Below are 113,977 nucleotides of genomic sequence, written 5' to 3' on the forward strand. Positions count from 1 at the left end.
GCACCTGCACATGTGGTTCCTGGCCCGGCCGTACGGCCGACTTCAGTTGCGCGGCACGTTCCTGTCCCTGTGGGACTCGATCCTGCCGCCGATCTCCGAAGCCCAGTGGCGGGAAAATCTGGCGCTCGTCGCCGCGTGGCTCGCGGAGTTCGGTGGCCGGCCGCTCGCCGAGCCGCCCCGCATCCAGTGGCAGGCGCCGTCCAGCCTGCTGGCCCAGTCCGCCGCGGCCCACGCCGCCGCCGAGGCGGAAGCCGTGTCGGTGATCGAGGCGGCCGAGGAGATCCCGGAGCCCGCGTCCGACATCACTATCGGGACCGACGGCGAGGGCGACGACGACGCGGTCACCGATGCTGTCCCCGCGACCGTGGGCGCCGCCCACGCCGGGCGCGGATCGTCGACCGTGAACAGCACCACCGTCCGCGCCGAATCGGAGGCGTCCTTGTCCACCGGCAGCGAGTCGGCGGAGGGTGTCGCCGGTTCCCCGCCGGACACCGACCCCGCCACCGGTACACCAGCCAACGTCGGCGACAGCACCGCCCGACGTGCCAACGCCGAAGGCACGGCCACCGACCGCGCAGGCACGGCCACCGGACGGGCCAACCCCGAAGGCACGGTCACCGCACGTGCCGACGACGACGCCGATCCGGAGAACGGCGGCACCTCGGGCTCGGCCAGCCCCGACCGTGGCACCCGCACGGCAAGGACTGTCGACACCCCGGCCGGCAGCGGGCGTGAGGCACCGGAGGACGCGTCGTCCGGTCGTTGACCGATGAGGTTGGCGGTGGCACCGGACGTGCGGCCGCCAACCTCGAAGTCGGCAGACGGCGCCGGGTCGCGCCGTGAGGATCAGGACGTGGCGAGGCGGGCGGCGGCCCGCGTGACCAGAGAGCCGATGAGCCGGCCGAAATCCAGGCCCGCCGCCTGCACGGCGAGCGGCAGCAGCGACGTCTCGGTCATGCCGGGTGAGACGTTGACCTCCAGGACGTGCGGTTGACCCGCGGCGTCCACGATCACGTCGACCCGGGACAGGTCCCGTAGGCCGAGAGCGGTGTGCGCGGCGAGCGCCACGTCCGCGACCGTGGCGGCCACGTCCGGGTCCAACCGGGCCGGGGCGTGCCACGTGGTCCGCCCGGCCGTGTAGCGGGCGGCGTAGTCGTACACGCCGTTGCGGGGCACGATCTCCACCGGCGGCAGCGCCTGCGGGCCGTCGCCGAGGTCGATTACGGAGACCGCCACGTCCATGCCGGGCACGTACCGCTCCACGAGCGCCGTCGAGTGGTATGCGAAGCAGCCCACCATCGCGGCGGGCAGCGACGCGGCGTCCCGGACCACCGCACCGCCCAGCCCCGACCCGCCCTGTGCCGGCTTGACCATCAGGGGCAGGCCGAGACGGTCGGCGATCCGGTCCAGGACGGCCACCGCGCCAAGCTCGGAGAAGCGGTCGTGCGGGAGGGCCACCCAGTCGGGGGTGGGGATGCCGGCCTCGCGGAGCACCGCCTTGGCCGACGGCTTGTCCCAGGCGAGCCGGGAGGCGCGGGCGTCGCAGCCGACGTACGGGACGTCGCACAGATCCAACACACCGCGCAGCGAGCCGTCCTCGCCGGTCGCGCCGTGCAGTGCGATCACCACGGCGTCCGGCGGGTCGGCGGTGAGGGCTGGCAGCAGTGCGACATCGGCGTCCCGCAGTTCCGCCTCGACACCGACGGCACGCAGCGCGTCGAGCACCCGGCGGCCCGAGCGCAGCGACACGTCCCGCTCGTAGGAGAGCCCGCCGGCGAGGACCAGCACACGCAGGTCGGCCGAGACGGCGGGATCGGTCACGAGGAGGCGCTCGGCAGCTGTCGTACCCATGCCGGCATCATGCCAAGTCAGGACCTGGCACGTCGGAGCCGGCCTGGCCGCGCCGACCCGCGGCGCCGCCCACGGCACCGAAGACGCGGCGCATCGCGATCTCCTGCTCCATGACGCCGGCCAGCCGGCGGACGCCCTCGCGGATCCGCTCCGGCGGCGGGAAGCTGAAGTTCAGTCGCATGGTGCTCGTGCCGGTGCCGTCCGCGTAGAAGCCGGTGCCGGGCACGTAGGCGACCCGGGCGGCGACCGCGCGCGGCATCATCGCCTTCGAGTCGAGCCCGTCGGGCAGGGTGGCCCAGACGAAGAGGCCGCCGGCCGGTGTCGTCCAGCTGGTGCCCTCGGGCATCAGGTCCGCCATCGCGTCGAGCAGCGCGTCGCGCCGCTCCCGGTAGACCTCGCGGTAGACCTTGAGCTGCTGCCGCCACGGCATCGTGCCGAGGTAGGTGGCCACCGCCGCCTGGGCGTAGCCGCTGGGGCAGAGGATCTGCGCCTCGCTGGCGATGACCAGCTTGTCGCGGACCGCGTGCGGCGCCAGGATCCAGCCCACCCGCAGACCCGGTGCGAAGGTCTTGGAGAAGGTGCTCAGGTAGAACACCCCGTCGCGGCGGCGGGCGCGCAACGGTGCCGGCGCCTCACCCTCGAACCCCAGTTGGCCGTACGGGTCGTCCTCGACGACGAGCAGACCGGCGCGCTCGCAGATGTCGAGCACCCGTTCGCGGCGCTCCTCGCTGAGGGTCACGCCGGTCGGGTTCTGGTAGGTGGGGATCGTGTAGAGGAACTTCACCCGACGGCCCGCGCGCGCCAGGTCGGCGATGGCCGTCTCCAGCGCCTCCGGGATCAGCCCGTCGGCATCCATGGGCACGTGCACGACCTGGGCCTGGGCAGCCTGGAACACTCCGAGCGCGCCGACGTAGGTGGGCCCCTCGGCGAGCACCACGTCACCCGGGTCGAGGAAGAGTCGGGCCACCAGGTCCAGTGCCTGCTGCCCGCCGACGGTGACCACCACGTCCTCCGGGGAGGCGCCGCATCCGGCGTCGATCCCGGAGAGCGCCATCACCTCGCAGATCCGCTCGCGCAGCTCCAGGGTGCCCTGGCCGATGCCGTACTGAAGGGTGGTGACGCCGTGCTCGGAGCCGAGCCGGCCGAGCATCTCGCCGACCGCGTCGAGCGGCAGGGCGGCGATGTACGGTGCCCCGCCGGCGAGTGAGACGACCTCCGGCCTGCTGGCCACCGCGAAGAGTGCTCGGATCTCCGATGCGGTCATCCCGCGTACCCGCCGGGCGTACCGGTCGGTGTAGTCGTCGAGTGTCGTGCCGGTCATGACCTCACCTCGATCACTGCTCGGGTGGCTCCCGTCCGGGTACCCCGCACGCGGGCGACCATGGCGGTCGGGACACCGATTGTCGATCCTAGTCGCCTCTGGCCAGGGTGCTGGCCCTCCGTGACGGATCGTCCACATCCCGGACCATCCCTCGGTGCGGTGGCGATCTGCGCGTCCCCTCCCGTACCGCCGATCGGCGGCGTACGATCGCTCGTCGGGGACAGGAAGGCGGCGCTGTCGTTGCGTGCCGGCCTCACCACCGAGCCTATTGTGGGGATGCGCCATATGTCGCGACGTCTGGTCAGCCTGACCCTCGACACGCTTGAGGATCTTCCTCGCCCCTGCCGGCAGTGCGTCTACTGGGAGCTTGATCCGGTCTCCGCCGACCGGGCCTGCGCCGCCGGTGACCCGGGTCTGGAGAAGGAGGCGTGGGTCTCCCAGACCCTGCTGGAGTGGGGTTCCTGCGGCAAGCTCGCGTACGTCGACGGCATGCCGGCGGGTTTCGTGATGTACGCCCCGCCGGCCTACGTGCCCCGCTCGATGGCCTTCCCGACGTCGCCGGTCTCCGCCGACGCGGCGCTGCTGATGACGGCGAACGTGGTGGCCGCCTTCGCCGGTGGTGGGTTGGGCCGGATGCTGGTACAGGGCGTCGCACGGGACCTGACCAAGCGGGGGATCAAGGCGATCGAGGCGTTCGGTGACGCGAAGTTCGGCGACGCGGACGACCCTGCGGGTGGCTGCGTCGCGCCGGCCGACTTCTTCCTCTCCGTCGGGTTCAAGACCGTCCGTCCGCATCCTCGGTTTCCCCGGCTGCGACTTGAACTGCGGACCGCGTTGAGCTGGAAATCCGACGTCGAGTACGCGTTGGAGAAGCTGCTCGGCTCGATGAGCCCGGAAACCCTGCTCCGTCCGGTCCGTCCCGCTCCTGCGACCCGTGCCACCGGCGGCTGACCGACGCCTCGCGGCGGATCAGGTGACCACCGTGGCGGCGGTCACCACCGCACGCAGTTCGCTGACGTCGAGCGAGCCGGTCGGCACGTCCCGCTCGATCGGGTAGTACATCCGCTGCACCGCGGCCACGATCGCCTCGACCACCCGGTCGCGGAACCGGGGGTCGACCAGCCGGGCGCGGTCGGTCGGCGAGGTGAGGTAGCCGACCTCGACGCGTACGGCCGGCATCCGCGTCAACCGCAGCAGGTCCCACGCCTTGGCGTGCGTACGGCAGTCCCGTAGCCCGGTCCGCGCGACGATCTCCCGCTGCACCAGCCCGGCCAACCGTTCGCCGGTCGCCGAGGTCACGCCGTTGTCGGTGCCGTAGTGGTAGGTCGCCACCCCCTCCGCGTCCGGGTTGGCGTGCCCGTCGAGGTGCAGCGAGATGAACACGTCGGCGCCGAGCGAATTGGCCAGCAGCGCCCGGTCGGTGTCCGGCAGGCAGCTGTCGGGCGACGGACCCCGGGTCAGCTGCACCCGCACCCCAGCCGCGGCGAGCCGCCCCTCCAGCCGGCTGGCCAGGTCGTGCACCAGGTCCGCCTCCGTCCAGCGCAGCGGCCCGTCCGGCACCACCATGCCCGGGTCGGTGCCGCCGTGCCCGGGGTCGATGACGACGGTCTTGCCGACCAGCGCCGGCCCGGACTGCCGGATGGCGTCGGATTCGCGGAGCCACTGGGGGCGGCCACCGACGACCTTGCGGCCGATCCGACGCAGCGCGTTCATCGTGTGCGGCCCGCAGGACCCGTCGGGGGTGAGCCCGACCTCCCGCTGGAACTGGGCCACCGCACGGGAGGTCCGGATGCCGTAGATGGCGTCCGCGCGACCCACGTCGTACCCCATTTCCAGCAGTCGCTCCTGGAGCGACCGGACGTCCTCGCCGGTGAGCGGGTCGGGCACCGCGTGGTAGAGGGTGCGGGCGCCGAGCCGCCAGCGGGCGGCGTCCAGCGCACCCCAGGTTTCCGTTCCGACCCGGCCGTCGACGCTGAGCCCCCTGGACTGCTGGAACGCGCGGACGGCCCGTTCGGTGTCGAGGTCGAACTCGTCGGCGTCCGGACCGGCGGTGGACGCGAGCAGGTCGAGGCCGGTGAGGATGGTACGGATCTCCGTGACCGCTGGTCCCCGGTCACCGGGTCGGATCGGACGCACGCACGACCCCCTCTGCACGACGGTGGCTGGCCGGGCGGCGGCCTCGGCTTGAGGCTATGCGTTCTCCGGCGGTGAGGGGGCGCGGGCCGGGAAAAACGCCGCCGGCTCCGACCCGAAAAAGACCGAACCCCGCACCCCTTGACGGGTACGGGGTTCGGTGCTGTTTCTACTGGTCAGAGCGCCGATTCGATGAGTCGGACCAGCTCGCCCTTCGGCTTGGCACCGGCGATCGACTGCACCGGCTGGCCGTTCTTGAACACGGTGAGCGTCGGCACCGACATGACCCGGTAGGCGCGGGCGGTCTCCGGGTTCTCGTCGATGTTGAGCTTGACGATGCTGACCCGGTCGCCCATCTCGCCGGCGATCTCCTCAAGGAGCGGCGACACCTTGCGGCAGGGGCCGCACCACTCGGCCCAGAAGTCCACCAGAACCGGCTTGTCGGCCTGCAGCACGTCGGCGACGAAGCTCTTGTCCGTGACAGCCTTGGTATTTCCCACTTTGCCCCTCCTCCGGGATGTGTTTCCTGTTTCAGCTGAGCGTCGCGATGAACCGCTCGGCGTCGAGCGCGGCGGCACAGCCGGTGCCGGCCGCGGTGATCGCCTGGCGGTAGGTGTGGTCGACCACGTCGCCGGCGGCGAAGACACCGGGCACGTTGGTGCGGGTGCTCGGCGCCTGGACCTTCACGTAGCCCTCGTCGTCCAGCTCGACCTGGTCCCGGAACAGCTCACTGCGCGGGTCGTGACCGATGGCGACGAACACGCCGGTCACGTCCATCACCTTGGTCTCGCCGGTGTGCACGTTGCGAACCCGTACGCCGGTGACCTTGCCGTCGTCGCCGAGGATCTCCTCGACGGTGCTGTTCCACTCGACCTTGATCTTCTCGTTGCTCAGCGCCCGGTCGGCCATGATCTTGCTGGCCCGGAACGAGTCACGCCGGTGGATGATGGTGACCGTGTCGGCGAAACGGGTGAGGAAGGTGGCCTCCTCCATCGCCGAGTCACCGCCGCCGACAACCACGATGTGCTGGTTACGGAAGAAGAACCCGTCACAGGTGGCGCACGCGGAAACACCGTGGCCCAGGTACTCCTGCTCGCCGGGCACGCCCAGCGGACGCCAGGCCGAACCGGTGGAGAGGATGATCGAACGGGCCCGGTACGCGGTCTCGCCGACCCAGACGGTGCTCACCGCGCCGGAACCGGCGTCGCCGGTGTCCACCAGCTCGACCCGGGTCACGTCGTCGGTGAGGAACTCGGCGCCGAACCGCTCGGCCTGCTTGCGCATGTTGTCCATCAGCTCGGGGCCGAGGATGCCGTCGGCGAAGCCGGGGAAGTTTTCCACCTCGGTGGTGGTCATCAGCGCGCCACCGGACTGGACGCCCTCGATGATCAGCGGCTTCAGGTTGGCGCGTGCGGCGTAGACCGCCGCCGTGTAACCGGCCGGCCCGGAGCCGATGATGATCAGGTTGCGGACCTCGTCCACTGCCGTCTCCCGCGTTGTGTGTGTTCGGCGTTGGTGCGCACCGACGCCGATCCGAGTGCCGACGCCTGGAGGGTGCCGGCAGCTGACTTCCAGAACGTCATCGTACGAACCGGGGATTCCCGAGCCGGGCATCCGGTGGGTCAGGTCACGTAGAGGGTCATCACACCGGTGACCGTGGATTCACCCTACCCGCGTCGAATACCGCGTGTCCGAGGCGGACCCGGGGACGCCGCACTCCGGGCCGCTCACCCAGGCCCAGCGGGCCCCGGTCGAGTCGGTGAACCGGACGATCAACGCCTGCTCGCCCTGGAACTGCGCGTAGTCGATCACCTCGACCACCAGCGGTGCGGAACCGTGCTCCGCCGCGATGTCGGCCAGGCAGGCGGTCAGCGCGGTCTCGTCGGTCAGGCGGGCCAGCTGGTTGAGGCCGTCCGGCGCGGGTCGCCGGCCACCCTCGGCATCCACCTCGGGCTGCTCGGCGGGGGCGTCGCCGGAGGCGCCGGTGGGCGTGCGGCTGGGGATGTCGGTGGCCCGGTAGGGCACCGGTCCGCTCTGCGCGTCGCCGAGGGTCTGCGGGTCGTAGTTCGTACCGCTGCGTAGTGCCGGCCCGGTGGTGCGGACCGCTCCGGCCGCCGCCGCGCCCTCGGGCGCGCTGGCCGGCCGGTCCAGGGCGCTGGTGCCGGCGGAGTCCGAGGTGTCCGTCGAGAGCTGGTTGAGGCCCAGCGCGACCGTGATGACCGCGGCCGCCGCGAGGGCCACCGGTGCACCGCGCCGCGCCCAGCGGCGTCGGCGGCGACCCGGGCCGGTGGCTGCGGCGCGATCCGGCTCGGACGGTGCCGATCCGGCCGGCCGGCGGCCGGAGCCGACCTGGGACGGCACGACAACCGGGGTGTTCGTGGTGTCCGTGCCGGCCGAGGCCCCGTCCGGCGAATCGTGTGCGGCGGCCAGTGCCGCGGACAGCCGGTCGGCGATCTCCGACGGCATCTCCGGGGACGGGTCGGCCCAGGCGGCCAGGTCGGCGTGCACCTGCGTCAGCGCGCCGCTCAGCCGGGCGTGCGCCTCGGCCCACGCCGGGTCCTCGTCCACCAGCCGGGCGACCTCGGTCTGCTGTGGCGTGCCGTCCAGCGCCCCGCCGAGGTAGTCAGCGAGCAGGTCGTCGTCGACCTCCCGGAACCCCTCGGTCGTCACGTGTCCTCCTGGTTGGCGTCCCGCCGGTAACGGCCCGGCCCCGATCCGACGCCCTCTACCGGGCGGGGGTTCCCCGGGGTGACGTCCGGCACGTCCGCGATCGGGCCGGGCGGACCCGACCGGGTCGGGCGGAGATGCCCGAGCACCACCGCGAGCCGGGCGCGGCCCCGCGCGCAGCGGCTCTTCACCGTGCCCTCCGCGACGCCGAGGATGCGGGCCACCTCGGCGACGGGGTAGCCCTGCACGTCCACCAGCACCAGGGCGGCGCGTTGTTCGACGGGCAGGGTGGCGAGAGCGTCGCGGACCACCAGCGCGGTGTCATGGTCCTGCACCGGTGCGGCCGGCTCCACGCCCCTGGTGCCGGAGCCGTCCCCGGCCCGGTCGCCGTCGGGCAGCGGCACGGTCGGGTGTGCCTGGCGGCGCCGGATCCGGTCGAGGCAGGCGTTGACCACGATCCGATGCAGCCAGGTGGTGACAGCCGAGTCGCCGCGGAAGCGCCCGGCGGCCCGGTGCGCGGACAGCAGGGCGTCCTGGAGGGCGTCCGCCGCCTCCTCGCGGTCGCCGAGCGTCCGCAGGGCCACCGCCCACAGCCGGTCGCGGTGCCGGTGGAACAACTCGGCGAAGGCGTCCCGGTCGCCGTCGACGTGGGCGCGCAGCAGCTCCAGATCCGTTGCGGCGTCGCGCCCGTCCATCACCACGTCCTACGGATGTGGTGCCACGGCGGAGGTGCCGGGCTCACGACCCCTGGACCGTGATCTCCTGCACCCCCAGCTTGAAACCACCCTCGGCCGGGGGCAGCTCGGTGATCCAGAACAGCAGGTACCGGTATTTCGTGTCGGCGTCGAAGCCGTTGAACGTCATGGTGGTGCCGTCGTGGTCCTCGAACGGCTGGCCGATCGCGGTCTTGTAGCTCCCGACCAGCTGCTTGTCGCCGCTGGAGCTGGACGGCGGGTTGGTGGTGCCGGCGAGGAGCTGCGCGGACGCGCCAGTGGCCGAGAGCACCGCCTGGACCGACTTGACGTTGCGCGGCTGGCCCAGGTCGATCCAGACGCCCATGCCCTTCTTCAGGTTGCCGAAGTTGGGCCAGCCCCGATAGGTCTCGGTCTCCCAGCCCTTGTCATCGTCACCGTCGATGACCTTGTCGGCGCCGTCGACCTCGCTGCGGTCCTTGCTGTACGGGTCGATGATCCGCACGCTCTTCACGGTCAGCTTGTGCGCCGTGGCGGCGGCCGGAGTGGCGTCACCGGTCGGCGCGCTGGAGGTGGGCGTGGCGACCGGGTTGGCCTGCTGCTCCTTGTCGTCACCGCCGAGGGCGCTGATCCCGATCAGCAGACCGACCAGGGCGACCACCAACAGGCTGGCGATGCCCACGGCGACCTTGCGACCGCCGGCCGCGGCCAGCGGCGACGGCTCCTCCTCGGTGTCGGCGGCGAACCGCAGCGGGCCGCTGTTGTCGAGGTAGTGCTCATCCTCGGCCGGCACGTCCAGGCGGGCCAGCTCGGCAGCGAGCACGTCTGACGAGGGCGGGGCGATCTCGGCGTCGAGCAGATCCATGGTCAGGTCGTCCAGGTATGCGGGCACACCGGCCCGGACCTGGCGAGGTGCCGCGATGGCGCCGGCGGCGTCCCGGACAGCGTCCGGGATAGCGGCCCGGCCGTGGCCCGCGGTGGCACCGCGTAGTGGTGCCTCGGCGTGCGGCCAGTGACCGGTCAGGGCGAAGTAGAGGATGCCGCCGACCGCCCGGATGTCGTTCTCCTGGCTGTCGGCGCCGTCGGTGCGCGCGTCGGCCAGCACCACACGGCCCTCGTCGCTGATCATGACGGTGCCGGGGTGGACGTTGCCGTGCACCATCCCGGTGGCGTGCACCGCGGCGAGCGCGCTCGCGGCGGCGTTGCCGATCGCGGTGGCGCGTGCCGGGTCCAGGGGTCCCTCGGTCGCCAGGTCGCGCAGCGACTGCCCGTCCACCCACTCGCGGACCACGTACGCCCGCTCGGCCTCGTCGATCGCGTCGTAGACGCCGACCAGGTTGGGATGGATGACACGGCTCGCCGCGACGGCGGCCTGAAGCATCTCGGTGGCGGAGTCGCCACCCGGGTAGCGCAGCACGACCGCGACGGGACGGCGCAGGATGACGTCGACCCCGCGCCAGACCAGCCGACCCGCGCTGTCGTTGTTGATGTGCTCGACCAGCTCGTAACGCTCGGCGAGGATTTCACCGGCCGTGGGAGCACCGAAGGTCATGACCGGCGGAGCGCTCTCGTCCGCCTCCTGACCCTCGCCGACCTGGGTCACCCGTCCTCCCTCGGTGATCGTGTCGATCGATGGACCCGAACTGCTGGGCATGTGGCTTCCCGCTCTGCCGTCGAAGGAACCGGCCGACCGATGCCGACGCCCAGCGTCGGCGCCTGCCGTACCCGTCGAGAGCGACCTTACCCGGGTTGCCCGTCTCCCCGACATGTCATCTTCCCGCCGTACCCGGCGGGGTGCCGGGAGTCGGGGAAGTCGTCCGATTACTACCGTTGTCAGCCACGTTGCTGGCACATGTACTAGCTAATCTACGGCTTCATCGCAAGCGGCCGACGTCGGGGCCGACCCTGAATGGCACCTTCGCTCACCGGCATGTTCCCACCGATCGGGGGACCACGCTCATCCGTACGGTTGGTTATCCACAGGACGATCCGGTTGTTGACCGGCGAATCGCGGAGTTATCCACAGGTGCATCCCCAGGCTGGTGATCTGCGGTCACGTTCCGTCGTGGGCCACCGTGTGATCGGATGCTGGCGGTCAGTGACTCAAGCGGCGGCGGACCATACCGACCACCTCAGTGATCTCCCCGATCCGCAGCACCACGGCCAGGCCCAGGTACATCCCGCCGATCACCACGCCGCCGATCACGAGCTGGAGCACGGCCTGCATCCGGCTCGGCGTGTCGCCGCCGGGCAGCAGACTCACCACGAGCAGCCCGACCAGGGCGGCACCCAGCGCGGCGACCGCCACCCGTCCGAGCGTGCGCAGGATGGCACCCATCCCGATCCGGCCGACCCGGGGGCGCAGCAGCCAGGCCGAGGCGAATGCCGCAGCCAGGTAGGACACCGCGTTGCCGATCATCATTCCGGCCGCGGCGAAGTGGGCGGCGAAGGCGACGTAGAGCACCACCTGCACGCCGATCCGCAACGCCACCACCGGAATGTTGATCAGTGCCGGGGTGCGGGTGTCCGGCAGGGCGTAGAAGGCGAAGATGAAGAGTTGGCTGATCGCGAACGGCACCAGTGCCAGCGCGGCCAGCAGCAGCACCAGCGAGGTGTCGGCCGTGTTCTCGTCGGTGAACGCGCCGTAGCGGAACAGCGTCACCGACAGCGGGGTGGCCAGCACCGCGTAGCAGACCGCTATGGGGGCGAGCACCGCCGAGACGGTCCGGGTGCCCTGCGACAGGTCGTCGGCGACGTCGGTGTACCGGCCGTCGGCGGCGGCCGCGCTCATCCGGGGCATCAGCGCCGTGATGATCGAGACGGCGATGATGCCGTGCGCCATCATCAGCAGCAGGAACACGTTGTTGTAGATCAGTGGGCCGGCGGCGTTCTCCTTGCCGGCCCGGTTGAGCAGGTTGAACAGCACGATCAGGCCGACCTGGCTCACCGCGACGTAGCAGACCATCCAGCCACCGAGCCGGCCCAGCTCGCGCAGCCCCAGGGTGCGGAAATCGAACCGCAGCTTCCAGCGGAAGCCGACCTTGCGTAGTGCCGGCAGCAGCCCGGCGGCCTGGATGGCGACACCGAGCAGCGTGCCGCCACCGATCAACACGATCCGGCCGGTGGTCATCTCGTCGGGCCGGACGATCTCCGCGCCGAAAATCGCGATGTAGAGCCCGGCCGTGCCGATCACCACGATGTTGTTCAGGATCGGCGCCCACATCGGGGCGGCGAAGTGCCCCCGGGTGTTGAGCACCGCGCTGATCAACGCGCTGAGGCCGGTGAAGAAGATCATCGGCAACATCAGGTAGGACAGGGCCGTGACCAGATCCCGGAAGTTCTTCCCGGTGTCGTCGCCGGCGTAGAGCTTGGTCAGCAGGCCCGCCGACAGCAACGCCAGCAGGGTCGCCGCCCCCAGGGTCAGCACCGCGAGGGTCAACAACCGCTGGGCGTACGCCTGACCGCCGTCGCTGTCGCACTTTCGGCGGCGGACCAGCACCGGGATCAGGACACTGGTGAGGATGCCGCCGAGTAGGAACTCGTACACCATGCCGGGCAGGATCTGCGCCGTCGTGTACGCGTCGCCGACCAGCGCGCCACCCAGCGCGGCGGTCAACGCCAACGTACGCAGGAAGCCCGTGCCCCGGCTGACCAGGCTGCCGATCGCCATCACCGCGCTGTTGGTCGCCGCGCTCGCCTCGTCCACCTGCTCCTGCGGAGGGGCGGTCGACTCCATGGCCGGCTGGTTCAGCGGCTCGGCGGAGATGAAGGTGGTGCTGTCGGAGGGGCGGACCTCGGCTCCCGCACCGCCGTCCCGCAGGGCGTCCGCGCTGCGGTCGAGCCCGCCGCTCATCTCCAGCCTCCCAGAGGTACACGAGCCGGGCATCGACCCGAATGGGACAAATTATAGCCAATCGGTCGTTACGGTGTCCGGCGATCGCGATGCTGACCGGGCCCGATAAGCTGGCGATCCCATGTCCGAAGCCTCCGCTCCCCACGCCGCCGCCCGCCGCGATCTCACCGCCGCGCAGCGCAACGCCGTCGCCGAACTGCTCCGGGTCTCCCCGGTCGCCGACGAGCTGGGCCGTCGTTTCGTCCGTGCCGGTTACGAGCTGCACCTGGTGGGCGGTTCGGTCCGGGACGCGCTGCTCGGTCGGCTCGGCGACGACCTCGACTTCTGTACAAACGCTCACCCTGACGAGACGTTGCGGATCCTCAAGGGCTGGGCCGAGTCGATCTGGGATACCGGCCGCGAGTTCGGCACCATCGGCGCCCAGCGCGACGGCCTCCGGCTGGAGATCACCACCTTCCGGGCCGAGTCGTACGACCAGGTCAGCCGCAACCCGGTGGTGGTGTACGGCACCAGCCTCGACGAGGACCTGAAGCGGCGCGACTTCACGATCAACGCGATGGCGGTCAGCCTCCCCGATCACCGGTTCGCCGATCCGCACGGCGGGCTGGAGGACATCTCGGCCAAGCTGATCCGTACCCCCAGCACGCCGCGTGAGTCGTTCGGTGACGATCCGCTGCGGATGCTCCGGGCCGCGCGCTTCGCCGCCCAGCTCGGCTTCGTCGTCCACCTCGACGCGCACCGGGCGATGAGTGAGATGGCGGCGGACCTGGACCGGATCACCGCCGAGCGGATCCGTGACGAGTTCACCAAGCTGCTCTGCGGCGCCGACCCGATCACCGGCCTGCGGCTGCTGGTCGACACGGGGCTGGCCGAGCGGTTCCTACCGGAGCTCACCGGGCTGAAGCTGGAGATCGACGAGCACGCCCAGCACAAGGACGTCTATGAGCACACGCTGACGGTCGTCGAGAACGCGGTCTCCTTCGAGGAGGAGGGCTGCGACTTCATCCTGCGGATGGCGGCCCTCATGCACGACGTGGGCAAGCCGGCGACGAAAGCCGTCGGGTCCGACGGCCGGGTCAGCTTCCACCACCACGAGGTGGTGGGCGCCCGGCTGACCAAGGCCCGGATGAAGGCGATGCGCTACCCCAAGGAGATCACCGCGAAGGTGACCGCGCTGGTCGCGCTGCACCTGCGCTTCTACGGGTACGGGCGGGGCGAGTGGACCGACTCCGCGGTGCGCCGCTACGTCGCCGACGCGGGTGACCTGCTGCCCCGGCTGCACAAGCTGACCCGCTCGGACTGCACCACCCGCAACCGGCGTAAGGCGGCTCAGCTCGCCGCCGACTACGACGCGTTGGAGGACCGGATCGCCCGGATCGCGGCCGAGGAGGACCTGGCGCGGGTCCGCCCCGACCTGGACGGCAACGCGATCATGGAGCTGCTCGGCGTACCGCCGGGGCCGGTCGTCGGACGGGCCTGGAAGCACCTCAAGGAGCAGCGCCTCGAGCACGGCCCGCTGGACCGCGACGCCGCCGAGGCGGAGCTGCTGCGCTGGGCGCGCGCCGAGGGCCTGATCGAGTAGCCCGCCGAGGGCCTGATCGAGTACGCCGACGGGCGCCACCCCCGACCCCGGGAGCGGCGCCCGTCGGCGTACGGCGTCAGCGCGTCTCGACGGCCGTCCCGTCGACGGAGGCAACGCCCTTGCCGGTCGAGGTGCCGTTGCCACCGGGGGTGGACGCCGAGCCGAGCCGGGCGAGCAGACCGGCCAGGTCGATGCCGGTGAGGTCGCTGCCGAGCTGGAGCCCCTGGGCCACGTTGCCGGCCACCGACTTCGTCAGCGACGACGCGCCGTCGGTGGAGATGACGGTCATCTTGTCGATCGCCCCGATCGGGGCGCTGGCCGCTTCGACGACCTGCGGCAGCACCTTGACCAGCAGGTCCAGGACCGCCGCCTCGCCGTACGCGGCGAACGCCTCGGCCTTGCGCGCCATCGCGTCGGCCTCGGCCTCACCCTTGGCCAGGATGGCCGCCGCTTCGGCCTGACCCTCCCGCTCCACGGCCTCGGCGATGGCGGAGCGCCGCCGCTGCTCGGCCTCACCTTCCTTGGCGCCCTCGATGGCGTTGGCCTCGGCGAGCGCGGCCCGTCGCGCCCGCTCGCCCTCACCGGTGAGCCGGGCCTGCTCGGCGGAGGCCTGCGCGGCGGCGATCACGGCCTGGCGCTGCGCGTCGGCGTTCAGCACGGCCGCGTTGCGGGATGCCTCGGCCTCCTGCTCCACCTTGTACCGGGCCGCGTCGGCCGGCTTGCGCACCTCGGTGTCCAGTTGGCGCTGCTTGAGTTCGGCGTTGCGCTCGGCGACCTTCTGCTGCTCGGAGAGGATCGCCTGGTCCCGCTCCGCCTGGGCGAGTGGCCCGGCCGCGGCGGACTTTGCCTTCGCCGCGTCGATCTCCGCCTGGATGCCGGCCTGCTTGAGGGCCAGGTTCCGGTTCGCCTCGGCGATGGCCTCCTCGGCGAGCAGCCGCTCCTGCTCGGCCTGCTGCCGGGCCCGCGCCTCGGCGATCGCCGCGTCCTTGAGGACACGGGCGGCCTCCGGCCGGCCCAGGTCCTGCAGGTAGGAGCCCTCGGCGAGGATGTCCTGGAGTTGGAAGGTGTCCAGCACCAGACCCTGGTTGGTCATCGAGTGTTCGGCTTCCTCGGCGACCGCGCTGGCGAACGCCGCCCGGTCCCGGATGACCTCCTCGACGGTGAGCCGGCCGACGATCGAGCGCAGCGCGCCGGCCAGCACCTCCCGGGTGAAGTTGTCGATCTCGTCCTGCTGGTGCAGGAACCGCTGGGCGGCGGCCCGGATCGCGTCCTCGGTGCCGCCGACCTTGACGATCGCCACGCCGTGCAGGTCGGCGCGGATGCCCTGCTTGCTCACCGCGCCCCGGATGCCGACGTCGATCCGCCGGCTGGACAGGTCCAGAGACTGGAGTTTCTGCACCACCGGTAGCACGAACACCGAGGCGCCCAGCACGACCTTCTGTCCGGAGTTGTCGGTGGATCGGGCGCCGTCGGCGGTCTGCGTGGTGCGGCCCTTGCGGCCGGTGACGATGAACGCCTCGTTCGGCCCGGCCACCTTGATCCGGGAGAGCACGAACAACACCAGGATGAGTACGAGGAGGACCGCGCCGCCGATGGCGATCAGCAGGGGCATGGATGACGTCCCGTCTGTGAGAGGAGTTCAGTAGGTCTCGACGTGCACGCTGGTCTCGCTGAGCGCCTGCACGACGAAGACCTGGGCACCGATCGGGATCGGCTGGTCGGCGCGGGCGTTGAGCTTGACCGGTTGGCCGGCGACCCGTACCCGGACCTCGCCGTAGCCGTTGACCGGCACCGGCGTGACGACCAGGCCGAGCGCGCCCACCAGGTCGTCCCGGGTGGGGGTGGGGTCGGTGCGCATGTTCCGGGCCGCGCGGCTGAACCGCGAGGCCAGCCACCCGGTGGGCACGGCCGCGAGCAGGCCGCCGGCCACCGCGCCCGCGATCATGGCAGGGGTACGCGCGCCGAGCAGTTCGTTGACGATGGCACCGCCGAACCCGAACGCACCCGCGAAGCCGGCGACCGTCTCGACCGAGATCGGCCCGTCCACGTCGACGTGCCCGAAGTGGAGCAGCTCGGTGCCGAGCAGGGCGAGCGCCAGTACCGCCACACCGGCACCGCCGATGATGAGAAAGATGAGCGTCCCCGTGGCCACGACCTGCACGGTATCGACGTGACGCAACGCAGGGCGGGAGTCGGCAACGGTCGCGGGATCGGGGACAATGGGTGGATGCGCTGGACCGTGCTCGACTCGCCGATCGGCGAGTTCTCCGTGGCCAGCGACGGCGTGAGCGTCTGTGGCGCGCACTTCGGCCGGGTCGACGGGGCCGCCGACGAGCCGGACGACACGCCGTCCCGGCAGGTCGTCGCCGAACTGCGGGCGTACTTCGCCGGTGAGCTGACCGGGTTCACCGTGCCGGTGGCGATCCCCCGCGGCTCGGATTTCGAGCGGGCCGTGTGGCGGGAGATGACCCTCATCCCGTACGGCGAGACGCTGACCTATGGCGAGGTCGCGCGTCGGGTCGGCGATCCGGGCGCCGCCCGGGCCGTGGGTGTCGCCTGCAACCGCAACCCGATCCCGGTCATCGTGCCGTGCCACCGCATCGTCGGGGCCGGTGGGCGGCTCGTCGGGTTCGGGGGCGGCCTGCCGCGCAAGGTGCACCTGCTGGAGCTGGAGGCCCGGGTGGCCCTCCAGCAGGCGTGGTCCTGACCGGTCCGCCCCCCTCGGGAAGGTCTCTCGTTTATCGACCGATCGGTCGATGTGGACACCCCGCGACAACCGTCATGATCGGGCGTCATTTAACCGACTCTGCGGGGGACCGATGACCGAGCACGAGGACAAGACCGTGAACCGCCGCCGGCTGCTGCGCCGCGCCGGCACCGTGGCGGCGGGCGTCGCCGGCACCACCGTGGTGGGCGCCGCTGTCGCCGCGCCGGCCCAGGCCGCGCCCGGCGACCCGGTGGTCCAGGGCGGCACCAACGCCGCCGGCGCCACCATCACCACGCTGACCAGCACCGCGGCCGGGCCGACGCTGCAGCTGGCGAACACGAGCACCGCCACCTCGGATGGCGCGGTGCTGGCCCGACCGGCGCTGCGGCTCACGCCCAGCGGGGACTACCTGCACCCGGACTCGCCCGGTGGCTCGATCGGCATGGACAGCGCCAGCAACCTTCAGGTGGTCGCCGAGTACGGCGGCGGCAAGTACCTGGAGTACGTGCACACGACCGGCAACTCGAACCAGATCGTGTCGATCGTGCCGCAGCGGGTCGTGGACACCCGTTCGGCCGGGTCACGCGCTCGGATCCTCAACGCCTCGTCGACCACCCTGGACAGCTCGGGGCGCCTGCGCGACGGGCAGACCATCCACCTCGACCTGAGCGACTTCGTCTTCTTCAGCGACGCCCTCTTCGGCAACCTCACCGTGACGACCGCGGTCGCCTCGGGCTTCGTGCAGATCTTCCCGTACGGCAGCCCGCGTCCGGCGAACTTCTCAACGATCAACTACCTGCCCAACCAGGTGATCTCGAACTCGTTCATGTCGGGTGTCGGCTACGACGAGGACTTCAGCGACGTCATCTCCGTCTACGCCGCCCGGACCACCCACATCATCATCGACGTGGTGGCGTTCGTGATCGGCGTCGGACAGGTCTACCCGGACATCCTGCCGTTCTCCGCCGGCGCGTCGGCGCGTAGCGCCGAGTCGGCCGAGGACCGCCGGGCGAAGCGGGCCGCGGCGGCCAAGCAGGGGACGCCGAGCTGGAAGTGATGCGGTCGCCGTACCCACGGCGGCACTGAACGCGGCGAGGGCCGGGTCCTTTCGGACCCGGCCCTCGGTCGTGCGTGGTGTTCAGCGCGTCAGCGCTCGACCTCGCCGGCGATGAACTCCTCCACGGCCTGGTGGGCGTCGTGGTCGGCGTACTGCACCGGCGGGGACTTCATGAAGTACGACGAGGCCGACAGGATCGGGCCGCCGATCTTCCGGTCCAGCGCGATCTTCGCGGCCCGGACCGCGTCGATGATGACGCCGGCCGAGTTCGGCGAGTCCCACACCTCGAGCTTGAGCTCGGCGTTGAGCGGGGTGTCACCGAACGAGCGGCCCTCCAGGCGGATGTACGCCCACTTGCGGTCGTCCAGCCACGGCACGTGGTCCGACGGGCCGATGTGCACGTCGCTCTTGCTCATCTCGTGCGGGATCTGCGAGGTGACCGACTGGGTCTTCGAGATCTTCTTCGAGACCAGCCGCTTGCGCTCCAGCATGTTCATGAAGTCCATGTTGCCGCCGAAGTTGAGCTGGTACGTGCGCAGCAGCTCGACACCGCGGTCCTCGAAGAGCTTCGCCAGGGCGCGGTGCACGATGGTGGCGCCGACCTGGCTCTTGATGTCGTCACCGACGATCGGCAGGCCGGCGTCGGTGAACTTCTGGGCCCACTCGGGGTCGGAGGCGATGAAGACCGGCAGGGCGTTGACGAACGCGCAGCCGGCGTCGATCGCGGCCTGGGCGTAGAACTTGGCGGCCTGCTCGGAACCGACCGGGAGGTAGCAGACGACGACGTCGACCTGCGCGTCACGCAGCGCCTGCGCCACGTCGACGGGAGTGGCGTCGGACTCCTCGACGATCTCGCGGTAGTACTGGCCCAGACCGTCGAAGGTCGGACCGCGCTGCACGGACACGCCGGTCGGCGGCACGTCGCAGAGCTTGATGGTGTTGTTCTCGCTGGCGACGATCGCCTCCGCGAGGTCCATGCCCACCTTCTTGGCGTCCACGTCGAATGCCGCGACGAACTCCACGGCGTTGACGTGGTAGTCGCCGAAGGCGACGTGCATGAGACCCGGGACGCGGTCGTTCGGGTCGGCATTCCGGTAGTACTCGACGCCCTGAACCAGGGACGAGGCGCAGTTACCCACACCGACGATGGCGACGCGGACGGAGCCCATAGCGTCTGCCTCCTTCTTTTCTGTCACGGCCGCTCTTTCCTGGTCTCTCCAGGCGGAGGCGGGCTGTTGTCTTCTCGTCGGCCACCGGCCGACCCCAGGTGCGGGGCCGTCGGGGCTCGGCCGGAGCGCTCGTTGGCGATGAGCTCCTCCAGCCAGCGGACCTCACGCTCACAGGCGTCAAGGCCGTGGCGCTGCAGTTCCAAGGTGTAAGCGTCGAGGCGCTCGGCCGCCCGGCCCAGCACGTCACGAAGTCCTTCGCGACGCTCCTCGATCTTGCGGCGGCGACCCTCCAGGATGCGGAGTCGGGTCGCCTGGTCGGTCCGGGCGAAGAACGCGAAGTGCACCCCGAAGCCCGTGTCGTCGTACGTCTCGGGCCCGGCCTGTGCGATCAGCTGGGCGAAGCGTTCCTTGCCCTCCGCGGTGATTTTGTAGACCACCCGACCTCGTCGGCTGGTCAGCGCGGGAACCTCCTCGGCGGTGGCGGGTGTCTCGGCGGCTTCGGTGATCCATCCCGCCGCCTGCAACCTGCGCAGGGTTGGGTAGAGCGAGCCGTAGCTGATCGCCGCCCGGATCGCACCGAGTTTGGCGGTCAGCTCCTTGCGCAGCTCATAGCCGTGCATCGGAGACTCCTGCAGGAGGCCGAGGATGGCGAATTCGAGCACTGGCCACCCTCTCTATCACCCTCCGGCGCGGATTGGTAACCGCCGCGATGTATCGGACCGATACATCGCACGTTAGCGGGTCGCGAAGGCCAGGGCAAACCCCCGTTCCGAGACGCTTCCGTCACGGATCGTGACCATGGTCGCCTGGTCGGGCCGGACCGCGTACCCTTCTCCGCATGCGTACGCAGCGCCAGGTCGTCGACTACTCGCTTCAGAAGCGAGCGGTGCTGCGTGAGCTCCTGGCCGGCCGGGTCGGCACGTACGACGTGTGTGACGCGTCGCCGTACCTGAAGAACGCGGCTCGGTTCCACGGCGAGCCGACCGACCGGCGCTGCCCCATCTGCCGCAGCGAGAATCTGACGCTCGTCCACTACATTTACGGTGACGAACTCAAGCAGTCCGCCGGCCAGGCTCGGACACTGTCCGAGCTGCCCGTGCTGGCGATGACGCTGCGTGAGTTTCAGGTCTTCGTGGTGGAGGTGTGCCTCGGCTGTGACTGGAACCATCTCGTCGAGCAGTACCTGCTCGGCCGGGACGGTCTCACTGCCGACGGCGACAGCGCCGGCGAGCAGGACGCGGCGGGCGCCGAGGGCACGGGTCGGCGGAGGCGAGAGGCGCAACGGTGATCTCAGCTGGATCGACCGGCCCCGGGGCCGCAGACATGAACCGGGACGGCCGACCGCCCGTTGTTCTGATTGGCCCGATTGATCCAGCAATGACCCCGGAGGATTGGCACCCCCGTGCCGTCGTCCCGGGTGAAGCAACTCACGGCAACCCGGTGGCGGCGCAGTCGCGCCCCACCGCGACCGGCAGGGTGTGAGGAATGAACTCGTACGGCGATCCCAGTTCTGCGCGCGGACGGGCCCAGTACCCGGGCCTCGACGGTGACCCCGGACCGGGCGCGAACGACGCGCACCGCCAGACCGGCGGTGACTCCGGCGGGAGCGGCTGGTCGGCCCAGGAGGGCGCGGCGCCCCCGGGCCGTGCCTCGGTGACACCACGGCCCGCCGGCGGTCGCGCGTCGGTGGGTGGTTCCGCCGCGGTGCCGCCGCGCGGTGGTGCGGCCGGGTCCGCCTCGGTGGGGTCGGCCACGCCGGGCCGCAGCGGCCGTGCCTCGGTGCCGGTGTCCCCGGCGCCCGGTGCGGCCGCCGGTCGTGCCGGAGCGGGCCGGGCCTCGGTGCCGGTGTCCCCGGCGCCCGGCGCGCCGGCGGGTCGGGCCACGGTCGGCGCCGCCGCGGTGGGCGCCGCCTCGGCCGGTCGGGCCAGTGTCGGCTCGGCGTCGGTCGGTGGTCGGGCCGCCGTCGCCAGGGCGAGTGTCTCCCCGGTCTCCGGCGGCCCAGGTGGCCCCGGCGGACCGAACGGTCCGGGGCGCGGTGGTCGTGGCGGTCGTGGCCCGGGTGATCCGGCCGGGGCGGCCCGCGCCAAGAAGCGCAAGCGGATGAACCTGCTGATCGCCGGTTTCGCCGTCTTCATCATGCTCGCCGGCATCGGTGTGGTCGGGTTCACCTACTACTCGACCAACGTGGTCATGCCCGACGAGATGCCGCTGCCGCTGTCCACCACCGTGTACGCCAAGGACGGCAAGACCCAGCTCGCCAAGCTGGGCAGCGAGAACCGCACCTTCGTCACCATCGACCAGATCCCGCAGCACGTGCAGGACGCGGTCGCCGCCGCCGAGGACCGGAACTTCTACCGGCACTCGGGTGTCGACTACAAGGGCATCGTCCGGGCCGCCTGGAACAACGTCTCCAACGGCGACAAGCAGGGCGCCTCGACGATCACCCAGCAGTACGCCCGCAACGCGTTCGAGAACCTCAAGGACGACACGTACGGTCGGAAGGTCAAGGAGGCGATCCTCGCCTCCAAGCTGAACGACAGGTACAGCAAGCCAGAGATCATGCAGCATTACCTGAACGTCATCTACTTCGGACGCGGCGCGTACGGCATCGAGGCGGCGGCGCAGACCTATTTCGGCAAGTCCGCGATCAAGCTCAGCCCCGCCGAGGGCGCGGTCCTGGCCGCGTTGATCAAGCAGCCGCAGGCGACCAACACCCACAAGGGCTATGACCCGGCGGTCAACCCGACCGACGCCAAGACCCGCTGGGACTACGTGATCGGTGGCATGAAGCAGGAGGGCTGGCTGGACTCCCCCAACCACCCGCCGGCGCCCACCGAGTACCCCAAGGTCCTGCCGCAGAAGAAGGGCGGCAACGGGTTCGGCGTCGACAGCCCGCGCGGCAACGTCATCAACTACGTCCGCAGGGAGATGGACCAGATGGGTCTCTGCTCCAACAGCGGCGCGGACGGCAAGACGAGCTGCTTCGACGCCCTGCGGGACGGCGGCTACCGGATCACCACCACCATCGATCCGAAGCTCCAGACGGCTGCCGAGAACCTCGCAATGCAGTCGAAGAAGGGCTCCGAGCTCAACGAGCAGCCGAAGAACCTGATGGCGGCCATGGTCTCGATCGACCCGAAGAAGGGCCGCGTGCTCGCCTACTACGGCGGTGACAGCGGCACGGACTTCGACTACGCCGGCAAGAACCTCGACCAGTACGGCGACCTGGCCGGTGGCCACCAGCCGGGCTCGTCGATGAAGGTGTACACCCTGGCCGCCGCGATCGAGGCGGGCATCTCGGTGAAGTCGCACTGGGACCCCACGCCGTACAAGCCCGAGGGCTCCGCGGTGGCGATCGGCAACGCCGGCCGTACCAACCTCAAGTGCGGCAAGTACTGCACGCTCGAAGAGTCGACGATCCAGTCGTACAACGTGCCCTTCTACTGGGTCACCAAGGAGATCGGCGCCGGGAAGGTGGTCGACATGGCCCGCAAGGCCGGCGTGACCACCATGTGGGGTGTCGACCCGCCGAAGGCCTTCGACCTGTCGAAGAAGGAGCCGAACCCCTTCGACAACTACACCGGTTTCGGCAAGTACCCGATCACCGTGTTCGACCACGCCAACGCCATGGCCACCTTCGCCAATGACGGCAAGTACATCAAGGCGCACTTCGTCATCAAGGTGGAGCAGCAGGACAAGGACACCGGCAAGTGGAAGGTCGTCGGCAGCGAGCGCATCAAGCCGGAGCAGCGGATCGACAAGAGGATCACCGATGAGGTCACCGGTGTCCTGAAGCAGATCCCGAAGCCCAACGGCCTGACGCTCGAGGACGGCCGCCAGGCCGCTGCCAAGACCGGCACCTGGGAGTACGACAGCAAGGACAACGCCCACGCGTGGACGGTCGGCTACACGCCGCAGAACGCCACCGTCGTCTGGGTGGGCAGTCGGGATCCGAAGAAGCCCCAGATCCGCCTCGCCAACGGTAAGCACATCAGTGGCGGAACGCTGCCCGGCCTGATCTGGGAGAAGTACTTGAACGCCGCCCTCAAGGGGCAGGATGAGATCTCCCTGCCCAGCGTCACCGGCGAGGGCGACACCACAAGGGGCAACGGCAAGGAGCCGGCAGCGCCGCCGCCGACCATTCCGGGCCTGCCCGGCGGGCAGCCCTGTAACCCGCTGACCGACCCGTTCTGCCCGAACCCCGGTGGCGGCGGTCCGGGTGGTCCCGGCGGTCCGGGTGGTCCCGGCGGTCCCGGCGGTCCCGGTGGCGGTGGAAATGGCGGCGCCGGTGGCGGGCTGCTGCCCGGCCTGACACCGACAACCCGGGACTGACCCGCACTCGTGGAACCGACGCCGCAGCCGGCCGGACGACCTGTCCGACCGGCTGCGGCGTTTCCGTACCCGGATCTCCGCGCCGCGCCGGGACGCGCACCCCCGCCGTACGGCAGGATGCCTTGTCATGAGCACCCAGTCGACGCCCGGCATCGACGACGCCGGAACCACCGACCACCCGTCCCGCTCCGACGGGTTCGTTCGCGGCATCTCCGGCGCGATCGGCGGGCCGCTGGGCGACCACGCGACGGCACTGAACCGACCGGCCGGCGGGGAACACCGGTTCTGGACGGCCGTCCGGATCGTGCTGGCGCTGGCCTGCCTCACGCTCGCCCTGCACTGGGTGCAGAAGTCTCCCTGCCAGGACGGTGCCTGGCAGAACAACGTCCAGTACACCCGGTTCTGCTACACCGACGTCCTCGCCCTCTACTACGCCGAAGGGCTCAACGAGGGCAAGGTGCCCTACCGCGACCACCCGGTGGAGTACCCGGTGCTCACCGGCTATTTCATGGGGGCACTGGGCCTGCCCGTGCACGCCGTGGGCGACGGCGACCCGAGCATCAACCAGGGCCAGTGGTTCTACAACCTCAACGCGCTGGTGCTGGGCGCGCTCGCGGTGGCCACCGTGGCGGTGATCCTCGCCCTGCGCCGCCGACGACCCTGGGACGCCGCGCTGTTCGCGCTCGCCCCGGCCCTGCTGCTCACCGCCACCGTCAACTGGGACCTGCTCGCCATCGGGTTGGCCGCCTTCGGCCTGCTGGCCTGGGCACGGCGACGACCAGCGGTGGCCGGCGTACTGCTGGGTCTCGCGGGAACGGCGAAACTCTGGCCGCTGTTCCTGCTCGGCCCGATCCTCATCCTGGCGCTGCGCGCCGACCGGATCCGCGCGGCACTCGTCGCCATCGGCACGGCGATCACGGCGGTGGTGCTGGTGAACCTGCCGGCGGCCCGGTGGTACCCGGAGAACTGGGACCGGTTCTTCGAGCTGAACACCACCCGGCCCATCGACTGGGGGACGCTCTGGTACATCGGGCGCTACCTGGACGGCAAGGTCGGCGGCGACCCCACCCGGCTCGGCCCGTTCGAGTGGCTGAACGTCAACATTCCCACCCTCAACACCATCTCGTACGCCCTCTTCGGGCTGGCCTGCCTCGGCATTGCCGTGCTGGCGTTGCGGGCGCCGCGCCGGCCGCGGCTGGCGCAGCTCGCGTTCCTCGTGGTCGCCGCGTTCCTCATCTTCAGCAAGGTCTGGTCCCAGCAGTTCGTGCTCTGGCTGCTGCCGCTGGTGGTGCTGGCCCGGCCGAAGTGGGGGGCCTTCCTGGCCTGGCAGATCGCCGAGGTCTGCTACTTCGTCGCCTTCTATGGCGAACTGCTCGGCGCGGCCACCAGCCGTCCGGTCTTCCCGGAGGGCGTGTTCGTGCTGGCGTCGACGTTGCGACTGGCCACCGTGGTGGTGCTGTGTGTGCTGGTCGTCAAGGAGATCCTGCACCCCGAGCGGGACGCGGTACGGACCAACTACCCGGACGACCCGGACGGCGGGGTCCTCGACGGCGCACCGGATGCCCCCTGGCTGGACCGCTGGCGCCGCCGAGCAGACAACCCCGAACCGGAGCCCGCGATCAGCACCAGCTGACACCAAGCCACGGACGCAGCCTGACCAAAAGCCTCAGAGCCGATACACCACAGCGTCGCCCACATCCTGCCGCGTGATTCCGAGCGACTCGACCGGCGCGTCGATGGTGATCTCCCATGGCGTGCCGGGCACCTGACCGCGCAGCAGCACCACCGCGCGGACGCCGAGCGTACGCAGGTAGTCGACGCTGGTCTGGTCGGGGAACGACTGGCTCACCCGGCGGACGTCGTCGAGCTGTCGCGGCGTGAAGCCGCTGCCACCGTTCACCACGTCCGGGAATCCGCTGGTCGACCAGAGCATCACGTGCTGGTCCAGGCTCTGGTTGCTGGGCAGCACCAGCAGCGGCCCCGCCACCGTGCGCATAGCCGCCGGCTGGGTCGGCACCACCGGATGCGGGGTGGTGTTCAGACCCTCGACGGTCACCAGCAGCAGCGGCAGCAGGGTGGCCAGCCGCAGCCACGGCCCCGGCCAGGACGGGATCCGCTGGGCGGCCAGGTCACGCACCCGTTCGGTGAGCGCGGTGACCGCGCCCGCGGCGAGCAGGGCCAGCAGCAGCGTGGCCCACAACATCAACCGGCCCGGGGTACGCAGCGCGTTCCAGCCCGGTGCGTGCTCGAAGAGCGGCAGGTACGTGAAGGTGCCGTCGAAGAAGCGGGTGCCCATCGCGAGGACCATGGTCACCAGCACCCCGGCGAGCAGCAGCAGCCGGTGCCGCAGCCGCCACACCGAAAAGAACAGCCCGCCGGCGGCCAGCGCGTAGAGCACGAAGCCCGGCAGCAGCGTCATCTCCGGGTGCCACGGCAGCGCCGCGCGGGCACCCTCGTGCAGTCCGCCCCAGATCCGGGACTCGGCGGGCGCGGTCACGAAACCGGACGCCGGCGGCGAGAAGATGCTGATGTCACCGATGGTGCGCTCGGCGTACGGGTGCAGCTCGGTCACCCTGAAGTACGGGTACGCCAGGAGCAGACCCACCGCGGCGAAGAAGATCCCGCCGAGCACGTCGGCCACGAGCAGCCGGCGGCCGAACGGCAGGGCCTCACCGGTCCGGAGCCGGCGAACGAGGAACAGGACCGCGGCGACGGGCACCGCACCGGCGAGGAAGTACGCGAACGGCAGACCGATGCCGAAGCCGAGGCTGAGCTGCCAGGCCGCGACCAGCCAACCGGCGTACACCCAGCCGTCGTGCCGGCGTTCGGGCCGGTAACCGTGCCGCAGCGACCAGCCGTGCCCACGCGCGAGCATGGCCAGCGCCAACGGGATGCCGCCGTTCGACAGCACGTGCAGGTGCCCGGCCTGGGCCAGCAGCCACGGCGCGTAGGCGTATCCGACACCGGCGACCGCGGCACCGATCCGACCCGAGCCGAGCTGCCGGGCCAGCGCGTACGCCCCGAGCGTCGCGAGCGCGTGCGCCAGCACGAACATGATGTTGTAGCGCAGGACCGCGTCCTCGGGGCCACTGCCGAGCATCCCGGCCGGCGCGTAGCCGAGCAGCGTGTCGGAGAACGCGAAGCTCCACAGCTCGGGAAAGAACGTGTTGGACTGCCACAGGCGCGCCGGGTCGGCCAGCAGGATGTGCCCGGACCAGGCCATCTGCCACGCCTGCAGGCTCGGATCCCAGTAGTCCTGCGGAAGGGTGTAGCGCGGGTAGCGCAGCGTCGGCCACGTCATCAGCACGGCCAGGGCCAGCGCAGCGAGGCTCGCCAGCGTCCACTCGTGGATCAGGGACCGGCCCACTGCCCGGCCCGCGCGGGCGAGTCGGGAGGGCACGGGGTCGGGTGCGGACGCGAAGGCCACCCAGCGGTCGGAACCCTCCGCCGTCTTCCCGTCGGTGCCCGTCTTCCCGTCGGCGTCGTCGCCGGGCGTCGCGGTGGCGGTCGGGTCGCCGCCCTTGGCGGCGTCCGCCTTCGGGGCACCGCCTTCGGCGGACAGGCCAGCAGCGCCCTTGCCCTTCGCGGCCCTCCGCCTGCCGAACCAGCCCTTGGCCGCCTTGTCCTTGGTCAGGTGGGCGGCAGGCGTCGCGGCCTCGGCCTTGTCGTTCATGGCCGTGTCGTCCTTGGCTGTGTCTACCGTGGTTGCGGCGCCGTTCGCCGTGTCGACCTTGGTTGCGGCGCTGTTCGCCGCGTCGGCCTTGGCCGCGTCGCCCTCGGTTGCCGCGCCCTTGGTTGCCGCGCCCTTGGCCGTGTCGTCCTTGGTTGCGGTAGCCGTGGGGCCGACGTCCGTGGCTGCGGCGTCCTCAGGGATGTCCGATTCGCCGACGGGGGTGGGCCGGGCGTTCCCGGTCCCGGGCTGTCCGGTCGTCATGCCGCCGTGCTCCCCGCGCCGAGCTGCTGACGCAGGAAGTCGATGTCGGCGGCCTGACCGGTGACACCGCCCGGGGTCTCGACGACCACCGGCGCGCCGGCCGCCCGGATCACCGCGACCACCAGCTCCGGGTCGATCGTCCCGCCGCCCAGGTTGTCGTGGCGATCCTGGCCGGAGTTGAACGCACCCTTGGAGTTGTTGGCGTGCACCAGGTCGATCCGTCCGGTGATCGCCTTGACCCGGTCGACCAGACCGAGCAGTTCCTCGCCGCCCGCGAACGCGTGGCAGGTATCCAGGCAGAAGCCCACCTCGTGGTCACCGATGGCGTCCCAGAGTCGGGCGAGCGCATCCAGCCGTCGGGCGCACGCGTTGTCACCGCCGGCCGTGTTCTCGATCAGGACGGGGACGCCGAAGCCGCCGGAGTCGGCGGCGTACGCGAAGGTCTTGCGCCAGTTGTCGAAGCCGACGGCCAGGTCGTCCCCGGCGTTGACGTGCCCACCGTGGACGATCAGACCCTTGGCGCCGATCTCGGCGGCCGCGGTGGCGTGCCCGAGCAGCAGCTTGCGGCTGGGGATCCGGATGCGGTTGTTCAGGGTCGCCACGTTGATCACGTACGGCGCGTGCACGTACAGATCCACTTCGGCCGTGCGCAGCCGCTCGGCGTCCTCCCGCGGCTTGGGGGCCTTCCACCCCTGTGGGTCGGAGAGGAAGAACTGCACGGTGTCGGCGGACCGGGCGACTGCCTCCGCCAGCGGGTCGGTCGAATCGACGTGGGCTCCGATACGCATGCGAGCGAGCCTACGTCGCGAGCCCGACAGGCGGGGCGACGGTCGGGGTGGTGTCGGGGAGGGGTCGCGTCACCGGACGGACCGACGATCGTTGATGGGTTGGAGCCGGCGGTCGACGCCCGGTACCGCCGACGGCGCGAGCGCCGCGTACGGCAGCCGGTGACCGACGGACCGACCGCGAGGTCACCCCCGCAGCGCGGCCCGGCGAGGCGGGGGCGGCCCACGTGGCAGACCCGACTCTCACCGATGAACAATCTCGGAAATTTGTGCTTTTTCCTCCGAGAAGGTACGAGAGCCGTTGTATCGTCAGGTAACAACACGATAAAGCTCCGCGGGGCGTCTTCGGTCCAACCTCATCGGTGTGGTCGTTCCTCCCCAGGTCCCACCCAAGGAATGCGGACGGGACGCCCCGCGGCCTCGTTGACGGGGGCTCATCACCGACCAATGGCGGTCGGACGGTGGGCCCCCGTCGGCATGCCCGGCCCACGACCCGACCACCCCGGGCATGATCGTCCGGACCGGGTATCCTGGTCAGGTTGTCCGCGTCCGGCCGGGTTCCCCCGGCACGTGCGGGCAGCGACGCACGACCTCCTGCCACGGAAGGACCGTGGCCGCCTAGCCCACAGGAGGTGAGCACGTCTTGCGTCATTACGAGATTATGGTGATCCTCGACCCCAGCCTCGAGGAACGCACCGTCGCCCCGTCGCTCGACACGTACCTGAACGTGATCCGGACCGCGGGTGGCTCCGTTGAGAAGACGGACGTGTGGGGCCGCCGGCGCCTCGCGTACGAGATCAACAAAAAGGCCGAGGGCATCTACGCCGTCGTCGACCTGCAGGCCACCCCTGCTGCCGTGGCCGAGCTGGACCGTCAGCTCCGCCTCAACGAGTCCGTGCTGCGCACCAAGGTCATCCGGCCGGAGATGCGCTAAGCATTCAACCCCGGTTCGCCCGGATCAGCCTCCGCGGCTCTGTCGTACTGCTCTGCGAGCCTGTACGTCGAGACGCTGAGTGCGCGAGGAGATGGTCATGGCAGGAGACACCACCATCACGGTCATCGGCAACCTGACCGATGACCCCGAGTTGCGGTTCACCCCGTCCGGTGCGGCGGTCGCCAAGTTCCGGGTCGCTTCGACGCCCCGGTTCATGGACAAGACCACCAACGAGTGGAAGGACGGCGAGCCGCTCTTCCTGGCCTGCACCGTGTGGCGCCAGGCGGCGGAGCACGTCGCCGAGTCGCTCCAGCGGGGCGCCCGCGTGATCGTCTCGGGTCGACTGCGTCAGCGGTCGTACGAGACCCGCGAGGGTGAGAAGCGCACCGTCATCGAGCTTGAGGTCGACGAGATCGGCCCGTCGCTGCGCTACGCCACGGCGAAGGTGCAGAAGATGTCCCGCTCCGGTGGCGGTGGCGGCGGCTTCGGTGGCGGTGGCGGTGGCAACCAGGGTGGCGGCGGAGGCAACTTCGACGACCCCTGGGCCTCGGCTGCACCCTCTCCCGCGCGTGCCGGTTCGGGCGCCAACTTCGATGAGGAGCCTCCGTTCTAATGGCGCCGAGCGCCCGCGATCGCAAACCAGGAGCACGTGCAATGGCCAAGGCTGCGGCACTTCGTAAGCCGAAGAAGAAGGTGAACCCGCTCGACAAGGACGGGATCACCTATATCGATTACAAGGACACCGCGCTGCTGCGCAAGTTCATCTCCGACCGCGGCAAGATCCGCGCTCGACGGGTGACCGGCGTGACCTCGCAGCAGCAGCGGCAGATCGCCCGTGCGGTCAAGAACGCCCGCGAGATGGCGCTCCTGCCGTACACGGCCACCACCCGCTGAGAGGAGGCACCGATATGAAGATCATCCTGACTCAGGAAGTTTCCGGCCTCGGTGCCCCGGGCGACATCGTCGAGGTCAAGGACGGCTACGGCCGTAACTACCTGCTGCCGCAGGGCTTCGCGATCGCCTGGACCAAGGGCGCGGAAAAGCAGGTCACGGTCATCAAGCGGGCCCGTTCGGCCCGTGAGATCCGCGACCTCGACCACGCCAACGAGGTCAAGGGTCAGCTCGAGGGCCTCAAGGTCAGCCTGAAGGCCCGCGCCGGCGACGGCGGCCGGCTCTTCGGCTCGGTCACCCCGGCCGAGATCGTCGACGCCGTCAAGGGCGCCGGCGGTCCGGTCCTGGACCGCCGCCGGCTGGAGGTGCCCGGTCACATCAAGTCGACCGGCAGCTACCCGGTGAAGATCAAGCTGCACCCCGAGGTGACCGCCTCGTTCAACCTGAACGTCGTTCAGGGCTGACGTCGGCAACAGCACCACCACGAGGGCCCGTACCGAGCGATCGGTGCGGGCCCTCGCGCGTTTCATGCGCCGGCCCGCGCCCGGTCAACCGATCGGCTGCCCGGTCACCGCGCTGATCAGCACGGTGGAGAGGCCACCACCCACGACCGCGGCGGCAAGAGCGATGGTCGCCGAACGCCACGTCGTGCCGACCCGACGCAGCAGCGCCGCCACCACCAGACTGCTCACCAGCGCCAGCCCGAAGCGCGGCGAGCCCGCGAGCAGCGACTCCAATGCCCGCGACCGAGGCGAATCACACCCGCCCCCACTGATGTCGGTGACACAGCCGGCCGGTGCCTGACCGTCCAGAGTCAACAGCCAGACGAAGATCAGGACGGCCGGCACCAGGTAACAGGCGGCGGTGTACAGCAACGGCCGGAACGATCCACCCGGATCCGGGTCGAGAAGGTCGTCCTCCAGGCGCCGAGCCCAACCACCCGTGGCCACCGACTCCACGCGTCGGCGCACCGACGCCGTTCCGACCGGAGACGGGACCGTCCGACGTCGGGTGCCCCCGTCCCGCTGCACGGGCGCGGTGCGAGGACGCGGAGCGGTGTAGCCCACCACCGGCGACCGTGGCGCCGACGTCGGTGGATCCATCCAGCGCGGATCGTCCCCGGCCAGCCGCGTACCGGACCAGAAGCCGTCGTCCCGACTGGGCCAACCCTCCGCCGCCACCTGCCGGTCGGCGCGCGGCGGGACCGTCCGATCCCACTGGTCGTCCGCGACCGCGGACCGCTCCCACTGCCCGGTGCGGTCGGACCGCTCCCAACCCCCGACACCCTCCACCTGTGCCCACTGCCCGCTCAGCTCCGTGCTGTCCGCGTCCGCGATCGACGGCCACGCGTGCACGCCCGACGCGTCCCACGGGTCAACCGCCGGCGCGTACGACGGCTCGGGCTCCGCCGCCCGCTCCGACCCGCGCTCCCACGGATCGACCGGGCGGGCCCAGGACTCTTCCGCCGCACGACGGCTGCGTCGAGTGCGCCGGCTCGCATCCCGACGAGGCGTCTCATCGGCGGGTGTCGCCTCCAGATCACCACCGGACCAGATCACCTGAGGACGACCAGCGGGCGCACGACGGGGGCGACTGTCCGAGACCGCTCCCGAGACCGGTTCCTCCTCCGCCGCGTCGGCGCGCCGGCGGCCGGCGTACCCCTGCTCCTGCGGACGGTCGAGCGTCCACTCCCGGGTGTGGTCCGATTCCGGCGCGGCACCGATCGCCGGTCGCTCCCGCCAACTGGTCTCGCTGACCTGCCGCCGCGTGCCCGTCGTCTCGGCGCGCCGCCAGCCAGCTCCGGAACTCGGGCGCTCCGGTGCGGCCGCATCCTCGTCGTCATCGGGTGCCGCGTGCCGGCCACCGCCGTCGGCGTGCCGAACCCCCGACTCGAGCGCCCACCTGGGCAGATAGGCGTCGACCGGCTCGTCCTGCCCGCGATCCAACGCGCGCCGCCGACTGGAGGTGCGGTAGCGACCGTCCTCGTCGTACGGGTCGACCGGAAGGGACGGCGTGCGCTCACCCCACGAGGCGGTCGGCTGGCCCTCGCGCGGGCTGCCCTCCCCGCGTCCCCAGTCCCGGTAACTCACGGCCGGATTGTGACCCTTCTGAACCGAAAGCGTAATCCGCTGTCCAGGTGTAGCCGTTCGCTGGAGATAGTACGGGACGATCGGGCCTCCGGCCCGACCGAAATATTCTCCTCCACAGGCTGGGGACCACGAAGCCGCAGGTCAGCGGCGTGCGGCCGAGAATTCCCCAGCGGTTATCCACACCCTGTGCACACGCTGCGCACATGCTCGTCCACCGGCGTCCACAGGTTGTCCCGAGGCTCGTCCACCGGCCTTGTTGAGTGGCTGACCTCGTGGTCCGTATGGTTGGCCCTCGACCGCCGGTGCGATGACCCCCGATCGACCGGCCTGGTCGGAAGAGAAGTGTCGTACCCCGGCGGTAGAGCTGGGTCCGGATCCGACGCAGTGGAGGGGGGCCCGGTGTCGGTCACCGATGACATGCGGGCGGAGTCACGGTCCAGCGGCGGCCAGCCGCCCGCGCAGCGGGACGGCCAGTTCGACAAGACCCCGCCCCAGGATGTCGCCGCCGAGCAGTGCGTCCTCGGCGGCATGCTGCTCTCCAAGGACGCCATCGCCGACGTCGTCGAGATCCTCAAGACCAACGACTTCTACCGGCCGGTGCACGCCACCATCTTCGACACCATCCTGGACATCTACGGCCGGGGTGAGCCGGCCGACCCGATCACCGTGGCCGCAGCCCTGACCGACTCGGGCGATCTGGCCCGCATCGGCGGCGCCCCCTACCTGCACACCCTCATCGCCAGCGTGCCCACGGCGGCCAACGCCGCCTACTACGCGCGGATCGTCAGCGAGCGGGCGGTGCTGCGTCGATTGGTCGAGGCCGGCACCAAGATCGTGCAGCTGGGCTACGGCACCGCCAATGGTGGCAGCCGCGATGTCGACGATATCGTGGACCTCGCCCAGCAGGCCGTCTACGACGTCACCGAACGGCGGGTCAGCGAGGACTTCGCGGTCCTGGCCGACATGTTGCAGCCGACGCTGGACGAGATCGAGGCGGTGGGCGCGCAGGGCGGCGTCATGACCGGCGTCCCGACCGGCTTCAGCGACCTGGACCGGCTGCTCAACGGCCTGCACGCAGGGCAGTTGATCATTGTGGCCGGCAGGCCCGGTTTGGGAAAATCGACGGCCAGCATGGACTTCGCCCGAAATGCTGCGATTCGCGCCAACCAGGCGGCGGCCATCTTCTCGCTCGAAATGAGCAAGGTCGAGATCGTCATGCGACTGCTCTCGGCCGAGGCACGCGTGCCGCTGCACGTGCTGCGCAGCGGGCAGCTCTCCGACGACGACTGGACCAAGCTGGCCCGGTGCATGGGCGAGATCAGCGAGGCGCCGCTCTTCGTCGACGACACCCCGAGCATGAACCTGATGGAGATCCGGGCCAAGGCCCGCCGGCTCAAGCAGCGGCACGACCTCAAGATGATCGTCGTCGACTATCTCCAGCTGATGACCTCACCGAAGCGCACCGAGAGCCGGCAGCAGGAGGTCGCGGACCTGTCCCGTGGCCTGAAGCTGCTGGCCAAGGAGGTGGAGTGCCCGGTGATCGCGGTCAGTCAGCTGAACCGTGGCCCCGAGCAGCGCACCGACAAACGCCCCCAGCTGTCCGACCTGCGCGAGTCTGGCTGCCTCACGGCGGAGACCCGGCTGATTCGAGCGGACGACAATAGTGAAATCACCCTCGGTGAGCTGCTGACCAACAAGGCGAAGGACATCCCGGTCTGGGCCTTGGATGAGGGTCTCCGCTACACCCCCCGCACTATGACCCATGTCTTTCCCAGTGGCACTCGGGAGGTCTTCCGCCTGACCCTCGCCTCGGGCAAGCAGATTGACGCGACGGCCAACCACCCGTTTCTCGCGTTCACCGGATGGGTGCCTCTGGGTGAGCTTTCACCAGGGGATCGCATCGCTACGCCTCGCCATCTGCCGCCCCCGATGGCCGTCCGCCCGTGGGCTGACGCCGAGGTCGTCATGTTGGCACACCTGCTCGGCGACGGTTCTTTCGTGCGGCGTCAGCCGATCCGGTACGCGAGTTGCGACGAGCTGAACCTCCAGGCCGTAACGGAGGCGGCGAAGCATTTCGGGATCTCCGCCGTCCGCGACGATTACACAGCGGCGAGAGTGACCACACTCCGGCTGCCCGCTCCGTACCGACTGGCTCGCGGTCGGCGCAACCCGATTGCGGAATGGCTGGACGGCCTGGGACTCTTCGGCCTCAGATCACATGAGAAATTCCTTCCGTCGCCTCTCTTCAGTCTGCCCAAGGAGCAGATCACCGCGTTCCTGCGACACCTGTGGGCCACGGACGGGTCGGTGACCGTCAACAAGTCAGGCTGCGGAGGGCGCGTCTATTTCGCGTCCACGAGCCGACGGATGCTTGAGGACATATCCCGGCTGCTGCTGAGGTATGGCATCACTGCCCGGCTGAAGGTTGTACCGGTGGTGAATCATCGTCCGCAGTACACCCTCGATATCTCCGGTCGGGACGACCAGTTGAGGTTCCTCCGCGAGATCGGCGTCTACGGGCAGCGGTCGGAGGGATGTACGGCACTTCTTGCCGCTCTGGAATCGGCGGAGAGCAACACCAACGTCGACACGGTGCCGCGCGAGGTGTGGGGCAGGGTCCGGGAGATCCTAGTCGAGCAGGGAATGACTCACCGCGAGTTCGCGAAGGCAATCGGCACCCAGTTTTGCGGCAGCGCCCTCTGGAAGCGTGCGCCGAGTCGCTCCCGGCTGGCAGCGATCGCCGGCGTACTCGACGCTGCCGATCTGGACCTGCACGCGACCAACGACATCTTCTGGGACTCGATCGTGTCGATCGTGTCGATCGGTGAGCAGGAGGTGTTCGACGCGACCGTTCTCGGGACGCACAACTTCATCGCCAACGGCATCGCCACACACAACTCGATTGAGCAGGACGCCGACGTTGTCATCCTGCTGCACCGCGACGACTACTACGACAAGGAGTCGCCCCGGGCGGGGGAGGCGGATTTCATTGTTGCCAAGCATCGAAATGGCCCCACCGACACGGTGACAGTCGCCGCGCAGCTGCATCTGTCCCGGTTCGTCGACATGGCCATCGGCTGACCGTCGCGACTGAGCACCAGCCGGTCAACCGAGCAGCGGAAACCAACCCGCCGACTCGCCCAGCTCCAGCCGGTCCCGGTCGGTGAGCGGGATTCGCCCGGTGGCCTTCAGGAGAAACTCGTGGTCGTCCCACGCGGCGGGGCGGACCGTGTCATCGCTCAGCAGGCCGTCCATGGTGGCCACCGCGACGCGTACCGCCAGTGGGCCGGGCGGCGGCGCGTCGGGCAGGTCCGGCGTGAGGTCCAGATGGTGCACGACGGCTTCGGTGGTCAGGGTGGCCAGGAAGTCCGGTACGCGCAGCACGTGGCCCTGCGTGGTCACGTGCCCGGCCGGGTCGGCTGCCGCGGCGGCGCGGACGGCGGCGGGGGCGGTGTCCGTCCAGAGTCGGACGATCCCGCTCGGGCGGTCGAACGCGGCGGCCGACCGGCGGACCCACCAGGCGTGGCGGTCGCCCTCGTCACCGGTGCCGGGAAAGTCGCGCCAGTAGCTCACGTCGTCCACGTCGGCAGGGCCGTCGACGGGGCTGGCCAGCGTCACCAGGGCGCGCTGGGCGTCGCTGAGGACGTGCAGGAGCAGATCCGCGACGAGCCACCCCCGACATCGGGTGGCGCGTTGCAGCGCCGCGTCGTCCAGGTCGCGGACCACCGCGGTGATTCCGTCGTAGGCCTGAGCGAGCGCCTGCTCCGGCCGGATCGCCGTCATGCGTTGCAGCCTCGCACGGACCGTCGTACCCGCCAACCGCTCGCGGCGAACGAAGTGCCCGGGCCGACGCGCGGATCGACCCGGGCGGGAAGGCGGGCCTGGTTCAGCCGAACATCTCGTCGAGGAAGCTCTTCTTCTTGCGCCGGTAGTGCCCGTGGTAGCCCTGGTGCTGTCGGTGGCCGTACGCCGGTGCCGGCGGGTAGCCGTGGGCGGGCGGCGGGGGCGGCGGGGGGACAGCGCCGTAGCCGGGCTGGTGCTGGGCCGGAGCGTGCGGGGGCGGGTAGCCGCCGGGCTGCTGGGCCGGAGCCGGGGGCGGGCCGCCGGCCTGCTGGCGGCTCCAGTTGGCCTCCGCCTCGAACAGCTTCTCCAACTCACCGCGGTCCAGGAAGATGCCCCGGCACTCCCCGCACTGGTCGATGACGACACCGCTGCGCTCGTACTGACGCATTTCTCCGTGGCACTTGGGACAGGTAAGACTATTCATCGCCCGACGGTACCCGGTGCAGCTACGCAGTTGCTGTGAGCGCCTCGGTGACTTCGTCGTCGGACACCTCGTGGAAGTCGTCGTAGTAGACGCTGACCGCGCCGAAGTCGGCCGGGCGTTGGGCGCAGACGACCTGGTCGGCTTCGGCGGCCAGCAGCTCGTACGCCTCCTGTGCGCCGACCGGGACCGCGACCACGACGCGGCGGGCGCCGAGCTGGCGGGAGACCTCCACGGCGGCGCGTGCGGTGGCCCCGGTGGCGAGGCCGTCGTCGACGATGACCGCGATCCGCCCGGTGAGGTCGAGTGGGGGGCGGCCGGCGCGGTAGAGACGTTCGCGGCGTTCCAACTCGGCCTCTTCGCGGTGGCTGACCTCGGTGATGTCGTCGCTGCTGAGTCGGCTGGCCACCGCGTCGTTGAGGACCTGCACGCCGTCCGGGCCGAGTGCGCCGAAGGCGACCTCCGGGGCCCACGGCATGCCGAGCTTGCGGACCACCAGCACGTCGAGCCGGGCGCCGAGCCGTTCGGCGACGACCCGGGCGACCGGCACACCACCGCGGACCAGGCCGAGGACGACGACGTCGGGTTCGCCGATGAGTGCGGTGAGTCGCTCGGCGAGCACCTGGCCCGCCTCGGCGCGGTCGCGGTAGGTGGTCATGCCTTCAGGTGTACGCCCTGGCGGGCGGTTCCGCCGGACAGTTACGCCGAACTGGCCCGACCGGACAGCTCCGCGGGCGTGGCGACGCTCGGCCGGTGCAGGGCGGGCGCCCAGGTGAGCAGGGCCAGCGGGTACAGCAGGTAGCCGAAGCGGGTCGAGGGCATCAGGGCGATGGCGGCGAGCAGCCCGTACGCGCAGATCAGTGCGGCGGCGACGGCGGTGCGGGGCGGTCGGCGGGCGAGCCGGACGGCGATGGCCACGCCGGCCGCGACCAGCAGCGCGGCGGCGATGAGCCGGCCGGCGGGCAGCGCCGAGGCGATCAGGTGTCCGGGGAACGGGGACTGCGCGGGGCTGGTCACCAGGCCATGGCCGAGAGGGAAGCGGAGGACGTTCTCGGTCAGGGCGTCGCGGTCGACCAGCAGGGCCGGGAGCAGTGCGGCGATGGGCAGTCCGATCGCGCCGATGGCGACGCGCGTGCCGGCTCGCCGGGTCAGACCCCAGACGATCAGGACCAGGGCGACCGGCCAGGCGAACAGCTTCAGCGCGCCGGCCAGCCCGACCGCGAGGCCGGCCCGGCCGGGCCGGCCGGCGGCGGCGAGCGCGAGAGCCAGCAGGCAGAGCGCGAGTACGGGAATGTCGTCGCCGCCGGTGGCGAGGGTGAGGGCGCAGATGGGCAGGACGGTGGCGGCCTGCACGCCGCGGAGCAGCGCGGCGTCGCGACGGGGGTTCGCAGTGGCGGGGCCGGCGGTGGTCGGTGTGCGGCGCAGGGCGGCCACGGCGAGGGCGAGGGCCAGCGCGGTGCCCACCGCGAACCAGACCCGGGCGTCGGTCCACCAGGTGTCGATCAGGGCTCTGGGCAGGCCGAACAGCGCCATGCCCGGCTGGTACGGGGTGTACCCGAGCAGTTGCTCGCCGGGCGGGAGGGCGGCGATGGCGTCGGGGCCGAGGTACGGGGTGCCGTGTTCCACCAGGCGGGCGCCCGCGTGTTCCACGACCAGCACCTCCTCCTGGGCCCGGTCGGTGCGCCCGGCGGTGCGCTCGATGCTCTGCCAGACGACGGGTAGCAGCGCGGTGCTCCCCCAGGTGAGGGCGGTGACCGTCCAGCGGGCGGGTAGGCCGGCCAGGCGGGAGGTCGGGTTGCGGCGGTGCAGCAGGAGCTGGACGATCACGGCCAGCGTCGCGACCAGGTAACCGACGGCGGCGACCGAGCCCCAGGCGCGGTGTGGCAGTAGCGTCGAGGTGACGGCGGTGATCGCGGCGAAGATGGCCGAGACGCCGTACAGGCCGAGGTCGAGGGCGAGCCCGCCGGCGGCGGTGTCGAGGGTCCGCCAGTGCCAGCGTCGACGGCGGTCGGTGGGGTCGTCGGCGATCACGGCCGCCAGTCTGGCAGACCGGGTTCCTCCCGCTTCGCTTCTGCTCCCCTTGATCACATCATGCTCAGTAGTCGGAACGATCCCCCGACAACTACTCAGCATCAAGTGATCAAGGAGCTGGTCGGTGCCCGGTCAGGCCGGGAGGTGCGGCAGACGGGTGCGGCCGCCCTGGCGGCGGGTCTGGCTCAGCCGGATCACCGCGCCGGCGTCGTGCAGCGGTGCGGCCAGGGCCCCCGGGCGGCCGCCCGAGCCACGTTGCAGGGCCGCGAGGAGGATGCCGGCCGGCATCGGCCGGGCGAACAGGTGCCCCTGGCCGGCGACGCAGCCCAGCTCCCAGAGGGCGCGGCGCTGCGGCTCGCTCTCCACCCCCTCGGCGACCACGACCAGGTCGAGGCTGCGGCCCAGGTCGAGGGTGGAACGGATGACCGCGGCGGCCTCCGCCGAGCTCTCCATCGTGGTGACGAAGCTACGGTCGATCTTCAGCTCGTGTACGGGGATCCGGGAGAGCAGGGAGAGCGAGGAGTAGCCGGTGCCGAAGTCGTCCAACGCCAGCCGGACGCCCTCTTCGCGCAGCCGGCTCAGCACCTGGTCGACCACGTCGAGCTGACTGAGCGTCAGGGTCTCGGTCAACTCCAGCACCAGCCGGTCCGGTGGGAGGTCGTGGGCGCGCAGGCGGGCCAGCACCGAGCCCGGGAAGCGCGCGTCGAGCAGACTGCGCGGGGACACGTTGACGGCGACCGGTACGTCGAAGCCGGCGTCGCGCCAACTGCCCGCCGCGATCAGCGCCTGGTCGAGGATCGCCTCGGCGAAGGCGGGCAGCAGTCCGGAGCGTTCCACCGCCTCCAGGAAGCGCAGCGGGTCGATCATGCCGTGGGTGGGGTGGTGCCAGCGGGCCAGCGCCTCGACGCTGGTCACCTCGCCGGTGCCCAGGTCGACGATCGGTTGGAAGTTGACGACGAACTCGTGGTCCGCGACCGCCCGTGGCAGGTCACCGCCGAGGGTGAGTCGACCCAGATCGGCGGTGTCCCGGGTCGGGGCGTACGTGGAGATCCGGAGGCCGGCACGCTTCGCCTGGTACATCGCCACGTCGGCGCGGCGCAGCAGCTCGGCCATGCCGCCGCTGGTCGGGGCGACGGAGATCCCGCCGCTGGCCTCGACGCTGATCCGCATGCCGTCCAGCTCGAACGGCTCGTGCAGGGCGGCGAGCAGCGCCTCGGCCCGGTGCGCGGCCACCGCCGGGGCCGGCAGCCCGCGCAGGAGTACGGCGAACTCGTCGCCGCCGAGGCGCGCCACCAGATCGCTGGGCTGGGCGGCCCTGCTCAGCCGGTCGGCGACCTGCACCAGCACCTGGTCACCGGCGGCGTGCCCGAGGGTGTCGTTGACCTCCTTGAAGTGGTTGAGGTCGATCAGCACCAGCGCGGTCACCCCGTCGGCGTGCCGGGCACTCAACTGCTCGGTGCCCTGGTCGAGCAGGTGCCGGCGGTTGGCCAGGTTGGTGAGCGCGTCGTGCGCGGCGGCGTACGCGTGCTCGTCGGCCACCCGGGCCAGCTCGGCGTACGCCTGGGCGTTGCGGACCGCCGTGCAGAGCGCGGAGGCGAACGTGCGCAGCGTGTACTGCTCCCGTTCGGAGAGCTGGACGGGCCCCCGGAAACGCAGCCGCAGCACGCCGACGTCGACGGAACGGTCGTGACCCTCCAGCGGTGTGGGCACGATGGTGCCGTCCACGTCGGTGGGTGTGCCGGTCGGCCCGTCGAAGGTGATGCCGCCGGTGCCGCCGCGCACGGTCCTGGTGCCGTCGCGCAGCTCGATCTCGACCTCGTCGGCGGAGAACAGCTCGGCGGCCTGGGTGACGGCGGTGGTGAGGACCTCGTCGAGATCGACCACGTTGAGCGCGTCGGTGGTGCGGGCCAGCCGCTGCCACGCCTGCTGCTCGGTGCGACCCCGGATGCGCGCGGAGTAGGCCAGGTGCAGGCTCAGGACCAGGGGTGGGACGGCGAGCAGGAGTCGGGGTTCTGCTTGAAGGATGACCAGAGTGCACGTGGCCACCAGGAATCGGACCCCGTACCCGGCGAGTCGGAGGTCCAGGTTGCTTCTGAATTGCGATGAGACCTTGGTCCCGGATGCCAGCGCGATCACGGGAATCGCCAACGCTTCGTCGAGCAACGCGGCGGAGAGGTAGGCGGCAGCCAGGATCGCCACCAGTTGCGGGGCATGCATGGTGGGCCAGTTCCAGCCGAGCATGGTGAACGTCAGGCCCGTGCCAGCTGCGACAAGGATGTTCTTGCTGACGCCGAAGGTCAGCTTGATCGGTGGCAGACGGATGGATGCGAGGGTGATTCCGACGCATGTGCAGATGACGACCCAGGGTATGGGTGCAATGGCAGCCGCTATGACGATGGCTGCCTCGCTCCAACTGATCAGATGAACGGTGGAGCGGACACGCACGCGCGCCTTGACGAACGTCCCCACGGCGATCATGAAGGTGAGCGTCACCAGGGTCGCTGCGTCAGGTGCTGCAGCCTCCGGCGTAGGGGCCAGTATCACCTTCAGGGAAGCGAGTGTGACGAGCGTGGCGGCAACGACGAGGAGACCGACGAGCGGCCGTAGCCGTCGGTCGGTCCCGCCCTCGCGTCGTCGTGAAGAGGTCACGCAACTCCTGGATGACCACGCCTGTAGTGCTCGAACCATACCTCTGTGTGACGCGGAAGTCCTGCGTCGATGTCAGCCCCACTCGTTACCGCGCATTTCACCTGCTCCTTTCCTTTCGTGCGGTCGCCCATCTCGGTGGGCGGCCGGACCTTCGAAAGGAGCTTAAGTGGGGTAGGCCCTGGTTAGGGACGATAAATGTCGGTATCCTCAATATTAGTTAATTCAGTGGCGATTAGTGACATTCTGTTCGCACTTCGGTGCGGAGAGCGTTGAGCTGTTCCCTCGGCGCAACGTCGCCGTCGCTGAATGTCGCTCGAATCGCCGATTGCCCGGGCCTCGACCATCAGTGTGGGCACTGAAGCGTCGCACCTCATCCGCCGATTCGGTCGACCGCGCGCCGGCTTCGGCAGCGGGTGGCGATGGAGGAGGAGCGCCTACTCGCCGTTGAACTCCTCGCGGATCTGCAGATACAGAACGACCGAGTCCGGCGGGCAGTGCCATTGTTGCGGAGGGTGATCGCCGAGCATCCACTTCGCGAATCTGCTCGGCTGCTGCTGATGCGAGCGCTCCAGAGAACCGGTGACACCGCGGGACTGGTCGAGACGTACCACGAGGTTCGCCGAATTCTCCACGAGCAGCTCGGCGTCGCACCCGGTGCGGAGCTTTCCGCGCTGTACGAGGCTGAAAAGCGTCGGGTCCGAAGGTCGATCGGACCCGGCCTGTCCAATCCTGGCGACGGCGGTCGGTCCCAGGCCGACGCCGCCGTCGACGGTGGCTGGACGCCTGTCGACTGGCTTCCCCGATCCGTGATCGAATTCGTCGGCCGCGAACAGTGCGTCCGCCGTCTGCACGAGCAGGTCGCACGAGTGCAGGGCCGCTGCTCGGCGGTCCTCGTCATCGATGGAATGGCGGGAAGCGGTAAGACCACCCTGGCCCTGCATGTGGCACGCCAGCTCGCTCCGAGCTACCCCGACGCTCAACTCTTCGTCGATCTGCGGGGGCACGGGGATGAGGACGCGGTCGAGCCGCTCGCGGCGCTCTTCACCCTGCTTCGCCAGTTGGGCGTCCCGGGTGGCCGCATTCCGGCCGAGCTGGATCATCGCGCCGAGTTGTGGCGGCGGGAACTGGGGGCCAGGAAGGCCGTCCTCGTCCTGGACAACGTCGCCGACAGCACGCAGATCCTCCCCCTGTTGCCAACCCATCCCGGCGCCGTCGTGCTCGTGACCTCCCGTCGGCGCTTGGCTGAGCTGGACGTCGGTCCACCCGAGTCATTGCCCCTGATGACTCTGGAGGAAGGGCTGGCGCTGTTGTCGCAAAGTGCCGGTGTGGAGAGGGTCGCGTCCGATCCGAGGGCGGCCGCCGAGGTCGTGCGCCGGTGCGGGTACCTCCCCTTGGCGATTCGGCTCGCTGGTTCCCGCCTCGCACACCGACCGGCGCGGAGGATCAAGGAACTCGCGACACTGCTGGCCGCCGAACCACCACCGCTCAACCAGCTGCACGTGGGCGACCGGACCCTCGCGAGGGCATTCGCCACGTCGTACGAGTCGATACCCGAGCCTGCGAAGCGGGCCTTCCGGCTGTTGAGCGTCCACGCTGGGCAGCTGAGCGCCGAGATGGTCGCCGCGCTGCTCGATCTGCCCCGCGCCGACACCGTGTGGCTGCTCGACGATCTGGTTGATCGGCACCTGGTCGAGGAGACCGAGGGGGGTCGGTACCGGCTACACGACCTTCTCCGTCAGTACGCGCGCTCGCAGCTGCTGGCATCGGATGGACCCCAAGGCGCCCTGATGGCCGTGTCGCGACTACTGGACTTCGCCCTCCACGCATCCTTGGAGGCCGCCAAGGAACTCCATCACTCCGTCGACGTCCCTGGCGAGGTCGACGCGGGTCCGCCTCCGCGTCCCGACCTCATTGGTCCCGACTGTGTCGCCGGGGTCGAATGGCTCGAACGGGAGCGTGTGAACCTTGCGATGCTGGTGGGCCTCGGCGCCGAGCATGGACTTCACCACCATGTGTGGAAGCTGTCTCGAGTGCTCTGGCGCTTCTACCATGTGCGCGGTTACTTCGACGACATCCTCTACACCCACGAGGTGGGGCTTGCCTCGGCAGAGGCCCTCGGGCATCAGCCTGCGATCGGAACAATGCACAGCTACCTCGCGTCGGCCATGGTGAAGACCGGCTCACACCAGTTGGCGTCCGCGCACCTCAACGCGGCTATCGCGATCTTCGAACGGTTGGGTGATTGGCAGCAGTCGGCCAAGCTCCGAGCGAACCTGGGCGTCGTCAACTGGCTCAGCGGGAATCTCGAAGAGGCTGTGGCGCTGGGGCGGCAGAGCTTGGCCGAACGCCGGCTGTACGACAACCGTGTACCCCTCGCTCTACCAAATTTGGGTATCGCCCTGACCTCACTCGGCAACTGGGACCAGGCCGTGAAGGTTCACCGGCAGCACCTGTTCCAGGCGCGGCTGAACCAGGACTACTACCACCTGGCGAACGCCCTGAGCCATCTCGCGGCGGTACGCGTACGCACTGGGCAGTTCAGGCGCGGTGTCATCATGTTGAACTCCTCGTTGTCGCTGTTCCGACGCACCGGGCACCGGTACGGCGAAGCCGAGGCCCGGAACACTCTCGGTGTCGCGTACCGCGGACTGGATGAATTCGATCTGGCCCGACGGCAACACGAGGCCGCCCTCGAGTTGGCCAATGACTCGGGCGAGCGGCACGCGCAATGCGCCGCACTCAACGACCTCGGCATCACGCTGCTGGCCATGGGGGATGCGGCCTCCGCCTCGGATGCTCTCCGTGAAGGGCTTCAGCTTGCGGGGCGGATCTCCAACCCGTACGAGCAGGGGCGGGCTCTGGCCGGCCTCGCCGAGCACTTCGCCCGGGTCGACCCGGCAGAGGCCCGGCGGCACTGGGAGCGGGCGCTGGCGATCTTCCGGCGGATGGGTGTGCCGGAGCGTCTGGAGGCCGAGCGTCGGCTCGCCGAGTTGCGGGGCAGCGCCATGGATTCGGGGCGCTGACCTGCCCGAACGGCGCTTATCGATTTCTTATCGCCGGGCCCGGTAGCTTCTGCGCCGTATCGGCGAACGGGGGAGGTTCTGCCCAGGGGCAGAACCAGGTCGTCGACACACGCCCGCCGTGAGGTCCCCCCCCAGCGACTTCGGCGGCGGGTGGTGGTGAGGGAGGAGCGGCGCCCGGAACAGCCTCGCGCCGTCAGCACCCGGCGTGGTCGGCAGTCGGGCGCCGCTCCTTCCGAAACACCCGTCGGTCGTACCGCACCGATAGGCTCACGGCCGTGACCGAACCCGCCCAGCTCAGCCACGTCGACCGTGCCGGCGCGGCCCGCATGGTCGATGTCTCCGCCAAGCCGGTGAGCGGCCGGACGGCCGTCGCGGCTGGCCGTCTGCGCACCACGCCCGAGGTCATCGACCTGCTGCACCGCGACGGGTTGCCGAAGGGTGACGCGCTGGCGGTGGGCCGGCTGGCCGGGATCATGGGTGCCAAGCGCACTCCGGATCTGATTCCACTCTGCCATCCGATCGCCCTGCACGGCGTCACCGTCGACCTGGTGCTGACCGCCGACACGGTCGAGATCACGGCCACCGCCCGCACGGCGGACCGCACGGGGGTCGAGATGGAGGCGCTCACCGCGGTCGCCGTCGCCGGTCTCGCCCTGATCGACATGGTCAAGGCGGTCGACCCGGCAGCCTCGGTGGAGGCCGTCCGGGTGCTGCGCAAGGAGGGCGGCAAGACCGGCGAGTGGGTCCGACCGGAGGACCGCCCGTGATCCGCGCCCGGGTCGTCGTCGCGTCCAACCGGGCTTCGGCCGGCGTATACGCCGACACCAGCGGGCCGCTGCTCGTCGCCGGCCTGCGTGAGCTGGGCTGCGAGGTCGACGAGCCGGTGGTGGTGCCCGACGGTGAGCCGGTCGGCGCGGCCATCCGGGCGGCCCTCGCCGACGGCGTCGACGTGGTGGTGACCAGCGGCGGCACCGGGGTGACCCCGTCGGACCGGACGCCGGACGTCACCCGAGGGCTGCTCGACTACGAGATCCCCGGCATCGCCGAGGCCATCCGCGCCCACAGCCGTGACCGGGTGCCCACCTCGGTGCTGTCCCGAGGGCTGGCCGGGGTGGCCGGCCGGATGCTGGTGGTCAACCTGCCCGGCTCGACGGGGGGCGCGCGCGACGGGTTGGCCGTACTCGGACCGATCCTCGGCCACACCGTCGACCAGCTTCGCGGCGGCGACCACTGACCGCTTCGCGGGGGCGACCACTGACCGCTTCGCGGCGGCGGGCACTGACCGGTCCGCGGCAGGCACCGGCAGGGGATGGCGCGTCCCGATAGGCTCGACCGGTGAGCACGGAAACGGCACCAACCGCAGATCAGGTCGCCGCACCCCCGCCGGCCGGGTGGGAGGAGGCGCGGTCCCGGGTGTACGCCGTCGGCCTGGCGGCCGCGCTGCCGGTGGTCGCCCGACCGCTCGCCGACACCGACGGGTCGACCCTGGCGGAGCCGTTGGCCACCCGCACCGACCTGCCCGCCTTCCCCACCTCCAGCGTGGACGGCTGGGCGGTGCGCGGGGACGGTCCGTGGCGGGTCGTCGGTCGGGTGCTGGCCGGAAACACCCCCGCCCCGCTCACCGACGACAACACGACCGTCGAGATCGCGACCGGTGCCATGGTGCCCGAGGGCGCCACCGCCGTACTCCGGGTGGAGGAGTCGACCATCACGGACGGCCTGGTTCGCGGCACGCCCCGACCGACGCCGGAGTGGCGGCAGCCGGGCGAGGAGGCGTACGCCGATGAGGAGCTGGTGCCGGTCGGCACGCCGGTCGACCCGGCGGTGATCGGCCTGGCCGCCTCCTGTGGGCACGACACGCTGCGGGTCCGGCGCGCGCCGCGCGCCGCGCTGCTGGTGTTCGGCGACGAGCTGCTCACCGCGGGGCCGCCCGCCGCCGGTCGGGTCCGGGACGCGCTGGGCCCGGCGGTGCCGGCGTGGCTGCGCCGGTACGGCTGTCAGGTGCGTCCGTCCGACGTGGTCGGCCCGGTGGCGGACACGCTGCCCGCGCACGTGGCGGCCGTACGCGCCGCGCTGGCCACCGCCGACCTGGTCTGCACCACCGGCGGCACGATGCACGGCCCGGTCGACCACCTGCACCCGACGTTGGAGGCGCTCGGCGCCGACTACGTGGTCAACACGGTGGCGGTCCGGCCGGGCTTCCCGATGCTGCTGGCCCGCCTGGTCGGTCACGACGGGCGGGTCCGGTTCGTGGCCGGGCTGCCGGGTAACCCGCAGTCCGCGATCGTCGCGTTGGTGTCGCTGGTTGCTCCGCTGCTCGCCGGCCTCCAGGGTCGTCCGATGCCGGTGCTGCCGCAGGTCACCCTGGCCGAGGCGGTGCCCGGTCGCGGTAACCACACCCATCTCGCGCTGGTCCGGGTGGACCGGGCCACCGGCGCGGCGTACCCGGTGCGGCACGTCGGCTCGGCGATGCTGCGCGGGCTCGCCGGAGCGGACGGGTTCGCCGTCATCCGGCCGGGCACCAGCGGTGCGCCGGGTGACCGGGTGCCGATCGTTCCGCTGCCGTTGCTGCCCGGGGAGCGGGCGTCGTGACCGCGCCGGCCATCACCATCAGCGAGGTCACCGACCAGCCGCTCGACCTCGCCGCGCACGAGGCGGCGGTCGCCGACCGCAGGGCCGGCGCGGTGGTCTCCTTCCAGGGCGTGGTCCGCGACCACGACCACGGCCGTCCCGTCGTGCGTCTGGAGTACGAGGGGCACCCGAGCGCCGTGCAGGTGCTGCGCGAGGTGGCCGCCGAGATCGCGGCCGACCCCGACGTCTACGCGGTGGCGGTCTCGCACCGGGTGGGGCCGCTGGCCATCGGTGACGTGGCGCTGGTCGCGGCGGTGAGCACGGCGCACCGTGCGGCGGCCTTCGTCGCGTGCGCGCGGCTCGTCGACGAGGCCAAGGCCCGGCTGCCGATCTGGAAGCGGCAGGTCTTCGCCGACGGCACCGAGGAATGGGTCAACTGCCCCTGACCGGTCAGCGGCGGCCGTTGACCGCCACGGCACGGGCGAGCCGGTCGCCGTAGAACGCCGGCTCGGCACCCGGCCGCCACGGCAGCGCGGCGACCAGCACGATCAGCGCCAGCGCCAGCGAGTTCTCCATCAGCGCGCCGAACAGACCGTCCTGGTAGTGCGACATCTCGGGTAGCTGGTGCTCGTACGGCCAGATCGGTGAGATCAGGAACAGCAGGTAGAGGCCAATCGCGGCGACGCCGTGCCGGAGCCCGGTCAGCGTGGGATACCAGATCGGCGGTCGGAGACCGTTGAGGCCGGGGAACCCACCGAACGCCGGGCCCTGACCGACCCGCTGCGCCACCCCTCGGCTCGCCTCGCGGCGGCGTACGGCGGCGTCGGCCAGCACGATGATCGCGGGGATGACCCAGACCAGGTGGTGCGTCCAGGAGATCGGGCTGATCACGTTGGCGGTGAGGCCGACCAGGGTGAACGCGGTCAGCTCGTCACCGTCGGCGCGGGAACTGGCGGCCCGGGACAGGCCGAGGGCCAGGATCAGCACCGAGAAGGTGAACCAGAGCAGCCCCGGGGTCTCGATCGAGTCGTACAGCCGGGCCAGCAGACCGGCGAGCGACTGGTTCGGCGTCATGTCCGCCGCGCCGACCCGCTCGGTCTGCCAGAGCACGCTGCCGAAGTACGTCCGCGACTCGTCGCCGACGATCGCGAACGTCCCCAGGGTCACGCCGATCGTGGTGCCGATGGCGGTGGCCGCCACCCGCCACTGGCGGGTGATCAGCAGGTAGGCGATGAACAGCGCCGGGGTGAGCTTGACCGCGGTGGCGAGACCGATGCCGGCACCCGCCCAGGCGCCGCCGTAGATGAAGCGCAGCAGAGGGCCGTCCGTCGCGGCGTAGTGGGTACCCCGGCGGGAACGCCAGCGCAGCCCGATCAGATCAGCCATGATCAACGCGAAGAGCAGGATGTTGACCTGGCCGTAGCCGAGGGTCTCCCGGCCTGGCTCGATGGCGACCGCGAGTGGCACCGCCACGGCCACGGTGAACCACAGTGGCCAGCCCAGCCGGTCCACGATGGGCCGCAGCAGCCCGGCCAGCACCAGGGCCAGCGCGGCGATGCTCCCGAGGGCGTTGACCATGCCGGCCGCGCCGATCGGCAGCTGCGCCATCGGCAGCATGACCAGCCCGGCGAACGGAGGGTAGGTGAACCCGAGTGTGGTGCCGGGCGCGATGAACTCGTAGAGCTCGTGACCGCTCGCCCACCACACCACCGCGCCGTGGTAGATCTTCATGTCGAAGAAGTTGTACGGACGCCCGAAGGTGCCGATGGCGAGCCACGCGGCGTAGGCGACGGCAGCCACGATGGCGCCACGTACGACTTTCCTGCGATCGATCCCGCGCGTCATGCGTTGGATTGGGGCGAGGCGGTCCGCCCGTCTACCGACAGCCGTCGGCATGGCGTGGCCACCCCCGTACCAAGGTCGTCCTACCCGTCCAGGTCCTGCACGGAGCCTAGAACGGCGCCTCACGTCAGTGCCTCCCGCGTTATGCGACCGTGTCCGATCCCACACATGTTTTTGACATTTCCACCGCGTTAACGCCTACCGGGTGGTTCAGGTAATTCGTGGCCTTAGCGAGGGGCGGGGGTGGCACCGAGGGGGATCGACGCAGGTCAGCCGGGGAGGCGGCGTGCGGTGGCGGCGGACCGGACGGCGATCCGGGCCTCCCGCCGGGCCGTACGGACGGCACGTTGCATGGAACGTCGAGAGTGGCCGATGCGATGACCCGTGCGCCACCGCAGACCCGGCTTGCCTCCGGTGTCCGCCGCGGCGAGCAGCAGACCGCCGAGGAGGCCCAGGTTCTTCAGCGTGTGGATCTCGTTGTTGTTCTTGGCGGTGGGGTCGTCGTTCTTCCAAAAGGGATGCCCGGCGATGGTCACCGGCACCAGCGTGCTGGCGAGGACCAGCGCGGCGGGTCGGCTGAACCGGTTGGTGGCCAGCATCAGCCCGGCGCTGACCTGCACTGCCGCGTTCATCCGGATCATCGTCTCGGTGTCGGTGGGAAAGCTCGGGTGAGCCCTCCGCAGGATCGGTGCGACTTTGTCGGTCACCGGTTTGGCCGCCACCACGAGCCGGCTGGGGTTACGGAAGTTGCGATACCCCTGCACCACGAAGATGCCGCTCAACATGGCGCGGGCGAGGGAGCGTACGGGCGTCATGGATCAGTCATACCCCGTCGAGGCGTTTGCTACCCCGTCAACCGCCGGATCCGGATTGGTGACCGTGCACGTCGCCACGCCGATTCGAGCGACCATCGCTGATGGACGGGCCGTGGCGGGTAACGTCGCGCGGGTGACCACGCTGCGGCTACGACCCGAGGATCCGGCTGACGCCGGCCCGGTACGTCGGGTGCTCGCCGCGGCGTTCGCCCGCCCGGACGTGACGACGCCGCCGGAGGTGTTCCTGGTCGACGAGTTGCGCGACACCGACGCCTGGCTGCCGGAGCTGGCGATGATCGCCGAGTACGGCGGTGAGGTGGTCGGGTACGCGCTGCTCAGCCGGGTACGGGTGCGGCCGGAGCGGGGTGCCGCCGCGCAGGCATTGGCGTTCGGCCCGGTGGCGGTGGCGCCGCACCGACAGCGCGTCGGGCACGGTACGGCGGTCGTGCAGGCCGCTCTGGACGCTGCCACCGAGCTGGGTGAGCGTCTGGTTGTGGTCCTCGGCGATCCGGCCTTCTACCGCCGGTTCGGCTTCGGGCCGGCCAGCGACCTCGGGCTGACCAGCCCGTGGGCCGGCCTCGGTGAGCCCTGGCAGGCGCTGGTGCTGCCGCCGTCGACCAGCGAGGACGGGCCGCCGCCACGCGGCGAGGTGCTCTTCCCCGCCCCCTGGTCCCGGGTCTGATCGGGCTGGTCCCGGAATCGGGCGCGGCTCGGTCAGGCCGGCTGGGTGCGCAGGTACCGGCCGAAGTGCGGGACGGTGAACGCCACCGTGCCCCGCTCGCCGGAGTAGATCAGCCCCTTCTTGATCAGGGCGTCCCGGGCCGGGGAGAGGCTCGCCGGCTTGCGGCCGAGGGCTCGGGCGATCTCCGCCGTCGGCACCGCGGCGTCCATGTCGTCGCGGACCGCGCCCCCGGATTCGGCCTCCACCAGGGACATCGTGGCCATCGCCCGCATGTACTCGCGTTCGGCGGGGGTGGCCCGCTCGAACCGCGAACCGAAGAACCCGACCGCCAGCTCTGCCTCCGCCTCCGGTGCGGCGACCCGCACGTCGGCTGCCGTGATCGGGGAGCGCGGCGCATGGTCCCAGGTCGCCTTGCCGTACGCCTGGACGAAGTACGGGTAGCCGCCGGACTTCTCGTAGAGCAGGTCGAGCGCCTTCTGCTCGTACTCCACGTCCTCCCGATCGGCCGGCGCGCAGAGCGCCTGGTCGGCGGCGATCCGGTCGAGCCGGTCGATGCGTTGGTAGCGGAACAACCGTTCGGAGTACGACTTGGCGGCGCTCAGCACGGCCGGCAGGTGCGGCAGGCCGGCGCCGACGACGATGAGCGGCGCGCCGAGCTGGGACAGCTCGTGGCAGGCGGCGCAGAGCGCGGACACGTCTTCCGGGCCGAGGTCCTGCATCTCGTCGATGAAGATGGCGATGCCGGTGCCCACGTCGCTGGCCACGGCTGCGGCGTCGCTGAGCAGCTCGACCAGGTCGATCTCGATGTCGCCGGAGTCGGCCCGGCCGCTGGCGGCGGGCACGTCGATGCCAGGCTGCCACCGGTCCCGTAGTTTCGGGGACGCGCCGGCCCGACCGGTCGGGGCCGACCGCTGGGCGAACGCCTTGAGGACGCCGAGGAACGCGTCGATGCGGTCCGGCGCGCGGTGTCGGGGGGCGAGTTCCCGGACGGCCATGTGCAGTGCCGCGGCGACCGGGCGGCGCAGCGACTGGTCCGGTCGGGCCTCGATCTTGCCGCTGCCCCAGAGCCGGTTGATCGCCTGCGACCGGAGGGTGTTCAGCAGGACGGTCTTGCCGACGCCGCGCAGGCCGGTGAGCATCAGGCTGCGCTCGGGGCGCCCGCGGGCGATGCGCTCCAGCACGATGTCGAAGACGTCCAGTTCCCGCCCCCGCCCGGCGAGTTCGGGCGGGCGCTGGCCGGCGCCCGGTGCGTACGGGTTGCGGACCGGATCCACGCATCGCACAGTATCGGGCCATCTAGCTCGGGGGCTAGACATGGATAGATGGGGCTACCGGCGTGTCGGGATTCGTCGACAACAAACTAGGGCTGTCTAGCGTCCACGCTAGACAGCCCTAGTTTTGGCTACCGGTTACTGCTTCTTCAGGCAGAGCACGTAGTCGAACAGGTCGATCGAATTGTCGTGCACGTAGTTCGCGGTGGCCTGCGGCGCGAGCGTCTCGCACCGGTCCCCGTCGGTGGTCGCCGGAATCCGCAGCAGAACCTGGTAGGCGCCCGGAGCGCAGGGCACCTTGCGCAGCTCCGCGTCGTCCTCGGTGCCGTCGTTCACCACGCAGTCACCCTTGGCGAACTCGTCCTCGTCCTCGTCCGCACTCGGGCTCGGCGCGTCGCTGGGCAGGGCGGGCGGAAGGACCGGCGCACTCGCACTCGCCGACGCGGCGGGCGCGGCGCCACCGTCGCCGTCGGCGGCCCTCCAGATCGCCCAACCCGCCAGACCGAGGCACGGGCAGAGCAGGAGCAGCACCACCAGGGCGATGATCAGGGCTACCTTGCGGCCGGTCCTCGGCGGCGGCGGCGCGGGCGGTGCGCCGTACCCGCCGGGCACCGGCGGACCCCACGGGCCCCCCGGCTGCGCCGGCATCGGCGCGGCCGGCGGATACGGTCCCGGCGTCGGCCCGGCCGGCGGGAACGGTCCCGGCATCGGCCCGGCCGGCGGATACGGTCCCGGCGTGGGGCCGGCCGGCGGATACGGTCCCGGTGGCGGTGGGTAGCCCGGCCCCGAGGTCGGCGGCGGACCCCACAGCGGCGCGGTCGGCGGCTCCGCGCCAGGCGGCGGCGGAGCCCACTGCTGCCGGGTCGGGTCGTCGCCGGACGGCGGGGCACCCCACTGCGGAGGCTGACCCGGCGGCGGACCCCACTGGGGCAGGGTCGGGTCCACCGGTGGCGGGCCGTCGGAGCCGGTCGGCGGGCGCTGGTACGGGTCGTCCGGCTGCCCGGAACCCGGTGGACCGTAGGTCGTCATGTCATCCCCAGGGGTGGGTGAGCTCAGCGCTGCTTGAGGCAGAGGACGAAGTCGAGGGTGTCCAGGTCGCTGTCGAAGAAGTACCAGTTGGTGTAGCCCTCGACCTTGGCGCACTTGGCCTCGGCGTCACGCTCGCCACTCGTCGAGCCGTCGACCCGGCTCAGCACCTCGTACGACTTCGGCGCGCAGCCGCTGATCAACAGCTTGGGCTTGCCGCCGGCCGCGCCGTCGTTGCGGACGCACTGGCCGACCTTCGCGAACCTCGGGTCGGCCGACGACTCCGGAGCCGCCGCGCTCGGCACCGGTTCGGTCACGTCCACGCTCGGCTCACCGGTCGCGGCCGGGGCCGAACCGGTCGGTGCGGCCGTCGGTGTGGAGGCGTCGCGACCGCTGAAGAACCAGAACGCGCCACCGCCGGCCACCACCAGCAGCAGGATGACGGCGAGCACCGAGATCAGCGGCCCTCGGCCGGAGCGGACCGGGGGCGGCCCGGGATCCGCGCCGTACGGGCGGTCGTCGGGCCGGTACGGCTGTCCGCCGTACGCCGGTGCCGCCTCGACCGGCCGGTACTGCTCGCCGGGATAGGTGGGTGCGCCACCGTAGGGGCCGTCACCACCACGGTGGGGCTTCGGTTGCCCGGTGTACGCCGGCGGATAGGGCTGCACCACCGGCGGGTACGGCTCGGGCGCGGGCGGGTGGGGCTGCTGGGTCGGCGGGTAGGGCTGCGCCGGCCAACCGGGCGTCTCGTCGGGTCGTTGCCCACGCCACGACCCGGGCGTGCCGCCACCTGGTGGTCCGTAGTTCGTCATGCCGCCCTCCTGCACGAAGTGGTGAGAGGCCGGCCACCACAGCGCGACGCCGACTCCGACGTCACCGTAGCGTGGTCCACCGATGAGCTCATCTCCGACAAGTGCCGCGGGCCCCGCCGTCCGCCGCCCCAGTGCCGCGCCGAGCCTGATCTGGACGGCGTTGATCCTGGTCTACATCCTCTGGGGTTCCACCTATCTGGGCATCCGGATCGCCGTGGAGACGCTGCCCCCGCTGACGTCGGCCGCTCTGCGGTTCGCCGCGGCCGGTCTGGTGCTCGCGGTGGTGCTCCGGCTGCGCCGGGGGCCGGGCGCGTTGCGGGTGGACCGTCGACAGCTCGGCTCCGCGGCGCTGGTCGGGGTGCTGCTGCTCGCCGGCGGCAACGGCCTGGTGGTGCTCGCCGAGTCCGGGCCACCCGGCGTCGCGTTGCCCTCCGGCATCGCCGCGCTGCTGGTGGCGACCGTGCCGCTGCTCGTCGTGCTGCTGCGCTCCGGCACCGGGGATCGTCCGCCGGTCTGGACGTTCGTCGGGGTCACCGTGGGCTTCGCCGGTCTGGTCCTGCTCGTGCTGCCCCACGACAGCACGGGCGCGGTGCCGCTGGTCGGCGCGTTGACCGTGGTCGCCGGGGCCGCCTCCTGGTCGGTCGGATCGTTCCTGTCCGGACGGATCCGGATGCCCGCCGACCCGTTCGTCGCGACGGTGTACGAGATGGTGGCAGGCGCGCTGGTGCTCGCCGTCGTCGCCGCCGGCCGGGGCGAACTGGGCGACTTCCACCCCGCCTCGGTCAGCACCCGATCCTGGCTGGCACTGGGCTACCTCATGGCGGCCGGCTCGCTGGTGGCCTTCACCGCGTACGTCTGGCTGCTGCAGAACGCGCCCATCTCGCTGGTCTCGACGTACGCCTACGTCAACCCGGCGGTCGCGGTGGCGCTCGGCGCGCTGCTGGTGGCCGAGCCGGTGACCGCGCAGACCCTGCTCGGCGGCGCGGTCATCGTCGCCGGGGTGGCCGTGGTGGTGAGCACCGAACGTCCCCGCCGGGCGGGCGCGGAATCGCGATCGGGGACGGCACCGGCGGGCGAGCGCCGGTAACGTCCGGCCCATGTCGGCCGCTGCGCTGGTCGGGGTGGCGGTGCTCGGCGGGCTGGTCGGTCTCGTCGTACCCCCGCTGGCCTGGCGCTTCGCGACCCCGCCGGCCCGGCTGCGGCGCGTCGCGTGGCTCAGCCCAGCGGTGGCGGCCGTGGTGTTCGTGGGGCTCGCGGCCGCGCGAGGTGACGATCCGGCGCTGCCGGTCTTCCTCGCGGTGGCAGCGGTGGGTCTGGTGCTGGCCGGGGTCGACCTGGCCGGCCTGCGGCTGCCCGACCCGCTCGTCCTCGCCGCCGGGCTGACGGCGCTCGTCGGACTGACCGGCGCGGCCCTGCTGTCCGGCGATCCGGGGCGGCTGCCCGGTGCGCTGGCCGGCGCGGCGGTCGCCGGCGCGGCGCACGTGCTGCTGGCTCTGCTCCCCGGCTCCCGACTGGGCTTCGGGGACGTGAAACTCGCCGTCGTCCTCGGCCTGCCGCTCGGCTGGCTGGGCCGCGACGCCCTGCTCACCGGGCTGCTCCTGCCACACCTGCTACACGGCGCCCTGGTGCTGGCCCTGCTGAGCACAGGCCAGGTGAACCGGCAGACCCTGCTTCCCCTGGGCCCAGCCCTGCTAACCGGCACCTGGCTAGCCGTCCTCCTGAATTAAACCCCCACCCCGCCACCCCGCCCAGCTTGCACTTCCTGCGCCGACAGATCGGGCATCCCACGCATCACGACAACCGAAGGTGCACGATCGCGGGGGAGGGTGGGGGGTGGGGGTTAGATCAGGCGGAGCTGGCGGTCTTTGGGGCGGCGTGGTTCGGTTTCGCCGAACCGTTCGAACAGGCCCGGGTCGATCGTGCCGAGGAACGGCGACGGGCCGGACTCCCGCTCCACACCGTGGCGGGTACGACGGGCGGCGTGACTCACGTAGAGCCGGTCCTGAGCCCTGGTCAGGCCGACGAAGAAGAGCCGCCGCTCCTCGGCGATCGCGTCCTCGTCGGGCGTCGAGCCCGGCCACCGCAGCGGCAGCAGCCCGTCCTCCGCGCCGACCAGGAAGACCACCGGGAACTCCAGGCCCTTCGCGGCGTGCAGGGTGAGCAGGGTGACCGCCTCCGCGCGCGGGTCGAGCGCGTCCACCTCCGCGCCGGTGGCCAACTGCGACAGGAAGGTCTCCAGGTCGTCGCCACAGCGTCGGGCCAGCGGGGTCAGCAGGTCCACGGCCGAGCGGACGTCCTCGGGGCGGACCGCGCTGCCGGCACCGTCCAGGGTGGGCACCGCGAACCGTTCGGCGACCACCTGACCGGCCAGGCGTACCCGGGCGGCCAGCGAACCGGCCAACCCGTCGGCGTGCCGCAGCTCGCGGGCGATGGCCGTCACCCCGGGCCGGTCCCGCAGCCGGTCGTGTGAGCGCTTCTGCACCGGGATGTTGGCCCGGGTCAGGGCGTCCACGATCGGGGCGGCCTGCGCGTCGGTGCGGTAGAGCACGGCGATGTCGGAGAACGACAGCGAGGTGGACCGGCCGTCGATCCGGCCCGAGTCCAGGGACCGGTGGGACAACCCGCCGACCAGCTCGTCGACCGTACGCACCACGAAGTCGGCCTCCTCGGCGACGGACGCCGCCGGGTAGCGGCCGACCAGCGGCGCCTCCGGGTCGAGCCGCGCCGGGTCCAGTCGCCGGCCCCGCACCAGCGAGGACGGCGCGATGGCCTGCACGGCGGCGGCCAGGATCGGTGCCGACGAGCGGTAGTTGCGGTTCAGCCGGACCAGTCGGGCGTCGGTGAAGTCCTCGGAGAAGCGCAGGAAGTAGCCGACGTCGGCACCCCGGAACGAGTAGATCGCCTGGTCCGGGTCGCCGATCGCGCAGAGGTTGCCGTCGGCGGGGCTGAGCAGCCGCAGCAGCTCGTACTGCACCGCGTCAACGTCCTGGTACTCGTCGACGAAGATCCACCGCCAGCGGTCCCGGTAGCGCTCGACCAGGCTTCGGTCGGCGCGCAACAACTCCACCGGCAGGCTCACCAGCTCGTCCAGGTCGACCAGGTCCTGCTTGCGCAGCAACGCCGTGTAGCCGGCGGGATCGTCGCCGGCCTCTGACCGGGCCGCCGCCCGCTCGGCGTCGTCGGCGATCCGGAAACCGGTTGGCAGGCCCGCCGCGTCGGCGTTCTCCCGCAGGATGGTCAACCCCAGCGCGTGGAACGTACCAACGGTGACGTCCTCGGCGACCGGGCCGAGCAGACCGTCGAGGCGGTGCCGCAACTCCTCCGCGGCCCGCCGGGTGAACGTGATGGCCAGGCAGTGCTCGGGAAAGACGTTCAGCTCGGCGCAGAGGTACGCGATCCGGTGGGTGAGCGTCCGGGTCTTGCCGGTACCCGGACCGGCCACGATGAGCAGCGGCCCGCCGGGCGCGGACGCGGCCACCCGCTGCATCGCGTCCAGCCGGTCCAGCAGGCCCGTGCCGACCTCCTCCATGCCGGAGAGCATCGGCTCGAACGGCTCGTGCGGCGACGGCGGCGGCGCGATCGGCGGCGCGGGCGGAGGGGCTGGAGCCTTCCGCTTCGGCTCCGCCTTCGCCGCCGGGCGCTTGGTCGCGGCCCGGGGTGCCGGGTCCGCGGGCCGGCGCTGCGCCGGCACGGGTACGTCGAAGAGCGTCTCCTGCGCACCCAGTTCCGCCGGGTCGAAGAGGGTGATCACCCCGTACTCGCCGTCGTAGCCGGGTACCCGGCGGACTGCACCGCGGCGCAGCCGCCCGATGCCCTCGGCGAGCAGCTCACCGCCGGCCTGGGCGATGTCGGTCAGCGGCGTCGTGGTCAGGATCTCCAGCTCGGGGCCGAGCGCGGCGAGCAGGTCGTTGAACCGCCCCTCGACCTTCTTCGACCGGGCACCCACCTTGTTGATCTCGCCGAGGATCTCGGCCAGCGGCACCAGGTGGGTGACCTCCCGGGCGTGCGCCGGCCGGTGCCCCTCCGGGCGGTCCGCCAACTCCTCGATCCGGCTGAGGACACCCACGGTCAGCGGCTTGCCGCACTCGGGGCACTGCCCACCGGCGGCCCGGGTCCGCTCCGGGGACCAGTTGACCCCGCACAGCCGGTGCCCGTCCGCGTGGTACTTGCCCTCCTCCGGGAAGAACTCGATGGTGCCGGCCAGGCCGTCACCGGTGCGCAGCGCCTCCCGGACGGCGAAGTAGTCCCGTTCGGCGGTCAGCACGGTCGCCTCCCGGCCCAGCGCCGGCGGGGAGTGCGCGTCCGAGTTGGACACCAGTTGGTAGCCGTCCAGGCTGCCGACCCGCCAGTTCATCGCCGGGTCGGAGGAGAGACCCGTCTCCACCGCGAAGATGTGCTCGGCCAGATCCGCGTAGCAGTCGGCGATCGCGTCGAAGCCGGACTTCGAGCCCAGCGCGGAGAACCACGGCGTCCAGATGTGCGCCGGGACCAGATAGCCGTCCGGGCTCGCCTCCAGGGTGATCTCCAGCAGGTCCCGCGAGTCGAGGCCGAGGATCGGCCGGCCGTCGGAGCCGAGGTTGCCGATCCGGCCGAGCGCCGTGTTGAACCGGGCCACCGCGTCCAGGTCGGGCAGGTAGATCAGGTGGTGCACCTTGCGGGTGCGGTCGTCCCGCTTGTAGATGGTGGAGATCTCCACGCTCAGCATGAACCGGACCGGATCCGCGTCGGTCGCGCTGGCGAGCCGGGGCGGCAGCCGGCGGGCGACGTCGCGCTCCGCCTCCGGGTCGAGCCGGTAGAGCCCCGGCTCCGCCGGTCGCAGCGTCTCCCGGAGATGGTCGTACCAGGCGGGATGGGTGAAGTCCCCGGTGCCGAGCAGGGCGATGCCCTTACGCCGTGCCCACCAGGCGAGGTTGGGCAGGGTGAGGTCGCGGCTGCACGCGCGCGAGTACTTCGAGTGGATGTGCAGGTCCGCGACGAATGGCGGGAGGCCACCGGGGGGTACGGCGCTGAACGGGGGCACGCCGCATCCTGTCACGCCCGCCGTGACGGTCGCCCGCCGCCACGCGCGGACGTGACGTCCGCTATGCCGAGCGCAACTCGACGAGGCTGATCTGTGGCTCCGCGCCGACCCGCACCGGAGGGCCCCAGAAACCGGCGCCGTTGGTCACGTACACCTTCGTGCCGTCGACCTCGCCGAGACCGCTGACCACCGGCTGTTCCAGCCGGACGGCCAGGTTGAACGGCACCATCTGCCCGCCGTGGGTGTGCCCGGACAGTTGCAGGTCGACGCCGTACCGGGCCGCCTCCACCGCCGCCAGGGGCTGGTGCGCGAGCAGGACGACCGGGCGGCTCGGGTCGCGGTCACCGAGGGCCGCGGCGAAGTCCGGCCCCGCGGCGAGGCCGGTGCCCGAACCCGTGAGGTCGTTGACGCCGGCCAAATCGAGGACGCCGCCCCGGGCCTGGATCTCCTGCCGCCGGTTCTGCAGAACCCGCAGGCCGAGCCGGTCGACCTCCTGGACCCACTCCTCCACTCCGGAGTAGTACTCGTGGTTGCCGGTCACGAAGAAGCTGCCGTAGCGGGAGCGCAGGTCGCGCAGTGGCTCGGCGGCCGATCCCAGCTCGGCCACCGAGCCGTCGACCAGGTCACCGACGACCGCCACCAGATCCGCGTCGAGCCGGTTGATCGCGGCGACGATCCGCTCGGTGTGCGTCCGACCGCGCAGCGGGCCGAGGTGGATGTCGGAGACGGTGGCGATGCGCAGGCCGTCCATGGCGCGCGGGAGCTTGGCGAGCGGGATCCGTACCCGGTCCAGTCGTGGCGGGCCGAGGGCGGTGCGCACCCCGTACCCCGTGATGCCGGTGGCGGTGAGGCCGGCGAAGACGGCCGCCCCACGGGCCAGCAGCAGCCGGCGGGCCGGGTCGTGGTCCGGTGCCGTGACGGCACCGGCGGCCGGCGGGTCGGCTGGTCCGGCACCGCCGACCAGCGCCGGCTCGGGCGCGGCGGTGGTCGGCTCGGCGGCCACCACCCGGCGGCGCAGCACCAGCCGGGCGACCAGCATCGGCACTTCCAGCACGGCAAGGATGACGAGCAGGTAGAACATCAGCGCGAGCCACAGGTAGCCCGGCCAGGCGAGCCAGTAGAGCCCGGCCTGGGTCCCGGCGAGGGTGACCGGCACGAGCAGGGCCAGTACCAGGGCGGCGATCCCACCGACGCGCCGCCAGCGGCCCGGCGTGGTGGTGTCCCGGATGAGCCGCTTCCACAGGTAGAGGTGGATGAGGCCGGTGATCAGCGCCAGGACGCCCACGAACCCCAGAACCGCCAACATCTGTGCGCCTCCCTCAGCCGCCCGCGAACGGAGGCAGGACGTCGATCGTGGCCCCGCCCGGCAGGGGTGTCTCACGATCATGACAGGTGATGCCGTCCACGAGGAAACTCGCGACCCGCAGCACGGCGGCGAGACGGTCGCCGTGCCGCTGGGCAAGGTCGGCGGTGAGGTCGTTGAGCGACCGCCCGGCCGGAATGCGCTCCTCGGTGCGACCGGCGGCGGCACGTGCCCCGGCGAAGTAGCGGACGGTCAGCGGCGTCGCGTCCATGACTCAGCCTCCGATCGCGGACATCGGGCGGGCCGGCTGCAGGAAGGTGGGGTCGTCGATGCCGTGCCCGGCGCGCTTGCCCCACATCGCCGTGCGCCAGCGCCGGGACAGCTCGTCGTCGTCCGCGCCACCGCGCATCGCGGCACGCAGGTCGGACTCCTCGGTAGCGAAGAGGCAGGCACGCACCTGGCCGTCGGCCGTGAGTCGGGTGCGGTCGCAGTCGCCGCAGAAGGGGCGGGTCACGCTGGCGATCACGCCGACCCGGGCCGGGCCGCCGTCGACCAGCCAGGTCTCCGCCGGGGCCGCGCCGCGTTCGGCCGGGTCGGGGCTGAGGTCGAAACGGGTACGCAGGGACGCCAGGATCTCCTCGGCCGTGACCATGGTGGCGCGGTCCCAACCGTGCTGGGCGTCCAGCGGCATCTGCTCGATGATCCGCAGTTGGTAGCCGTGGTCGACGGCGAAGCGGAGCAGGGCCGGAGCCTCGTCCTCGTTGACGCCGCGCATCAGCACCGAGTTGATCTTGACGGGGGTGAGGCCCGCAGCGGCGGCCCCGGCCAGCCCGGCGAGCACCGCGTCCAGCCGGGGACGGCGGGTGAGCTGGGTGAACCGGGCCGGGTCGAGCGTGTCCAGCGAGACGTTCACCCGGTCCAGACCGGCCGTGCGCAGCGCCGGGGCGAGTCGGTCCAGGCCGATGCCGTTGGTGGTGAGGGAGATCTGCGGGCGGGGCTCGACGGCGGCGACCGAGGCCACGATGTCGACCAGGCCAGCCCGGATCAGTGGCTCGCCGCCGGTGAACCGCACCTCGGTCACGCCGAGCCGCTCGACGGCCAACCGGATCAGCCGGACGATCTCCGCGTCGGTGAGCAGCTCGGGGCCGGCCAGCCAGGGCAACCCCTCGGCCGGCATGCAGTAGGTGCAGCGCAGGTTGCACTTGTCGGTGAGGGACACGCGCAGATCCCGGGCGACGCGGCCGTACCGGTCGACGAGGACGCCGTCGGTCCGCGGGGCGACGCTCACCTGTCGACCGTAGCGCGCTCGACCCCGCCCAGGGCGGCGCGGGCATTCTGGACGACCGCATCGCGGTAGCCGGCACCGAACAGCGCGGTGTGCACGAGCAGCAGGTGCAGCTGGTGCAGCGGCACCCGTTCGCGCCAGCCGGCCGACAGCGGCCAGGTCTCCCGGTAGGCCGCCAGCACCGTGTCCAGGTGGGGGATGCCGCCGAAGAGCGCCAGCTGGGCGAGATCCGTCTCGCGGTGCCCGCCGTGCGCCGCCGGGTCGACCAGCCAGACCCGGTCGTCGGCCCCCCACAGCACGTTGCCCGGCCACAGGTCGCCGTGGATGCGCGCCGGCGCCTCACCGCCACCGAACTCGCCCAGCCGGCTCATCACCCGCTCCACCAGCGTGGCGTCCTCGCTGGTCAGCGCACCACCGTCGACGCAACGCCGCAGGTAGGGGGCGAGTCTCCGTTCGGCGAACCACGTCGACCAGGGACCGTCGTCGACGGTGTTGTCCTGCGCAAGCGCCCCGATGAAGCCGGGCCAGGACGCGCCGAAGGTCGGCGCGCCGGCCCGGTGCAGGTCGGCCAGCTCACGGCCGAAGCGTTCGGCCGCCTCCGCCGTCGGCTCGCCGGGCTCCACCCAGTCGAGCGCCAGCAGGTCGGGCAGCGTCACGAGCACCTCGGGTACGGCGACCGCGCCGGCGTCCCGCAGCCAGCGCAACCCGGCCGCCTCGGCCTCGAAGAACCCCTCCGGCACCGGCCGGTCGGCCCGCTCCGGCCAGGACTTGGCGAAGATGGAGTGCCCGTCGTCGAGGGTGAGCCGGGCGGCCGCGCAGATGTCGCCACCGGCGACCGGCGTCTCCCGGATCCGTTGGTGGGTCCGGAACGTCGACAGGTGTGCCGGATGCGCGCGCAGGTACGCCAAGTCCATCAACGCACGGTATCCGCTGCCCGCGACACTGGGGTGCCGCGCGAGCACATCGATCCGAATGACCAGCCCAAATACGCAGAGTGACTGTGGATAAGCCGCGTGTCGTCCACAGGGTCAGCGGGGCCCGGTGCGCCGGTCGCAGGCTCCCGACATGACCTCGACCGAACGTGCTCAGCTCTCCGTCCGCTCACCCGCCGACCTGATCGCCGCCGTGCCGTACCTGCTCGGCTTCCATCCCGCCGACAGCGTGGTCGCGGTGGCGCTGCGCGGCCGGCAGATCATCTTCGCCGCCCGCGCCGACCTGCCCGACCCGTCGACGGACCCGGGCGACCGGGCCCGGCACCTGGCCGGTGTCATCCGGCGGCAGGGCGCGGAGGCCGCCACCGTGGTCGGTTACGGGCCTCCCGAACGGGTGACGCCCAGCGTGGACGCCGTGCGCGCCGCCCTGGCCGGCGTCGGGTTGGAGGTGCTCGACGCCCTGCGGGTGACCGATGGCCGTTGGTGGTCGTACCTCTGCACCGAGGCCGACTGCTGCCCTCCCGAGGGCCGCCGCTACGACCCGGCGGCCAACCAGGTGACCGCCTCGGCGGTGTTCGCCGGGCAGGTCGCACTCCCCGACCGGGCCGCGCTCGTGGCACAGGTGGCACCGGTGGACGGCGCCGCGCGCGAGGCGGTGCGCGCGGCCACCGCCCGCGCCGAGCTGAGGCTGACCGAGCTGGTCGAGGGGGCACCCGCGAGTGACCTGCTCGGCGGTCGGGCACTGCGCTCCGCCGGGGTGGCGGCGGTCCGCGAGGCGCAGCGCGCGCAGCGGCGCAGCGTACGCCTCGACGACGACGAGGTGGCGTGGCTGAGCCTGCTGCTGACGCACCTGCCGATCCGTGACCACGCCTGGGAACGCACCGACGGTCGGGACCGGGACATCGCCCTCTGGACCGACGTACTGCGCCGGGCCGAGCCGGATCTGATCGCCGCGCCCGGTGCGCTGCTGGCGTTCGCCGCCTGGCGGGCGGGGCAGGGGGCGTTGGCGGCGGTCGCGCTGGAGCGGGTGCTGACCCTGCACCCCGACTATTCGCTCGCCCAACTCCTGGACGACCTGCTCCGGCGCGGGGTGCCCCCGTCCGACCTCGACGGCTGGCCGTCGGTCGGGATGCCCGGGGTGGTCCGCCCGCGCCGGCGGAGCCGACGTGGCCGCCGCTGATGCTTTAGCGGCGGGGCCGAGGCGCGACGGCTCCGGCGTGGTCGTCCGTCGAACGATGTACGCGTTTCTCCTGTTCACGACCGACGCGGCCGAGCCGGCGTTCTCGAACAATGGGTGAGTGACCGCTACGGGTACGACATGACCGCCGGGTTGCTGCTGTCGCTGGCCGGGCTGGCGTTGATCGACAGCACCAGCATCGGCACCCTCTTCATTCCGGTCTGGCTACTGCTCGCGCCCGGGCCGGTCCGCGTCCGGCGGATCCTGACCTACCTGGCCACGATCGCCGTGTTCTACCTCGGGGTGGGGCTGCTGCTCGTCTGGGGCGGCAGCAGGCTGGCGGACGCGCTGGGCGGTGCCCTGGACAATCGCCCGGTGCTCTGGGCGCAACTCGTCCTGGGTGTCGCGTTGTTCGCGGTCAGCTTCCGCTACGACGGAAAACGACGTTCGCGCACCGGCGGGGTGCTGCGGTGGCGGGATCGGGCCACCGCCGGCGACTCGTCGTCCCGCTGGCTCATCGGTCTCGCACTGCTCGCCGCGTTGGCCGAGGTGGCGACGATGCTGCCGTACCTCGGCGCGGTGGGTCTGCTGGCCACCTCGGGGGTCGGCACGGCGACCGTGGTGGCGCTGCTCGCCGGATACTGCCTGGTCATGGTGCTGCCGGCGGTGGTGTTGCTCGGGGCCAGGGTGGCCCGGCCGCGGTTGGTCGAGCCGGTGCTGGCCCGCCTGAACACCTGGATCGTCACGAAGGCGGGCAGCGCGTTGGGCTGGATCCTCGGCATCGCCGGCTTCCTGATCGCCAGCGACGCCGCCTCTCGACTGGACCTGTTCAGCCTCCTCGATCGCTGACAGCCGTAGCCAGGCGGACCGCCGCGCCGGCCCGCGCCGCGCGGCAGCCGTCAGGCCGCCGGCTGCTCCACGGCGACCCGCTGCGGGCCGGCGTACACGTTCATGGTCCGGCCCCGCAGGAAGCCGACGAGCGTCATCCCCGCCTCGTCGGCCAGTTCGACGGCGAGGCTGCTCGGTGCGGACACGGCGGCGAGCAGTGGCAGGCCCGCCATCCACGCCTTCTGGGTCAGCTCGAAGCTGGCCCGGCCCGAGACCAGCAGCAGGTACCCGGCCAGCGGCAGCCGGCGTTCCCGCACCGCCCAGCCGATCACCTTGTCCACCGCGTTGTGCCGACCCACGTCCTCCCGGAGCACCACCAGCTCACCGTCGGGCGTGAAGAGCCCCGCCGCGTGCAGCCCGCCGGTCCGGTCGAAGCCGCGCTGCGCGGCCCGCAGCCGGTCGGGCAGCTCGGCGAGCAACGTGGCCGGCACGGTGAGCGGGTCGGCCGAGACCGGAAACAGCGACCGGGTACGCACCGCGTCGATGCTTGCCTTGCCGCAGACCCCGCAGGAACTGGTCGTGTAGAAGTTCCGGGACGGGTCGGTCGTCGGCTCCGGTACGCCCGGGGCGAGCACCACGTCCACCACGTTGTACGTGTTCGGCGTCTCGGCGCCGGCGCAGAGCTGCGCGGTCAGCACGTCGTCGGTCGAGCGGATCAGCCCTTCCGTCAGCAGGAAACCGATGGCGAGATCCAGGTCGTCGCCCGGGGTGCGCATGGTGACGGCGAGCGGCCTGCGTCGGCCGGGGCCGGCCGCGCCGACCCGGATCTCCAGCGGCTCCTCGACGGCGAGGGTGTCCTGCCGTCGGACGGCTCCGCGTCCGTCGGCCGCCGCGTCCAGGTCGATCCGGAGTACGCCTCGTCGGTCAGTCGCCCGTCCCATCCCGCCATCCTGCACCCCGGGGCGGTACGCCCGCACGGCGCCGGCCATTGCGCACTCGGGAGGGCCACCGGCCGGCGGCGGCACGGCTACCGTGGCCGGGTGGGGTCGTACGCCGCCGTGGTGCTCGCGGGTGGGGCCGCCCGACGGATGGGTGGGGTGGACAAGCCCGCGCTGCCGGTCGGCGGCCGGTCGATGCGCGACCGGGTGCTGGCGGCCGTCGCCGATGCCGCGCCGCGCGTGCTGGTCGGCCCGGCCGAGGCCGTCCCACCCGGTGTGCGGGTGACCCGGGAGGATCCGCCCGGCGGAGGGCCGGTCGCCGCGATGGCGGCCGGGCTGGCGCGGCTCGATCCCGACACGACCCTGGTGGCGGTGCTCGCCGCCGACCTGCCGCTGCTCACCCGCTTCGCGATCGGCGAGCTGCTGGCCCAGCTCACCCCGACGGAGCACCGTGCGCCGGCGGACCCCCGTGCGGCGGCGGACCAGCGGGCGGCGGACCCCCGTGCGGCGGCGGACCAGCCAAAGGCGGACCGGGCGGCGGCGGACCACCGGGAGGTGGGTGCCGCCGAGTCGAGCCCCGGCACCGGGCCTGCCGGGCGGGGGCGTCTCCTCGACGGGGTGTGCTTCGTCGACGCCGACGGTCGGCGGCAGTCGTTGTGCGGCGTGTGGCGGGTCGCCGCGCTGCGCGCCGGGCTGGATCGGCTGGCGGCCGGGCGCGGCGGTGACCTGGCCGGAGCCCCGGTACGGGCGCTGCTGGGCGGCCTCGTCGTCGGGGAGGTGCCCTGGGGCGGTGACGGCGGCCCGCCGCCCTGGTTCGACTGCGACACTGACGAGGACGTACGCCGGGCGGAGGAGTGGGTGCGATGACGGTGATGGACGACTGGGTCACGGCGGCCTGCGCCGAGCTGAGCCTGGACGCGACCCAGGTGCCCGTGTCGGCGGTGCTGGACGTGGCCCGCGACGTCGCCCACCAGGTGCTGCGACCGGGCGCGCCGGTCAGCGCGTACCTGCTCGGGTTGGCGGTGGGTCGGGGTGCCGACCCGGCGGACGCCGCGGCGCGGCTCAGCGCCCTCGCGGCGACCTGGCCGGTCGAGCTGGGTGCCGACCGCACCGACCCCACCGCACCCGCCAGCCGGGCCGACCCCGCCGACCCCGCCGGTCCGACGGCGGCCTGAGCGTCGCTCGCCGGCCGGCGTGGACGCGCTTCACCAGGTCACTGCCCGGGAGCCAACGATCTCGGTGTCCGATCCCGGTCCGGGCTGATTCGACCCCCGGACGGCGTGGGTAGGGTGACCGTGACGGACGGAGGCGATCATGACGGCTGACCACCCCTCGGCGCCGGACGGTGAGCTGCCCGGCGGCGCGGCGGATTCCATCCTGCTCGACGAGCCCAGCACCACCGACCTGCGGGCCAAGGTGACCGAGGCGTGGCAGGAGTTCGCCCGCGCGCTCGCCGTACGTCTGCGGGAGTTGCCCGCGGGCGCGCACCTTGAGCTGACGCTGGATCCCACCGCCTCCGGGACGGGGGACGCCGTCTACTCGATCAGCGTCGACGTGGACGGCGCCGGCGGGCTGTCCGCCCGGGCGGTCGGCAATGCCGACCTGCCGGCGGGCTACCGGTTGGACCGTGCCGCGGTGGCGGACATGATCGCGCTCGGCTGGTCCCCGCCCGGCGTGGTGACCGGTTCCTTCAACTCCTTCGGGTTGGACGGTACGACGGCGGAGGCGACCCGGGTCGCCGCGCTGCTCTCCCGGACGCTGCGCGACGTCTACGGTGCCCCGCACCCGGCCTTCCTCGTCTACCTGGTGCAGGACGCCGAGCGCGAGCCGCTGGCCGTGGAGCCGTTGGGTACCGCGCGCAGCGAGTTCGGCCCGGACGCCGACGTCGAGGCCGATCTGGAGGAGGCGTTGGCCGAGGCTGCCGCCGGCCAGGCGGAGCGGGACGACGTGCTCGACCTCCCCGACCGGGTGCGCACGGTGGTGTCCGCGATGCTCAAGTCCGACGCTGACCGGTTGCAGATCGACTCGGACGGTGACATCACCATCCGCGCCGGCTCGGCGATGGTGTTCGTCCGGGTGCGGGACAATCCGCCCCTGGTGGACGTCTTCTCCCCGGTGCTGACCGAGGTGGAGCCGACCGAGCGGCTCTACGTCAAGCTGTCCGAGCTGACCAACCGGATGCCGATCGGCCGCCTCTACTGCGCCGACGACACGGTCTGGGCGTCGATCCCGGTGTTCGGCCGCAACTTCCAGGCCACACACCTGATGCTGGCCGTGCAGGTGATGACCGGTCTCGCCGACGAGTTGGACGACCGGCTGCACGGCGAGTTCGGCGGCAAGCGGTTCTTCGGCGAGGGCGACAAGCCGGTCCTGCGCGACGAGTCGCAGCACCGCACCGGCATGTACCTCTAGACGAGTTGTTCCGAATTCCGGTTAGTGGTCGTAGGCGATCAGTGACCGGGTGACGGGCGCGCTGGTCTTGTTGTTGTGCCAGATCGCCGCTGTCATGGCGAGCAGGCGTTGGGCGACACGGACGGCCACACCGGCGAAGGTCCGTCCGCCGTGTTGTTCCAGGTCAAGCTGGCCCTTGAGGGTGTCGTTCACCGACTCGATCAGTTGTCGGACCTTCTTGAGCATCGGCTCGCCGTAGCGGGTCTTCTCCTTCTTGCGGGACGGGCGCAGTAGTTCGATGCCCTGTTCGGCCAACTGCCGCTCGAACGGCGTGGAGGCGAATCCCTTGTCGCTGATCAGCAGGATCCCGTCGTGCTCGGCCACCACGGCGGCCTCGACGTCGAGCATCGCGGCGAGGACCTCTCGCTCGCCGATCTTCGGGTTCGCCAGGGCCCACAGGATCGGCATCCCGGTCGGGGTGCAGACCAGGTAGAGCCGGAGGCCCCAGAAGAAGCGGGAATGGGAGGCGCAGTAGCCGTATCCGGCCCAGCCGGCCAGGTCCGAACGCTGCGCCGTCGGGCGCGACATGCCGCAGGGTATCGGGGTGGAATCGACGATCCAGTGGTTGTCGAACCAGAAGTCACTGTCGCGCGCCAGGTCCCGGATCACCTTCTTGACCAGCGGAAGCGCCGCACGGAGCCGCTTGTTGTAGCCCGGCCGCTGCGGCAGGTAGGCAAACATGCCGGCGAGATGAATACGGGCGTAGCGGATCCAATGCGCTTCCGAGCGGGCGCCGAGCAGGACCTGCGCCACCGCGAGGCATACCAGTTCGGAGTCGGTCAACAGCGGCGGCCGGCCCCGCCACCGGGGCGTGCGGATGCTGTCGTCGATCTTCACGTACAGTGCGGTCAAGAGGGTATCCAGGTCTTGCGTCACAACATGATCTTGGATGCCCTCTCTTCATGCCCAGACATCGACCCCTGACTTCGGAACTACCCGTCTAGGGCTGACCTCGCCCTGCTCAGTAGCCCGGTCCAGCTCGTGTCGCGATTAACCGCGGTTAACCGCGCCGGGTTCCCTCGTCCGTAGGTGGCCTGGGTTGACCCGTCCCGCAGAGTCCCCAAGGGACACTGCTTGCTCTTCAGTATCAGGACTTCTAGAGTGGTTGATGTGAGTCGGTATCTGGAAATTGCAAATGACCTCCGGCGACGGATCGCCGCGGGGGAGTGGCCCATCGGCGCCCGGCTGCCCGGTATCGCCGAGCTTCAGGACGCCTATGGCGCCGCTCTTAACACCATCCGAGCCGCCGAACAGGTGCTTCGCCAAGAAGGTGTCCTGCGGATCAGCGCTGGTCAGGGGGCCTACGTCCTGACTCTGCCGCAGGCCGGATCGGAAGCCGACGTGCTCGACGCTCTGTACGCCGCGCGGGACGCGGTCGCCTCTGCCATCAACCTGGTGGAGCGGCAGCAGGAATCCCGCAACTAGATCGCGGGGCGGCCTCAGCCTGGACAGCATCTCGGCCGCCCCGCTCCAACTCCGAAGGAGTCGCCCCATCATGCCTGATTCCACGGAATCGACCGATCACTACCAACTGCCGGTGGCTGCGGTCGCACCGGTGCGTCCGGAATCGGTGCGCCTCGACAGCGTGCTGACCCACCCAGCCAACCCTCGCAAGGTCCTGAACGACCTGGGCGATCTGGAGGCGTCAATCCGTGAGGTTGGTGTCATCCAGCCGCCGGTGGTGCTGCCCGCCTCTCGGGTCGCTGCCGCGTGGCCGGCCCACGCGGCGAAGCTCGTCGACGCGCAGTGGGTGGTGCTGGTGGGCGCCCGTCGGCGAACAGCAGCCGGCAATGTCTACGGCGACGACCCGGATGCGACGCTGAACGTGTTGGTGCGCGAGGACGCGATCGCCGACGACCCGCTGGCGCAGTTGGACGTGATGACCGCGGAGAACGTGGCCCGGTCGCCGCTGAGTCCGGTGGAGGAGGCCCGCGTGTTCGCCGAGCAGGAGGCCGCCGGCCGTAAGCAGAGGGAGATCGCCGATCGGGTGGGCTGCTCGCAGTCGCACGTTTCGAAGCGCCTGAAGCTGCTCAGGCTGCCCGAGGTGCTGCTGGCCGAGCTCGAAACCGGCCGGGTCCCCGACGACGAGGACCTGGAGCCGGCCGGCCGGGCGAAGAAGAAGCAGGCCCTGCAGATTAAGGACGCGTTGGCGCTCGTCGACGCCGCCGGCGACGACCAGGAGGTGGTGCTGGCCGCCTACGGGTTGAGCCAGGACAGTCGGTATCACCACTGGTCTGCCGCGAACCTCGGGGCTGAGGAAGGTCGGTACAGGAATTAACGTCAAAGATGATCTTGATTTCACTGGCGGCCCCGCTGGGCGAACGTGATCAGAAGGCTCCCACCGGCCCGTCTCCCTCGCGGCGCTGCGCGGCCTTGCGCTGGCCGCGAGTTCTCGCGCGGCGCGTTGGTCCTTATTCACCATGACGTGTCCTGTCCGGCCGTCACCCACGCTCCCGGCCGCGGCGTCCATGGTCTGCGGAAGGAGAGCTGCTGCCTCGCACGTCGAAGCCCTCGGCGGTCAGAGTGGCCAGGCTGTCCCAGGTGCGCTGGTGCTGGTTTCGCACGACGGAGTCGGGCACGGCGCGGCACCACCGCCGACCGGGCAGGGCTACGGGGCGGTGGCGCTGCCGGTCCAGGCACGTCTCCAGTGGGGTGCCGAACACCACGGCGGCGGCAGGCACCTGGTGGCGGACTGCGGCCGAGAGCAGCTCGGCGCGCTCGGCCGGTACGCCGTTGGTCGCGTCGACCACGGTGGTCAGCCGGCGCGACAGACGCGTGTTCACGATCGCGGGCCTGGCACCCTGGCAACGTGTCTCATGAACCAGTTGCCGTCTCTTCGTCGTTCTAAGCCTAGATGTCCCTACCGGAATGGAGGTACCCCATGCCCGATGGTGCGAAGAGGTCTCGAGAAGAGGTGCTTGCCCGATTTCTTATTGATGAGAGGACAGCAGGCCATAGCTTTCGTGACGTGATATACGTGGCAGGCAATGGCGGCGCATTGGATTCGGTGGCGACTGGGCGATTTGTCGCGTACCTTGCCTCGCTCAAGGTCGCCACCGATATTCACAAAGAGGCCGAGCGCGCCTTGAAGGAAGAGGCAGGAGAACCTCTTAATTCTTTTAAGCAATTTGCGACACAGTTTGTGTGGGCGCTAGGGGCTGAGCTGGATAGAAAGAAAATGCAGCCGGCGTCTGTCAGCACTGCTGCGCTCCTCGCGTCATCGAATCGGAGGAATGCGCCCGGACCACAGCCCCCAGCGGCAGGATCGTCAACCAGCCCTGCGGCCGTGTCAGCTAAGACGCCAGCCGGCCGTGCCCAGTGAACGGGGGGCGATTTTACTCTGCGCAACACAGCGATCAACCTACTCCGCCTTACGACGTCAGAAAGCAGTGCCCGCCGGAACCCAAAAACTGGCGCGCTGCGCTACGAAGGGATCGATAATGCACAAACGTGTAACTAGTACCCCAAGTATGGTGCCCGATTCGCGACTGGTAACTCAGCAAGACCTGGATTGGTCCGCTGCCTATACGCAGGCGGTCAGGCGCCGCACCAGGCTGCCCGTGCCGCCGAATACCCCGATCTACCGCGACCAGCTAAACCGGGAACGCGCAAATCCGGCCGCCCTTCCTCAACGGTTCTATGACGCACTTTCCGTGCGAATCGAAACCGCGAGAGTCAGCAGAGACTCTGATGCCCGTACTTTCGCCGCCAACTTGCACGGAGCTGGCGGCCCGCCGCCTCCTCGCGACCCGGCAGCGGGTGACGCGCCTCCCGGACATTCTGCCGCGCTGTCAAGCCTTGGGCAGCCGAGCGCCAAGGTGCCTTCTCGCTGAGTGGGGGGATGCTCAGGGCCATTGCGGGTTGTCGGGTAGGGCTCTGACCTGGGAATCGCGGAACTCCACGGGCACAGCCAGACAACGTACGCGCCCTCACTCCACGCCCACCGACCGGCATTCAAGATCATCCCTAGCGTTAATTCCTGTACCGATCTTCCTCAGCCCCGGGGTTCCGTGGGGGCTGAGGAAGATCGGTCGTCGGCGAGCACCCGCCGACGGGCCCGGACGGCGGCTCACAGTGCAGGTCAGTGGCCGTTTGACAGACCGGGCCGGCGGGCCGGGAAAGCCAGACACCCCCTTCTGTGGAGGGGACTCCTCTCTCCCCTGAGCACGTCGCCGTGCCACCCCGGGGGGCGTGGTCTCGCACGTGTCGCACCCTGCCCCCGGGGGCGGCGGTCAGGCGTCGGCGAGGCGGAGCCGGTGGTGTGCGGCGGTGGCGACCAGGGCGACGTCACCGCCAGCGGTGCGGACCGCGCTGGCGACGGCCCGCAGCGCGTCGTGCTCTGCGCCGTTCAGGTCGTGGGTGACCCCGTCGTGGTGGAGCAGCTCGACGAGTTCGCCGGAGATGTGGGCGAGCTGCTCGCCGAGCTGCGCGAGGCGGGACAGGTGCGCCACGGTCGGGGTGGTGGAGGTGAGTAGCGCGTGCTCCTGGTGGCCGCTGGCCGCAGTGGGGTCCGTCGTGCAGGCGAGGCTACGGGGCGGAGGCGACGGCCGCCGCCGCCCCGCGAGCCGGGCGCCGCGCCGGCCGGGTTCGTGGCTACTTCTTCTCCCGGGTCGCGTGGTCGCCGTCCGTGTGCGCTCGCGGTGACGTCCCGACCTGGTGGCGTCGGCGCGGTGCCCGCCGGGGTCGTTAGTCGGTGGGCGCGGTCGAGGCGTTCGGCTTGGTCGGAAGGGTGCGAGGTGTGCGACACGACCGGGCAGGCACTGGGGAGACCGGGCGGGCGGTGGCCGTCACGCGGCCGGCCGGCGGGGTTCGGCCGCGTCGCGCAGGGCCCGCAGCAGGTCGGCTGGCCGCACGGTCACCGGTTCTTCGCCGGCGGCGGCGCGGGCGGCGAACGCCTCGTCGACCAGGTCCCGCAGCGCCTCGCTGACCGGTACGCCGCGGTGTACGCCGCCCTGTTCGCCGGCCACCAGGTCGCCGACCACTGGATCCAGACCCAGCACCAGGCCGACACCAAGGGCCAGCCCGGCTGGCGGGGCCGGTTGGCCTGCGCCCGGCACGTGGCCACCTACGGCGCGACCCAGCTGGTAGCGCTCGGGCTGCTCGCCCTGGCCGCCGACCTGACCGTGTCCCCGGCCGGGCTCGCCGCCGGCATGGCGGTCAACCTGACCACCCACTACCTCGCCGACCGGCGTACCCCGCTGCTGTGGTTGGCCGAGAGCACCGGGTCCGCCCGGTTCTGGCGCCTCGGCACGCCCCGGGCCGGCCGGGACGACAACCCCAGCCTCGGCACCGGCGCGTACGCGTTGGACCAGAGCTGGCACTACGGCTGGATGTTCGTCGCCGCCATCCTCACCACCATCATCTAGACCACCGACACCCCGGAGGACAGACCCATGGGTTGGATCAACAAGGCGCTCGGCACCCGGGGCTGAGGAAGATCGGTACAGGAATTCACGCTAACGACGATCTTGGTTCCCCCGGCTGCCCCGCTGGGCGAACGTGATTAGACGACTCCCTTTGGGTCACCGACGCCTCGGCCATCCGCCAGCAGCTCAGCCGTATCCAACGCGCCATTCTCGACGACCCCGCCCTCGCCGTGGGCAGCGCCAAGGAACTTATCGAGAGCACCGCCAAGGTCGCACTGAAGGAACTCGGCCTGCCCATCGACGACAAGGCCGACCTCCCCGCCCTCGTCCGAGACGCCCAACAGGCTCTTGGCCTGCATCCCTCCTCAGCGACTCCCGGCCCCGACGGCAGCGACGCGGTCAAGAAGATTCTCGGCGCGGTGTCCAGCATCGCCATTGGGCTGGCAGAGCTGCGCAACCGCGGCTACGGCACCGGCCATGGACCAGCCAGCGCACCCGCTGGACTCGGCGCTCGCCATGCACACCTGGCCGTCAACGTGGCCTTCACCTGGTGCCAACTCATCCTCGACATGCTCGCCGACCCGAAGGCTCCCTGGCGGAAGGGAGCCGTCTAATCACGTTCGCCCAGCCGTTAGCGTGAATTCCTGTACCGATCTTCCTCAGCCCCGAACCTGGTGTCGGAGGTACGCCGCCAGCAGGAGCGGCAAGCGGTCATCGACGCCGCGGGTAAGAAGTTGGCCGCCGAGGGCGTCCCGGTTATTGAGCCGATTCAGCGGTTCGGCCAGGACTACTCGCAGTACCGGCTGGAGGGGGCCAAAGCCGTAGCGGCGGCCCGCAAGGCCGGCGCTCTGGCGGCTGGGGTCGACTCGTGGGGCAGCGTCACCTACTACTCGACTGCCGGGAAGCCTAGGAAGGCGGACAACCGCAGCGCGGCCGAGCAGCAGCGCATCACTGACGAGCGGGAGCGTCGCAAGGCGATGACCGCCCGGTCCGAGGCCGCCGCTGTGCTGGCCGCGACGGCCCCGGCCTGTCACCGCTGGCCGTCACGATCTGCACCGAGACTGCGGCGCCGGTGCTGGCCGGGGTGCGGTTGCGGGCCGGGCGGGCCGGCTCGGCCAAGGGCGCGGCGAGCATGATGACCGAGGCGATCAACACCGCCACCGCCGCCGGCGCGCAAACGCACAACCTCCTCGTGCGCGGGGACAGCGCGTACTGCAGCGGCAAGGTCATCGCCGCGGTCGTCACGGCCGGTGCGACATTCTCGTTCGCGATCGCCCGCAACCCGGCGGTCGACGCCGCGATCAGCAGCATCAGCGACGAGCAGTACACCCCGGTGCACTACCCCGGCGCCGTCGTCGACCCCGACACCGGGCACCTGATCTCCGACGCCCACGTATCCGAAGTGGAGTACACCGCGTTCGCCGGCACCCGCCACATAACGCCAGGCCGTCGTGACGCCGATCTCGAATCCGGCGGCCAGGCGGGTCAGGGTGTCGCCGTTGCGCAGGTGGGCCAAAGCGAGCAGGGCTTGCCGACCGGGGTCGAGGCGTCGCCACCGGGACCGTCGCTGCTGGCGGCGGGTTCGGATGAGGGCGGCGAGGTGGTTCAGGCTGCGGGTGGACAACGGAATCGCGGCAGGGTAAGACAGCACAGCGAGGCTCCCGGTTGGGGCATCTGATCTTGGTCGACTGCTGTCTTACCGGGAGCCTCGTCCTCCATGGACACCGGCCTGCCGTACCGCCCGTGACCTGCACCCTCACGATGAAAATGGCTCAGTACTAAACGCGGGTGCTGACACGGCCAAAGGTTTCAACCAGGCGTTTGGCGTCGCGTGTTGGGAGCCGGATTCGACAAGGACCACGTCGCGCCCGATGAGGTGGAAGCCGGACCCCACCCGGAAGGTCCACCTCTACCTGCCTGCGCAGCCGCAGGCGACTGGATTGCCGCATGCATAGAGGATGATGCGACCACCATGGCAGTGCTCGCGTTTTGACGGGAAATGGGCGAAACGGTCATCAATACGGCGTAGAAATTTTCGTCTGAAATCCCCTTAAATGCTCGTGCATCTCGCCTAACAATGGTTGTAGTTGCATCTCTGCAGACAGGCGTCGATCGATTTATCTTGAAGGAGTCTTGCCCAGTCTGCTCCAGAGTAAATCTGGCCTGCCGCAGACTCCAGTACACCGGAGAGCCTTTCCTCACATACTCCGAGCTCTGCGGATCCATTAGTTGGTGCAGTTCCTGATACACGTCCGTCGGATAGTTTTGGAATGCATCGTACACGTAGAGCATACTGTCCGCCCTAGGCAGTTGCGGGCGTCCTGGCGGTTCTTTTGAGACGTTAATATAATCATGGTATATCACTCCCGCCACGAGCGTTTCCCTACTCAACTTCTGTCCAGTATTCACTGCGCAATTCCTCTCTTTGATCTTTTGATCGGAGCCTGTCCAGTGTGTATACAATTCAAACGCACACAGCCGACCACTAGGTTCACGCACCTCGCTTTTGGTGATATCCGTCACTACGCCTGAACAACAAGCAGGCATGCATTCGGCCAGGTAAACCGCCCCGGATCTTGTATAGACCTGAGTTTGACCCAGATCCGCAAGCGGTGGCCCGACGCGCAGCTGCCCTCGGTGGGTCAGTGGAAGGCGGCGGATTCTGCGGAATCGCGGCTGCGGGGTGAGGACCGGATGGCGGTGTGGCGGTCGTCCGCGCTTGCGCTGGAGGCGATCAGCGCCCGGCTGGCTAAGGGATGTCTCGTAACTGGGTGAAGGCGTTGCCCTGGGCCGGGCCGGTGGTCAGCCGGTGAGGATGATGTTGTGGAGGTTGGCGATGCCGGAAGCGGCGTCGGTCAATGTGTGGCCGGCGCGGCGGTAGTCGCGCAGGATCTTGAAGTTCTTCATCCTGGCCAGGGCGTGTTCTACCCCTGCTCGAACGGTGCGGTGCTCGACGTTGAGGGCTTGTTTCCAGTCCGGCAGCGAGCTGCCGTCGGCGGGTTTGCGGTACGGCATGATCACCTCAGGGTTGCCCCGGTAGCCGCCGTCGGCCATCACCGGCCGCCCGTCGAGCTTCTCCTGGATGCCGCTGGTGCGGTAGACGATGGTGTCGTTGCGGTTGCCGGGCTGTGGGTCGCCGACGGCGATGACCAGGCGGGTGGAGGCGTCGATGGCGACCTGCAGGTTTGTGGAGTAGCGGTAGTTCTTGCTCCGGGCGGCCAGCCGGTGATCGCGGGTCGGGACCAGCGTCCCGTCAACGATCGCGATCTGCGCGACCGGCCGTTTACGCACCGGCGCCAGGGCCAACAGCGGTGCGAGGGTGTCGATGACCCGGTGCGCCGCGGAGTGCGACACCCCGAACAGCGGACCGATCTGGCGCATCGTCAGGTTCGTCCGCCAGTACGCGGCCACCAGCAAAACCCGATCGGCGAGGTCAAGAGCCCACTGCCGGCCCGGCCGACCGTCAGCTATGCCGTCACCGCCACGCTCGGCAACCAACCGGACCAGCGTGCGGAACTGCGGTGGCTGCAGCCCGGTGAACGGGAAGATCCACTCCGGGCGAGCTGCCGTGATCACCTGCACCCCGGCATCCTGCCCGACCATCCCCAACGGACGGACACCAGGGTTACGAGACATCCCTTAGCTTGATCTTTAACCTGTGCGGCGTGGCCGGGGATTGACAGTCTTCGTCTTCTTTGTGGCCGATGTTTTGGCGTTCGTGGTGGTCGCGATGTGGACGTCGTGTCGCGGGGTGGGGTGGGTGTTGCGGCGGCCGGGTGGTCGCCCCGGGCCTGGCCGGGCGGGTTTGGGTGCACCGGCCGGGCAGGTCGCCTTCGCGCGGAGGTGCCGAAACCCTCGGCGGACGCGGGCGGGTGACAGACGCTGCGGTGGTGCGGGTTGCTCCCAGGGGCGGCGCAGGTCGGCGGCGAGGGCGCGGGCCAGACGGAGCTGGGTGTAGGCGGCGAGGATCAGCCAGGTCCATAGGTCGGCGGCTTGCGGGGTGCGGATCTTCGGGCAGGTCCAGCCGAGGGTCTGTTTGAACAGGCGGAACGTGTGTTCGATGTCGAAGCGGCGTAGGAACGTCTGCCAGAGCAGGTTCACGTCATCCGAGGTGGCGTCGACGCCGGACCACCACAGCCACACCGGCTTCGGTGTAGCGCCGCTGGGTAGGTGGTCGACTTCCAGGCGGATGACGGTCCCCTCGATGACCGGCAGTACTTTAGCCGCGGCGGTCCAGGCGGATCGGTGGGTCAACCGAGGGTGCAACCGGTCCCAGGCGCGGGCCCACGCCGTGCCGTAGAGACGGGTGTCGGCGACAGTGGCCGCGTCCGGCTCACCCCAGGTGGCGGGATCACCGAAGACGAACTCGCCGCCGTGGCGGGGCGGACGGCCGACCGTTCCCGGCCGCCGAGGCGGCACTGCCCGACGCAGCACCCGATCCGATCGCATTCGCGCGAGGACCTGCACGGGCAGGTCACGCAGGAGGAACGCCAGTCGGGGCGCGTCGTAGCCGGCGTCGGCCACGACCAGGATCTCCGCGTCCCCAGCCTGCCACTGCCCGGCCGCGATCAGACGCCCCACGATGTCTCGCAGCTGCCCAGCGGTGACCGTGGCCGCGTCGTCGCCAGGCGCCAGCCGCACCGCGTCCAACGGTGCGGTCCACGAACTACGGCCCGACTCCAGGGCCACGACCATCGAATACGGCCAGCCCGGGATCATGATGGTCTGATCCTTGCCGCGTCCGTAGGTGTGACACAGGATCCGCTGTGGTGAGGTGTGCGCGTCCGGCCGCAGCCAGCAGGTGATGTCCACCGCCAGGACGAGACGGCCGTCGGCTGCCCGGGGCAGCGGCACCCCAGCGAGAGCGGTGCGCAACCGGTCAATGTCCAACTTCCCGCAGGCGAGGGCGTCATACAACGCCCCGTGACCCCGGCGGTGCTCACCCACCAGCGACAACTCCACCAGCGACCGGACCGGCCCGTCGGCGCACAACACCGCGTCGGTCAGGTCGAACAACGCGTCAGCCCGAGCGGTCAAGCAGTCGTAGAACTCCCGCCGGAACCGGTCCAGGTCCCCGACGGCATCAGCCGAACCACGGTCATGCACACTGATCACCAGAACAGCCCTTGGTTATTGATGTTCTTCCCTAGACAAGAAGATCATCAACCAAGGGCTGTTTCCGTGATCGTTCGGGGTCCCCGCAGGACCTCAGAGGGTTAAAGATCAAGTTAGCGTCGCGCCGGGCTCACCGCAGTGGCCGACGGTGGCCAGGGCCAGCGCGGAGCTGCTCGCGCGAGTCGCGGCGGCGGCCGAGCCTTCGGGGCGGGGACCGGTGACCCGGGCGGCGAACAGCCTGGCCCGCGCGGCGGCGCCACCGCGGCGAGCGCCGGCGTCGCCGGCGTTGACGGTGGCCGCCGAGTTGGGCCGGGTCGCTGACGCGCTGCTGGTCGCCGGGCACGCCCGCGACGGCGGTGAGGCGGCCGTCCTGCTCGCCGTGGTCGTCCAGGCGGCCCGGCTGGTCGTGGCGCTGGCCGAGTTGCGCGCGGCCGAGCAACAGGCCCACGCGGCGGGTGTGGCGGCGGCTGCCGCAGCTCACCTGATGCCGCTGCTGCGGGGCGGCGGCCCGCAGGTCGAGCAGGGCCAGCCGCCGTTGGAAACCGGGCGTGCGGAGTCGGCGGCGACGCCGGCGCGGGTGCGTGTCGACCAGGTGGTGGAGCGGGAGGCTCAGCGGTGAACAGAGGGGAGAGATCGTGGCCGACAACGAGATAGCCGAGTTCCACCAGCGGGCGACGTCGGCGGTGACGGGGGCGATCCAGGCCGCCGGTCAACTGGCGCAGGTGCTCATCGACGCGCGCATCGCGCAGCTTCAGCGGGCCGCCCGGGTGAGCGATGAACAGGCCCGGCAGACTCGCGCGCAGGCCCGCGCGGCACAGCAGGCCGACGCGGCGGTGTGGCGGCCGGCGACGCGCCCGGCGTGGTGGCGGCAGGCATCAACCGACGACATCGCCCGCGCCTGGCGGGCCAGCTCCGGGTGGGCGGCGGTCGACCCACGCGCCCGCCGCGCCCAGCAGGTCATCACCGAGCGGTTGGCCGAGCGCGGTGTGCGCGTCGACCCGGACGCGGGTGGGCGGGCGGGGAACGCGGCGTGGCTGTCCGACCAACTGGACCGTGCCGCCGTCGACGAGGAACCCAAGTCTCAGCCGGATCCGGCTGACGCCCGGGTGGATCCGGAGGACGGTGGGCGGCGGCGCACCGCGCGGCAGCGCCAGGAGGAGATGACGATCCACGTCCGGGCGGTGTGGTCACCGGAGCGGGCCGAGCGGGTCATCGGCTCCCCGGCGTGGCCAGCCCTGGCCTACAAGCTCGACCAGTTGGAGCAGGCCGGGCATGACGTCCGTGATCTGCTGCGGCAGGTTCCTGGCTTCGTCGACCGCGCCCACACCCCCGCCGCGTATGCGTTCCGGGTGGTCGACGACTACGCGGCGGACCAGGCCCCCCGAGAGCAATCTGCCCCTGACGTAGGCCGCGCCGACGAAGGCAGCGCGGCCACTATCGAAGGTGAGTGGCGAGAAGTCCAAGGTGCCACCCCAGTCGTCGCCGAGGTTCGAGTCCAAGACGTCGATCATGCCTCTGGGCGAGCGGCTGAGCATGATGTGCGCGCTGCCCAGCTCGCGGCGCGCGCGTTTCCGACGTCGACCAAGTCCGCCGTTGCCGACACTCCGGCGGCGACCGCACCGGCAGTAAGGGGGGCACAGCAGGGTGCGGCGAGATCCGCTACGCCGTCACCGCCCGCCCAGACGGCGGGTCGGTAGAGGCTGCCCCCGTAGCCCTCATTGGGGCCGTCGGCTGTGAACTGGCCCTCAACGGCCGCCCATCGAGACGGCGGCGGCGTTCCGCCGCGAGACCTGACGAGCAGACAGGCAACCTCTTGACAGAAAGTCGCCATTCTATGTACTACGAGTCATATTCATCATCGTGGAGGTGGTTGACTTGCACAGAGTGCGCACAGTCCGGCGCATACGGCGCACGTCGGCGGCAATCTGCTTCGCTGTCCTCGTATGCCTTGGCACGCTCCCGGCGAGCGCGGCAGCAGCCCCGTCGTCACCGTCCGGTAAGTCTTCTGGCTACTGGGCTCCCTTCCCTGATGGTGGTCATGCCACTCCGTTGGGGGAGTCAGGCAACATCGTTGCGGGTTCCTGCACGTACAGACAGGCCAACGACGACCCGCATGGCAGTGGCGAGACATCCGTCCACGGCTATTGGCTTCACATCGCCGGCACTTGTCCGAGCATGGCAAACGTGGACATCGAACTGCAGGCGTACTGGTGCGATTCTCTGGGTTGCCGGTGGTTGACGGTTGCCTCGGGCTCGGGCGACTACCTCGCAGGAGGCGGCTCCGGCCGCAGATCTAATGCGAGGATCAACTGCTCAAACAGCACGACCGTCGGCTGGAGGGGTGCTACTGATGTCGATCTGATCGGTGTCGCCGACCCTTCTGGGTGGTACTTCGGGGGTGCCGTGAACCGTGCGTGTAGCCCCTGATCGCAAGCTGCCGCCGTCCCGGCGACAACCGTAACCGGTGATCAGGTGACACGGTTTAGTTAGATACAGCCGGAACGATCACGGGATTTTCGGGAGTCAGACAGTGAGCAGCGGTCAAGCCGGTTGGCGCCCGTACTCGGGCGCCTACGGTGCTCCCGAAAATCTTCCCCCGGTCGAGCCCGGTCGCATCGTTGGCCTAGTTGCCAGCTGCGATCTCCGAGGGGTGCACCCCGAGAATGCAATTACCCGGAGTTTCACGGTCAGTGAGTTCGCGGTGCTGGAAGACGGTCGGCACGTGCTCCTGCACGCGGATCGTGGGTTCACTCTCACTGCTAGATCAACCGGCGTTCCGGGTGGTGTCGTTCCGCTCGTCGAGACTCGGGAAAGCATCACCCCGAACGTTCTGAACGCCGTGCTCCCCGACGACGCCGAAGAGTCCGCAGAGGAACATCCTTGGTCGTGGCTGGCCGAGCTGGCTCGGGCTCGCGGCCTAGATGTGACCGCAGAAGATCTGCGAGGTCTTCCCTATCAGGTGGTCTTCACCGACACAGTGACCCGCTGGCTCGCGCCTACCTGAGCTCCAGCGCCTAACTTGATCTTTAACCTGTGCGGCGTGGCCGGGGATTGACAGTCTTCGTCTTCTTTGTGGCCGATGTTTTGGCGTTCGTGGTGGTCGCGATGTGGACGTCGTGTCGCGGGGTGGGGTGGGTGTTGCGGCGGCCGGGTGGTCGCCCCGGGCCTGGCCGGGCGGGTTTGGGTGCACCGGCCGGGCAGGTCGCCTTCGCGCGGAGGTGCCGAAACCCTCGGCGGACGCGGGCGGGTGACAGGCGCTGCGGTGGTGCGGGTTGCTCCCAGGGGCGGCGCAGGTCGGCGGCGAGGGCGCGGGCCAGACGGAGCTGGGTGTAGGCGGCGAGGATCAGCCAGGTCCATAGGTCGGCGGCTTGCGGGGTGCGGATCTTCGGGCAGGTCCAGCCGAGGGTCTGTTTGAACAGGCGGAACGTGTGTTCGATGTCGAAGCGGCGTAGGAACGTCTGCCAGAGCAGGTTCACGTCATCCGAGGTGGCGTCGACGCCGGACCACCACAGCCACACCGGCTTCGGTGTAGCGCCGCTGGGTAGGTGGTCGACTTCCAGGCGGATGACGGTCCCCTCGATGACCGGCAGTACTTTAGCCGCGGCGGTCCAGGCGGATCGGTGGGTCAACCGAGGGTGCAACCGGTCCCAGGCGCGGGCCCACGCCGTGCCGTAGAGACGGGTGTCGGCGACAGTGGCCGCGTCCGGCTCACCCCAGGTGGCGGGATCACCGAAGACGAACTCGCCGCCGTGGCGGGGCGGACGGCCGACCGTTCCCGGCCGCCGAGGCGGCACTGCCCGACGCAGCACCCGATCCGATCGCATTCGCGCGAGGACCTGCACGGGCAGGTCACGCAGGAGGAACGCCAGTCGGGGCGCGTCGTAGCCGGCGTCGGCCACGACCAGGATCTCCGCGTCCCCAGCCTGCCACTGCCCGGCCGCGATCAGACGCCCCACGATGTCTCGCAGCTGCCCAGCGGTGACCGTGGCCGCGTCGTCGCCAGGCGCCAGCCGCACCGCGTCCAACGGTGCGGTCCACGAACTACGGCCCGACTCCAGGGCCACGACCATCGAATACGGCCAGCCCGGGATCATGATGGTCTGATCCTTGCCGCGTCCGTAGGTGTGACACAGGATCCGCTGTGGTGAGGTGTGCGCGTCCGGCCGCAGCCAGCAGGTGATGTCCACCGCCAGGACGAGACGGCCGTCGGCTGCCCGGGGCAGCGGCACCCCAGCGAGAGCGGTGCGCAACCGGTCAATGTCCAACTTCCCGCAGGCGAGGGCGTCATACAACGCCCCGTGACCCCGGCGGTGCTCACCCACCAGCGACAACTCCACCAGCGACCGGACCGGCCCGTCGGCGCACAACACCGCGTCGGTCAGGTCGAACAACGCGTCAGCCCGAGCGGTCAAGCAGTCGTAGAACTCCCGCCGGAACCGGTCCAGGTCCCCGACGGCATCAGCCGAACCACGGTCATGCACACTGATCACCAGAACAGCCCTTGGTTATTGATGTTCTTCCCTAGACAAGAAGATCATCAACCAAGGGCTGCTTCCGTGATCGTTCGGGGTCCCCGCAGGACCTCAGAGGGTTAAAGATCAAGCTAGACGAGTTGTTCCGAATTCCGGTTAGTGGTCGTAGGCGATCAGTGACCGGGTGACGGGCGCGCTGGTCTTGTTGTTGTGCCAGATCGCCGCTGTCATGGCGAGCAGGCGTTGGGCGACACGGACGGCCACACCGGCGAAGGTCCGTCCGCCGTGTTGTTCCAGGTCAAGCTGGCCCTTGAGGGTGTCGTTCACCGACTCGATCAGTTGTCGGACCTTCTTGAGCATCGGCTCGCCGTAGCGGGTCTTCTCCTTCTTGCGGGACGGGCGCAGTAGTTCGATGCCCTGTTCGGCCAACTGCCGCTCGAACGGCGTGGAGGCGAATCCCTTGTCGCTGATCAGCAGGATCCCGTCGTGCTCGGCCACCACGGCGGCCTCGACGTCGAGCATCGCGGCGAGGACCTCTCGCTCGCCGATCTTCGGGTTCGCCAGGGCCCACAGGATCGGCATCCCGGTCGGGGTGCAGACCAGGTAGAGCCGGAGGCCCCAGAAGAAGCGGGAATGGGAGGCGCAGTAGCCGTATCCGGCCCAGCCGGCCAGGTCCGAACGCTGCGCCGTCGGGCGCGACATGCCGCAGGGTATCGGGGTGGAATCGACGATCCAGTGGTTGTCGAACCAGAAGTCACTGTCGCGCGCCAGGTCCCGGATCACCTTCTTGACCAGCGGAAGCGCCGCACGGAGCCGCTTGTTGTAGCCCGGCCGCTGCGGCAGGTAGGCAAACATGCCGGCGAGATGAATACGGGCGTAGCGGATCCAATGCGCTTCCGAGCGGGCGCCGAGCAGGACCTGCGCCACCGCGAGGCATACCAGTTCGGAGTCGGTCAACAGCGGCGGCCGGCCCCGCCACCGGGGCGTGCGGATGCTGTCGTCGATCTTCACGTACAGTGCGGTCAAGAGGGTATCCAGGTCTTGCGTCACAACATGATCTTGGATGCCCTCTCTTCATGCCCAGACATCGACCCCTGACTTCGGAACTACTCGTCTAGAGGTCCAGCAGCGTCTTGCCGACCGTCGCGCGCGCCTCGATGGCGGCGTGCGCGTCGGCGGCGCGCTCCAGCGGAAAGCGCTGGCCGATCAGGGGTCGCAGCCGGCCGGCCGCCGCGTCCGCGAGCGCCTGTTCGGTGTACGCCCGCAGGCGCGCGGGTGGCACGTCCGGCCGGAGCAGCGTGACCTGCCGTGCGGTGGCGGCCTCGGGCGGGATCGGGGACCATTCGCCGCTCGCCAACCCGAAGCTGATCATGCGGCCACCCGGGTCGAGCAGTTCGAACGCCACCCGGGCCACCGCCCCGCCGACCCCGTCGAGCACCACGTCGACCCCGCCCGACGCAGCTCGGACGCGGTCGGCCCAGTCGGGCAGCAGGTAGTCGACGGCGAGGTCGGCACCCAGTCCGGGCAGCAGGTCCACCTTGCGTGGCCCACCGGCCGCGCCGATCACCCGTCCGCCGGCGCGGGCCGCCAGCTGCACCAGCAGGCTGCCCACACCACCCGCTGCGGCCTCCACCAGCACCCGGTCGCCGGGGCGTACGCCGACGGTGTCGATCAGCATGGCGGCGGTGCGCCCGTCGGCCAGCAGCGCCACCGCCTCGTCGAGTGGCAACCCGGTGGGCACCTCGATCGGCGCGGACGCGTCCACCACCGCGCGTTCGGCGTACCCGCCGGAGCCGCCGGTCGCGGTGACCACCCGCCGTCCGACCAGCGCCGGGTCGACGTCCGGTCCGGCGGCGGTGATCACGCCACCGACGCCGTTGCCGGGGATCAGCGGGGGAGTGACCCGGAACGGTCCGGGGCGACCGGAGCGCTGCTGCGTCTCGACGAAGGTGATGTTCGCGTGGACGACGTCGATCGACACCTGGCCGGGGCCGGGCGTCGGGTCGGGGGCCGTGCCGGGCACCAGCACCTCCGGTCCGCCGAACTCCCGTAGCCAGATCGCCCGCATGACGTCCCCCTCGTGTCCGGTGATGGCAGCACCAGTGCAACAGGTGAACCTGGCTTGAGGTCAAGCTCCGCCGGAGGGGCCGACGCCGGGGGACTCCACCAGCCGGGACAGGACGATGGTGCTGCGGGTGGAGGTCACGAAGGACTCGGCACGCAGTCGTTCAAGGGCCGCCTCCAGGTGGGCGATGTCGGCGGCGCGCAGGTGGACGAGGGCGTCCGCCTCGCCCGAGACGGTGTACGCCCCGACCACCTCCGGGTGTCGACGCGCGGCCACGCCGATCTGCGCGGGGGTGGTCCGGCCGGCGCAGAACAGCTCGACGAACGCCTCGGTGGTCCAGCCGACGGCGGCCGGATCGACCACCGCCGTGAATCCCCTGATCACGCCGGTGGCGCGCAGACGGTCGACCCGGCGCTTGACCGCCGGGGCGGAGAGTGACACCCGCGTGCCGATGTCGGCGTACGACGCACGGGCGTCGGCGACGAGCAACGCAATGATCCGCTGGTCTACCGCGTCTATCTGCAACGTTCCGCCTCTGGGAAGCAATGGTTGTGGCTGTTACCAAAGTTCCACGGTACCTACTCTTGGTGACCGTGAACCAGCAGCGAGTCTCGCGAAAGCGGACATATCTCATGTGCTCGCCCGAGCACTTCGCGGTCGAGTACGCGATCAACCCGTGGATGGACGTGACCACCCCGGTCGACCGGGAACTGGCCGTCAAGCAGTGGGACCGGCTGCGCGAGACGCTGGTCGGCCTCGGCCACGAGGTGCACCTGCTCACCCCCGAGCGGGGCCTGCCCGACATGGTCTACGCCGCCAACGGCGCGTTCGTGGTGGACGGCAGTGTCTACGGCGCGCGGTTCAAGCACGAGCAGCGGGCCGCCGAGGCCGCCGCGCACCACGCCTTCTACGAGTCGCAGGGCTGGCGTTTCATCGCGCCGAGCGAGACCAACGAGGGCGAGGGTGACTTCGCGTACGTGCCGGAGGCGCACGGCGGGCTGATCCTGGCCGGGCACGGCTTCCGCACCGAGATCCCGGCGCACGCCGAGGCGCAGGAGGCGCTGGGCCGGCCGGTGGTGTCGCTGCGCCTGATCGACCCGCGCTTCTACCACCTGGACGTGGCGCTCGCTTCCATCGACGACTCGAACGTCGTCTACTTCCCCGGCGCGTTCTCGGCGGCCAGCCAGCGGGTGCTGACCCAGCTCTTCCCGGACGCGGTGCTCGCCGACGACGAGGACGCCATGGCCTTCGGGCTCAACCTCGTCAGCGACGGCGCGAACGTCGTGCTCAACAGCGAGGCCACCCGGCTGGCCGGCAAACTCAAGGCCGCCGGCTACAACCCGGTCCCGGTCGAGTTGGGCGAGCTGAAGAAGGGCGGCGGCAGCGTGAAGTGCTGCATCGCCGAACTGCGGCACTGACCCGAACACTGCCGCGTACGCCAGGGGCCGGCCTCCCGACGGGAGGTCGGCCCCTGATTGCGTCGACGGGCGGTCAGCCCAGCGTGGCCAGCTCGTTGATCAGCACGTTCGACATGACCTGACCGTCGCGCTGCACCTCTCGCAGGTACCACTTCTGCTGCGGGGTACGCGGCTGGTTGAACTGCCAGATCCCGCGCGGGCTGTCGATCTGGCCGATCTTGCCCAGTGCCAGGTTGACCTGCTGCGGCGTCGGCTTCCCACCGGTCAGCTGGATGGCCTGGTCGAGCACCTGCGCCGCGTCGTACGACGCCATGGCGTACGTGGTGGGCGTGACCTGGTACTTCTTGCGGTACGCCGAGGCGAAGACCCGGTTGGAGGTGCTGTTCAGGTCGGCCGAGTAGTTCAGCGCGGTCTGGATGCCGAGCGCGTCGTCCTTCAGGTTTTCCAGCACGGTGCCCTCGGTGAGGAAGCCGGGTGCGTAGACGGGCCCGGAGAATTTCTCGCGCAGCTGCTTGATGAACTCCACCGCGGCATTGCCGGCGTAGAAGCAGAAGACCGCCGTCGGCTTCTTGGCCAGCGCCTTGCTGATGTCCACGGTGAACGCGGTCTTGCCCGGGTTGGGGTTGGCGGTGGTGTAGGTCACCGGGTCGGCGATCCGCGGGTCGGTGGCGCCGAACTCCTGCCGGAAGCCGCGCACCACGTCCGGGCTGCCGACGTTCTCCGGCATGATGATCGCGACTCGGCCGTTGGGCGGCAGCTGGTCGCGCAGGTAGCGGCCCAGTGCCCGGCCGGCCTCGTCCAGCACGTAGGACGTCCGCCAGATGTAGAAGACGCTCTGCAGGCTGCTCGGTGAGGCGTTGGAGCCGATCAGCGGAACCCTGGCCTGCTCCACGGTGTTCCGGATGCCGAGCATCACCGCCGAGTTGACCACGCCGGTGAGCGCCAGCACGCCCTGCTTGAGCAGACCGTCGACGGCGGCCTTGCCGGTCTTTTCGGTGTCACCCTCGTCGGCGGTCAGCAGGTCGACCGGGTGCCCGCCCAACCGCTGGTCGTGCAGGTCGAGGAAGAGTTGGAAGCCGTTGGTGATGTCGTCGCCGATGCTCTTGAAACCACCGGCTTGCGGCGTGATGAGGCCGATCTTGATCGGGCTCCGATCGCCGGTGGGCTGGGCGTCGGTGTCGGAGCCGCATGCGGCGGCGAATCCGGTGGTCCCGAGCGCGGCCAACAGGTGGAGCGCCCGCCTGCGATTCATCTGCGACACCGAGTTCCTTCCCAGGAGCGTTGCAGGGCAGAACACACCGCCCCTCCGGCGTTCTACCTGCTCCGCGACGCTGCGTCAATGGCTAGTGATCATCGTGCAGGGACCGCAACACGCCGAGGACCCGGGGCCAGGCCGAAGACTCCGGATCGATCAGCCCGAAATGCTCATGTCCGGGCAGTTCAAGAAGGGAAATATCGGATCCCGCGCCACGAGCTGCCGCGACGAAATCCCGGCTCATCGCCACCGGCACCTGTCGATCCTCCGAACCATGAACAATTACCGTCCGTGTCCGTACGGGCACCAACATCCGTGGATCGGCCACCGCGTACCGATCCGGAACCTCGGCCGGGCCGCCACCGAGCAGCGCCGCCACCGCGCCGGAATCCAGATCCCGCCGGTACGCCTCGCCCAGGTCGGCCACCGGTGCCAGGGCGAGCACCCCGCCCACCGACGTCGGTGCGGTGGCCGCCACGAACATCGCCAGGTGGCCGCCCGCGGAGTGCCCGACCAGGAGCGGCGCCGCCCCGCTCACCCGGCCCGGCAGTGCCTCGGCGGCCAGCTCGGGCAGCGCGGCGATCCCGGTCAACGCGTCGGTCAACGTACCCGGCCAGCCACCGCCGGGCTGCCCGGTGCGCCGGTACTCCACCTGCGCCACCGGATACCCGAGTGCGGCGAACGCGGCCGCCATCGGTCCGGTGTGCCGCCGGTCGTACTCGGCCCGCCAGAAGCCACCGTGCACCACGACGACCAGTGGCCGCGCCGGGCCACTGCCCGCCGGGGCACGCAGGTCGGCGACCTGGTCCGGGTGATCGCCGTACGCCACCGTGTGGTCGGGCTCCGGGGCGGGCCGGGTCAGCACGGCACGCGGGTCGGCAGGCATGGCGCGACGGTAGCGCGCCCCGCCCGGGTGGTTCGGCCCCGGGGAGTCGGTCCCGGGCGGCACGGGTCGCGCCCACTGGGTAAAGATGGACCCCATGACCGAAGCGCACTCCGCTGGACAGAACGACGAGCCCGGCCCCGACGAGTCCGGTCACTCCGGCACGGTGGTGGTGGTCGGCCCGGACGGCCGCCCGATCGGCACCGTGCAGACCGAGGAGGGCCAGGGTGAGGACCCGACCCGCCTGGTCGAGCAACCGGCCAAGGTGATGCGGATCGGCAGCATGATCAAGCAGCTCCTGGAGGAGGTCAAGGCGGCCCCACTGGACGACGCCAGCCGCAACCGGATGCGCGAGATCCACGAGCGGTCGATCGTCGAGCTCAAGGAGGGCCTCGCGCCCGAGCTGCGCGACGAACTGGAACGGATCTCGTTGCCGTTCGCCGAGGACAAGGCCCCGAGCGAGAGCGAGCTGCGGATCGCGCACGCCCAGCTCGTCGGCTGGCTGGAGGGCCTGTTCCACGGCATCCAGGCGGCCCTGGTCGCCCAGCAGATGGCAGCCCGGGTGCAGTTGGAGCAGATGCGCGGTGGCCGGCAGGCGCTGCCCAGTGGCCCGGGCGGGGTCGTCCCCGGAATGCCGGGCATCGGCCAGCCGGGCGGCGGCGAGGGTCACAACACCGGTCAGTACCTCTGACCTCAGTCCACCCCGAAGATCTTCTCCAGGTACGCCGCCACGCCGTCCTCGGTGTTCGCCGCCGTCACCTCGTCGGCGACCGCCAGGACGGCGCGGTGCGCGTTGGCCACCGCCACGCCACGCCCGGCCCAGGTCAGCATCGGCACGTCGTTGGGCATGTCGCCGAAGGCCAGCACGTCCGCGGCGGCCACGCCGAGCCGGTCGCAGTACCAGTCGAGCCCGGCCGCCTTGGTCACCCCGGCCGCGGAGATCTCCACCAGACCCGAGTACGACGAGTGCGTGGCCTCGGCCAACCCCGCCACCGCCGTGCCGATCAGCTCGACGAACCTGTCCGGATCCTGTTCGCCGGCGCGGGCGAGCAGCTTCACCGCCGGTAGCGACAGCAACTCCTCCGGCGTCTCGACCGGGCGGATCCGGTCGTGGTCGGCGTCCCAGCGCAGCGGGTAGTGCGCCTCGTGCCGCATCTCCCGGCTGTCCAGGATCTCCACCGCGAAGCTGATGTCGGGCACCTCGGCGCGCAGCCTCCGGGCCACCTCGGCCAGGTGCTGCGGCGCGAGCGGGTCGGCCCGCAGCACCTCGTCGGTGACCGGGTCGTAGACCACCGCGCCGTTGGCGCAGACCGCCGGCAGGGGCTCGGCCAGTTGGTCGTACACCATCTTGAGCCAGCGGACCGGACGGCCGGTGACCAGCACGACCGGCGTGCCTCGCGCGGTGATCCGCGCGAGCACGTCGGCGGTGCGCGGGCTGAGCGTGCGGTCGTCGCGGATCAGCGTGCCGTCGATGTCGGTGGCGACCAGGCGGGGCGTCTCTCCCATCACCGGGACAGTAGCCGGTCCAGGTACACCGCGACTCCGTCGTCGTCGTTACGCAGCGTCACCTCGTCGGCGACCGCCCGCAGGGTGGGGTGCGCGTTGGCCACCGCCACCCGGGACCAGCCGGCCCACTCGAACATCGGCAGGTCGTTGGGCATGTCACCGAAGACCAGCACATCGGCCGGGTCGACACCCAGGCTCTGCGCCACCACCGTCAGCCCGGTCGCCTTGTCCACCCCCGGTGGGCAGATCTCGATGAAGCCGAGCCCGGCCTGAGTGAGTGTGGCGACCTGCGGCGCAATGATCCGGCGGGCGACCGCCAGCAACTCGTCGACGTGGTGGTCGGCGGTTCGGGCGAACGCCTTGATCACGTCGCAGGAGAGGCACTCGTCGCGGGTGCGTGCCTCGAACCGGTCCTGGTAGGGCCAGCTTTCGTGGTAGTCGCCCCACAGCGGGGCGTCGTGCTCGTCGGACGCCTCGACCATCACGATCAGCGGGCCGACCTCGGCCTCCAGGTCGGCCAGCAACCGGGCCAGCACCTCGGCGGGCAGCCGCTCGTCGCGGAGCACCATGGGGCCCGCCGGGTCGCTCTGGTCGACCACCCGGCCGCCGCCGGCCATCACCAGGAAGTCGGCGGCCCGGATGTCGTTGCGGGTCAACTCGGTCAGCCGTGGGCCGCGTCCGGTCGCGCCGACCACCGGAATTCCGGCGGCCCGCACCCGGTCGAGCACCCCATGGGTGTACGCGGAGACGGTGTCGTCGCTGCGGACGAGCGTGCCGTCGAGGTCGGTCGCGATCAGCTTGGGCAGTCCCGGGCGGGTCATCGTTCCTCCTTCGCCCACCGCCGTCGCGCCGGTCAGAAGGTCCCGGCGTGACGGCGGGCAGCAACCGTACCTCGGGAAACACGCCCCAACCATGGCTTTGAAGCGAATCGAACCCGAACCCCGGACCCCCGTGAGGTGTCCCCACACCCCCCGCGCGAGGTCTGGGCTCACGGGGGTTTCAGGCGGGGTGTTCGGGGCGGGCGAAGGGGGCTGACGGGGTGACCGTCAGGTCGGCCGGCGCGGGCAGGCCGTCCTCCTGCTCGACCGGGTCGCGGTGCCGGCGGCGCCAGCCCTGCCCCGTCGTGTCCCCGGACCGGTCGTCGTCAACCGGCGCGGTCGGTGCCAGCCGCAGGGCGGCGGCGAACAGGACGCAGGCGACGAACGCCATCACCAGGCCGCGGCCGTACTCGATCCGGAAGTTGTCCTCCGACGCGTAGAAGTAGTTCCGTTGACCGGAGTCCTCCAGAGTCGCCGCCGCGGCGACCAACAGCGCCAGCAGGGCTCCGGCCAGGGTGAACCCGACCAGCCGGGCGTTCTGCCGGACGGCCGCCGTGCCCCGCAGCGCCAGCGCCACGGTGCAGACCAGACCCAGCAGACCGACCAGGTAACCGATCCCGAAGCCACCCACGTCGGACACCCCGGCGGGCACGTCGATCGAGGTGGAACCGGACGGGCCGCCGTTCGGCAGGGTCATCACCAGCCACTCACCGACCATCGAGGCCACGCCGGCCACCGCCCCGAGCCCGGCGGTCAGCACGGGCAGCCGGGGATCCCGGGTGAGCCCGGCCAGGGACCGGTCGAACCGGCGCGCCGGGGGCGGATCGTCGGCACCCCACTCGATCACGGCCGGGCCGTCGGACCGGTCGCCCTGCCGTGGGATCGGCAGCTCCTCGGACATCGGCCATCCTTCCGCCGGTCACGGACCTGCGTCGAATCATGGCACAGTCGACGGCAGGTGACCCGAATCGCAGGGCGGGCGTCGGTGCCGGTCGGTCGCCCAGCGGTCACCTTTCCGCTAGCGTTCTGCTCATGCCAATCCGTACCGCTTCAGCACAATGGCAGGGCAACCTCACCGAGGGCTCCGGCACCGTCCGCACTGGTAAGGGCGGCCTGTCGGGCAACTACTCCTTCAAGTCGCGCTTCGAGGAGGGCGAGGGCACCAACCCCGAGGAGCTCATCGCCGCCGCGCACTCCGGCTGCTTCTCGATGGCGTTCTCCAAGGCGCTCGCCGACGCCGGCTCGACGCCGACCTCCGTCGAGACCACCGCCAAGGTCCACCTGGACAAGACCGACGCGGGGATGACCGTCACCCGGATCGAGCTGGAGACCGTCGGTCAGGTGCCGGGCATCGACGACGCCGAGTTCCAGAAGCTCGCCGAGGCCGCCAAGGCGAACTGCCCGATCTCCCGCCTGCTCTCGCCGGGCGCCGAGATCACCCTCACCGCGCGCCTGGCCTCCTGAGCCGGGCGACCCGCACACCGCACGTTCACGGAAGGGAGCCTCCGCCGCTCCCTTTCCGTGAACGTGCGGACTCCCGGCAACGGTCATTCAACAGGCGCGTCGGGCACAATGGGCGAGGTGCCGGTGGAGATGAGCCGTGAGCGCTTCGAGGAGTTGGTCGGCGAAGCTCTCGACGAGGTGCCCGAGGAACTGCTCGGCCTGATGAACAACGTGGTGATCCTGGTCGAGGACGACCCACCACCGGGCGAGGCCGAGCTGCTCGGCCTCTACGAGGGCCACGCGCTCACCGATCGCGGCTGGGACTACTCCGGCGTACTGCCGGACCGGATCTTCATCTACCGCCGTCCGATCCTGCGGATCTGCGACGACGACGAGGACGTCATCGACGAGGTGGCGGTCACCGTGGTGCACGAGATCGCCCACCACTTCGGCATCGACGACGCGCGGCTGCACGCGCTGGGCTGGGGCTGAACCGCGCCGCGCCGCTCGGCCGATGGTCCGTGGTTGCCGTGGTCGCCTACCGTCGGTGCAGCGAACGCGAACCTATTCGGGAGGCCCTTTCATGCGCAGCGAGCTGTTCTCCGCGGAGAACCTGGAGAAGGAGTCCGCGCAGCCCGGCATGCGGCTGCAGAACTCCAAGATGTTGAAGATCGAGCTCAACGGCGAGGCGATGGCCCGGGTCGGGTCGATGGTCGCCTACCAGGGCAACGTCCAGTTCCAGGCGCTCGGCTCGGGTGGGCTCGGCAAGTTCCTCAAGCAGAAGCTCACCGGCGAGGGCGTCCCGCTGATGAAGGTCACCGGTCAGGGTGACGTCTTCCTCGCCGAGCTGGCCAAGGACGTGCACATCATCGACCTGGAGCCGGGCGACGCGCTCTCCATCAACGGCTCCAGCGTCCTCGCCTTCGACTCCACCCTCCAGTACGACATCAGGATGGTCGGCGGCGCCGGGATGGCGTCCTCGTCCGGCCTGTTCAACTGCGTGTTCAGCGGCTACGGCCGGATCGCCATCACCACCAAGGGCACCCCGGTCGTGCTCAACGTGGACGCGCCCACCTACGTCGACCCGCAGGCCGCCGTCTGCTGGTCGGCCAACCTCCAGACCGGCTACCACCGCGCCGAGCAGCTCGGCCTCGGCACGTTGCTGGGCCGCCGCACCGGCGAGTCGTTCACGATGAGCTTCGCCGGCCAGGGCTTCGTGGTGGTGCAGCCGTCCGAGGAGCCGCCGATCATGGGCAGCGGCCAGCAGCAGCAGGAGGGCGGTCTGCTCGGCGGTCTGCTGAGCTGACCACACCGGTGCGGGCGCTCCCGGGCCACCGGGGCGTCCGCACCTCCGCGGTCAGCTCAACTCGCCGGTGCGCAGCCGGGCCAGCCAGGCCGCCGCGTCCGCGTAGTCGACGTCGGACAGACCGGCCGGCGCCGGCACCGGCCGCTCACCCGCCGCCGCGGTCCAGCGGTGCCGGGGGTACGAGCCCAGGAAGCGGACGTCGGCACAGACCCGGCGCAGCCCCTGCAACGCCTCGCCCAGCCGTACGTCGGCCACGTGCCCCGTGCAGTCCAGGAAGAACACGTACCGGCCCAGGGCCTCGCCGGTCGGCCGGGACTCGATCCTGGTCAGGTTGACCCCCCGGACAGCCAGCTCCATCAGCACCGACAGCAGCGCACCGACCCGGTCGTGGGCGATGTAGACCGCGAGCGAGGTCAGATCGTCGCCGGTCGGCGGCGGAGGCGGCCCGGGGCGGGACACCAACGCGAACCGGGTCACCGCGTCGGGATGGTCGGCGATCTTGTCGGCGAGCACGGTGAGCCGGTGCCGGGTCGCCCCGATCGGCGCGCAGATCGCCGCGTCGTACTCGCCGGACCCGGCGCCGGCGGCCGCCGCGCCGTTGGAGAGCACGTCGACCACCACCGCGTCGGGCAGGTGGTCGCGCAGCCAGCCCCGGCACTGGTTGGACGCCTGCGGATGCGCCGCGACGACACGGACCGAGGTCAGCGAGGTGCCCGGCCGCGCGCCGAGCACGAACTCCACCGGCAGGACCACCTCCCGGGTGATCACCAGTGGCTCGCCCTCGGCCATCTCGTCGAGGGTGACGCCCACCGCGCCGCCGATCGAGTTTTCCAACGGCACCAGCGCGGCGTCGGCGTCCCCGACCCGGACGTGGTCCAACGCCTCCCCGACGCTGCGTGCGGACGTACGGGTGCCGCGTTCGGCGGCGGGGATGGTACGCAGGGCCTGCTCGGCGAAGGTGCCCTCCGGACCGAGGTAGACGAAACGCGTCGGTGGTGTTCCCGGCATGTCGACCAGCCTACGCACCCGGCCCGATGGCCGGGCCGGCGTCGCAGGCGAGCGTCCGGATCCCGGTGGGGCCGGTGGCGCGTACCTCGATGGTGCACACGTCGGTGCCGGCGGTAACCAACTCCGGCGCGGTCGGTCGACCCCGGGTGACGACCTGAAGCTCCTCGTGTCCGGTCACGTCGAGCACCGTGTACTGCCAGTCGGCGGCGCAGAGCGGGCCGGTGCGGACCTGGACCCGCACGTTGGGCGGCAGCACATCGGCCTGCCCGCGCAGCAGTTGCACGACCCGCTGTCCGGTCGGCCCGTTCCGGCAGGCCGTGGCGACCAGCCCGGCGTCCGGGGTGGCCGACGGGGTGCCGAACGGCGGGAGGGACGGCGCGGTGGTGGGCGTGGTGCCGGGAGTGCGCGTCGGGGCCGCCGTCGGGGATCCGGTGCCGGTCGGCGCCGCGCCCGGGTTCCGTAGCTCGGGTGGGGTGCCGCAGCCGGTCACCGCACCGATCGTGAGCAGCGCGAGGGTCGCCGGCAGCACGGTGTGTGTCACCGCCCGCGATGGGGTGGACGCGCGGCGGCGTGGGGTGAACGGCACGGGCCGATCCTTGGGACATCGGGAGTTCGTCGTGGCCGGGGTGGCCGAGCCCATCGTAGGGGGAGCGGCCGGCCGGGTGAAGGTCAGCCGAGGACCCGGTGCCCGGCGCGCTCCAAGGCGGCCGTGCCCTCGGCCAGCCGGACGGCCGGCACCAGCACGTAATCGGTGTCGAACGTGGAGAAGGTGACCACGCTGACCCGGGCCTCGGTGAGCGGGTCGACCAGCGCGGCCAGGGTGCCGGCGCCGGCCACCTCCGTCGGGCCGGCGACCCGCAGACAACGCCACGCCGTCTCTACCACGGCCTGCGCGGGCACCCGGTCGGTCGGGCAGATCACCGAGATCCCGTCGGCGGTCCAGCTCACGGTGATCACGTCGGCGCGGCCCAGCCCGCTCGTCAGCTCGTGCGGCAGGGCGGCGCCGGCGGCCAACCGGCACACGGCGTACTCCCCCGGCAGCAGAGCGATGTCGAGCATGAGGGCACCCTACGGCCTCGATGCGGGCCGGCCCCAGCATCGCCGCGTGCGGCGAGTGACACAACACGCCGCAGGTCAGACCTCGGAGAAGAAGGTGAGAGAGCCAGCCACGGCACCGTCGGCGTGCACCGGCGTGGAGATCGCGTCGACGGTCGCGTCGGAGCTGTCCGCCGAGGCGGCCTGCACCCGGAGCAGCCCGCGGGCGAGTCGGCCGGAGGAGAGCGCCAGCAGGGGCGGGATCTTGTCGATCTCGGCCTCGGTCAACTCGCCCCGGTTGGCGGTGAAGTCCAACAGGCGCAGCCCCCCGTCGAGCAGAGGCCGCCCGATCAGGCCGTCCGGCTCGCCGAGGCAGAGCAGCTCGCAACCGGCCGTGGAGATCGCCACCACCAGAGTGTCGGCGTCGATCAGCAGGCAGGGCTCGTCGGCCCGGCACACCGTCGAGGACCACTGACCGAAGTTGTCGAGCCCCGGCTCTGTCGAGGCCCGCGCCGCTGGCACGAACACTTCCGAGAGCGAAAGTTCGACGTGGGCCACCGAGCCTCCTATGTACACCGACGGACTGTCCACGCTAGCGGGTCGCCGACAGAACCACCGAGCGCACCGGGTCGCCGACCGCTCTGGCTGGACCGGGGCGGCCGGTGACGGCGCGGAGACCGGTGGGGTGAACGGGGGGACCGGGGCCGCGTGGCGTCGCCGGTGACGTTACCGGTGGTGGGCCGGCTTGTCAGCGGCCGTTCGGCCCTCCTCATACCACTGGTAGTCGGCCGTTGGACGGTACGTGCCGTTCAGCCAGGTCGCGGGGTGCTGTGCGACCCGGGACAGTTTTTCGGCGGTGGCCGGGCTGATCCGGCTGCCACCGGCCACGAGGAGCCTGTCCAACTCCCGGTGGGTTGCCATCAGGCAGTCCTTCGGGAGGCCGTAGACGCTGATCACGCCGGAGCCGACGAAGGTCAGCACCGGCGTGACCGGGACGGCCAGCCCCACGGCGTCGGACAGGGCCTTGCTGGCACGCTTGGCGTCCCGGCGGGCTTCGGCCACGTACGGCGGCCGCTTGCCGTTGATCTGGACGACGTCCCCGGCGACGAGCACGCGGGCCCGGCCGTGGTCGGCGATGGTCACCGCGAACAGGCCGCTGGGCCCGATGGCGAGGAACCCGGCGCGCTCGTCCTGGGTGCGGTCGAGCAGGACGTCCGTCATGTCGGTGCGGGGCCACTCGATGACGTGCCAGGCCGGCCCGAGATGATCGAGCTGGCCAAGCGCCCGTGCTCCGGCCGCCTCCAGACGACGGGCACCGCGCTCGGCCCGACGACGGCGGGCCCACTCGAGCGGTGTCGGACGGACCGGTTCGAGAGCCCCGGGCGAATCGACGCGGGGGTGGGGCACCGCGACGGGCGGCAGTGCCCGTGCGGACGGTACGGCTCGTCGTGCGGGAAAGACAGTCATCGCGACCTCCGGCAAAAGGTCCCTCGGTTATGTCCTCACTACCCTACGTTGCCACTCCCGGTGTTCGGCAAGCCGGAGCGCCGGAGTGACTGTGGATGAATGCCATATTCATCCACAGTTCTTTTCTCGGATGCCGCCAAACCCTGCCCTACGCTGCGGGGGTGACCCACTACGTCGACAGTGAAGTCGGCCGGCTCGGCACCGTACTGCTGCACCGGCCCGGCCCGGAACTGGCCCGGCTCACCCCCCGCAACAACGACTCGCTCCTGTTCGACGCGATCCCCTGGGTGGGACGCGCCCAGGAGGAGCACGACGCGTTCGCCGCCGCGCTGCGCGACCGCGGTGTCGAGGTGCTCTACCTGGCGACCCTGCTGACCGAGACGCTGGCCGTCGCGGACGCCCGAGCCGAACTCACCGAGCAGGTGCTGCGTTCCCGGCGGCTGGGCGACACCCTGCGCGCCCGCGTCGCCGACCACCTCTCCTACCTCGACCCGGCCGCGCTGGCCGACGTGCTCACCGCCGGCCTGGCCCACGAGGAACTGCGGATCAGCTCCGAACGGCCGGGCGGGTTGGTCTACACGCTGATGGACCGGCACGACTTCGTCATCGATCCGCTGCCCAACCTGCTGTTCACCCGGGACTCGTCGCTGTGGATCGGCGACCGGGTAGGCGTCACCAGCCTCGCCATGCCGGCCCGCCGCCGGGAGACCACCATCACCGACGCCATCTATCGCCACCATCCGCGCTTCGCCGGCACCGAGTTCGTCTACCGGCCGGACCTGGAGCACCTGGAGGGCGGGGACGTCCTGCTGCTCGCCCCCGGCGTGCTGGCCGTCGGCGTGGGCGAACGGACCACCCCGGCCGGCGCGGAACGCCTCGGCCGGCAGGTCTTCGCCGCCGGGCTCGCCCACACCATCCTGGTGGTGCCGATCGCCCAGAAACGCGCCACCATGCACCTGGACACCGTCTGCACGATGGTCGACTCCGACGCCGTGCTGATGTATCCCAACATCGCCAGCACGCTCTCCGCGTACACGATGATCGCCGGCGCGGACGGCGAGGACCCGCGGGTGGACGGCCCGGCGCCGTTCCTCCGGGCCGCCGCCGACGCGATGGACCTGGACCAGCTACGGGTCATCGACACCGGGCTGGACCCGGTGACCGCCGAACGCGAGCAGTGGGACGACGGCAACAACACCCTCGCCCTGGCGCCCCGGCTCTGCGTCGGCTACGAACGCAACACCGAGACCAACGCCCAACTGGAGCGGGCCGGCATCGAGGTGATCCCGATCGCCGGATCGGAGCTGGGCTCCGGCCGGGGCGGCCCACGCTGCATGTCCTGCCCGATCACCCGCGACCCGCTGCCCGTCGCCGGGTGAGCGGGTCGGCGGGGCTCCGCGCCGGTAAGCGGGTCGGGCTCAGCGCAGGGTGAGCTGGCGGCCGAGCAGCCCCTGTCGGGCGCGCCGGCCGGCGGCGTCCAGCGGGTCGGTGGCGGTGAGCGCCTCCGCGTACCGCTTGGCGAACTGCGCCACCGGGTCCTCCCAGTCGGTCGCCGTAGTGTCCTCCGGCAGGTCCCAGACGGGCACCAGACGGCCGTGCGCGCGGAACATGCCGGCGAACTTGGTCTGCTCGCCGAGCGTCAGCGAGCCGACCGCGCCGAGGCGGGCCAGCGCGTCCAGGGCGGCGTCCTCGTCCTCCGGCAGCACCCAGCGAACGTGTGCCTTCTCCGGGACCTGGCACCAGTACGCGGCCTTCGCCGCGGTCAGCCGCACGGTCGGGTAGATGGCCGCGTTCGCCCGCTCCAGGGACGCCTGGACGGTCGGGTCGTCCGCCGCGCCGGGGTCGAGCCAGAACTCGAACCCGTCGTGCATGCTGACGTCCAGCGGGCCGTCGACGAGGATGTCCTGCAGGCGGGGGCCGGGGCCGGGCAGCGGTGGGACGGCCACCGGAGCGCCCGGCTCGGTCCGCAACGCGCTCAGCAGCGCCTCGGCCAGATCCCGCGAGACGTCGCCGGACTGCTGGTGGCGTTGCAGACCGATCAGCACCCGGCCGTCCGACTTCGTCATCGCCGGGGCGGCCATCGGCAGCACGGTGGCCAGCGTGGCGGGCCGGTCGCCGAACTCCTCGACCAGGGCGGGCGCCAGCCGCAGCGGCGCGGAGGCGGCGGGCACCAGCTCGCGCAGCGCGATCCACTCGGGCTCGTCGATGAGCCCCTCGAACGGTCGCGGCACGAAGATGTCCCGCACCTTGTCCCGACGGGGGGTGGTGTCGGCGGCGGCCCGTTGGCTCTTTCGACGCTTGCTCACGGCGTCACAGCCTAGAGGCCCGACCGGCTCGTCGTGGGCCGGACCCGCCCCGACGGGTCGTTCAGCCCGCCACCACCAGGTCGGGCCGAGGTGTGGGGGTCGGGTCGAACTCCGCCCAGACGCGCTGGCCCATGCCGTCGCGCTCGACGCCCCAGCGGGTGGCCAGGCCGGCCACGATGTGCAGCCCGCGCCCGTCCGCCGCGTCCGGGCTGGCCGTGCGCAACAGTGGGCCGGCACCCGCGCCGCCGTCGGTCACCCGCAACTGGATCCGCGGGCCCTCGGCCGAGGGCCGCAACCGCCAGGCGACCCGGACCACACCGCCCGGCAGCGGCCGGGCGTGCCGCACCGCGTTGCCCACCAGCTCGGCGAGGACCGCGATCAGATCCGCGAGAAGAGTCGGGGGTACGACGTCGGCCAGCTCGTCGGCGAGCCGGTGCCGGGCCAGCCGTGCCCCGGCGGGATGGTGGGGCACCACCACGCACCACGCCCGTTCCCTCGCTGCCGCTGCCACCGTCGCCTCCACGTCGCGCCACCGCCGGTCAACCGCGCGGTAGCCGCACCTCTGCGACCGTACCGCCGCCGGTCCTCGGACGTAGGGATACCCATCCATTCTGCTGTTCAACGATCCGGCGGACGAGATAGAGCCCGAGCCCCGCTCCCGGATAGCCACGGCGGTCGCCGGACTCGCCCTGCCAGAACCGGTCGAAGGCCCGCTCCACGTGGTCCGGGCGGATGCCGATGCCCCGGTCGCTGACCCGGAACGCCACCAGCTGACCGTCGACCCCAGCGGTGACCTCGATCGGAGAATCCGGTGGCGAGTACTTGCCGGCGTTCGTCGCCAGCTCGGTGAGCACGGTGGCGAGGCTGGGCCGGTGGCCGAGCGCTTTGGGCAGGTCGGACGGGAGACGGAGCACCAGCCGGCGGCGCAGCTCCGCCGGCTGGTCGACGACCGCGGCGCGCAGCGCATCACCGAGGTCGAACGGGGTGGGCGGGTCGTCCCCGGGCCCCGCCTCGGCGGCCGAGGAGAGCAGCCGGTCGACGAGGCGGGCCAGCTCGTTGGCACGCTGCCCGATCACCCGGGCGGCCTGTCGCCGGTCGACGTCGGTCAGCGACTCCCAGTGGTCGGTGAGGGTGTCCGCGTACCCCTTGATGACGGTGACCGGCGTCCGTAGCTCGTGGCTGGTCACCGCGACGAACAGGTCCCGGTCGTGGTCCCGGCGCTGCTGGTCGGTGATGTCGCGGAAGGTCACCACCCGCAGCGCGCCGGGGCCGGGCAGGTCGCCGGAGGTGATCCGCAGCCACCGCCCGTCCGGCAGCCGGTGGTCGCGGACCTGGCCGGCCGGCGGCAGCGGGAAGGGCAGCGGACGGCTCAGCGCCTGCTCGGCGGATCGGCCGGTGACCTGCGCGGCGGCGGGGTTCCACAGGTGGACGTGACCGTCCCGGTCGACCACGGCCAACCCGTCGGCGAGCGCCGCCACCATCGGCCCGTCGCCGTGCACCGGCAGCCCGCTCTGGTCGCCGTACATGTGCCCGATGCAGGACGCGAGGTAGGCGACCACCCCCTGCCGCTCGGCCCCCGGCTCGTCGTCGCTCGGGTAGAGCGCGTGCAGGCTCCCGACGGTGTGCCCGTCGATCTCGGCCCGGGACACCACCATCCGGCGCAGGCCGCTGCCGGCCAGCTCACCGGCCAGTTTGCCGTTGAGGTGCTGCACCCGGACCTGGCGTACCCGCGGGCCGGACAGCAGGCAGACGGTGTCCGGGTCGTCGACGGCCAGCGGACGGCCGAGGGCCCACTCCGCCGCGCCGGTCGCGGCGATCACGCGACCGCCGGTCGGACCGAACTCGACGAAGGCCATCCCGGTCGCGCCGAGCGCCGGCTGGGCGACCCGCAGCAGTTGGGTGAGGACGGGCAGGCCGGCGTCACCAGAATTGATCATCTCGATGACGACGGTGTGGCCGGCGATGAGAGCGGGGAAATCGATACGCTCCGGCATGTGCCGAGTCTGCCCCGTCGACCCGGATTTGGGCACCCCCGCGGGTCGCCGACGGTCAACGGTCCAGCCGGGCCAGGGCGTGCGCCGGGCGGTCGGTGATGATCCCGTCCACCCCGGCGGCCAGCACCAGCTCCAGGTCGGCCGGTTCGTTGACCGTCCAGACGTACACCTGGTTGCCGGCCGCGCGCAGCGCGGGCAGCAGGTGCGGACGGGCCCGGACCAGACCGATGCCCGGCCCGGCGATGCGGGCGCCGAACGGCAGCCGACCCAGCCGCAGCCACGGCGGCAGCACCTCCAGCAGGAGCACCGTGGGCACCGTCGGGGCCAGCTCCCGGATGCGGCGGATCGCCAGCGGGGAGAACGACATCACGGTCACCTGGACCGGGTCGTCCGGTGCCGGGTCGGCCAGCCCGTAGCGGCGTAGCAGGTCGACCAGACGCCGTTCCACGGCCGAGCCGTAGCGGGACGGGTGCTTCGTCTCCACCAGCAGCCGCACCGGGCGGCCGGCGGCCAGCACCGCCTCCAGCAGCCGGGCCAGCGTCAGCAGCCGAGTGTGCGACTCGTCCGGCGGCAGGTCACCGTCGGCCGCGCTGCCCGGATGCCAGGAACCGAAGTCCAGTGCCTCCAACTCGGCGAGGGTACGCGCGCTGACCAGACCGCGACCGTTGCTGGTGCGGTCCAGTCGCCGGTCGTGCACGCAGACCAGATGCCCGTCCCGGGTCAGCCGGACGTCGCACTCCAGGCCGTCCGCGCCCTCGTCCAGGGCACGCAGGTACGCGGCGAGGGTGTGCTCCGGCAGGTCGTACGAAGCGCCGCGGTGCGCGAAGACTTGAGGCCCGCCCATCTCGACCGCCTCAGATGACCTGGCCGGGCTGCCCGTTCGCGTCGACCACCGGGCGGCCGACGGCGGCCCACTGGCGCATCCCGCCGTCGGCGTTACGCACCTGCTCCCAGCCGTTGTTCGTCAGGTAGGCGACGACCTGGGCGGAACGGCCGCCGGAGCGGCAGATGACGGCCACCTCCCGGTCGGTCGGCACCTCCGCCAGCCGCGCCGGCAGTTCCATCATCGGCAGGTGGTGGGCGGTGGGGGCGTGGCCGGCCGCCCACTCGTCGTCTTCCCGCACGTCCAGCAGGTAGGTGTCGTCGGCGATCTCGGTCACGGGCACGGTGGGAACCTGGGGTCCGAACACAGGAAGCAACACTAGATCCTCATCGGCCGGATCGGCACCGACCGGGCCGTCGACACCGTCACAGCCGGGACACCCAGCGCGGGTTGGCCTGGGCCCAGGTGGGCACCCGTGTCCCCCGTACGGCCTCGAAGAGCCCGTTGCCCCCGTTGTCCAGGACCACGTACGACACCTCGTCGATGGTCTGCGGCGACGAGGGCACCTGGATGCCGCGCATCCCGTCGGGCGGCAGCGCGCGCAGCGCGAGGAGCAGGTCCTCGAGGGGTACGCCGTTGGTGTCGACGGTCAACGAACCGCCCACGGCCCGGAGCACCTGGTCCAGTTTGATCGGGTTGCTGCGCAGGTCCGCACTGCCGGCGCTGTCCAGCATCGCCCGGAGCAACTGCTGCTGGTGGTGCTGCCGGTCGTAGTCGCCGCCGGGCAGGTCGTAGCGCTGCCGTACGTAGTCCAGCGCCTGTGCGCCGTCCATCCGCTGGCAGCCGGTGGGGAAGACCCGGTTGGTGTGGATCGAACGGACCTCGGTGTCCACGCACATCTCCACCCCGCCGAGCAGGTCGATCACCTTGCGGAAGCCGGAGAAGTCGATCAGCGCGGCCCCGTCGAACCGGATGCCGGTGAGCCGGTTCAGGGTGCTGGACAGCAGGCGGGTGCCGGCCTGTCCGCCGCCGCCGTGCTCGTACGCCGCATTGATCTTGTCCGGGCCGCCGGTGAAGCCGTTCGCGGGTGGGATGGCGACCAGCAGGTCGCGGGGGATGGAGACCAGGTACGCCTCCCGCTGGCCGGCGGGCACGTGCACGATGAGGATGGTGTCGGAGCGTTGGTCCGGTTCGCTGCTCCCGGCGCGTCGGTCGGTGCCGACCAGCAGGTAGTTGAGCGGCCCGTCCAGGTCGGTGCGGTCGGTGCGGGCGCCGGGGTCGAGCAGTTGCTCCTTGGTCACCGTGCGGTCGTACCGGTTGGTGAGCGTCTTGAGGCCGATCACGGCGAGCCCGGCCAGCAGGACGAGGGCCAGGCCGATGCCGAGCAGGATCCGCGACCCGCGGGCGGTACGCGGCCGGGCGGATGGGGCCGTGCCGGCCCGACCCGCCGCGTTCCGTCCGGACCTGGACGTGACCGCCTCCCCGCAGCCGATACGTGAAACCTGCTCACGTAAGACTACGGAGGGTGACGGGGTCTCCGCGGTGTTTCCGCGACTTCAGGCCGCCACCGTGGCCGTCACTTGCGGGTGGACATCACCTCGGGGTGAGTAAAGATGAACTCGGCCAGTTTGTCCTGCTTGAGCGCCTGGAACATCTCCATGGTCTCGGGGCTCAACGCCTCGCTGCCCTGGCCGTTGCTGTTGAAGGTGCCGTTGTTGGTCTTCAGCATGGTCAGCTCGTTCGCGGTCACCCCGCGCATGGTGAAGATCAGATCCTCGATCTTGGCACCGCCGGTGTCCAGCACGAACGCCTTGCCCGCCGCCTTGATCAGCTGGTTCAGCTTCGCCGGGTTGGTCAGCGTGCCGCCCTCGGTGGCCTTGCGGGCCATCGCCTTGATCAGCTGCTGCTGGTTCTGCTGGCGGTCGTAGTCGCCGCCGGGCAGCCCGTAGCGCTGCCGGGCGTAGTCCAGGGCCGCCCAGCCCTCCATCTGCTGGCAGCCCTTCTTGTGCACCACCGGCGTCATCTTCTTGCCGGTCTTCTTGGCGTCGGCGTTCCACATCGGCTTGCCGTCGACGAACGACATGTGCTTCGACTTGACCTCGTGGCTCACACAGATCTTGACGGTGCCGAGGGTGTCGATGACGTTCTTGAAGCCGCCGAAGTTGATGATCGCCGCGCCGTCGAAGCTGACGCCGGTGAGCCGCTTGATGGTCTGCGCCATCAGCTGGGCGCCACCCTCCCAGCCGCCGCCGTTGCGGGCCCCGGCCTGGAACGCCGCGTTGATCTTCTCGGTGCTTCCGGTGAAGCCGCTCTTCTTGAACGGCGGAATCTGGGCCTGGGTGTCGCGCGGGATGGAGATCAGGTACGCCTGATCGTGCGAGGCCGGAATGTGCAGGATGATGATGCTGTCCGAACGAACGTCGTCGGCGGCCCAGCGCTCCCGCGCGTCCACGCCGAGCAGCAGCATGTCGATCGAGCCGTCCAGGCTCGCCCCGCCTTCGGCGTCGGACTTGCCGGCCTCACCGAGCAGGTTGCGCTGGGCGATGTCACCGGTCGCCTGCCCGATCAGCACCTTGCCGCCGACGATGGCCGCGCCGCTGCTGAGCATCAGCACGGCACCGAAGATCACGGTCAGCCGCGCCCAGAGGGGATCCTTGCGTCGGCTCCGCTTCTTCGCCGGCCCACCGCCGCCCGTCCGGCCGCCACCGCCGCCGGGTGGACGCCCACCCGACCCGCCGCCCGAGCGGCCCGGCTGCACGGGTATGGACGCGCCGATCCGGCCGCTGGGGGCGGCGGACCCGGTGGACGAAGGGCGACGACTGGCCTGAACCGGCATTCGTGCTCCAGCTCGTGATCAGGAGGGGGCGGCACCACTGTACGTACATCGATTCGACTTGGCGAGTTCATCACCGGTCCATCCGGCCGGCATTTTCCGCGATTCGGTTTATCGTCGCCATTCGATTGCTCAATCGGTGGGCACGCGGTTACCCGCCGTCGCTGCCCTTCGGCGGATTGGCCTTGACCCAGTCCGCCATGGTGTCGGCCGACATCGCGCGGTACATCGCCAACGCCTTCTCCCGGTCGGAAACCACCACCGACTCGCCGTTGATCGTGTCGCTGCCCGAGTTCGGGCTGGTGACGAAGGTGAGGTTCTGCCCACGCAGGTTGCGGAACTGCAGCGCCATGTCTGTAACCGAGAAACCCTGGTCCACGGTTACGGCCGCGGTCACCGACTGGAGGAAGTCGTTGAGCTTTTTCGGGTTCGCCAGCGTGCCCGTGCTCGCCGCCTTGTCCATCAGAGCGCGGAGAAACTCCTGCTGGTGCCGCATGCGGGCGAAGTCCCCGTCCGGGAACTGCTTGCGCTGCCGGATCCAGTCCAGTGCCTCCGCGCCGTCCATGTGGTTGGTGCCCTTGGTGAACGTCCGGTACGGCTTGTGGATCGAGGTGATGGTCCGCTCCACCTTCAGGTCCACCCCGCCGAGGGCGTCGGTGACCTCCTTGAAACCGCCGAAGTCGATCGCCATCACGTGGTCGATCCGCACGTCGGTGAAGCACTCCACGGTGCGTACCGCCAGCGGCAGCCCACCGAACGCGAACGCCGCGTTGATCTTCGCGCGTTGACCGGAGCCGCAGTCGGCGCCGGCGCTCTTCGGGATCGGCACGTACAGGTCACGGGGGATGGAGACCAGGTAGGCCGACTGGTGATCGGCCGGGATGTGCATCACGATGATCGTGTCGGCCCGCCACTGGCTCTTGGTGTCGACCGGCGCGTCCGGATCGCGCGAGTCGCTGCCGACCAGCAGGATGTTCAGTGCGCCCTCGACGGACTTGACCGGCCGCTCCCCGGTGATCTCCGCGAACGGGTCGGTGCGGGCCAGGTCACCGTCGAGGTTGCGCGCGTACAGCCACGCGCCGACGCCGCCGAGCAGCGCCAGGACCAGCACCGCCACCCCGGCCACCAGGCCGATCCGACCCCAGCGCGGCCGGGGACCGCGCCGGCCCGACCTGCCGTTGCCACCCGGGCCGACGGGTCCTCTCGGCCCCAGCGGGCCACCAGGGCGGGGCTGCTCCTCGTCGGGTGACGGGTACCAGCGTGCCTCGGTCGGGCGGGCACGCCCGGAGGCGCCCCGGCCGGGGCCGGGCACCGAGGCGCGCCCGGCGCTGCGGTGCAGGTGCGGGTGCGGAACGCCGGCAGACGATGTCGCTGACATGTAACTCAGGGTACGTAGCGGGAGCCAATCCCGCCTTCAGGCGACACTCAGCGATCGGCCGTCCGCTGCCGACCGGTTACCCTAGCCGCGCCCGGAAGTACTCGATCGTGCGTCGCAGGCCGTCCTCGGGTGCCACGGTCGGCTCGTATCCGAGCAGTTCCCGGGCGAGAGTCAGGTCCGGTCGACGCATCTCGGGGTCGTCCGCGCTGCGGGTGATGTAGGTCACCTGGGAGCTGCTGTCGGAGAGCGACACGATCAACTCGGCGAGTTGCCGCATGGACATCTCGTGTTCCGTGCCGCAGTTGACCGGGCCGGTCTCGGTCGAGTCGAGCAGCAGCAGGATGCCGCGCACCAGGTCCTCGACGAAGCAGATGGACCGGGTCTGGTTGCCGGTGCCGTGCACGGTGATCGGCTCGCCGCGCAGCGCCTGGGAGATGAAGGTGGGGATGGCGCGGCCGTCGTCCGGGCGCATCCGCGGGCCGTACGTGTTGAAGATCCGGACGATCGCCGCGTCGAGCCCGCGGTAGCGGTGGTACGCCATCGTGGCCGCCTCGGAGAAGCGCTTCGCCTCGTCGTAGACGCTGCGTACCCCGATGGGGTTGACGTTGCCCCAGTAGGTCTCGCGCTGCGGGTGCTCCTTCGGGTCCCCGTACGCCTCGGAGGTGGAGGCCATCAGGAACCGGGCGCCGTCGGCCGTCGCGCGCTCCAGCAGGTGCAGGGTGCCCACCGAGCCGACCCGCAGGATCTCCACCGGCAGTTGGGCGAAGTCGGTGGGGCTGGCCGGCGAGGCCATGTGCAGGATCGCGTCGAACCGCTCGGCCAGCGCCGGGTGGTGGGTCGGCAGGCCATCGGAGATGTCCGCCTCGACCAGGGTGAAGGTTGGCCGGTCCAGCAGGTGGGCGACGTTCTCCTTGGAGCCGGTGACGAAGTTGTCCAGGGCCACCACCGTGCAACCGCGGGCGATCAGGGCGTCCACCAGGTGCGACGGGACGAAACCGGCCCCACCGGTGACGAGGACACGGTGACCGGGACCGAAGCGCTCAGCAACCTTCATGCCGGTCAGCCTACCGACCGCCGTGAACAGCAAGAGGCCCCCTGTTGACGCGTGGCGTCGACAGGGGGCCCGATGCGTCGATCAGTGTGCGCCCGAGCCGGTGAGGGCACGCACCTCCAGCTCCGCGTACTTGTCCTCGTCGTGCTCCTTGGAGATGAGGGTGCCGATCCACCCGCAGAGGAAGCCGACCGGGATGGAGATGATGCCCGGGTTGGACAGCGGGAACCACTGCCAGTCGTGGTCCGGGAACATCGAGGTCGCGGCACCCGAGACCACCGGCGAGAAGAACACCAGCAGTACGGCCGAGAGCAGACCGCCGTAGATCGCCCACACCGCGCCGGAGGTGTTGAACCGCCGCCAGAACAGGCTGTAGAGGATCGCCGGCAGGTTGCCCGAGGCGGCGACCGCGAAGGCCAACGCCACCAGGAACGCTACGTTCAGGTTCTGTGCGTAGATCGACAGCAGGATGGAGATCGCGCCGATCACCAGGGCGGAGATCCGGGCGACCCGTACCTCCTGCCGCTCCGACGCCTCGCCCCTCTTCACGACGTTCGCGTAGAAGTCGTGCGCCAGGCTGGACGACGAGGCCAGGGTCAACCCGGCGACCACCGCCAGGATGGTGGCGAAGGCGACCGCCGCGATGATCGCCAACAGGGCGGCGCCACCCAGGTCGCCGCCGAAGAAGTCGATACCGAGCGCCTCGGCCAGCTGTGGTGCCGCCGTGTTGCCGGCCTTGTCCTGCGCGGTGATCGCCTGGCTGCCCACCAGCGCCGCCGCACCGAAGCCGAGGGCCAGGGTGAGCAGGTAGAAGGTGCCGATGATGCCGATCGCCCAGAGCACGCTCTTGCGGGCCGCCTTGGCGGTCGGCACGGTGTAGAAGCGGATCAGGATGTGCGGCAGGCCGGCCGTGCCGAGCACCAGGGCGATGCCCAGGGACAGCAGGTCGACCTTGTTGTAGAAGGTCTGTGTCGCGTTACCGGCCACTTCCACGCCGTACCGCAGCCCGGGTTCGAGGAAGGCGTTGCCCTTGCCGGAGGAGGCGGCGGCGTCGCCGAGCAGCGACGACAGGTTGAACTTGTACTTCGCCAGCACCAGCAGGGTCATCAGGAGCGCGCCACCCATCAGCAGGAACGCCTTGACGATCTGCACGTAGGTGGTGCCCTTCATGCCACCCACGGTGACGTAGATGATCATCAGGGCGCCGACCATGATGATGGTGGCCACCTTGGCGGTGGCCGCGTCCATGCCGAGGAAGGTCGTCCCCGGCCGGATGCCGAGCAGCAGCGCGACCAGCGCGCCGGCGCCCACCATCTGCGCCAACAGGTAGAAGATCGACACCGTGATGGTGGAGACCGCCGCGGCCGTCCGCACCGGCCGCTGGCGCATCCGGAACGCCAGCACGTCGGCCATCGTGTACCGGCCCGAGTTGCGCAGCAGTTCCGCCACCAGCAGCAGCGCCACCAGCCAGGCGACCAGGAAGCCGATCGAGTAGAGGAAGCCGTCGTAGCCGTAGAGCGCGATGATGCCGGCGATGCCGAGGAACGAGGCGGCCGACATGTAGTCGCCACCGATCGCCATGCCGTTCTGGAATCCGGAGAACGACCGGCCGCCCGCGTAGAAGTCGGTCGCCGTCTTGGTCTGCCGGCTGGCCCAGATGGTGATGGCCAGGGTCACCGCCACGAAGACCAGGAACAGCGTGATGGTCAGGTTGCGGGCGGTGTGGTTGCCCGCCTCGGCAGCGAGGAGCAGGTCAGCCGCGTGGACCGTTGTCATGGGTCACCTCCCCGATCTCGGCACGGATGCGGTCGGCGACCGGATCGATCTTCCGGTCCGCGTACCGCGAGTACAGCCAGGCGATCAGGAACGTGGAGACGAACTGGAGCAGGCCGAAGACCAGCGCGACGTTGATGTTGCTGCCGAACAGCTTCGTGCCCATGAAGTCCCGGGCGTACGCGGAGAGAATGACGTAGAGCGCATACCACAGGAAGAACGCGACGGTCATCGGGAAGACGAAGCCGCGCAGCGCACGCCGCAGCCCGGCGAACTCGTCCGACCGTTGTACGGCCAGGTACTTGTCCGACTGGGAAGCGGCCGGAGCGGGTGTGTCCGTGGACATCTGTGGATCACCACCTTCACAGGCGTCAGGGGAGTTTCGCGCACCGTAGAGAGCGCGCTCCCCGCCGGGAAAGGCCGAGATCGACCCCGGTCGGCGAGTGCGCCGAGCGGTTGACTGGCTGCGCCGAGTGACCCAGATCACCCCGGTGACCGGTCGATCGACTCTGGTGATCGTGCGGCCGCCCGCTCAGCCCGGCAGCTCGTGGTAGCGACCCCGGTAGTGCAGCAGCGGAAAGGTGTCCTCGGCCAGGTCGACCGCCTCGATGGTGGCCTCCACCAGCAGTGCCCAGCCGTACTCCCGGGCCGTGTCCAGCCGGCAGCCCACCCAGCCGCCGGCGTCCCCCGGCACCGGCCCGTACGGCGTGTCGGTCCACGTACCGGTGGCGAAGAGCCCGCCCGGGGAGGGGAAGAGGCCGGCGAACCGGTCGGCGAGCTGCCGGTGTGGCGGGCCGAGCGGCGCGACCGCGAACCGACCCGCGTCCTCGACGGCCGCCCACAGGTCGGACTCCGCGTCGATCAGACCGAGCAGCCGATTCGGTTCGCCCTCGGCGACCAGAGTGGACGATACGGTCAGCCCGGCCGGCCCCGGCGCCGTCCAGAGCGTCACCGGCGCGGCGAGGCGACCGCGCAGCCGGCGGACCGGCGACCGCTGCCCGGTCGGCACGGCGAACGGATCGGTGTGGTGGATCTCGGCACCCGGCTCATGATTCACGTGAAACATTGTGCCGCCCCGACCCCGCGCCCAACCCAGGAAGCGCTGGTGCAGGTCGGCGGGGCGCCCGTTGAGCAGGGCGAGCTGATCGCCCGCCTCCGCCATCATCGTGCCCAGGTAGACCAGCAGCCCGGTGCGGTCGTGCCGGTACTCGGCGAGCAGCGCCAGTCGGGCCGGCTGGCACGGCCAGGGCGCGCCACAGCTGCGACACCGCCAGAGCGGCCGCATCGGCAGGTGCGGCCGGCTCACCACCGTGCTCCAGCCGGCGTGCCCGGTCGGCCGCCGCTCGGCTTGGTCGGGGGCGGGCAACTCCCGATTGAACGTGATGTCTGTGAGTCATAAATATGCCGCACAGTCATCACGTTCGTGGTGGCATGACGGTCCCCGCCGCGACCGGCCGCACACGTCACCACCGGCCACCGTTCGCCCGCCAGGTCTGCGCCGGCGTCAGCCAGCCGGCCCGACCTGGTCGCGGCACGGCGACCGTCGGCCCGTCCGCCCAGGTGGGTGGTCGATTCGGCGGGCCCGCCGACCACCCCGATCCGGTCGCGCCCGGCACTGTCGCCGGTGCCGCGGCCTTCCCCTTCCGGTACGACCACCGCGCCCCGATCCTGCCCCGGATGAACCCGGCCATGGCTGATCTCCTCCCGGTCGACGGGGCCGCCCCGATCGGGGGATGACCGGGGCGGCCCGGACGCTGGACCGGCCGCCGGGACATCGCCTCCACCGGCCGGGCCGCGCGTCCTCCACCCTGGACGCCCGGCCGTGGGCAGGGGAGGATTCCAGGGCTTACTACTCAGCGCGGTCACGTACTTACCGGAGAGGTAAGGATGAACATCGAGATGTGGGTGCGGGCGTTGAAGGCCGCCCGAGCCGGTGCCGAGATGTCCCAGGAGGCGTTGGCGACGGCCACCCGATGGAGTCCCTCCACGGTGGCGGCCATCGAGACCGGTCGGCGTCGACCGACCATGGAGTTCGCGGTCGCCGCCGACGACGCCCTCGCCACCGGCGGCCTCCTCGCCGAACTACTCAGGGCCGCAGACCAGGATCGCGGGCCTTCCTGGTTCGCGCAGTGGCGCGGATACGAGCAGCGGGCCACTCGTCTACGCGCCTTCGAGGCATGTCTCGTGCCCGGCCTACTTCAGACCGAGGAGTACGCCCACGCGGTCATCTCAGCGGGAGGGCTGCATCCGCCGAGCGTTGTCGACGAACTCGTTGCGGTCCGGCTGGAACGTCAGAAGCTGTTGTCCCGGGATGTACCACCGCACTGCGTCTTCCTGGTTGACGAGATGGGCCTCCGCCGACCGGTGGGTGGTCCTGCCGTGCTCGATGCCCAACTCGGTCGGCTGCATGAGGTGGCGGATCTGCCATTCGTCCGAATACACGTGATCCCACTGGCCGTGGGCGAGCATGTCGGCCTCGGCGGTGGCTTCGTGCTCGCTGATCTGCCGGACGGAGACAGGGCCCTCTACCTGGAGAATGCCGTCCGCGGACACGTCATGGACGACCCCGAAATGATCGCCTTGATCGATCGCAAGTGGGATAGCCTGCTCGGCGAAGCACTCTCCACCGGCGCCACGCTGGATCTGATCCGGAAGCTGAAGGTGACGCAATGACGATGAGCGAGCCCTGCTGGCGCACGTCCACCCGGTCGACCGACTCTGGCGGCAACTGCGTCGAGGTGGCGGACAACATGCCCGGCGTGGTGCTGGTCCGGGACAGCAAGGATCGTTCCGGCCCGATCCTCACCTTCGCGCCGTCCGCCTGGCGTGGCTTCGTCGCCGACGCTGCCCAGCCCGGGAGCCGGCGCGCCGGTTAACGGCGCGGGGTGACGGTGGCCAGCAGTTCCGGCTGGCGGCGGTCCAGTACGTCGCCGGCCAGGTACGCCCCCAGCAGTGCCGCGCCCAGCCCGTACCCGATGCCGACCGGCAGGGCCAGCCAGAGCCACGCGTCGCCGAGCAGCGCGGCGGCCACCACCATCGGCACCGCCGCGACCGCCGAGGTGACCATGGCCAGGATGGTGAGCAGGCCCTTCGCGACACCGGCGCCGCTGTTCATCGCGAAGGGGTTGCTCGTCTCCGGCAGCGAGTACGCCCCGAGCACCGACACGAAACTGTTCACCGCCATCCCCGCGCCGTCGGTGGCGGCCAAGCTGCCCGTCGTCAACCCGATCCACGACGGTCGGCCGAGCACCACCGACAGCACCACGGCGACGACCGCGAGCATCGGCAGCACGTACAGCGAGAAGGCCGTCATGCGCGCGCGCAGCTCCACCCGGCCGGGCACGCCGGCGACCACGTTCGCGGCGTACGCGCTGCCGTCGAAACCGAACTGGTTGGCCAGGGTGACCGAGGCGAGTACGCCGACGAAGAGCACGGAGATGGTGACCACGACCGGTGAGCTGTCGGCGACGCCCGCGGTCAACCCCGCGCCGTCCGTGGCCGCGAAGTCCCCGCCCGTCACGTTGATCACCACGGGCACGAAGATGCCGACCACCGCGATGGTGATCAGGTTCGCCCGTCGGCGGGCGTCCCGCCACCAGTAGCGGGCCTCCCGGGCGACCAACGCACCGAACCGGTCCCGGCGGGCCCAGCCCGCGAGTCGGGGAAACAGTTGGCCGACCGCGCCACCGGTGGCACCGCGCCGCGTCGGTGCCTTCCCGGCGCTCACCGCGCCCACCATCGCCGACTCCAACGACCGCGACCACAAGACCAGCAGGGCACCGATCGCCGCGGCCGTGATCAGCAACTTGACCGGGGCGGCCCAGACCCGGCCCTGCGCCACGTCGATGCCGAACGGCGTCCAGGCGACGACCGTCGCCACTCCGGTCAACCGGCTCCAGTCCGCCTCGCGCAGCGCCGCGAGGCCGAACACCTGCAACGGCCCGAGCAGCGCGGCGGTCACCGCCAACAGCACGGCCGCCAGGTCACGTACCCGCCGCGACCGCAGCATGGACGCGAAGGCGCTGGTCACCGCCCGGCTCGCGGCCACGCAGAGCAGCAGCCCACCCAGCACGCCGACGATGGCCACCAGGCCCGCGGACCAACCGCCCAACGCCCAGGATGTGAGCACCAGCCCGAACGAGGCGACCAGCACCGCCAGCACCGGCACGCCGACCAGGGCCGCGGCGAACAGGCCGGTGACCAAGGTGCGTCGGGTCAGCGGCAACAGCGCGAACCGGGCCGGATCCAACGTCTCGTCGACCCCGAAGAAGACCAGCGGCAGCAGCAGCCAGCCGAGCGCCAGCAGCCCACCACCGGCCGCCGCGACCAACACCGCGTACCGGCCGTTGCCCGTCATACCGGGCGCGGCGAAGAGGAAGAAGCCGCTGACGGCGAACCACAGCCCGACCAGCGCGCCGCCGATGAACAGGGCGCCGCCGATGAACAGGGCGATCCGCCAGCCCTGGCCCCGGAAGTTGTTGCCCATCACCCGCGGCTTGAGCCGCACGAAGTGCCCGGCGGAGACGGGGCGGACGGACCGGCGCGGCGGGAGCGGCGGCGGCACTCACCGGGAAAGCCACGACAGCTCCTCGCCGGTCGCGGTACGTCCGCCGACCACCTCGACGAAGACCTGCTCCAACGAGCGGTCCCCGCGTACCTCGGAAAGGGTGCCGACCCGCTTGATGGTGCCCCCGGCGAGGATCGCCACGTGTGAGCAGAGCCGTTCGACGACCTCCATCACGTGGCTGGAGAAGACCACCGTGCCGCCGCCCGCCGCGTACCGGGTGAGGATGTCCCGGTCAGCGCGGCGAGGACCGTCGGTAACCCGCCGCTGGCAGGTGTGCCGCGTTGCGGTTCGCAGTTGGCTGGTGCGAGTAGCCCCCAACTACCGGGTTGCCCCCGGGGCCGTTTCCCCGTCTTGCAGCCGCCTCGTTGTACGGATTCGGCGCGGCTGCCGACGCAGCCCGCTGTGCTTCAATAGAAAGCATGGTGTTGGCCAGCCATTTCAACGGTTCCCTTCGCACCCACGTTCTAGGGTCCTTGTTATGTTCAACCTCAAGATAGTCAAGCCGTTTTTCCGAGTCGATTGGATTACGTTGCGCCACCCACATGGCGTTCTTGCACTTTATCAGCGCATACTGGAAATCCAGCTCATTCCGGTTTTTGTGCGCCCAGGCTTTCGGCTCGTCGGCGTCGATAGTACGCTGTTCTTCAATAGAAAACATGGTTTTGGCCAGCCAGTACAGCGGTGCCGGTCGCTTCCATTTCCTAGGCATAGTGTGAAGAACTTCATTATAGTCAGCCAAATATTCCGGGTGAGCGTTAACCGTCGCACCCAAATTTACTTTGTAATCGGTCAGTGCGGCCTGGAAATCTGACTGTTCCCGGTTTTCGTGCGCCCAGGCTTTCACCGTGTCGCTTTCGGAGGTGCCGTTCCTTGAGGCGGAGGTAGCCCACATCGCCTGCCGCTGCCGCCGGCTTTCCGATGCGCTGGGCACTGCAGTCCGAGCTCGTGCCTGTTCCCTGAGCATGCCGATTCTCCTTTGGGTTATTGCTGTGGAGCGCGTGCCGCGATCAAGTGGCGCATCTATGTAACGGGTCTACTCGGGGCTGTGGTTCATGAGATCAGTCGGATTTTTGAGCGGGTGTCGCCTCGACGGGGCACCGAGGCGATGAACGACGCCGGCGTGCTGCCCCGGTTCACCGGCGTCGCGGTACACGACGCCGGTGAACCGGCTTGGCCA

General features: G+C 70.9%; 108 protein-coding genes and 4 pseudogenes (2 of these 112 running past the window's edge). 43 read left to right on the forward strand and 69 right to left on the reverse strand.

The window, feature by feature from the left end; genetic code table 11:
• Positions 1–766: the 3' portion of a hypothetical protein gene (locus O7620_RS25140; RefSeq protein ID WP_278127139.1), read on the forward strand. It extends 161 nt beyond the left edge of the window; the window shows 766 of its 927 coding nt (coding positions 162–927); its start codon lies beyond the left edge, outside the window; the stop codon is at positions 764–766.
• An 80-nt stretch (positions 767–846) separates the two neighbouring features.
• On the opposite strand, the gene O7620_RS25145 is transcribed toward O7620_RS25140, so the two are convergent.
• Together O7620_RS25145 and O7620_RS25150 are read right to left on the reverse strand one after the other, a co-directional pair.
• Positions 847–1,851, reverse strand: coding sequence for a D-alanine--D-alanine ligase (locus O7620_RS25145; RefSeq protein ID WP_278125511.1), 1,005 nt, complete (start codon positions 1,849–1,851; stop codon positions 847–849).
• A gap of 7 nt (positions 1,852–1,858) precedes the next feature.
• The gene (locus O7620_RS25150) at positions 1,859–3,172 is read right to left on the reverse strand and encodes a PLP-dependent aminotransferase family protein (protein ID WP_151487685.1); all 1,314 of its coding nucleotides are present in this window, start codon (positions 3,170–3,172) and stop codon (positions 1,859–1,861) included.
• A 285-nt stretch (positions 3,173–3,457) separates the two neighbouring features.
• On the opposite strand from O7620_RS25150, the gene O7620_RS25155 reads away from it, so the two are divergent.
• Positions 3,458–4,123 (forward strand): GNAT family N-acetyltransferase, encoded by a 666-nt coding sequence (locus O7620_RS25155; protein ID WP_151487684.1) that lies wholly within the window; start codon positions 3,458–3,460, stop codon positions 4,121–4,123.
• An 18-nt stretch (positions 4,124–4,141) separates the two neighbouring features.
• Here the strand turns inward: O7620_RS25155 and O7620_RS25160 are convergent, their stop codons facing one another.
• The 7 genes from O7620_RS25160 to murJ form a co-directional block, all read right to left on the reverse strand.
• On the reverse strand, positions 4,142–5,308 hold the full coding sequence (locus O7620_RS25160; protein WP_151487683.1) for an N-acetylmuramoyl-L-alanine amidase: 1,167 nt from the start codon (positions 5,306–5,308) through the stop codon (positions 4,142–4,144).
• Positions 5,309–5,481: 173 nt separating this feature from the next.
• Positions 5,482–5,805, reverse strand: coding sequence for a thioredoxin (gene trxA / locus O7620_RS25165; protein ID WP_053651673.1), 324 nt, complete (start codon positions 5,803–5,805; stop codon positions 5,482–5,484).
• A gap of 31 nt (positions 5,806–5,836) precedes the next feature.
• Positions 5,837–6,787, reverse strand: coding sequence for a thioredoxin-disulfide reductase (gene trxB, locus O7620_RS25170; RefSeq protein WP_151487682.1), 951 nt, complete (start codon positions 6,785–6,787; stop codon positions 5,837–5,839).
• A gap of 180 nt (positions 6,788–6,967) precedes the next feature.
• A complete protein-coding gene (locus O7620_RS25175; RefSeq protein ID WP_278125514.1) occupies positions 6,968–7,975 on the reverse strand; it encodes a hypothetical protein in 1,008 nt (335 codons plus the stop codon).
• Positions 7,972–8,667 (reverse strand): RNA polymerase sigma factor SigM, encoded by a 696-nt coding sequence (gene sigM / locus O7620_RS25180; RefSeq protein ID WP_151487680.1) that lies wholly within the window; start codon positions 8,665–8,667, stop codon positions 7,972–7,974. The genes O7620_RS25175 and sigM overlap by 4 nt, the downstream gene beginning before the upstream one ends.
• 43 nt (positions 8,668–8,710) lie before the next feature.
• The gene (locus O7620_RS25185; RefSeq protein WP_278125515.1) at positions 8,711–10,318 is read right to left on the reverse strand and encodes a protein kinase family protein; all 1,608 of its coding nucleotides are present in this window, start codon (positions 10,316–10,318) and stop codon (positions 8,711–8,713) included.
• A gap of 441 nt (positions 10,319–10,759) precedes the next feature.
• Positions 10,760–12,517 (reverse strand): murein biosynthesis integral membrane protein MurJ, encoded by a 1,758-nt coding sequence (murJ, locus tag O7620_RS25190; protein ID WP_278125516.1) that lies wholly within the window; start codon positions 12,515–12,517, stop codon positions 10,760–10,762.
• 121 nt (positions 12,518–12,638) lie between these two features.
• On the opposite strand from murJ, the gene O7620_RS25195 reads away from it, so the two are divergent.
• Positions 12,639–14,099, forward strand: coding sequence for a CCA tRNA nucleotidyltransferase (locus O7620_RS25195; protein WP_151487677.1), 1,461 nt, complete (start codon positions 12,639–12,641; stop codon positions 14,097–14,099).
• 76 nt (positions 14,100–14,175) lie between these two features.
• Here O7620_RS25195 and O7620_RS25200 read toward each other — a convergent pair whose 3' ends face one another.
• On the reverse strand, positions 14,176–15,711 hold the full coding sequence (locus O7620_RS25200; protein ID WP_151487676.1) for an SPFH domain-containing protein: 1,536 nt from the start codon (positions 15,709–15,711) through the stop codon (positions 14,176–14,178).
• A gap of 27 nt (positions 15,712–15,738) precedes the next feature.
• Positions 15,739–16,260 (reverse strand): NfeD family protein, encoded by a 522-nt coding sequence (locus tag O7620_RS25205; RefSeq protein ID WP_225854085.1) that lies wholly within the window; start codon positions 16,258–16,260, stop codon positions 15,739–15,741.
• Positions 16,261–16,326: 66 nt separating this feature from the next.
• Between O7620_RS25205 and O7620_RS25210 the strand changes: the two genes are divergently transcribed.
• Both O7620_RS25210 and O7620_RS25215 read left to right on the forward strand, forming a co-directional pair.
• The gene (locus O7620_RS25210; RefSeq protein ID WP_278125517.1) at positions 16,327–16,806 is read left to right on the forward strand and encodes a methylated-DNA--[protein]-cysteine S-methyltransferase; all 480 of its coding nucleotides are present in this window, start codon (positions 16,327–16,329) and stop codon (positions 16,804–16,806) included.
• A 112-nt stretch (positions 16,807–16,918) separates the two neighbouring features.
• Entirely contained in the window at positions 16,919–17,863 is a 945-nt protein-coding gene (locus tag O7620_RS25215; RefSeq protein WP_151487673.1) for a hypothetical protein, read from the forward strand.
• An 89-nt stretch (positions 17,864–17,952) separates the two neighbouring features.
• Here O7620_RS25215 and O7620_RS25220 read toward each other — a convergent pair whose 3' ends face one another.
• Positions 17,953–19,032, reverse strand: a complete 1,080-nt coding sequence (locus O7620_RS25220) for an inositol-3-phosphate synthase (protein ID WP_139588081.1) — start codon at positions 19,030–19,032, stop codon at positions 17,953–17,955.
• Between the two features lie 23 nt (positions 19,033–19,055).
• Entirely contained in the window at positions 19,056–19,694 is a 639-nt protein-coding gene (locus O7620_RS25225; RefSeq protein ID WP_151487672.1) for a PadR family transcriptional regulator, read from the reverse strand.
• A 176-nt stretch (positions 19,695–19,870) separates the two neighbouring features.
• Between O7620_RS25225 and O7620_RS25230 the strand changes: the two genes are divergently transcribed.
• The 3 genes from O7620_RS25230 (at position 19,871) to O7620_RS25240 (ending at position 24,997) form a co-directional block, all read left to right on the forward strand.
• Positions 19,871–20,320, forward strand: coding sequence for a DUF5318 domain-containing protein (locus tag O7620_RS25230; protein ID WP_151487671.1), 450 nt, complete (start codon positions 19,871–19,873; stop codon positions 20,318–20,320).
• A gap of 197 nt (positions 20,321–20,517) precedes the next feature.
• Positions 20,518–23,364 carry a transglycosylase domain-containing protein gene (locus O7620_RS25235; RefSeq protein ID WP_278125521.1) on the forward strand — a complete coding sequence of 949 codons (2,847 nt, stop codon included), beginning with the start codon at positions 20,518–20,520 and terminating at the stop codon, positions 23,362–23,364.
• Positions 23,365–23,491: 127 nt separating this feature from the next.
• The gene (locus O7620_RS25240; RefSeq protein ID WP_278125523.1) at positions 23,492–24,997 is read left to right on the forward strand and encodes a glycosyltransferase 87 family protein; all 1,506 of its coding nucleotides are present in this window, start codon (positions 23,492–23,494) and stop codon (positions 24,995–24,997) included.
• 33 nt (positions 24,998–25,030) lie between these two features.
• Here the strand turns inward: O7620_RS25240 and O7620_RS25245 are convergent, their stop codons facing one another.
• A complete protein-coding gene (locus O7620_RS25245) occupies positions 25,031–27,298 on the reverse strand; it encodes a hypothetical protein (protein ID WP_278125524.1) in 2,268 nt (755 codons plus the stop codon).
• Positions 27,295–28,086, reverse strand: coding sequence for a deoxyribonuclease IV (locus tag O7620_RS25250; protein WP_278125526.1), 792 nt, complete (start codon positions 28,084–28,086; stop codon positions 27,295–27,297). The genes O7620_RS25245 and O7620_RS25250 overlap by 4 nt, the downstream gene beginning before the upstream one ends.
• 640 nt (positions 28,087–28,726) lie before the next feature.
• Between O7620_RS25250 and rpsF the strand changes: the two genes are divergently transcribed.
• The 4 genes from rpsF to rplI all read left to right on the forward strand — a co-directional run bounded on the left by rpsF (position 28,727) and on the right by rplI (position 30,372).
• Positions 28,727–29,017, forward strand: coding sequence for a 30S ribosomal protein S6 (rpsF, locus tag O7620_RS25255; protein ID WP_007073791.1), 291 nt, complete (start codon positions 28,727–28,729; stop codon positions 29,015–29,017).
• A 79-nt stretch (positions 29,018–29,096) separates the two neighbouring features.
• Entirely contained in the window at positions 29,097–29,630 is a 534-nt protein-coding gene (locus O7620_RS25260; RefSeq protein WP_192580087.1) for a single-stranded DNA-binding protein, read from the forward strand.
• Between the two features lie 41 nt (positions 29,631–29,671).
• Complete coding sequence (rpsR, locus tag O7620_RS25265; protein ID WP_013289355.1) at positions 29,672–29,911, forward strand: 30S ribosomal protein S18; 240 nt, start codon at positions 29,672–29,674, stop codon at positions 29,909–29,911.
• 14 nt (positions 29,912–29,925) lie between these two features.
• Positions 29,926–30,372, forward strand: coding sequence for a 50S ribosomal protein L9 (rplI, locus tag O7620_RS25270; RefSeq protein WP_151487665.1), 447 nt, complete (start codon positions 29,926–29,928; stop codon positions 30,370–30,372).
• Between the two features lie 84 nt (positions 30,373–30,456).
• On the opposite strand, the gene O7620_RS25275 is transcribed toward rplI, so the two are convergent.
• The gene (locus O7620_RS25275; protein WP_278125529.1) at positions 30,457–31,998 is read right to left on the reverse strand and encodes a hypothetical protein; all 1,542 of its coding nucleotides are present in this window, start codon (positions 31,996–31,998) and stop codon (positions 30,457–30,459) included.
• A gap of 384 nt (positions 31,999–32,382) precedes the next feature.
• On the opposite strand from O7620_RS25275, the gene O7620_RS25280 reads away from it, so the two are divergent.
• Positions 32,383–35,079, forward strand: a complete 2,697-nt coding sequence (locus tag O7620_RS25280; RefSeq protein WP_278125531.1) for a replicative DNA helicase — start codon at positions 32,383–32,385, stop codon at positions 35,077–35,079.
• A gap of 24 nt (positions 35,080–35,103) precedes the next feature.
• On the opposite strand, the gene O7620_RS25285 is transcribed toward O7620_RS25280, so the two are convergent.
• The 5 genes from O7620_RS25285 to O7620_RS25305 form a co-directional block, all read right to left on the reverse strand.
• Positions 35,104–35,781, reverse strand: a complete 678-nt coding sequence (locus O7620_RS25285; RefSeq protein WP_278125532.1) for a maleylpyruvate isomerase N-terminal domain-containing protein — start codon at positions 35,779–35,781, stop codon at positions 35,104–35,106.
• A 103-nt stretch (positions 35,782–35,884) separates the two neighbouring features.
• Positions 35,885–36,265: a zf-TFIIB domain-containing protein gene (locus tag O7620_RS25290; protein ID WP_278125533.1), complete on the reverse strand. Its 381-nt coding sequence runs from the start codon at positions 36,263–36,265 to the stop codon at positions 35,885–35,887.
• A gap of 22 nt (positions 36,266–36,287) precedes the next feature.
• Positions 36,288–36,920 carry a phosphoribosyltransferase family protein gene (locus O7620_RS25295; RefSeq protein ID WP_278125536.1) on the reverse strand — a complete coding sequence of 211 codons (633 nt, stop codon included), beginning with the start codon at positions 36,918–36,920 and terminating at the stop codon, positions 36,288–36,290.
• A gap of 41 nt (positions 36,921–36,961) precedes the next feature.
• On the reverse strand, positions 36,962–38,293 hold the full coding sequence (locus O7620_RS25300) for a glycosyltransferase family 87 protein (RefSeq protein ID WP_278125538.1): 1,332 nt from the start codon (positions 38,291–38,293) through the stop codon (positions 36,962–36,964).
• Positions 38,294–38,425: 132 nt separating this feature from the next.
• Positions 38,426–40,981, reverse strand: a complete 2,556-nt coding sequence (locus O7620_RS25305; protein WP_278125539.1) for a bifunctional diguanylate cyclase/phosphodiesterase — start codon at positions 40,979–40,981, stop codon at positions 38,426–38,428.
• A gap of 374 nt (positions 40,982–41,355) precedes the next feature.
• On the opposite strand from O7620_RS25305, the gene O7620_RS25310 reads away from it, so the two are divergent.
• The 5 genes from O7620_RS25310 to O7620_RS25330 all read left to right on the forward strand — a co-directional run bounded on the left by O7620_RS25310 (position 41,356) and on the right by O7620_RS25330 (position 46,982).
• Positions 41,356–43,965, forward strand: coding sequence for a tetratricopeptide repeat protein (locus O7620_RS25310; RefSeq protein WP_278125541.1), 2,610 nt, complete (start codon positions 41,356–41,358; stop codon positions 43,963–43,965).
• 275 nt (positions 43,966–44,240) lie between these two features.
• Complete coding sequence (moaC, locus tag O7620_RS25315) at positions 44,241–44,732, forward strand: cyclic pyranopterin monophosphate synthase MoaC (protein WP_278125542.1); 492 nt, start codon at positions 44,241–44,243, stop codon at positions 44,730–44,732.
• Complete coding sequence (locus tag O7620_RS25320) at positions 44,729–45,199, forward strand: MogA/MoaB family molybdenum cofactor biosynthesis protein (protein ID WP_151487655.1); 471 nt, start codon at positions 44,729–44,731, stop codon at positions 45,197–45,199. The genes moaC and O7620_RS25320 overlap by 4 nt, the downstream gene beginning before the upstream one ends.
• A 101-nt stretch (positions 45,200–45,300) precedes the next feature.
• On the forward strand, positions 45,301–46,557 hold the full coding sequence (locus O7620_RS25325; RefSeq protein WP_278125544.1) for a molybdopterin molybdotransferase MoeA: 1,257 nt from the start codon (positions 45,301–45,303) through the stop codon (positions 46,555–46,557).
• A complete protein-coding gene (locus O7620_RS25330) occupies positions 46,554–46,982 on the forward strand; it encodes a molybdenum cofactor biosynthesis protein MoaE (RefSeq protein ID WP_278125546.1) in 429 nt (142 codons plus the stop codon). Before O7620_RS25325 ends, O7620_RS25330 begins: the two co-directional genes overlap by 4 nt.
• Before the next feature lie 4 nt (positions 46,983–46,986).
• Here O7620_RS25330 and O7620_RS25335 read toward each other — a convergent pair whose 3' ends face one another.
• Both O7620_RS25335 and O7620_RS25340 read right to left on the reverse strand, forming a co-directional pair.
• Positions 46,987–48,432 (reverse strand): glycosyltransferase 87 family protein, encoded by a 1,446-nt coding sequence (locus tag O7620_RS25335; protein ID WP_151487652.1) that lies wholly within the window; start codon positions 48,430–48,432, stop codon positions 46,987–46,989.
• Positions 48,433–48,647: 215 nt separating this feature from the next.
• Positions 48,648–49,193, reverse strand: coding sequence for a DoxX family protein (locus O7620_RS25340; RefSeq protein ID WP_278125549.1), 546 nt, complete (start codon positions 49,191–49,193; stop codon positions 48,648–48,650).
• 133 nt (positions 49,194–49,326) lie between these two features.
• On the opposite strand from O7620_RS25340, the gene O7620_RS25345 reads away from it, so the two are divergent.
• Positions 49,327–49,875 (forward strand): N-acetyltransferase, encoded by a 549-nt coding sequence (locus O7620_RS25345; protein WP_278125551.1) that lies wholly within the window; start codon positions 49,327–49,329, stop codon positions 49,873–49,875.
• A gap of 32 nt (positions 49,876–49,907) precedes the next feature.
• On the opposite strand, the gene O7620_RS25350 is transcribed toward O7620_RS25345, so the two are convergent.
• The 3 genes and pseudogenes from O7620_RS25350 to O7620_RS32125 all read right to left on the reverse strand — a co-directional run.
• The gene (locus O7620_RS25350) at positions 49,908–51,149 is read right to left on the reverse strand and encodes an ATP-binding protein (protein ID WP_151487650.1); all 1,242 of its coding nucleotides are present in this window, start codon (positions 51,147–51,149) and stop codon (positions 49,908–49,910) included.
• 135 nt (positions 51,150–51,284) lie between these two features.
• Positions 51,285–51,695 (reverse strand): hypothetical protein, encoded by a 411-nt coding sequence (locus tag O7620_RS32120; protein ID WP_347403802.1) that lies wholly within the window; start codon positions 51,693–51,695, stop codon positions 51,285–51,287.
• A 503-nt stretch (positions 51,696–52,198) separates the two neighbouring features.
• Positions 52,199–52,642 (reverse strand): annotated as a pseudogene (locus tag O7620_RS32125) (hypothetical protein); the annotation flags it as partial.
• Positions 52,643–53,066: 424 nt separating this feature from the next.
• Between O7620_RS32125 and O7620_RS25365 the strand changes: the two are divergent.
• Together O7620_RS25365 and O7620_RS25370 are read left to right on the forward strand one after the other, a co-directional pair.
• Positions 53,067–54,071 carry an EamA family transporter gene (locus O7620_RS25365; RefSeq protein WP_278125557.1) on the forward strand — a complete coding sequence of 335 codons (1,005 nt, stop codon included), beginning with the start codon at positions 53,067–53,069 and terminating at the stop codon, positions 54,069–54,071.
• Between the two features lie 10 nt (positions 54,072–54,081).
• Positions 54,082–54,711, forward strand: coding sequence for a prepilin peptidase (locus O7620_RS25370; RefSeq protein ID WP_278125559.1), 630 nt, complete (start codon positions 54,082–54,084; stop codon positions 54,709–54,711).
• A gap of 113 nt (positions 54,712–54,824) precedes the next feature.
• On the opposite strand, the gene O7620_RS25375 is transcribed toward O7620_RS25370, so the two are convergent.
• The 5 genes from O7620_RS25375 to O7620_RS25395 all read right to left on the reverse strand — a co-directional run bounded on the left by O7620_RS25375 (position 54,825) and on the right by O7620_RS25395 (position 61,506).
• A complete protein-coding gene (locus tag O7620_RS25375) occupies positions 54,825–58,004 on the reverse strand; it encodes a UvrD-helicase domain-containing protein (RefSeq protein WP_278125560.1) in 3,180 nt (1,059 codons plus the stop codon).
• A 61-nt stretch (positions 58,005–58,065) separates the two neighbouring features.
• Positions 58,066–59,310: a metallophosphoesterase gene (locus tag O7620_RS25380; RefSeq protein ID WP_278125561.1), complete on the reverse strand. Its 1,245-nt coding sequence runs from the start codon at positions 59,308–59,310 to the stop codon at positions 58,066–58,068.
• A gap of 13 nt (positions 59,311–59,323) precedes the next feature.
• Entirely contained in the window at positions 59,324–59,578 is a 255-nt protein-coding gene (locus tag O7620_RS25385) for a MoaD/ThiS family protein (protein WP_151491263.1), read from the reverse strand.
• A gap of 3 nt (positions 59,579–59,581) precedes the next feature.
• Positions 59,582–60,595 (reverse strand): GTP 3',8-cyclase MoaA, encoded by a 1,014-nt coding sequence (gene moaA, locus O7620_RS25390; RefSeq protein WP_278125563.1) that lies wholly within the window; start codon positions 60,593–60,595, stop codon positions 59,582–59,584.
• Positions 60,592–61,506: a fructosamine kinase family protein gene (locus tag O7620_RS25395; RefSeq protein ID WP_278125564.1), complete on the reverse strand. Its 915-nt coding sequence runs from the start codon at positions 61,504–61,506 to the stop codon at positions 60,592–60,594. Before O7620_RS25395 ends, moaA begins: the two co-directional genes overlap by 4 nt.
• A 151-nt stretch (positions 61,507–61,657) precedes the next feature.
• Here O7620_RS25395 and O7620_RS25400 point away from each other — a divergent pair, with 151 nt between their 5' ends.
• Together O7620_RS25400 and O7620_RS25405 are read left to right on the forward strand one after the other, a co-directional pair.
• The gene (locus O7620_RS25400) at positions 61,658–62,704 is read left to right on the forward strand and encodes a DUF4192 domain-containing protein (protein ID WP_278125565.1); all 1,047 of its coding nucleotides are present in this window, start codon (positions 61,658–61,660) and stop codon (positions 62,702–62,704) included.
• A gap of 114 nt (positions 62,705–62,818) precedes the next feature.
• The gene (locus tag O7620_RS25405; protein ID WP_278125567.1) at positions 62,819–63,550 is read left to right on the forward strand and encodes a GAP family protein; all 732 of its coding nucleotides are present in this window, start codon (positions 62,819–62,821) and stop codon (positions 63,548–63,550) included.
• 50 nt (positions 63,551–63,600) lie between these two features.
• Here O7620_RS25405 and fdhD read toward each other — a convergent pair whose 3' ends face one another.
• Entirely contained in the window at positions 63,601–64,470 is an 870-nt protein-coding gene (gene fdhD, locus O7620_RS25410; protein ID WP_278125569.1) for a formate dehydrogenase accessory sulfurtransferase FdhD, read from the reverse strand.
• Positions 64,471–64,569: 99 nt separating this feature from the next.
• Here fdhD and O7620_RS25415 point away from each other — a divergent pair, with 99 nt between their 5' ends.
• The 3 genes from O7620_RS25415 to O7620_RS25425 all read left to right on the forward strand — a co-directional run bounded on the left by O7620_RS25415 (position 64,570) and on the right by O7620_RS25425 (position 66,879).
• Complete coding sequence (locus O7620_RS25415) at positions 64,570–65,334, forward strand: NTP transferase domain-containing protein (protein ID WP_278125570.1); 765 nt, start codon at positions 64,570–64,572, stop codon at positions 65,332–65,334.
• Positions 65,331–65,642 (forward strand): DUF6457 domain-containing protein, encoded by a 312-nt coding sequence (locus O7620_RS25420; RefSeq protein ID WP_278125571.1) that lies wholly within the window; start codon positions 65,331–65,333, stop codon positions 65,640–65,642. The genes O7620_RS25415 and O7620_RS25420 overlap by 4 nt, the downstream gene beginning before the upstream one ends.
• A 139-nt stretch (positions 65,643–65,781) precedes the next feature.
• Positions 65,782–66,879: a hypothetical protein gene (locus O7620_RS25425; protein ID WP_278125572.1), complete on the forward strand. Its 1,098-nt coding sequence runs from the start codon at positions 65,782–65,784 to the stop codon at positions 66,877–66,879.
• Between the two features lie 21 nt (positions 66,880–66,900).
• Here the strand turns inward: O7620_RS25425 and O7620_RS25430 are convergent, their stop codons facing one another.
• Positions 66,901–67,794: an IS982 family transposase gene (locus O7620_RS25430; RefSeq protein WP_278125338.1), complete on the reverse strand. Its 894-nt coding sequence runs from the start codon at positions 67,792–67,794 to the stop codon at positions 66,901–66,903.
• A gap of 234 nt (positions 67,795–68,028) precedes the next feature.
• Here O7620_RS25430 and O7620_RS25435 point away from each other — a divergent pair, with 234 nt between their 5' ends.
• Together O7620_RS25435 and O7620_RS25440 are read left to right on the forward strand one after the other, a co-directional pair.
• A complete protein-coding gene (locus O7620_RS25435) occupies positions 68,029–68,343 on the forward strand; it encodes a winged helix-turn-helix domain-containing protein (RefSeq protein ID WP_278125573.1) in 315 nt (104 codons plus the stop codon).
• 70 nt (positions 68,344–68,413) lie between these two features.
• The gene (locus O7620_RS25440) at positions 68,414–69,196 is read left to right on the forward strand and encodes a ParB/RepB/Spo0J family partition protein (RefSeq protein ID WP_278125574.1); all 783 of its coding nucleotides are present in this window, start codon (positions 68,414–68,416) and stop codon (positions 69,194–69,196) included.
• A 163-nt stretch (positions 69,197–69,359) separates the two neighbouring features.
• On the opposite strand, the gene O7620_RS25445 is transcribed toward O7620_RS25440, so the two are convergent.
• The 3 genes from O7620_RS25445 to O7620_RS25455 all read right to left on the reverse strand — a co-directional run bounded on the left by O7620_RS25445 (position 69,360) and on the right by O7620_RS25455 (position 71,885).
• Positions 69,360–69,845 (reverse strand): AAA family ATPase, encoded by a 486-nt coding sequence (locus tag O7620_RS25445; RefSeq protein WP_347403803.1) that lies wholly within the window; start codon positions 69,843–69,845, stop codon positions 69,360–69,362.
• 1,305 nt (positions 69,846–71,150) lie between these two features.
• The gene (locus O7620_RS25450) at positions 71,151–71,369 is read right to left on the reverse strand and encodes a hypothetical protein (RefSeq protein ID WP_278125576.1); all 219 of its coding nucleotides are present in this window, start codon (positions 71,367–71,369) and stop codon (positions 71,151–71,153) included.
• Positions 71,370–71,705: 336 nt separating this feature from the next.
• Complete coding sequence (locus tag O7620_RS25455; protein ID WP_278125577.1) at positions 71,706–71,885, reverse strand: hypothetical protein; 180 nt, start codon at positions 71,883–71,885, stop codon at positions 71,706–71,708.
• Here O7620_RS25455 and O7620_RS25460 point away from each other — a divergent pair.
• The 3 genes and pseudogenes from O7620_RS25460 to O7620_RS25470 form a co-directional block, all read left to right on the forward strand.
• A complete protein-coding gene (locus tag O7620_RS25460) occupies positions 71,859–72,284 on the forward strand; it encodes a DUF3307 domain-containing protein (RefSeq protein ID WP_278125578.1) in 426 nt (141 codons plus the stop codon). The genes O7620_RS25455 and O7620_RS25460 overlap by 27 nt on opposite strands.
• 230 nt (positions 72,285–72,514) lie before the next feature.
• The gene (locus O7620_RS25465) at positions 72,515–72,898 is read left to right on the forward strand and encodes an abortive infection family protein (RefSeq protein ID WP_278125579.1); all 384 of its coding nucleotides are present in this window, start codon (positions 72,515–72,517) and stop codon (positions 72,896–72,898) included.
• Positions 72,899–73,368: 470 nt separating this feature from the next.
• Positions 73,369–73,683: pseudogene (locus O7620_RS25470) on the forward strand (transposase); the annotation flags it as partial.
• Positions 73,684–73,716: 33 nt separating this feature from the next.
• Here the strand turns inward: O7620_RS25470 and O7620_RS25475 are convergent.
• From O7620_RS25475 to O7620_RS25485, 3 genes and pseudogenes are all read right to left on the reverse strand, one after another.
• Positions 73,717–73,935, reverse strand: a pseudogene (locus O7620_RS25475) (transposase family protein); the annotation flags it as partial.
• Positions 73,936–75,086: 1,151 nt separating this feature from the next.
• Positions 75,087–75,866 carry a transposase family protein gene (locus O7620_RS25480; protein ID WP_278122885.1) on the reverse strand — a complete coding sequence of 260 codons (780 nt, stop codon included), beginning with the start codon at positions 75,864–75,866 and terminating at the stop codon, positions 75,087–75,089.
• A gap of 69 nt (positions 75,867–75,935) precedes the next feature.
• On the reverse strand, positions 75,936–77,399 hold the full coding sequence (locus tag O7620_RS25485) for an NF041680 family putative transposase (protein WP_278123489.1): 1,464 nt from the start codon (positions 77,397–77,399) through the stop codon (positions 75,936–75,938).
• Between the two features lie 217 nt (positions 77,400–77,616).
• On the opposite strand from O7620_RS25485, the gene O7620_RS25490 reads away from it, so the two are divergent.
• The 3 genes from O7620_RS25490 (at position 77,617) to O7620_RS25500 (ending at position 80,403) form a co-directional block, all read left to right on the forward strand.
• Positions 77,617–78,018, forward strand: coding sequence for a hypothetical protein (locus O7620_RS25490; RefSeq protein ID WP_278125581.1), 402 nt, complete (start codon positions 77,617–77,619; stop codon positions 78,016–78,018).
• A 16-nt stretch (positions 78,019–78,034) separates the two neighbouring features.
• Complete coding sequence (locus O7620_RS25495; RefSeq protein WP_278125583.1) at positions 78,035–79,096, forward strand: hypothetical protein; 1,062 nt, start codon at positions 78,035–78,037, stop codon at positions 79,094–79,096.
• Between the two features lie 953 nt (positions 79,097–80,049).
• Positions 80,050–80,403 (forward strand): hypothetical protein, encoded by a 354-nt coding sequence (locus O7620_RS25500; protein ID WP_278125584.1) that lies wholly within the window; start codon positions 80,050–80,052, stop codon positions 80,401–80,403.
• Between the two features lie 22 nt (positions 80,404–80,425).
• Here the strand turns inward: O7620_RS25500 and O7620_RS25505 are convergent, their stop codons facing one another.
• From O7620_RS25505 to O7620_RS25520, 4 genes are all read right to left on the reverse strand, one after another.
• A complete protein-coding gene (locus tag O7620_RS25505; RefSeq protein ID WP_278123489.1) occupies positions 80,426–81,889 on the reverse strand; it encodes an NF041680 family putative transposase in 1,464 nt (487 codons plus the stop codon).
• A 138-nt stretch (positions 81,890–82,027) separates the two neighbouring features.
• Entirely contained in the window at positions 82,028–82,921 is an 894-nt protein-coding gene (locus tag O7620_RS25510; RefSeq protein WP_278125338.1) for an IS982 family transposase, read from the reverse strand.
• A gap of 64 nt (positions 82,922–82,985) precedes the next feature.
• Complete coding sequence (locus tag O7620_RS25515) at positions 82,986–83,939, reverse strand: zinc-binding dehydrogenase (protein WP_278125586.1); 954 nt, start codon at positions 83,937–83,939, stop codon at positions 82,986–82,988.
• A 60-nt stretch (positions 83,940–83,999) separates the two neighbouring features.
• Positions 84,000–84,461, reverse strand: a complete 462-nt coding sequence (locus O7620_RS25520; RefSeq protein WP_151491291.1) for an Lrp/AsnC family transcriptional regulator — start codon at positions 84,459–84,461, stop codon at positions 84,000–84,002.
• Between the two features lie 59 nt (positions 84,462–84,520).
• Here O7620_RS25520 and ddaH point away from each other — a divergent pair, with 59 nt between their 5' ends.
• A complete protein-coding gene (ddaH, locus tag O7620_RS25525; protein WP_347403780.1) occupies positions 84,521–85,354 on the forward strand; it encodes a dimethylargininase in 834 nt (277 codons plus the stop codon).
• A gap of 73 nt (positions 85,355–85,427) precedes the next feature.
• Here the strand turns inward: ddaH and O7620_RS25530 are convergent, their stop codons facing one another.
• A complete protein-coding gene (locus O7620_RS25530) occupies positions 85,428–86,615 on the reverse strand; it encodes an ABC transporter substrate-binding protein (protein WP_278125587.1) in 1,188 nt (395 codons plus the stop codon).
• A gap of 82 nt (positions 86,616–86,697) precedes the next feature.
• Positions 86,698–87,495, reverse strand: coding sequence for a prolyl oligopeptidase family serine peptidase (locus O7620_RS25535; RefSeq protein WP_278125588.1), 798 nt, complete (start codon positions 87,493–87,495; stop codon positions 86,698–86,700).
• Positions 87,496–87,580: 85 nt separating this feature from the next.
• Between O7620_RS25535 and O7620_RS25540 the strand changes: the two genes are divergently transcribed.
• A complete protein-coding gene (locus tag O7620_RS25540) occupies positions 87,581–88,183 on the forward strand; it encodes a bacterial proteasome activator family protein (RefSeq protein WP_151491308.1) in 603 nt (200 codons plus the stop codon).
• 2 nt (positions 88,184–88,185) lie between these two features.
• On the opposite strand, the gene O7620_RS25545 is transcribed toward O7620_RS25540, so the two are convergent.
• The 3 genes from O7620_RS25545 to O7620_RS25555 all read right to left on the reverse strand — a co-directional run bounded on the left by O7620_RS25545 (position 88,186) and on the right by O7620_RS25555 (position 90,717).
• A complete protein-coding gene (locus tag O7620_RS25545) occupies positions 88,186–88,998 on the reverse strand; it encodes an HAD family hydrolase (protein ID WP_278125589.1) in 813 nt (270 codons plus the stop codon).
• The gene (locus O7620_RS25550; RefSeq protein WP_278125590.1) at positions 88,998–89,819 is read right to left on the reverse strand and encodes an HAD hydrolase family protein; all 822 of its coding nucleotides are present in this window, start codon (positions 89,817–89,819) and stop codon (positions 88,998–89,000) included. Before O7620_RS25550 ends, O7620_RS25545 begins: the two co-directional genes overlap by 1 nt.
• Positions 89,820–89,997: 178 nt before the next feature.
• On the reverse strand, positions 89,998–90,717 hold the full coding sequence (locus O7620_RS25555; RefSeq protein WP_278125591.1) for a hypothetical protein: 720 nt from the start codon (positions 90,715–90,717) through the stop codon (positions 89,998–90,000).
• 131 nt (positions 90,718–90,848) lie between these two features.
• On the opposite strand from O7620_RS25555, the gene O7620_RS25560 reads away from it, so the two are divergent.
• The 3 genes from O7620_RS25560 (at position 90,849) to O7620_RS25570 (ending at position 92,565) form a co-directional block, all read left to right on the forward strand.
• On the forward strand, positions 90,849–91,280 hold the full coding sequence (locus O7620_RS25560; protein WP_151488927.1) for an OsmC family protein: 432 nt from the start codon (positions 90,849–90,851) through the stop codon (positions 91,278–91,280).
• A gap of 123 nt (positions 91,281–91,403) precedes the next feature.
• Positions 91,404–91,751: a metallopeptidase family protein gene (locus O7620_RS25565; protein WP_192580183.1), complete on the forward strand. Its 348-nt coding sequence runs from the start codon at positions 91,404–91,406 to the stop codon at positions 91,749–91,751.
• Positions 91,752–91,842: 91 nt separating this feature from the next.
• On the forward strand, positions 91,843–92,565 hold the full coding sequence (locus tag O7620_RS25570; RefSeq protein ID WP_278125592.1) for an AIM24 family protein: 723 nt from the start codon (positions 91,843–91,845) through the stop codon (positions 92,563–92,565).
• Between the two features lie 51 nt (positions 92,566–92,616).
• On the opposite strand, the gene pheA is transcribed toward O7620_RS25570, so the two are convergent.
• The 5 genes from pheA to O7620_RS25595 form a co-directional block, all read right to left on the reverse strand.
• Complete coding sequence (gene pheA / locus O7620_RS25575) at positions 92,617–93,573, reverse strand: prephenate dehydratase (RefSeq protein ID WP_278125593.1); 957 nt, start codon at positions 93,571–93,573, stop codon at positions 92,617–92,619.
• A 10-nt stretch (positions 93,574–93,583) separates the two neighbouring features.
• Complete coding sequence (locus O7620_RS25580) at positions 93,584–94,159, reverse strand: hypothetical protein (protein ID WP_278125595.1); 576 nt, start codon at positions 94,157–94,159, stop codon at positions 93,584–93,586.
• An 83-nt stretch (positions 94,160–94,242) separates the two neighbouring features.
• Entirely contained in the window at positions 94,243–94,632 is a 390-nt protein-coding gene (locus tag O7620_RS25585) for an ACT domain-containing protein (RefSeq protein ID WP_278125596.1), read from the reverse strand.
• Positions 94,633–94,707: 75 nt separating this feature from the next.
• Positions 94,708–95,166 (reverse strand): hypothetical protein, encoded by a 459-nt coding sequence (locus O7620_RS25590; protein WP_151488922.1) that lies wholly within the window; start codon positions 95,164–95,166, stop codon positions 94,708–94,710.
• A gap of 168 nt (positions 95,167–95,334) precedes the next feature.
• Positions 95,335–96,075: a hypothetical protein gene (locus O7620_RS25595; protein ID WP_278125597.1), complete on the reverse strand. Its 741-nt coding sequence runs from the start codon at positions 96,073–96,075 to the stop codon at positions 95,335–95,337.
• 161 nt (positions 96,076–96,236) lie between these two features.
• On the opposite strand from O7620_RS25595, the gene O7620_RS25600 reads away from it, so the two are divergent.
• The gene (locus O7620_RS25600; RefSeq protein ID WP_278125598.1) at positions 96,237–97,454 is read left to right on the forward strand and encodes an arginine deiminase; all 1,218 of its coding nucleotides are present in this window, start codon (positions 96,237–96,239) and stop codon (positions 97,452–97,454) included.
• A 39-nt stretch (positions 97,455–97,493) separates the two neighbouring features.
• Here O7620_RS25600 and O7620_RS25605 read toward each other — a convergent pair whose 3' ends face one another.
• The 12 genes from O7620_RS25605 to O7620_RS25660 form a co-directional block, all read right to left on the reverse strand.
• A complete protein-coding gene (locus O7620_RS25605) occupies positions 97,494–98,381 on the reverse strand; it encodes a DUF5926 family protein (protein ID WP_278125599.1) in 888 nt (295 codons plus the stop codon).
• A 61-nt stretch (positions 98,382–98,442) separates the two neighbouring features.
• Positions 98,443–98,859 (reverse strand): ATP-binding protein, encoded by a 417-nt coding sequence (locus tag O7620_RS25610; RefSeq protein WP_225854223.1) that lies wholly within the window; start codon positions 98,857–98,859, stop codon positions 98,443–98,445.
• Positions 98,860–98,920: 61 nt separating this feature from the next.
• Complete coding sequence (locus O7620_RS25615) at positions 98,921–100,375, reverse strand: ATP-binding protein (protein ID WP_278125600.1); 1,455 nt, start codon at positions 100,373–100,375, stop codon at positions 98,921–98,923.
• Positions 100,376–100,430: 55 nt separating this feature from the next.
• Positions 100,431–101,219 carry a glycerophosphodiester phosphodiesterase family protein gene (locus O7620_RS25620; RefSeq protein ID WP_278125602.1) on the reverse strand — a complete coding sequence of 263 codons (789 nt, stop codon included), beginning with the start codon at positions 101,217–101,219 and terminating at the stop codon, positions 100,431–100,433.
• A gap of 10 nt (positions 101,220–101,229) precedes the next feature.
• Complete coding sequence (locus O7620_RS25625; RefSeq protein ID WP_151488915.1) at positions 101,230–101,565, reverse strand: rhodanese-like domain-containing protein; 336 nt, start codon at positions 101,563–101,565, stop codon at positions 101,230–101,232.
• Between the two features lie 58 nt (positions 101,566–101,623).
• Complete coding sequence (locus tag O7620_RS25630; RefSeq protein WP_278125603.1) at positions 101,624–102,541, reverse strand: LCP family protein; 918 nt, start codon at positions 102,539–102,541, stop codon at positions 101,624–101,626.
• 233 nt (positions 102,542–102,774) lie between these two features.
• Entirely contained in the window at positions 102,775–104,034 is a 1,260-nt protein-coding gene (locus O7620_RS25635) for an LCP family protein (protein WP_278125604.1), read from the reverse strand.
• A gap of 148 nt (positions 104,035–104,182) precedes the next feature.
• On the reverse strand, positions 104,183–105,409 hold the full coding sequence (locus O7620_RS25640; protein ID WP_278125606.1) for an LCP family protein: 1,227 nt from the start codon (positions 105,407–105,409) through the stop codon (positions 104,183–104,185).
• A 76-nt stretch (positions 105,410–105,485) separates the two neighbouring features.
• Positions 105,486–106,463, reverse strand: a complete 978-nt coding sequence (locus O7620_RS25645) for an NAD-dependent epimerase/dehydratase family protein (protein WP_151488911.1) — start codon at positions 106,461–106,463, stop codon at positions 105,486–105,488.
• An 81-nt stretch (positions 106,464–106,544) separates the two neighbouring features.
• Positions 106,545–108,236, reverse strand: coding sequence for a cation acetate symporter (locus O7620_RS25650; protein WP_278125607.1), 1,692 nt, complete (start codon positions 108,234–108,236; stop codon positions 106,545–106,547).
• Complete coding sequence (locus O7620_RS25655; RefSeq protein ID WP_151488909.1) at positions 108,214–108,579, reverse strand: DUF485 domain-containing protein; 366 nt, start codon at positions 108,577–108,579, stop codon at positions 108,214–108,216. Before O7620_RS25655 ends, O7620_RS25650 begins: the two co-directional genes overlap by 23 nt.
• Before the next feature lie 186 nt (positions 108,580–108,765).
• The gene (locus O7620_RS25660) at positions 108,766–109,518 is read right to left on the reverse strand and encodes a flavin reductase family protein (RefSeq protein WP_278127143.1); all 753 of its coding nucleotides are present in this window, start codon (positions 109,516–109,518) and stop codon (positions 108,766–108,768) included.
• A gap of 146 nt (positions 109,519–109,664) precedes the next feature.
• Here O7620_RS25660 and O7620_RS25665 point away from each other — a divergent pair, with 146 nt between their 5' ends.
• The 3 genes from O7620_RS25665 to O7620_RS25675 all read left to right on the forward strand — a co-directional run bounded on the left by O7620_RS25665 (position 109,665) and on the right by O7620_RS25675 (position 111,109).
• Complete coding sequence (locus O7620_RS25665; RefSeq protein ID WP_278125608.1) at positions 109,665–109,970, forward strand: hypothetical protein; 306 nt, start codon at positions 109,665–109,667, stop codon at positions 109,968–109,970.
• A 150-nt stretch (positions 109,971–110,120) separates the two neighbouring features.
• Positions 110,121–110,906, forward strand: a complete 786-nt coding sequence (locus O7620_RS25670) for a helix-turn-helix transcriptional regulator (RefSeq protein ID WP_347403781.1) — start codon at positions 110,121–110,123, stop codon at positions 110,904–110,906.
• Entirely contained in the window at positions 110,903–111,109 is a 207-nt protein-coding gene (locus O7620_RS25675) for a DUF397 domain-containing protein (protein WP_151488906.1), read from the forward strand. The genes O7620_RS25670 and O7620_RS25675 overlap by 4 nt, the downstream gene beginning before the upstream one ends.
• On the opposite strand, the gene O7620_RS25680 is transcribed toward O7620_RS25675, so the two are convergent.
• From O7620_RS25680 to O7620_RS25695, 4 genes and pseudogenes are all read right to left on the reverse strand, one after another.
• A complete protein-coding gene (locus O7620_RS25680; RefSeq protein ID WP_278125610.1) occupies positions 111,106–112,797 on the reverse strand; it encodes an ABC transporter permease in 1,692 nt (563 codons plus the stop codon). The genes O7620_RS25675 and O7620_RS25680 overlap by 4 nt on opposite strands.
• Positions 112,798–113,031 (reverse strand): annotated as a pseudogene (locus tag O7620_RS25685) (ABC transporter ATP-binding protein); the annotation flags it as partial.
• 1 nt (position 113,032) lies between these two features.
• Positions 113,033–113,764, reverse strand: a complete 732-nt coding sequence (locus tag O7620_RS25690; RefSeq protein ID WP_278125612.1) for a hypothetical protein — start codon at positions 113,762–113,764, stop codon at positions 113,033–113,035.
• A 169-nt stretch (positions 113,765–113,933) separates the two neighbouring features.
• Positions 113,934–113,977, reverse strand: the 3' end of a protein-coding gene (locus tag O7620_RS25695; RefSeq protein ID WP_278127146.1) for a DUF6444 domain-containing protein. The gene runs 124 nt beyond the window's last position; 44 of the gene's 168 nt are visible here — the last part of the coding sequence; its start codon lies off the right edge, out of view; the stop codon is at positions 113,934–113,936.

The organism is Micromonospora sp. WMMD710 (assembly GCF_029626045.1).
Taxonomy (GTDB): Bacteria; Actinomycetota; Actinomycetes; order Mycobacteriales; family Micromonosporaceae; genus Micromonospora.

Coding starts and splice junctions, on each gene's coding strand:
- O7620_RS25395 (WP_278125564.1), bottom strand. CDS start 61,506: ATGGACTTGGCGTACCTGCGCGCGCATCCGGCACACCTGTCGACGTTC.
- O7620_RS25635 (WP_278125604.1), bottom strand. CDS start 104,034: ATGCCGGTTCAGGCCAGTCGTCGCCCTTCGTCCACCGGGTCCGCCGCC.
- O7620_RS25615 (WP_278125600.1), bottom strand. CDS start 100,375: ATGCCGGAGCGTATCGATTTCCCCGCTCTCATCGCCGGCCACACCGTC.
- O7620_RS25340 (WP_278125549.1), bottom strand. CDS start 49,193: ATGACGCCCGTACGCTCCCTCGCCCGCGCCATGTTGAGCGGCATCTTC.
- O7620_RS25155 (WP_151487684.1), top strand. CDS start 3,458: ATGTCGCGACGTCTGGTCAGCCTGACCCTCGACACGCTTGAGGATCTT.
- O7620_RS25335 (WP_151487652.1), bottom strand. CDS start 48,432: ATGCCGACGGCTGTCGGTAGACGGGCGGACCGCCTCGCCCCAATCCAA.
- O7620_RS25250 (WP_278125526.1), bottom strand. CDS start 28,086: ATGCGTATCGGAGCCCACGTCGATTCGACCGACCCGCTGGCGGAGGCA.
- O7620_RS25240 (WP_278125523.1), top strand. CDS start 23,492: ATGAGCACCCAGTCGACGCCCGGCATCGACGACGCCGGAACCACCGAC.
- O7620_RS25535 (WP_278125588.1), bottom strand. CDS start 87,495: ATGCCTGCCGACCCGCGTGCCGTGCTGACCCGGCCCGCCCCGGAGCCC.
- O7620_RS25290 (WP_278125533.1), bottom strand. CDS start 36,265: ATGAATAGTCTTACCTGTCCCAAGTGCCACGGAGAAATGCGTCAGTAC.
- O7620_RS25620 (WP_278125602.1), bottom strand. CDS start 101,219: ATGGGCGGGCCTCAAGTCTTCGCGCACCGCGGCGCTTCGTACGACCTG.
- O7620_RS25440 (WP_278125574.1), top strand. CDS start 68,414: ATGCCTGATTCCACGGAATCGACCGATCACTACCAACTGCCGGTGGCT.
- O7620_RS25370 (WP_278125559.1), top strand. CDS start 54,082: ATGTCGGCCGCTGCGCTGGTCGGGGTGGCGGTGCTCGGCGGGCTGGTC.
- O7620_RS25235 (WP_278125521.1), top strand. CDS start 20,518: ATGAACTCGTACGGCGATCCCAGTTCTGCGCGCGGACGGGCCCAGTAC.
- O7620_RS25655 (WP_151488909.1), bottom strand. CDS start 108,579: ATGTCCACGGACACACCCGCTCCGGCCGCTTCCCAGTCGGACAAGTAC.
- O7620_RS25425 (WP_278125572.1), top strand. CDS start 65,782: ATGACGGCTGACCACCCCTCGGCGCCGGACGGTGAGCTGCCCGGCGGC.
- O7620_RS25150 (WP_151487685.1), bottom strand. CDS start 3,172: ATGACCGGCACGACACTCGACGACTACACCGACCGGTACGCCCGGCGG.
- sigM (WP_151487680.1), bottom strand. CDS start 8,667: ATGGACGGGCGCGACGCCGCAACGGATCTGGAGCTGCTGCGCGCCCAC.
- O7620_RS25670 (WP_347403781.1), top strand. CDS start 110,121: ATGAACATCGAGATGTGGGTGCGGGCGTTGAAGGCCGCCCGAGCCGGT.
- O7620_RS25555 (WP_278125591.1), bottom strand. CDS start 90,717: ATGTCCGAGGAGCTGCCGATCCCACGGCAGGGCGACCGGTCCGACGGC.
- O7620_RS25200 (WP_151487676.1), bottom strand. CDS start 15,711: ATGCCCCTGCTGATCGCCATCGGCGGCGCGGTCCTCCTCGTACTCATC.
- O7620_RS25385 (WP_151491263.1), bottom strand. CDS start 59,578: ATGGACGCGACGCCGCTGACCGTCCGCTACTTCGCCGGGGCACGTGCC.
- O7620_RS25675 (WP_151488906.1), top strand. CDS start 110,903: ATGACGATGAGCGAGCCCTGCTGGCGCACGTCCACCCGGTCGACCGAC.
- O7620_RS25650 (WP_278125607.1), bottom strand. CDS start 108,236: ATGACAACGGTCCACGCGGCTGACCTGCTCCTCGCTGCCGAGGCGGGC.
- O7620_RS25585 (WP_278125596.1), bottom strand. CDS start 94,632: ATGCTCGACATCGCTCTGCTGCCGGGGGAGTACGCCGTGTGCCGGTTG.
- O7620_RS25215 (WP_151487673.1), top strand. CDS start 16,919: ATGACCGAGCACGAGGACAAGACCGTGAACCGCCGCCGGCTGCTGCGC.
- O7620_RS25660 (WP_278127143.1), bottom strand. CDS start 109,518: ATGCGGCCGCTCTGGCGGTGTCGCAGCTGTGGCGCGCCCTGGCCGTGC.
- O7620_RS25570 (WP_278125592.1), top strand. CDS start 91,843: ATGCGCAGCGAGCTGTTCTCCGCGGAGAACCTGGAGAAGGAGTCCGCG.
- O7620_RS25145 (WP_278125511.1), bottom strand. CDS start 1,851: ATGGGTACGACAGCTGCCGAGCGCCTCCTCGTGACCGATCCCGCCGTC.
- O7620_RS25540 (WP_151491308.1), top strand. CDS start 87,581: ATGGACCCCATGACCGAAGCGCACTCCGCTGGACAGAACGACGAGCCC.
- O7620_RS25230 (WP_151487671.1), top strand. CDS start 19,871: ATGCGTACGCAGCGCCAGGTCGTCGACTACTCGCTTCAGAAGCGAGCG.
- murJ (WP_278125516.1), bottom strand. CDS start 12,517: ATGAGCGGCGGGCTCGACCGCAGCGCGGACGCCCTGCGGGACGGCGGT.
- rplI (WP_151487665.1), top strand. CDS start 29,926: ATGAAGATCATCCTGACTCAGGAAGTTTCCGGCCTCGGTGCCCCGGGC.
- O7620_RS25595 (WP_278125597.1), bottom strand. CDS start 96,075: ATGACTGTCTTTCCCGCACGACGAGCCGTACCGTCCGCACGGGCACTG.
- O7620_RS25295 (WP_278125536.1), bottom strand. CDS start 36,920: ATGACCACCTACCGCGACCGCGCCGAGGCGGGCCAGGTGCTCGCCGAG.
- O7620_RS25560 (WP_151488927.1), top strand. CDS start 90,849: ATGCCAATCCGTACCGCTTCAGCACAATGGCAGGGCAACCTCACCGAG.
- O7620_RS25195 (WP_151487677.1), top strand. CDS start 12,639: ATGTCCGAAGCCTCCGCTCCCCACGCCGCCGCCCGCCGCGATCTCACC.
- O7620_RS25305 (WP_278125539.1), bottom strand. CDS start 40,981: ATGGTTCGAGCACTACAGGCGTGGTCATCCAGGAGTTGCGTGACCTCT.
- O7620_RS25665 (WP_278125608.1), top strand. CDS start 109,665: ATGACGGTCCCCGCCGCGACCGGCCGCACACGTCACCACCGGCCACCG.
- O7620_RS25245 (WP_278125524.1), bottom strand. CDS start 27,298: ATGACGACCGGACAGCCCGGGACCGGGAACGCCCGGCCCACCCCCGTC.
- pheA (WP_278125593.1), bottom strand. CDS start 93,573: ATGCCGGGAACACCACCGACGCGTTTCGTCTACCTCGGTCCGGAGGGC.
- O7620_RS25645 (WP_151488911.1), bottom strand. CDS start 106,463: ATGAAGGTTGCTGAGCGCTTCGGTCCCGGTCACCGTGTCCTCGTCACC.
- O7620_RS25185 (WP_278125515.1), bottom strand. CDS start 10,318: ATGCCCAGCAGTTCGGGTCCATCGATCGACACGATCACCGAGGGAGGA.
- O7620_RS25380 (WP_278125561.1), bottom strand. CDS start 59,310: ATGTTGGCGGTTCTGGGGTTCGTGGGCGTCCTGGCGCTGATCACCGGC.
- O7620_RS25400 (WP_278125565.1), top strand. CDS start 61,658: ATGACCTCGACCGAACGTGCTCAGCTCTCCGTCCGCTCACCCGCCGAC.
- O7620_RS25690 (WP_278125612.1), bottom strand. CDS start 113,764: ATGCTCAGGGAACAGGCACGAGCTCGGACTGCAGTGCCCAGCGCATCG.
- O7620_RS25640 (WP_278125606.1), bottom strand. CDS start 105,409: ATGTCAGCGACATCGTCTGCCGGCGTTCCGCACCCGCACCTGCACCGC.
- O7620_RS25210 (WP_278125517.1), top strand. CDS start 16,327: ATGCGCTGGACCGTGCTCGACTCGCCGATCGGCGAGTTCTCCGTGGCC.
- O7620_RS25285 (WP_278125532.1), bottom strand. CDS start 35,781: ATGACGGCGATCCGGCCGGAGCAGGCGCTCGCTCAGGCCTACGACGGA.
- O7620_RS25515 (WP_278125586.1), bottom strand. CDS start 83,939: ATGCGGGCGATCTGGCTACGGGAGTTCGGCGGACCGGAGGTGCTGGTG.
- O7620_RS25550 (WP_278125590.1), bottom strand. CDS start 89,819: ATGACCCGCCCGGGACTGCCCAAGCTGATCGCGACCGACCTCGACGGC.
- O7620_RS25420 (WP_278125571.1), top strand. CDS start 65,331: ATGACGGTGATGGACGACTGGGTCACGGCGGCCTGCGCCGAGCTGAGC.
- fdhD (WP_278125569.1), bottom strand. CDS start 64,470: ATGGGACGGGCGACTGACCGACGAGGCGTACTCCGGATCGACCTGGAC.
- O7620_RS25220 (WP_139588081.1), bottom strand. CDS start 19,032: ATGGGCTCCGTCCGCGTCGCCATCGTCGGTGTGGGTAACTGCGCCTCG.
- rpsR (WP_013289355.1), top strand. CDS start 29,672: ATGGCCAAGGCTGCGGCACTTCGTAAGCCGAAGAAGAAGGTGAACCCG.
- O7620_RS25365 (WP_278125557.1), top strand. CDS start 53,067: ATGAGCTCATCTCCGACAAGTGCCGCGGGCCCCGCCGTCCGCCGCCCC.
- O7620_RS25545 (WP_278125589.1), bottom strand. CDS start 88,998: ATGGGAGAGACGCCCCGCCTGGTCGCCACCGACATCGACGGCACGCTG.